Annotated in this window: 102 protein-coding genes (2 of these 102 running past the window's edge); 52 read left to right on the forward strand and 50 right to left on the reverse strand. The window is 66.4% G+C overall.

Annotated features, from left to right (window positions below):
- Nucleotides 1–491 carry the 5' end (the start) of an NAD-glutamate dehydrogenase gene (locus tag ACZK4H_RS13990; RefSeq protein WP_099552380.1) on the reverse strand. The gene continues 4,486 nt to the left of window position 1, outside the view, so only the first 491 of its 4,977 coding nucleotides appear in the window; its start codon is at nt 489–491; its stop codon lies off the left edge, out of view.
- 250 nt (nt 492–741) lie between these two features.
- On the opposite strand from ACZK4H_RS13990, the gene ACZK4H_RS13995 reads away from it, so the two are divergent.
- Genes ACZK4H_RS13995 through ACZK4H_RS14005 form a run of 3 tightly spaced genes read left to right on the forward strand, consistent with a single transcriptional unit; the run spans nt 742 to nt 5,852 of the window.
- Nucleotides 742–1,398 carry a TetR/AcrR family transcriptional regulator gene (locus tag ACZK4H_RS13995; RefSeq protein ID WP_049428357.1) on the forward strand — a complete coding sequence of 219 codons (657 nt, stop codon included), beginning with the start codon at nt 742–744 and terminating at the stop codon, nt 1,396–1,398.
- Complete coding sequence (locus ACZK4H_RS14000; protein ID WP_099552381.1) at nt 1,398–2,663, forward strand: efflux RND transporter periplasmic adaptor subunit; 1,266 nt, start codon at nt 1,398–1,400, stop codon at nt 2,661–2,663. Before ACZK4H_RS13995 ends, ACZK4H_RS14000 begins: the two co-directional genes overlap by 1 nt.
- 15 nt (nt 2,664–2,678) lie before the next feature.
- Nucleotides 2,679–5,852, forward strand: a complete 3,174-nt coding sequence (locus ACZK4H_RS14005; RefSeq protein WP_099552382.1) for a multidrug efflux RND transporter permease subunit — start codon at nt 2,679–2,681, stop codon at nt 5,850–5,852.
- A gap of 152 nt (nt 5,853–6,004) precedes the next feature.
- Here the strand turns inward: ACZK4H_RS14005 and ACZK4H_RS14010 are convergent, their stop codons facing one another.
- Nucleotides 6,005–6,298 carry a hypothetical protein gene (locus tag ACZK4H_RS14010; protein ID WP_099552383.1) on the reverse strand — a complete coding sequence of 98 codons (294 nt, stop codon included), beginning with the start codon at nt 6,296–6,298 and terminating at the stop codon, nt 6,005–6,007.
- A 287-nt stretch (nt 6,299–6,585) separates the two neighbouring features.
- Between ACZK4H_RS14010 and ACZK4H_RS14015 the strand changes: the two genes are divergently transcribed.
- Nucleotides 6,586–7,503 (forward strand): hypothetical protein, encoded by a 918-nt coding sequence (locus ACZK4H_RS14015; RefSeq protein WP_099552384.1) that lies wholly within the window; start codon nt 6,586–6,588, stop codon nt 7,501–7,503.
- A gap of 45 nt (nt 7,504–7,548) precedes the next feature.
- Here the strand turns inward: ACZK4H_RS14015 and ACZK4H_RS14020 are convergent, their stop codons facing one another.
- Entirely contained in the window at nt 7,549–8,697 is a 1,149-nt protein-coding gene (locus tag ACZK4H_RS14020) for an acyl-CoA dehydrogenase family protein (RefSeq protein WP_099552385.1), read from the reverse strand.
- Nucleotides 8,698–8,850: 153 nt separating this feature from the next.
- On the opposite strand from ACZK4H_RS14020, the gene ACZK4H_RS14025 reads away from it, so the two are divergent.
- The 4 genes from ACZK4H_RS14025 (at nt 8,851) to ACZK4H_RS14040 (ending at nt 14,900) form a co-directional block, all read left to right on the forward strand.
- Nucleotides 8,851–9,780 (forward strand): ArsR/SmtB family transcription factor, encoded by a 930-nt coding sequence (locus tag ACZK4H_RS14025; protein ID WP_099552386.1) that lies wholly within the window; start codon nt 8,851–8,853, stop codon nt 9,778–9,780.
- Nucleotides 9,781–9,793: 13 nt separating this feature from the next.
- A complete protein-coding gene (locus ACZK4H_RS14030; RefSeq protein WP_099552387.1) occupies nt 9,794–10,885 on the forward strand; it encodes a homocysteine S-methyltransferase family protein in 1,092 nt (363 codons plus the stop codon).
- Nucleotides 10,886–10,942: 57 nt separating this feature from the next.
- On the forward strand, nt 10,943–13,627 hold the full coding sequence (gene metH, locus ACZK4H_RS14035; protein WP_099552388.1) for a methionine synthase: 2,685 nt from the start codon (nt 10,943–10,945) through the stop codon (nt 13,625–13,627).
- 85 nt (nt 13,628–13,712) lie between these two features.
- On the forward strand, nt 13,713–14,900 hold the full coding sequence (locus ACZK4H_RS14040; RefSeq protein WP_099552389.1) for an MFS transporter: 1,188 nt from the start codon (nt 13,713–13,715) through the stop codon (nt 14,898–14,900).
- Between the two features lie 48 nt (nt 14,901–14,948).
- Here the strand turns inward: ACZK4H_RS14040 and ACZK4H_RS14045 are convergent, their stop codons facing one another.
- The 5 genes from ACZK4H_RS14045 to ACZK4H_RS14065 all read right to left on the reverse strand — a co-directional run bounded on the left by ACZK4H_RS14045 (nt 14,949) and on the right by ACZK4H_RS14065 (nt 18,924).
- Nucleotides 14,949–15,644: a DUF2058 domain-containing protein gene (locus ACZK4H_RS14045; protein ID WP_099552390.1), complete on the reverse strand. Its 696-nt coding sequence runs from the start codon at nt 15,642–15,644 to the stop codon at nt 14,949–14,951.
- A gap of 10 nt (nt 15,645–15,654) precedes the next feature.
- Nucleotides 15,655–15,897 (reverse strand): SlyX family protein, encoded by a 243-nt coding sequence (locus ACZK4H_RS14050; RefSeq protein ID WP_005410256.1) that lies wholly within the window; start codon nt 15,895–15,897, stop codon nt 15,655–15,657.
- Nucleotides 15,890–17,239 (reverse strand): UDP-glucose dehydrogenase family protein, encoded by a 1,350-nt coding sequence (locus tag ACZK4H_RS14055; RefSeq protein WP_099552391.1) that lies wholly within the window; start codon nt 17,237–17,239, stop codon nt 15,890–15,892. Before ACZK4H_RS14055 ends, ACZK4H_RS14050 begins: the two co-directional genes overlap by 8 nt.
- Before the next feature lie 23 nt (nt 17,240–17,262).
- Nucleotides 17,263–18,240: an FKBP-type peptidyl-prolyl cis-trans isomerase N-terminal domain-containing protein gene (locus ACZK4H_RS14060; protein ID WP_099552392.1), complete on the reverse strand. Its 978-nt coding sequence runs from the start codon at nt 18,238–18,240 to the stop codon at nt 17,263–17,265.
- 96 nt (nt 18,241–18,336) lie between these two features.
- Complete coding sequence (locus ACZK4H_RS14065; protein ID WP_099552399.1) at nt 18,337–18,924, reverse strand: glutathione peroxidase; 588 nt, start codon at nt 18,922–18,924, stop codon at nt 18,337–18,339.
- A 367-nt stretch (nt 18,925–19,291) separates the two neighbouring features.
- Here ACZK4H_RS14065 and ACZK4H_RS14070 point away from each other — a divergent pair, with 367 nt between their 5' ends.
- The 7 genes from ACZK4H_RS14070 to ACZK4H_RS14100 all read left to right on the forward strand — a co-directional run bounded on the left by ACZK4H_RS14070 (nt 19,292) and on the right by ACZK4H_RS14100 (nt 23,874).
- Complete coding sequence (locus tag ACZK4H_RS14070; RefSeq protein WP_142806340.1) at nt 19,292–19,531, forward strand: hypothetical protein; 240 nt, start codon at nt 19,292–19,294, stop codon at nt 19,529–19,531.
- 2 nt (nt 19,532–19,533) lie between these two features.
- Nucleotides 19,534–19,893, forward strand: coding sequence for a GntR family transcriptional regulator (locus tag ACZK4H_RS14075; RefSeq protein ID WP_079222416.1), 360 nt, complete (start codon nt 19,534–19,536; stop codon nt 19,891–19,893).
- The gene (locus ACZK4H_RS14080) at nt 19,893–20,768 is read left to right on the forward strand and encodes an ABC transporter ATP-binding protein (protein WP_099552635.1); all 876 of its coding nucleotides are present in this window, start codon (nt 19,893–19,895) and stop codon (nt 20,766–20,768) included. Before ACZK4H_RS14075 ends, ACZK4H_RS14080 begins: the two co-directional genes overlap by 1 nt.
- The gene (locus tag ACZK4H_RS14085; RefSeq protein ID WP_099552634.1) at nt 20,765–21,793 is read left to right on the forward strand and encodes an ABC-2 transporter permease; all 1,029 of its coding nucleotides are present in this window, start codon (nt 20,765–20,767) and stop codon (nt 21,791–21,793) included. Before ACZK4H_RS14080 ends, ACZK4H_RS14085 begins: the two co-directional genes overlap by 4 nt.
- 25 nt (nt 21,794–21,818) lie before the next feature.
- Entirely contained in the window at nt 21,819–22,706 is an 888-nt protein-coding gene (locus tag ACZK4H_RS14090; protein WP_099552633.1) for a DUF4097 family beta strand repeat-containing protein, read from the forward strand.
- A 30-nt stretch (nt 22,707–22,736) separates the two neighbouring features.
- Entirely contained in the window at nt 22,737–23,348 is a 612-nt protein-coding gene (locus ACZK4H_RS14095) for a DUF2884 family protein (protein ID WP_099552632.1), read from the forward strand.
- Nucleotides 23,349–23,448: 100 nt separating this feature from the next.
- On the forward strand, nt 23,449–23,874 hold the full coding sequence (locus tag ACZK4H_RS14100; RefSeq protein WP_033833950.1) for a hypothetical protein: 426 nt from the start codon (nt 23,449–23,451) through the stop codon (nt 23,872–23,874).
- Nucleotides 23,875–23,988: 114 nt separating this feature from the next.
- Here the strand turns inward: ACZK4H_RS14100 and ACZK4H_RS14105 are convergent, their stop codons facing one another.
- Entirely contained in the window at nt 23,989–25,428 is a 1,440-nt protein-coding gene (locus tag ACZK4H_RS14105) for a class II fumarate hydratase (protein WP_099552631.1), read from the reverse strand.
- A gap of 293 nt (nt 25,429–25,721) precedes the next feature.
- Here ACZK4H_RS14105 and purB point away from each other — a divergent pair, with 293 nt between their 5' ends.
- The 6 genes from purB (at nt 25,722) to lpdA (ending at nt 35,830) form a co-directional block, all read left to right on the forward strand.
- The gene (purB, locus tag ACZK4H_RS14110) at nt 25,722–27,089 is read left to right on the forward strand and encodes an adenylosuccinate lyase (RefSeq protein WP_099552630.1); all 1,368 of its coding nucleotides are present in this window, start codon (nt 25,722–25,724) and stop codon (nt 27,087–27,089) included.
- A 659-nt stretch (nt 27,090–27,748) separates the two neighbouring features.
- Nucleotides 27,749–29,164: a ribosomal protein uL16 3-hydroxylase gene (locus tag ACZK4H_RS14115; RefSeq protein ID WP_197577872.1), complete on the forward strand. Its 1,416-nt coding sequence runs from the start codon at nt 27,749–27,751 to the stop codon at nt 29,162–29,164.
- 8 nt (nt 29,165–29,172) lie between these two features.
- Nucleotides 29,173–30,069 carry a GNAT family N-acetyltransferase gene (locus ACZK4H_RS14120; RefSeq protein ID WP_099552499.1) on the forward strand — a complete coding sequence of 299 codons (897 nt, stop codon included), beginning with the start codon at nt 29,173–29,175 and terminating at the stop codon, nt 30,067–30,069.
- Between the two features lie 186 nt (nt 30,070–30,255).
- The gene (locus tag ACZK4H_RS14125) at nt 30,256–33,087 is read left to right on the forward strand and encodes a 2-oxoglutarate dehydrogenase E1 component (protein WP_099552500.1); all 2,832 of its coding nucleotides are present in this window, start codon (nt 30,256–30,258) and stop codon (nt 33,085–33,087) included.
- Nucleotides 33,088–33,127: 40 nt separating this feature from the next.
- Nucleotides 33,128–34,330 carry a dihydrolipoyllysine-residue succinyltransferase gene (gene sucB, locus ACZK4H_RS14130; protein ID WP_099552501.1) on the forward strand — a complete coding sequence of 401 codons (1,203 nt, stop codon included), beginning with the start codon at nt 33,128–33,130 and terminating at the stop codon, nt 34,328–34,330.
- A 63-nt stretch (nt 34,331–34,393) separates the two neighbouring features.
- On the forward strand, nt 34,394–35,830 hold the full coding sequence (lpdA, locus tag ACZK4H_RS14135) for a dihydrolipoyl dehydrogenase (protein ID WP_008264626.1): 1,437 nt from the start codon (nt 34,394–34,396) through the stop codon (nt 35,828–35,830).
- A 136-nt stretch (nt 35,831–35,966) separates the two neighbouring features.
- Here the strand turns inward: lpdA and ACZK4H_RS14140 are convergent, their stop codons facing one another.
- A complete protein-coding gene (locus tag ACZK4H_RS14140) occupies nt 35,967–36,863 on the reverse strand; it encodes a LysR family transcriptional regulator (protein ID WP_239503834.1) in 897 nt (298 codons plus the stop codon).
- 123 nt (nt 36,864–36,986) lie between these two features.
- Here ACZK4H_RS14140 and gstA point away from each other — a divergent pair, with 123 nt between their 5' ends.
- Nucleotides 36,987–37,589: a glutathione transferase GstA gene (gene gstA, locus ACZK4H_RS14145; RefSeq protein ID WP_099552503.1), complete on the forward strand. Its 603-nt coding sequence runs from the start codon at nt 36,987–36,989 to the stop codon at nt 37,587–37,589.
- A 25-nt stretch (nt 37,590–37,614) separates the two neighbouring features.
- Here gstA and ACZK4H_RS14150 read toward each other — a convergent pair whose 3' ends face one another.
- The 11 genes from ACZK4H_RS14150 to ACZK4H_RS14200 form a co-directional block, all read right to left on the reverse strand.
- Entirely contained in the window at nt 37,615–37,863 is a 249-nt protein-coding gene (locus tag ACZK4H_RS14150) for a hypothetical protein (protein ID WP_099552504.1), read from the reverse strand.
- Nucleotides 37,860–38,072, reverse strand: a complete 213-nt coding sequence (locus ACZK4H_RS14155) for a hypothetical protein (RefSeq protein WP_010486834.1) — start codon at nt 38,070–38,072, stop codon at nt 37,860–37,862. The genes ACZK4H_RS14150 and ACZK4H_RS14155 overlap by 4 nt, the downstream gene beginning before the upstream one ends.
- 215 nt (nt 38,073–38,287) lie before the next feature.
- Entirely contained in the window at nt 38,288–39,880 is a 1,593-nt protein-coding gene (locus ACZK4H_RS14160; RefSeq protein ID WP_099552505.1) for an alkaline phosphatase D family protein, read from the reverse strand.
- Entirely contained in the window at nt 39,880–42,123 is a 2,244-nt protein-coding gene (locus ACZK4H_RS14165; protein ID WP_099552506.1) for a TonB-dependent receptor family protein, read from the reverse strand. Before ACZK4H_RS14165 ends, ACZK4H_RS14160 begins: the two co-directional genes overlap by 1 nt.
- Nucleotides 42,124–42,296: 173 nt before the next feature.
- A complete protein-coding gene (locus ACZK4H_RS14170; protein WP_099552507.1) occupies nt 42,297–43,727 on the reverse strand; it encodes a replicative DNA helicase in 1,431 nt (476 codons plus the stop codon).
- A gap of 319 nt (nt 43,728–44,046) precedes the next feature.
- Entirely contained in the window at nt 44,047–44,607 is a 561-nt protein-coding gene (locus ACZK4H_RS14175; RefSeq protein WP_099603905.1) for an NADPH-dependent FMN reductase, read from the reverse strand.
- A gap of 66 nt (nt 44,608–44,673) precedes the next feature.
- Complete coding sequence (asnB, locus tag ACZK4H_RS14180) at nt 44,674–46,617, reverse strand: asparagine synthase (glutamine-hydrolyzing) (RefSeq protein ID WP_099552509.1); 1,944 nt, start codon at nt 46,615–46,617, stop codon at nt 44,674–44,676.
- A 3-nt stretch (nt 46,618–46,620) separates the two neighbouring features.
- Complete coding sequence (locus ACZK4H_RS14185; RefSeq protein ID WP_099552510.1) at nt 46,621–48,900, reverse strand: transketolase C-terminal domain-containing protein; 2,280 nt, start codon at nt 48,898–48,900, stop codon at nt 46,621–46,623.
- 77 nt (nt 48,901–48,977) lie between these two features.
- Complete coding sequence (locus ACZK4H_RS14190) at nt 48,978–49,634, reverse strand: glutathione S-transferase family protein (RefSeq protein WP_099552513.1); 657 nt, start codon at nt 49,632–49,634, stop codon at nt 48,978–48,980.
- A gap of 175 nt (nt 49,635–49,809) precedes the next feature.
- Complete coding sequence (locus ACZK4H_RS14195; protein WP_099552511.1) at nt 49,810–50,352, reverse strand: GNAT family N-acetyltransferase; 543 nt, start codon at nt 50,350–50,352, stop codon at nt 49,810–49,812.
- A 126-nt stretch (nt 50,353–50,478) separates the two neighbouring features.
- Entirely contained in the window at nt 50,479–51,324 is an 846-nt protein-coding gene (locus ACZK4H_RS14200; RefSeq protein WP_099552514.1) for a glycine zipper 2TM domain-containing protein, read from the reverse strand.
- Between the two features lie 163 nt (nt 51,325–51,487).
- On the opposite strand from ACZK4H_RS14200, the gene ACZK4H_RS14205 reads away from it, so the two are divergent.
- Together ACZK4H_RS14205 and ACZK4H_RS14210 are read left to right on the forward strand one after the other, a co-directional pair.
- Nucleotides 51,488–51,706 (forward strand): DUF6116 family protein, encoded by a 219-nt coding sequence (locus ACZK4H_RS14205; RefSeq protein ID WP_005410285.1) that lies wholly within the window; start codon nt 51,488–51,490, stop codon nt 51,704–51,706.
- Nucleotides 51,703–52,476: a TatD family hydrolase gene (locus tag ACZK4H_RS14210; protein WP_099552512.1), complete on the forward strand. Its 774-nt coding sequence runs from the start codon at nt 51,703–51,705 to the stop codon at nt 52,474–52,476. Before ACZK4H_RS14205 ends, ACZK4H_RS14210 begins: the two co-directional genes overlap by 4 nt.
- 77 nt (nt 52,477–52,553) lie before the next feature.
- Here the strand turns inward: ACZK4H_RS14210 and ACZK4H_RS14215 are convergent, their stop codons facing one another.
- Entirely contained in the window at nt 52,554–53,381 is an 828-nt protein-coding gene (locus ACZK4H_RS14215; RefSeq protein ID WP_033835434.1) for a tRNA threonylcarbamoyladenosine dehydratase, read from the reverse strand.
- A gap of 80 nt (nt 53,382–53,461) precedes the next feature.
- Between ACZK4H_RS14215 and ACZK4H_RS14220 the strand changes: the two genes are divergently transcribed.
- Entirely contained in the window at nt 53,462–53,896 is a 435-nt protein-coding gene (locus ACZK4H_RS14220; protein ID WP_049420899.1) for a cytochrome c, read from the forward strand.
- Nucleotides 53,897–54,032: 136 nt separating this feature from the next.
- Nucleotides 54,033–54,527: a glycine zipper 2TM domain-containing protein gene (locus ACZK4H_RS14225; RefSeq protein WP_005410289.1), complete on the forward strand. Its 495-nt coding sequence runs from the start codon at nt 54,033–54,035 to the stop codon at nt 54,525–54,527.
- Between the two features lie 73 nt (nt 54,528–54,600).
- On the opposite strand, the gene ACZK4H_RS14230 is transcribed toward ACZK4H_RS14225, so the two are convergent.
- A complete protein-coding gene (locus ACZK4H_RS14230) occupies nt 54,601–54,810 on the reverse strand; it encodes a cold-shock protein (RefSeq protein ID WP_005410290.1) in 210 nt (69 codons plus the stop codon).
- Between the two features lie 236 nt (nt 54,811–55,046).
- Here ACZK4H_RS14230 and ACZK4H_RS14235 point away from each other — a divergent pair, with 236 nt between their 5' ends.
- From ACZK4H_RS14235 to arsC, 3 genes are all read left to right on the forward strand, one after another.
- Entirely contained in the window at nt 55,047–55,532 is a 486-nt protein-coding gene (locus ACZK4H_RS14235; RefSeq protein ID WP_049429424.1) for a DUF456 domain-containing protein, read from the forward strand.
- A 119-nt stretch (nt 55,533–55,651) separates the two neighbouring features.
- A complete protein-coding gene (locus ACZK4H_RS14240; RefSeq protein WP_099551809.1) occupies nt 55,652–56,806 on the forward strand; it encodes a phospholipase A in 1,155 nt (384 codons plus the stop codon).
- Entirely contained in the window at nt 56,806–57,147 is a 342-nt protein-coding gene (gene arsC / locus ACZK4H_RS14245; RefSeq protein ID WP_099551810.1) for an arsenate reductase (glutaredoxin), read from the forward strand. Before ACZK4H_RS14240 ends, arsC begins: the two co-directional genes overlap by 1 nt.
- Before the next feature lie 92 nt (nt 57,148–57,239).
- Here arsC and ACZK4H_RS14250 read toward each other — a convergent pair whose 3' ends face one another.
- The 3 genes from ACZK4H_RS14250 to ACZK4H_RS14260 all read right to left on the reverse strand — a co-directional run bounded on the left by ACZK4H_RS14250 (nt 57,240) and on the right by ACZK4H_RS14260 (nt 59,911).
- Nucleotides 57,240–57,875, reverse strand: a complete 636-nt coding sequence (locus ACZK4H_RS14250) for a glutathione S-transferase family protein (protein WP_099551811.1) — start codon at nt 57,873–57,875, stop codon at nt 57,240–57,242.
- A 58-nt stretch (nt 57,876–57,933) separates the two neighbouring features.
- Nucleotides 57,934–58,272 (reverse strand): hypothetical protein, encoded by a 339-nt coding sequence (locus ACZK4H_RS14255; RefSeq protein WP_099551812.1) that lies wholly within the window; start codon nt 58,270–58,272, stop codon nt 57,934–57,936.
- Between the two features lie 121 nt (nt 58,273–58,393).
- On the reverse strand, nt 58,394–59,911 hold the full coding sequence (locus ACZK4H_RS14260) for a fumarate hydratase (protein WP_008268808.1): 1,518 nt from the start codon (nt 59,909–59,911) through the stop codon (nt 58,394–58,396).
- A 155-nt stretch (nt 59,912–60,066) separates the two neighbouring features.
- Here ACZK4H_RS14260 and ACZK4H_RS14265 point away from each other — a divergent pair, with 155 nt between their 5' ends.
- The 4 genes from ACZK4H_RS14265 to ACZK4H_RS14280 all read left to right on the forward strand — a co-directional run bounded on the left by ACZK4H_RS14265 (nt 60,067) and on the right by ACZK4H_RS14280 (nt 64,549).
- Nucleotides 60,067–60,963 carry an RNA polymerase sigma-70 factor gene (locus ACZK4H_RS14265; protein ID WP_099551813.1) on the forward strand — a complete coding sequence of 299 codons (897 nt, stop codon included), beginning with the start codon at nt 60,067–60,069 and terminating at the stop codon, nt 60,961–60,963.
- A 36-nt stretch (nt 60,964–60,999) separates the two neighbouring features.
- Nucleotides 61,000–61,449 carry a carboxymuconolactone decarboxylase family protein gene (locus tag ACZK4H_RS14270; RefSeq protein WP_099551938.1) on the forward strand — a complete coding sequence of 150 codons (450 nt, stop codon included), beginning with the start codon at nt 61,000–61,002 and terminating at the stop codon, nt 61,447–61,449.
- Between the two features lie 368 nt (nt 61,450–61,817).
- The gene (locus tag ACZK4H_RS14275) at nt 61,818–63,689 is read left to right on the forward strand and encodes an ABC transporter ATP-binding protein (protein WP_099551814.1); all 1,872 of its coding nucleotides are present in this window, start codon (nt 61,818–61,820) and stop codon (nt 63,687–63,689) included.
- Between the two features lie 80 nt (nt 63,690–63,769).
- Nucleotides 63,770–64,549 (forward strand): ferredoxin--NADP reductase, encoded by a 780-nt coding sequence (locus ACZK4H_RS14280; protein ID WP_046984352.1) that lies wholly within the window; start codon nt 63,770–63,772, stop codon nt 64,547–64,549.
- A gap of 81 nt (nt 64,550–64,630) precedes the next feature.
- On the opposite strand, the gene ACZK4H_RS14285 is transcribed toward ACZK4H_RS14280, so the two are convergent.
- Nucleotides 64,631–65,110 (reverse strand): glutathione peroxidase, encoded by a 480-nt coding sequence (locus tag ACZK4H_RS14285; RefSeq protein ID WP_099551815.1) that lies wholly within the window; start codon nt 65,108–65,110, stop codon nt 64,631–64,633.
- A gap of 175 nt (nt 65,111–65,285) precedes the next feature.
- Between ACZK4H_RS14285 and ACZK4H_RS14290 the strand changes: the two genes are divergently transcribed.
- Complete coding sequence (locus tag ACZK4H_RS14290; RefSeq protein ID WP_099551816.1) at nt 65,286–67,454, forward strand: M3 family metallopeptidase; 2,169 nt, start codon at nt 65,286–65,288, stop codon at nt 67,452–67,454.
- A gap of 203 nt (nt 67,455–67,657) precedes the next feature.
- Here ACZK4H_RS14290 and cfa read toward each other — a convergent pair whose 3' ends face one another.
- The 3 genes from cfa to ACZK4H_RS14305 are packed head-to-tail and all read right to left on the reverse strand — an operon-like array spanning nt 67,658 to nt 70,014.
- Nucleotides 67,658–68,773, reverse strand: a complete 1,116-nt coding sequence (gene cfa / locus ACZK4H_RS14295) for a cyclopropane fatty acyl phospholipid synthase (RefSeq protein ID WP_099551817.1) — start codon at nt 68,771–68,773, stop codon at nt 67,658–67,660.
- 19 nt (nt 68,774–68,792) lie between these two features.
- Complete coding sequence (locus ACZK4H_RS14300; RefSeq protein WP_099551818.1) at nt 68,793–69,674, reverse strand: DUF3298 and DUF4163 domain-containing protein; 882 nt, start codon at nt 69,672–69,674, stop codon at nt 68,793–68,795.
- Nucleotides 69,675–69,711: 37 nt separating this feature from the next.
- Nucleotides 69,712–70,014, reverse strand: a complete 303-nt coding sequence (locus ACZK4H_RS14305; RefSeq protein ID WP_006455911.1) for a GNAT family N-acetyltransferase — start codon at nt 70,012–70,014, stop codon at nt 69,712–69,714.
- Nucleotides 70,015–70,223: 209 nt separating this feature from the next.
- Here ACZK4H_RS14305 and ACZK4H_RS14310 point away from each other — a divergent pair, with 209 nt between their 5' ends.
- Nucleotides 70,224–70,385 (forward strand): hypothetical protein, encoded by a 162-nt coding sequence (locus ACZK4H_RS14310; protein WP_165929939.1) that lies wholly within the window; start codon nt 70,224–70,226, stop codon nt 70,383–70,385.
- A 43-nt stretch (nt 70,386–70,428) separates the two neighbouring features.
- Here the strand turns inward: ACZK4H_RS14310 and ACZK4H_RS14315 are convergent, their stop codons facing one another.
- Both ACZK4H_RS14315 and ACZK4H_RS14320 read right to left on the reverse strand, forming a co-directional pair.
- Nucleotides 70,429–71,055, reverse strand: a complete 627-nt coding sequence (locus ACZK4H_RS14315) for a rhomboid family intramembrane serine protease (RefSeq protein WP_057500143.1) — start codon at nt 71,053–71,055, stop codon at nt 70,429–70,431.
- A 7-nt stretch (nt 71,056–71,062) separates the two neighbouring features.
- Nucleotides 71,063–72,628 carry a POT-type proton-dependent oligopeptide transporter gene (locus ACZK4H_RS14320; protein ID WP_099551820.1) on the reverse strand — a complete coding sequence of 522 codons (1,566 nt, stop codon included), beginning with the start codon at nt 72,626–72,628 and terminating at the stop codon, nt 71,063–71,065.
- A gap of 162 nt (nt 72,629–72,790) precedes the next feature.
- Between ACZK4H_RS14320 and ACZK4H_RS14325 the strand changes: the two genes are divergently transcribed.
- Entirely contained in the window at nt 72,791–73,639 is an 849-nt protein-coding gene (locus ACZK4H_RS14325; protein WP_099551821.1) for an endonuclease/exonuclease/phosphatase family protein, read from the forward strand.
- A gap of 118 nt (nt 73,640–73,757) precedes the next feature.
- Here ACZK4H_RS14325 and ACZK4H_RS14330 read toward each other — a convergent pair whose 3' ends face one another.
- Entirely contained in the window at nt 73,758–74,369 is a 612-nt protein-coding gene (locus tag ACZK4H_RS14330) for a superoxide dismutase (RefSeq protein ID WP_005410310.1), read from the reverse strand.
- A 221-nt stretch (nt 74,370–74,590) separates the two neighbouring features.
- On the opposite strand from ACZK4H_RS14330, the gene ACZK4H_RS14335 reads away from it, so the two are divergent.
- Nucleotides 74,591–75,043 carry a guanyl-specific ribonuclease gene (locus tag ACZK4H_RS14335; RefSeq protein ID WP_099551939.1) on the forward strand — a complete coding sequence of 151 codons (453 nt, stop codon included), beginning with the start codon at nt 74,591–74,593 and terminating at the stop codon, nt 75,041–75,043.
- Nucleotides 75,043–75,456, forward strand: coding sequence for a barstar family protein (locus ACZK4H_RS14340; RefSeq protein WP_099551822.1), 414 nt, complete (start codon nt 75,043–75,045; stop codon nt 75,454–75,456). Before ACZK4H_RS14335 ends, ACZK4H_RS14340 begins: the two co-directional genes overlap by 1 nt.
- 125 nt (nt 75,457–75,581) lie before the next feature.
- Here ACZK4H_RS14340 and ACZK4H_RS14345 read toward each other — a convergent pair whose 3' ends face one another.
- Both ACZK4H_RS14345 and ACZK4H_RS14350 read right to left on the reverse strand, forming a co-directional pair.
- A complete protein-coding gene (locus ACZK4H_RS14345) occupies nt 75,582–77,351 on the reverse strand; it encodes a hypothetical protein (protein ID WP_099551823.1) in 1,770 nt (589 codons plus the stop codon).
- A 10-nt stretch (nt 77,352–77,361) separates the two neighbouring features.
- Entirely contained in the window at nt 77,362–77,961 is a 600-nt protein-coding gene (locus ACZK4H_RS14350; RefSeq protein ID WP_049429107.1) for an NfuA family Fe-S biogenesis protein, read from the reverse strand.
- A 90-nt stretch (nt 77,962–78,051) separates the two neighbouring features.
- On the opposite strand from ACZK4H_RS14350, the gene ACZK4H_RS14355 reads away from it, so the two are divergent.
- From ACZK4H_RS14355 to zupT, 3 genes are all read left to right on the forward strand, one after another.
- On the forward strand, nt 78,052–78,402 hold the full coding sequence (locus ACZK4H_RS14355) for a 4a-hydroxytetrahydrobiopterin dehydratase (protein WP_099551824.1): 351 nt from the start codon (nt 78,052–78,054) through the stop codon (nt 78,400–78,402).
- Nucleotides 78,399–78,815 carry an energy transducer TonB gene (locus ACZK4H_RS14360; RefSeq protein WP_014037814.1) on the forward strand — a complete coding sequence of 139 codons (417 nt, stop codon included), beginning with the start codon at nt 78,399–78,401 and terminating at the stop codon, nt 78,813–78,815. The genes ACZK4H_RS14355 and ACZK4H_RS14360 overlap by 4 nt, the downstream gene beginning before the upstream one ends.
- A 98-nt stretch (nt 78,816–78,913) precedes the next feature.
- Nucleotides 78,914–79,723, forward strand: a complete 810-nt coding sequence (zupT, locus tag ACZK4H_RS14365) for a zinc transporter ZupT (RefSeq protein ID WP_010486740.1) — start codon at nt 78,914–78,916, stop codon at nt 79,721–79,723.
- Nucleotides 79,724–80,269: 546 nt separating this feature from the next.
- Here the strand turns inward: zupT and ACZK4H_RS14370 are convergent.
- Nucleotides 80,270–81,244, reverse strand: coding sequence for an RluA family pseudouridine synthase (locus tag ACZK4H_RS14370; RefSeq protein WP_049433696.1), 975 nt, complete (start codon nt 81,242–81,244; stop codon nt 80,270–80,272).
- Between the two features lie 407 nt (nt 81,245–81,651).
- Between ACZK4H_RS14370 and rne the strand changes: the two genes are divergently transcribed.
- Nucleotides 81,652–84,951, forward strand: a complete 3,300-nt coding sequence (gene rne / locus ACZK4H_RS14375) for a ribonuclease E (RefSeq protein WP_099551825.1) — start codon at nt 81,652–81,654, stop codon at nt 84,949–84,951.
- Nucleotides 84,952–85,236: 285 nt separating this feature from the next.
- On the opposite strand, the gene ACZK4H_RS14380 is transcribed toward rne, so the two are convergent.
- The 10 genes from ACZK4H_RS14380 to ACZK4H_RS14425 all read right to left on the reverse strand — a co-directional run bounded on the left by ACZK4H_RS14380 (nt 85,237) and on the right by ACZK4H_RS14425 (nt 99,090).
- Entirely contained in the window at nt 85,237–86,121 is an 885-nt protein-coding gene (locus tag ACZK4H_RS14380; RefSeq protein ID WP_099551826.1) for an endonuclease/exonuclease/phosphatase family protein, read from the reverse strand.
- A 2-nt stretch (nt 86,122–86,123) separates the two neighbouring features.
- A complete protein-coding gene (locus ACZK4H_RS14385) occupies nt 86,124–89,291 on the reverse strand; it encodes a discoidin domain-containing protein (protein ID WP_099551827.1) in 3,168 nt (1,055 codons plus the stop codon).
- Nucleotides 89,288–90,124, reverse strand: coding sequence for a carbohydrate ABC transporter permease (locus ACZK4H_RS14390; protein WP_099551828.1), 837 nt, complete (start codon nt 90,122–90,124; stop codon nt 89,288–89,290). The genes ACZK4H_RS14385 and ACZK4H_RS14390 overlap by 4 nt, the downstream gene beginning before the upstream one ends.
- Entirely contained in the window at nt 90,121–91,002 is an 882-nt protein-coding gene (locus ACZK4H_RS14395) for a carbohydrate ABC transporter permease (protein ID WP_005410323.1), read from the reverse strand. The genes ACZK4H_RS14390 and ACZK4H_RS14395 overlap by 4 nt, the downstream gene beginning before the upstream one ends.
- Nucleotides 90,999–92,339 carry a sugar ABC transporter substrate-binding protein gene (locus ACZK4H_RS14400; RefSeq protein ID WP_099551829.1) on the reverse strand — a complete coding sequence of 447 codons (1,341 nt, stop codon included), beginning with the start codon at nt 92,337–92,339 and terminating at the stop codon, nt 90,999–91,001. The genes ACZK4H_RS14395 and ACZK4H_RS14400 overlap by 4 nt, the downstream gene beginning before the upstream one ends.
- Before the next feature lie 4 nt (nt 92,340–92,343).
- Nucleotides 92,344–93,948: a glucoamylase family protein gene (locus ACZK4H_RS14405; protein ID WP_099551830.1), complete on the reverse strand. Its 1,605-nt coding sequence runs from the start codon at nt 93,946–93,948 to the stop codon at nt 92,344–92,346.
- 250 nt (nt 93,949–94,198) lie between these two features.
- A complete protein-coding gene (locus ACZK4H_RS14410) occupies nt 94,199–97,255 on the reverse strand; it encodes a TonB-dependent receptor (protein WP_099551831.1) in 3,057 nt (1,018 codons plus the stop codon).
- 76 nt (nt 97,256–97,331) lie between these two features.
- Nucleotides 97,332–98,369 (reverse strand): LacI family DNA-binding transcriptional regulator, encoded by a 1,038-nt coding sequence (locus tag ACZK4H_RS14415; RefSeq protein ID WP_099551832.1) that lies wholly within the window; start codon nt 98,367–98,369, stop codon nt 97,332–97,334.
- A gap of 149 nt (nt 98,370–98,518) precedes the next feature.
- Complete coding sequence (locus tag ACZK4H_RS14420; protein ID WP_099551833.1) at nt 98,519–98,794, reverse strand: BolA family protein; 276 nt, start codon at nt 98,792–98,794, stop codon at nt 98,519–98,521.
- Nucleotides 98,791–99,090, reverse strand: coding sequence for a YciI family protein (locus tag ACZK4H_RS14425; protein WP_005410329.1), 300 nt, complete (start codon nt 99,088–99,090; stop codon nt 98,791–98,793). Before ACZK4H_RS14425 ends, ACZK4H_RS14420 begins: the two co-directional genes overlap by 4 nt.
- A 374-nt stretch (nt 99,091–99,464) precedes the next feature.
- Here ACZK4H_RS14425 and ACZK4H_RS14430 point away from each other — a divergent pair, with 374 nt between their 5' ends.
- The 3 genes from ACZK4H_RS14430 to ACZK4H_RS14440 are packed head-to-tail and all read left to right on the forward strand — an operon-like array spanning nt 99,465 to nt 102,886.
- On the forward strand, nt 99,465–100,370 hold the full coding sequence (locus ACZK4H_RS14430) for a segregation and condensation protein A (RefSeq protein WP_099551834.1): 906 nt from the start codon (nt 99,465–99,467) through the stop codon (nt 100,368–100,370).
- 13 nt (nt 100,371–100,383) lie between these two features.
- On the forward strand, nt 100,384–101,259 hold the full coding sequence (gene scpB / locus ACZK4H_RS14435; protein WP_099551835.1) for an SMC-Scp complex subunit ScpB: 876 nt from the start codon (nt 100,384–100,386) through the stop codon (nt 101,257–101,259).
- Nucleotides 101,252–102,886: a pseudouridine synthase gene (locus ACZK4H_RS14440; protein WP_099551836.1), complete on the forward strand. Its 1,635-nt coding sequence runs from the start codon at nt 101,252–101,254 to the stop codon at nt 102,884–102,886. The genes scpB and ACZK4H_RS14440 overlap by 8 nt, the downstream gene beginning before the upstream one ends.
- A gap of 522 nt (nt 102,887–103,408) precedes the next feature.
- Here ACZK4H_RS14440 and ACZK4H_RS14445 read toward each other — a convergent pair.
- Nucleotides 103,409–104,197 carry an AraC family transcriptional regulator gene (locus ACZK4H_RS14445; protein WP_099551940.1) on the reverse strand — a complete coding sequence of 263 codons (789 nt, stop codon included), beginning with the start codon at nt 104,195–104,197 and terminating at the stop codon, nt 103,409–103,411.
- A gap of 90 nt (nt 104,198–104,287) precedes the next feature.
- Between ACZK4H_RS14445 and ACZK4H_RS14450 the strand changes: the two genes are divergently transcribed.
- The gene (locus ACZK4H_RS14450; RefSeq protein WP_099551837.1) at nt 104,288–105,424 is read left to right on the forward strand and encodes an MFS transporter; all 1,137 of its coding nucleotides are present in this window, start codon (nt 104,288–104,290) and stop codon (nt 105,422–105,424) included.
- On the opposite strand, the gene ACZK4H_RS14455 is transcribed toward ACZK4H_RS14450, so the two are convergent.
- The 3 genes from ACZK4H_RS14455 to ACZK4H_RS14465 form a co-directional block, all read right to left on the reverse strand.
- Entirely contained in the window at nt 105,405–105,839 is a 435-nt protein-coding gene (locus ACZK4H_RS14455) for a hypothetical protein (protein ID WP_099551838.1), read from the reverse strand. The genes ACZK4H_RS14450 and ACZK4H_RS14455 overlap by 20 nt on opposite strands.
- A 103-nt stretch (nt 105,840–105,942) precedes the next feature.
- On the reverse strand, nt 105,943–106,749 hold the full coding sequence (locus tag ACZK4H_RS14460; RefSeq protein ID WP_099551839.1) for an amidohydrolase: 807 nt from the start codon (nt 106,747–106,749) through the stop codon (nt 105,943–105,945).
- 14 nt (nt 106,750–106,763) lie between these two features.
- Complete coding sequence (locus tag ACZK4H_RS14465; protein WP_099551840.1) at nt 106,764–107,912, reverse strand: pyridoxal phosphate-dependent aminotransferase; 1,149 nt, start codon at nt 107,910–107,912, stop codon at nt 106,764–106,766.
- A 55-nt stretch (nt 107,913–107,967) separates the two neighbouring features.
- Between ACZK4H_RS14465 and ccmA the strand changes: the two genes are divergently transcribed.
- The 6 genes in view from ccmA to ACZK4H_RS14495 are tightly spaced (at most 43 nt apart) and all read left to right on the forward strand, a layout consistent with a single transcriptional unit that may run on beyond the window.
- The gene (gene ccmA / locus ACZK4H_RS14470; protein ID WP_428843485.1) at nt 107,968–108,729 is read left to right on the forward strand and encodes a heme ABC exporter ATP-binding protein CcmA; all 762 of its coding nucleotides are present in this window, start codon (nt 107,968–107,970) and stop codon (nt 108,727–108,729) included.
- Nucleotides 108,726–109,421, forward strand: coding sequence for a heme exporter protein CcmB (gene ccmB / locus ACZK4H_RS14475; RefSeq protein WP_099551842.1), 696 nt, complete (start codon nt 108,726–108,728; stop codon nt 109,419–109,421). The genes ccmA and ccmB overlap by 4 nt, the downstream gene beginning before the upstream one ends.
- 43 nt (nt 109,422–109,464) lie before the next feature.
- A complete protein-coding gene (gene ccmC, locus ACZK4H_RS14480) occupies nt 109,465–110,235 on the forward strand; it encodes a heme ABC transporter permease CcmC (RefSeq protein WP_099551843.1) in 771 nt (256 codons plus the stop codon).
- A complete protein-coding gene (locus tag ACZK4H_RS14485; RefSeq protein ID WP_099551844.1) occupies nt 110,232–110,420 on the forward strand; it encodes a heme exporter protein CcmD in 189 nt (62 codons plus the stop codon). The genes ccmC and ACZK4H_RS14485 overlap by 4 nt, the downstream gene beginning before the upstream one ends.
- Nucleotides 110,417–110,878 (forward strand): cytochrome c maturation protein CcmE, encoded by a 462-nt coding sequence (gene ccmE, locus ACZK4H_RS14490; RefSeq protein ID WP_099551845.1) that lies wholly within the window; start codon nt 110,417–110,419, stop codon nt 110,876–110,878. The genes ACZK4H_RS14485 and ccmE overlap by 4 nt, the downstream gene beginning before the upstream one ends.
- A protein-coding gene (locus tag ACZK4H_RS14495; RefSeq protein WP_099551846.1) for a heme lyase CcmF/NrfE family subunit crosses the window boundary here: on the forward strand, nt 110,879–111,507 show its start. 1,291 nt of this gene lie beyond the right edge of the window; only the first 629 of its 1,920 coding nucleotides appear in the window; its start codon is at nt 110,879–110,881; its stop codon lies off the right edge, out of view. It abuts the gene before it with no gap.

The following is a 111,507-nucleotide window of genomic DNA, read 5'->3' on the forward strand; positions in this document are numbered from 1 at the left end:
GCATCACCCTCGCCGACCTTGACCAGCTTGCCGGCCTTGTCGCGGCTGAAGCGCAGCACCGGGTGGCCCAGCACGTGGACGCCCACGCCCTGTTCGGCCAGCGACATGGTGACGGTATCGACGAGGAACGGCATGTCGTCGTTGACGATCTGCAGCACCGTGTGCGGCGATTCCCAGCCATTGGCCTTCGCGGTCGGATTGAACACGCGGACGTTGGCCTTGCCGGCCTTGCGGGCACGGGCGAATTCCAGCGTCTCAGCCGCGAGAGCGGCCCACTCTTCAGCGCTGTGGTGCGGGAACTCGTCCGACTCCATGCGCTTGTAGAAGTCAGTGGCGAACGCCACTGCTTCGGCCTGTGCGGCCGCGGGGTAGCGCTTGCGCAATGCCGTGTACACCGGCTCCAGGGAGAAACCAGCGGTCACTGCGACCTCCGACTCTGCTGGTTTGGTCTTGTTTTTCACGGTCTTGGCTGCGGTTTTTTGCGGTTTCATGGCAGAGCGATGCGCTTGCTCAGTTGGGAAAATGAAATTGTAGCCCTACCGCACGAAAAGGCCTTGCTGCAGGACGGAATAAGCAGATTCGGGTTTGCTGCGGTTTAGACGCCTATTCAGTTCGCACCGGTATGGTGCTGGCGCCTGTTTCAGCACTGCCGACAGGATCGGCAAAACGTGTTACCGGAAGACACACGCGGCGACGCCGATGCGATTCCACAATCCTGAACTGGACGGTATAGTCCACCGCGTGAATCCGGCCTACCTCCCCGTTGCCCTCGATGCACGCGATGAGCGCGTGTTCGACGCCGTACGCGAACTGCTGGCCCAGCAGGGCATGCAGATGAGCATGGAGGCGGTGGCCCAGCACGCCGGCTGCTCCAAGCAGACCCTGTACTCGCGCTATGGCAGCAAGCAGGATCTGTTGCGCCGGGTGATGCAGCGCCATGTCGGCCACGCCACCGGCGCCATGGTCCGTGCACTCCGCACTGACGACCTGCGTGCCAGCCTGCTCCAGTTCGCCACCGACTTCCTGGAGCATTTCAACCAACCGCACGTAGGACAGGCCTGTCGGCTGATCGCTGCCGACGCGGCCCAGTTTCCCGAAGAGGCGCGTACGCTGTACCGGCATGGGGCCGGCGCGCTGACGCTTCATCTTGCTGAATGGATTGAAACCGTTTGCATGCGCGGCCAGCTCCGGCATGACGACCCGCACTTCATGGCCGAACTGCTGCTGAGCATGATCGCCGGTCAGGATTTCGACAAACAGCGCTTCCATACCCCCCATCGTGATGACGCGCTGCTGCGTCGGCGCTGGGCAGAGTTCTCCGTCGACAGCTTCCTGCGCGCATTCGCGCCACAGCCGTTGCCGGCCCCGCCTACAAACCAACCCCGGAGTTCCTCCTGATGACCGCCCCACTCCGCACCCTTGCCTTGACGTGCGCCGTTGCTGTCGCGCTGGCTGCCTGCAAGAAGCCGGAACAGCAGATGCCCCCGCCGCCGGAGGTGGGCGTGATCGACGCCAAGCCGCAGACCCTGCCGCTGCAGCGCGAGCTGGTCGGCCGCCTGTCGCCGTTCCGCAGCGCCGACGTGCGCGCGCGCGTGCCGGGCGTGCTGCTCAAGCGCGTCTACCAGGAAGGCTCGCAGGTCAAGCAGGGCCAGACCCTGTTCCTGATCGACCCGGCCCCGCTGCGCGCCTCGCTCAACGCCTCCGAAGCACAGCTGGCCTCGGCCCGCGCCACCTATGCCAATGCCAAGGTGGCCGCTGATCGCGCCCGCTCCCTGGCGCCGCAGCAGTTCGTCTCCAAGTCCGACCTGGACAACGCTGAATCGGCCGAGCGCACCGCGCTGGCCGCGGTCAAGCAGGCCGAGGCGGCGGTGACCTCTTCGCGCATCAGCCTGGGCTACACCGAAGTGACCGCACCGATCAGCGGCGTGGCCAACAAGCAGCAGGTCACCGAGGGCGCGCTGGTCGGCCAGGGCGACGTGACCCTGCTGACCACCGTCGACCAGCTCGATCCGCTGTACGTGAACTTCTCGCTGAGCGTGGACGAACTGAGCCAGCTGCGCGCGCAGCAGGCCAAGGGTGCGCTGGCACTGTCCGGTGACGGCAAGGCCACCGTCAGCGTCAAGCTGGCCGATGGCAGCACCTACAGCGAGCCGGGCACCCTGGACTTCTCCTCGACCACGGTCGACCCGGCCACCGGCGCGGTGTCGCTGCGTGCGCTGCTGCCGAACCCGCAGCAGATCCTGCTGCCGGGTGCCTTCGTCAGCTTCCAGGCCAACCTGGGCGAGCGCAACAACGCCTACCTGGTGCCGCAGCAGGCGCTGCTGCGTGACACCACCGGCGGCTACGTGATGGTGGTGGGCGCCGATGGCAAGGTCGTTCGCAAGAACGTCAAGACCGACGGCGCGCAGAACGGCAACTGGCTGGTCAGCGACGGCCTGGCCGCCGGTGACAAGGTGATCGTGGCCGGCGTGCAGAAGGTCAAGGAAGGTGCACCGGCGGTGGCCAAGCCGTGGACCCCAGGCCAGGACGCCAACGGCAAGCCTGCCGCAGGCGGCGCGCCGGCAGGTGCAGCACCGGCCGCAGGCAAGGCACCGGCCGACGCGGCCAAGCCCGAGCAGGCCGATGCGGCCAAGCCGGCCGCCACCGATTCGAACAAGCAGTAACGGGAACCTTCCGTCATGCCTAAATTTTTCATCGAACATCCAGTCTTCGCCTGGGTGGTTGCGATCCTGATCTCGCTCAGCGGCGTGATCGCGATCCTCAACCTGGGCGTGGAGTCCTATCCCAACATCGCCCCGCCGCAGGTCACCGTCTCGGCGACCTACCCGGGCGCCAGTGCCGACACCACGGAAAAATCGGTCACCCAGGTGATCGAGCAGCAGCTGACCGGTATCGATCACCTGCTGTATTTCAGTTCCTCGTCCGCCTCCAACGGCCGTGCGCAGATCACCCTGACCTTCGAGACCGGTACCGATCCGGACATCGCCCAGGTGCAGGTGCAGAACAAGGTCTCGCTGGCCACGCCCCGACTGCCTTCGGAAGTGACCCAGCAGGGCGTGGTGGTGGCCAAGGCCAATGCCGGCTTCCTGATGGTGATCGCGCTGCAGTCCGATACGCCGGCCATCAACCGTGATGCCCTGAACGATATCGTCGGTTCGCGCGTGCTCGACCAGGTCTCGCGCATCCCCGGCGTCGGCAGCACCCAGCAGTTTGGTTCCGAGTACGCCATGAACATCTGGCTGAACCCGGAAAAGATGCAGGGCTACGGCCTGTCGGCCAGCCAGGTGCTGGCGGCAGTGCGCGCGCAGAACGTGCAGTTCGCCGCCGGTGCGCTGGGTTCGGACCCGTCGCCGGAAGGCCAGCACTTCACCGCCACGGTCTCGGCCGAAGGCCGCTTCAGCTCGCCGCAGGAGTTCGAGAACATCATCCTGCGCGCGAATCCTGACGGCTCGCGGGTGCTGCTGAAGGACATCGCCCGCGTTGCCTTCGGTGCCAACAACTACGGCTTCGACACCCAGTACAACGGCAAGCCGACCGGCGCCTTCGCCATCCAGCTGCTGCCGGGCGCCAACGCCCTGAACGTGGCCGATGCGGTGCGCGCCAAGATGGACGAGCTGCAGCCCAGCTTCCCGTCCGGCGTGACCTGGTTCTCGCCGTACGACAGCACCACCTTCGTCAAGATCTCGATCCAGGAAGTGGTCAAGACCCTGTTCGAAGCAGTGTTCCTGGTGTTCCTGGTGATGCTGATCTTCCTGCAGAACTTCCGCGCCACCCTGATCCCGACCCTGGTCATCCCGGTGGCCCTGCTCGGCACCTTCCTGGGCATGTGGATGATCGGCTTCACGATCAACCAGCTGACCCTGTTCGCGATGGTGCTGGCGATCGGCATCGTGGTCGATGACGCGATCGTGGTGATCGAGAACGTCGAACGCATCATGACCGAGGAGGGCCTGGCGCCGAAGCCGGCCACGCAGAAGGCGATGACCCAGATCACCGGCGCGGTGGTGGCGATCACCGTCGTACTGGCTGCGGTGTTCATTCCGTCCGCCCTGCAGGGCGGCGCCGCCGGTGAGATCTACAAGCAGTTCGCGCTGACCATCGCCATCTCGATGGCGTTCTCGGCGTTCCTGGCCCTGGGCTTCACCCCGGCGCTGTGCGCGACCTTCCTCAAGCCGACGCACAACGACAACCCGAACATCATCTACCGCACCTTCAACAAGTACTACGACAAGATCAGCCACACCTATGTGGGCCACATCACCTCGGCGGTGCGCCATGCGCCGCGCTGGATGATCCTGTTCGTGGTATTGACCGCTCTGTGCGGCTTCCTGTTCACCCGCATGCCGGGCAGCTTCCTGCCGGAAGAAGACCAGGGCTATGCATTGGCGATCGTGCAGCTGCCGCCGGGCTCGACCAAGGGCCAGACCAACGAAGTGTTCGCGCAGATGCGTGGCATCCTGGAAAAGCAGGATGGCTATGAAGGCATGCTGCAGGTGGCCGGCTTCAGCTTCGTCGGTTCCGGCGAGAACGTGGGCATGGGCTTCATCCGCCTGAAGCCGTGGGAGGAACGCAAGTTCACCGCGCCGGAGTTCATCCAGAACATGAATGGCGCGTTCTACGGCATCAAGGAAGCGCAGATCTTCGTGGTCAACCTGCCCACCGTGCAGGGCCTTGGCCAGTTCGGTGGTTTCGACATGTGGCTGCAGGACCGTAGCGGTGCCGGTTACGAGCAGCTGACCCAGGCCCGGAACATCCTGCTCGGCCAGGCCGCGCAGAAGCCGGACCACCTGGTCGGCGTGCGCCCGAACGGCCTGGAAAACGCGCCGCAGCTGCAGCTGCACGTGGACCGCGTGCAGGCGCAGTCCATGGGCATGTCGGTGTCGGACGTGTACAGCACCATCCAGCTGATGCTGGCCCCGGTGTACGTGAACGACTTCTTCTACGAAGGCCGCATCAAGCGCGTGACCATGCAGGCTGATGGCCCGTACCGCACCGGCCAGGAGTCGCTGAAGAGCTTCTACAGCCCGTCCAGCCTGACCACCAATGCCGACGGCACCAACGCGATGATCCCGCTCAACACGGTGGTCAAGTCCGAGTGGGTATCCGCGCCGCCGTCGCTGAGCCGCTACAACGGCTACTCGGCGATCAACATCGTCGGTTCGCAGGCGCCGGGCACCAGCTCGGGCGAAGCGATGCAGACCATGGAAGGCATCGTCAACGACGACCTGCCGGCCGGCTTCGGCTACGACTGGTCGGGCATGTCCTACCAGGAAATCCTGGCCGGCAACGCCGCGACCCTGCTGCTGGTGCTGTCCATCGTGGTGGTGTTCCTGTGCCTGGCCGCGCTGTATGAAAGCTGGTCGATCCCGGTGGCGGTGCTGCTGGTGGTGCCGCTGGGCGTGCTCGGTGCACTCGGCCTGTCGATGCTGCGTGGCCTGCCCAACGACCTGTTCTTCAAGATCGGCCTGATCACCGTGATCGGCCTGGCAGCGAAGAACGCGATCCTGATCGTGGAGTTCGCGGTGGAGCAGCGTGCAGCCGGCAAGAACCTGCGCGATGCCACCATCGAGGCGGCCCGCCTGCGTTTCCGCCCGATCCTGATGACCTCGTTCGCGTTCATCATGGGCGTGATCCCGATGGCGATCTCCACCGGCGCCGGCGCCAACTCCCGCCACGCCATCGGTACCGGCGTGATCGGCGGCATGCTGTTCGCCACCCTGCTCGGCCTGCTGATGATCCCGGTGTTCTTCGTGGTCGTGCGCCGCATGCTGGGTGACAAGCTGGATGAACCTTCCAAGGAGTTCCTGGAACGCCAGCGCGACGCGGAATCCGCGCATCGTCCGGATCGTTGATCCGGCGGTGAGCTGAAACGAAAAGGCCCCGGAGCGATCCGGGGCCTTTTTTCTTGCCACATCTGAATCCATGCCAACCAAGGTTGGCATCTACCAGGGCAACGGCATGCCCGGTAGCCGCCAACCTTGGTTGGCGCTGTTCGGGCAACGTCTCAGCGCAGCAGCGCCACCACCACGCACACGGCCACAACCGCCATCGCAGGCCATTGCATCGGCAGGAAGAAGAAGTGATGCGGAGCATGCTGGCCATGTGCACGCGGCTTTCGATTGAGCACGAAACCCAGCACTGTATTGATTGCCGAGCCAAGGCCGAACGCCAACAGGACCTGGCCGAGTGACGTATTGCCCCGACCCACCGCAGGATCGGGGAACAGAACCAGGATGAGCAGCACGGCAGCAATCGGCGTGAGCAGGGTCAGCAGCCCTGCGCCTCGATAGATGAGCATGTGGTGGTGTCCATGAACGGCCGGGCATTCTGCGATCATCGAGCCGGAATGCCAATTGATCGTTGGCCTGCCGACTGCCCAGAGACCGGTCGCATATGGCCTGTACCGGAAAGCCCCTTCCACTGCAGCGGTGGGAGTCCCCGACACCGAGGCGCTCAAGGCGTCTACCGGTTTCGCAGAAGTCCCCCGCTTTGGATTCATGGGCGCGCAGAAGTGCGGCACGCCCGGATCGTTGCTATCCAGATGCCTCCAAGGCAATCGATCCGATGCCGTCCAGGAGACCGTTCATGGAAAGAGCACCACTACGACTCTTCAGCCGTCCCGCCCTGCTGCTTGCCGCCCTCTTCGCGGCCAGCAGCATCCAGGACGCCCATGCGGCAGGCGTCCTCGTCTGCGACAACTGTCGCGATCCACGCGCGCTGGCGCTGTCCTCGGGAACGGGGCCCACCATCGTCGCCGACTTCCAGCAGCGCCGGATCCATGGCTTCGACGTGGAATACGATCGCGAGCTGCGCCGCTATCGCGCAACAAGGGCGCAGATTCCCGAATCGATCAGTGCATCCTTCAACCGGATCATGGGCATGCTCGACAACAATGTGCCGATCACTCAGTTCGCCTCGCGGCAGACGGCAGGCAGAGGTGCCCAGTTCGAAGTGCATCCGGATGACCCGCAATCGGCCAACGGCATACGATTCCCGGAAGAACACAGGAACCTCAATGCCTACGATGTCGTGCAGATGGCAACCGAGCGTTTCAGACTGGAGAGCGCCATGGGCAAGGCATTCACCGGCGCCACGACATCGTCGAGGGCCTGGAACAGCATGGCGACATTCCTGTCCTCGATCGGCCTGAGCTTCGTCAGCAAGGCCCTGGGAATCGACAGTGCACTCTACAGGATCACCTGGCGCGATGGCTCGAAGACCACGCTGGTCATCGTCCCCTCGTCAGTGGACACCGCCAAATACGTGCAGGGCGAGAGCAAGGACGCCAATGGCAACATGATTCCCGACGGCGCGGCAACCAGCCCCGGCCTGGCCCAACACTTCGCCGGCATCTACAACTTCAACAGCCGGGACGATCTGGATCGATGGGTCGACTCCGGGCGCCTCTATGGGGTGAACATGTTCCCGGGTGCTCCACCTGAGTCGCTGCAGGTCGTCTGTGAATGGAATGGAAGGGATATCGTCTGCCGATTGCCACGTTGATCGCACAAGCGATACGGGGCGGCAATCGCCGCCCCGTCGTGTCCATCAGCGCAGCCCGGTCTCGTTGCGGGCGATCACCAGGCGCTGGATCTCCGAGGTGCCTTCGTAGATCTCGGTGATCTTGGCATCACGGAAGTAACGCTCCAGCGGCATTTCCTTTGAATAGCCCATGCCGCCATGGATCTGCACGGCCTGGTGGGTGATCCACATCGCGGCTTCCGAAGCGGTCAGCTTGGCCACCGCCGCTTCGGTGCTGAAGCGCTTGCCCTGGCCCTTCACCCACGCCGCGCGCAGGGTCAGCAGCAGCGCTGCGTCCAGCTTGCACTTCATGTCGGCGATCTTGGCCTGGGTCATCTGGAAGGTACCGATGGCCGCGCCGAACGCCTTGCGCTCCTTCACGTACTCCAGGGTCGCTTCATAGGCGGCACGGGCGATGCCGATGGCCTGCGAGGCGATACCGATGCGGCCCGCGTCGAGCACGCTCATGGCGATCTTGAAGCCCTCGCCTTCCTGGCCCAGCACGTCTTCGGCCTGCGCCACATAGTCGTTGAACTCGATCTCGCAGGTGGCCGAGGCACGGATGCCCAGCTTGGGCTCGGTCTTGCCACGACCGAAACCGGCCTTGTCGGTATCGATGATGAAGGCGGTGATGCCGCGCGCGCCCTTGTCCGGCTCGCTCATCGCGAACAGCACGATGTACTTGGCCACCGGGCCGGAGGTGATCCAGCTCTTCTTGCCATTGATGACGAAGGTGCCGTCGGCCTGCTTCACCGCGCGGCAACGCATGGCGGTGGCATCGGAACCGGACTGCGGCTCGGTCAGCGCGAACGCGCCGATGGCCGTGCCTTCGGCGATGGCACGCACGTAGGTCTGCTTCTGCTGCTCGGTACCGTGAGTGAGGATGCCGTTGCAGAACAGCGAATTGTTGACCGACATGATGGTCGAATGGGCTGCGTCGGCGGCGGCGACCTCCACCATCGCCAGCACGTACGCAACCGGGTCCATGCCCGCACCACCGTATTCGGTGGGCACTTCGATACCCATCAGGCCGTTCTCGCCCAGCAGGCGGATGTTGTCCAGCGGGAACTCGCCGGTACGGTCATGATGCTCCGCGCTGGGGGCGATCTTTTCCTGCGCGATGCGCCGCGCGACGTCCTGCAACATCAACTGCTCTTCAGTAAAGCTGAAATCCACAACACCCTCCCGGGTACATGATGTTATGGGCCGCGCAGGGCGCGCCCAGGTGCACCGATTGTACCGGGGCCCGGCGGCTTCCGTACGCCAGCGACTTGACCGCGGCAGGCCCTCTCAGCGAATATATCTCTATATCGCGATAGGTAGATATTTATGGATCTTGAAGATTGGTCGACCCGCCTGAAGGTGTTCGCCGATGCGACCCGCGTGCGCCTGCTGGCGCTGCTGGAGCAGGAGGAACTGACCGTGGCCGAACTGTCGGCGATCACCCGACTGGCTCAGCCGCGCGTGTCCACCCATCTGGCGCGCCTGAAGGAAGCCGGCCTGGTTCGCGACCGCCGCGCCGGCGTGTCGGCCTATTACCGCTTCGACGAAGCCCAGCTGGACCCGGCGCAGCGTGCATTGTGGCATGCATTGAGCAACGGAAGCGACGATCCGCTGCTGCGCAAGGATGCCGAGCGCGTGGCCGCGGTACTGGCCCACCGTGCCTCCGACCAGAACTGGGCCGACAGCGTGGCCGGCGACATGGAACGCCACTACTCTCCCGGACGGACCTGGGAGGCGCTGGCGCGTACCGCGCTGCCGCTGCTGGAAACCGGCGACGTGCTGGACATCGCTTCCGGCGACGGCGTGCTGGCCGAACTGGTGGCCCCGCATGCCAAGCGCTACATCTGCATCGACACCAGCGCGCGCGTGGTCGCCGCGGCCAGCGAGCGGCTGCGTCGCCTGCCCAATGTGGAAGTGCGCGAGGGCGACATGCATGCGCTGCCGTTCAAGGACGGCAGCTTCGACCTGGTGGTGCTGATGCACGCACTGACCTATGCCAACAAGCCGGCGCAGGCGGTGACCGAAGCCGCGCGCGTGCTGCGCCCGGGGGGGCGTCTGCTGCTGTGCAGCCTGGCCCGTCATGAGCACAAGGCGGCCGTGGAGGCCTATGGCCACGTCAACCTCGGCTTCAGCGACAAGGAACTGCGCAAATTCGTCGACAAGGCCGGCCTGCAGGTCTCGAGCCTGGAGACGGTCACCCGCGAAAAGCGCCCGCCGCACTTCGAAGTGATCTCGCTGATCGCCAACAAGCCCTGAGCCGGAAATCGCCATGTCCACCCTGCCCTGGTTGCACCCTGACCGCGCCAACGCCCTGCTCGACGCCCTGCGCGATCGGATCCTGATCATCGACGGCGCGATGGGAACGATGATCCAGCGCCATGGCCTGCAGGAAGACGACTACCGCGGCGAGCGCTTCGCCGGTGGCTACGACCACGCGCACGGCCCGGGCTGCGACCATGCGGCGCCGGAAGGACATGACCTGAAGGGCAACAACGACCTGCTGCTGCTGACCCGGCCGCAGATCGTCGCCGACATCCACACCGCCTACCTGGAAGCGGGCGCGGATCTGGTCGAGACCAACACCTTCAACGCCACGTCGGTCAGCCAGGCCGACTACCACCTCGAACACCTGGTGTACGAGTTGAACAAGGCGGGCGCTGCAGTGGCACGGGCCTGCTGCGATACGGTGGCCGCAACCACACCGGGCAAACCGCGCTTCGTGATCGGGGTGATCGGGCCGACCAGCCGCACCGCCTCGATCAGCCCTGACGTCAACGATCCCGGCTTCCGCAACACCAGCTTCGACGAGCTGCGCGACACCTATCGCGAAGCCATCGACGGCCTGATCGATGGCGGCGCCGACACCATCATGGTCGAGACCATCTTCGACACGCTCAACGCCAAGGCGGCGCTGTATGCGCTGGAGGAAGCGTTCGATGCGCGCGGCGCGCGCTTGCCGGTGATGATCTCCGGCACCATCACCGACGCGTCCGGACGCACCCTGTCCGGGCAGACGGCCGAAGCGTTCCATGCGTCGCTGGCGCATGCACGACCGCTGTCGATCGGACTGAACTGCGCGCTGGGCGCCGATGCGATGCGCCCGCACGTGGAAACCCTTGCACAGGTCGCCGACTGTTACGTCAGCGCACACCCCAATGCCGGCCTGCCCAATGCCTTCGGCGAGTACGACGAGACGCCGGAGGACATGGCCAGCACCCTGCGAGGCTTCGCCGAAGATGGCCTGCTGAACCTGGTCGGTGGCTGCTGCGGCTCCACGCCCGACCATATCCGTGCGATTGCCAATGCCATGGCCGGGCTGTCGCCGCGCGCGCTGCCCGGCACCCGGGAGCAGGCCGCATGAACGTTGCCGCCACCGTCCCGCACTTCCCGCCCTACTGCTGTTGAGCCGACGCCTGCCATGACGCCTGTCCGCCCTACCCGCCTGTCCGGCCTGGAACCCCTGGTCATCACCCCGGACCTGCTGTTCATCAACGTCGGCGAACGCACCAACGTCACCGGCAGCGCGCAGTTCCGCAAGCTGATCAAGGAAGGCCGCTACGAGGAGGCGGTGGACGTGGCCCGCCAGCAGGTGGCCAGCGGCGCGCAGATCCTCGACGTCAACATGGACGAGGGCCTGATCGATTCGGAAGCGGCGATGACCCGCTACCTCAACCTGATCATGTCCGAGCCGGACATCGCGCGCATCCCGGTGATGGTCGACTCCTCCAAGTGGAGCGTGATCGAGGCCGGCCTGAAGTGCCTGCAGGGCAAGAGCGTGGTCAACTCGATCTCGCTGAAGGAAGGCGAGGCGCTGTTCCGCGAGCATGCACGCAAGGTGCTGCGCTATGGCGCCGCTGCGGTGGTGATGGCCTTCGATGAAAGCGGCCAGGCCGATACCTGCGCGCGCAAGGTCGAGATCTGCACCCGCGCCTACCGCATCCTGGTCGACGAGATCGGCTTCCCGCCGCAGGACATCATCTTCGATCCGAACATCTTCGCCGTCGCCACCGGCATCGAAGAGCACGACAACTATGCGGTGGACTTCATCGAAGCCACCCGCATCATCAAGCAGACACTGCCGCACTGCCATGTGTCCGGCGGCGTCTCCAACGTGTCGTTCTCGTTCCGTGGCAACGAAACGGTACGCCAGGCCATCCACTCGGTCTTCCTGTACCACGCGATCGCCGCCGGCATGGACATGGGCATTGTCAATGCCGGTGCCATGCCGATCTACGACGAGCTGGAGCCGGAGCTGCGCGAGCGCGTGGAGGATGTGATCCTCAACCGCCGCAGCGACGCCACCGAGCGCCTGCTGGAAATCGCCGAGCGCTACAAGGGCAGGAAGGGCGCAGCGAAGACCGAGGACCTGGCCTGGCGCGAGAAGCCGGTGGCGCAGCGCCTGGCGCACGCGCTGGTGCACGGCCTGGATGCCTTCGTAGAGGAAGACACCGAGCTCGCCCGTCAGGCCTCCAGCCGCCCGCTGGACGTGATCGAAGGCCCGCTGATGGACGGCATGAACGTGGTCGGCGACCTGTTCGGCGCCGGCAAGATGTTCCTGCCGCAGGTGGTGAAATCCGCGCGCGTGATGAAGAAGGCGGTGGCCTACCTGCTGCCGTACATCGAAGCGGAAAAGGCGCGCAGTGGCGACACCGCCAAGAGCAACGGCAAGATCATCATGGCCACGGTGAAGGGCGATGTGCATGACATCGGCAAGAACATCGTCGGCGTGGTCCTGGCCTGCAACAACTTCGAGGTGGTCGACCTGGGCGTGATGGTTCCAGCACAGAAGATCCTCGATGCCGCGCGCGAACACAACGCCGACCTGATCGGCCTGTCCGGCCTGATCACTCCATCACTGGAGGAGATGAGCCACGTCGCCCGCGAGATGCAGCGACAGGGCTTCGACCTTCCGCTGCTGATCGGTGGCGCGACCACCTCACGCGCGCACACCGCACTGAAGATCGACCCGCATTACCACGCGCCGACGGTCTGGGTGAAGGATGCTTCGCGCGCGGTCGGCGTGGCCCAGTCGCTGATCTCGCGCGACCTGCGCGACGCCTTCGTTGCCGCCAACGAGGCCGACTATGCCGAGATCCGTGCGCGTCATCGCAACCGTGGCGATGCCAAGCGCCTGGTATCGCTGGAGCACGCACGCGGGCAGAAATTCCAAGGCGACTGGGACAGCTACACGCCGCCCACACCGAAGCAGCCGGGCCTGCACGTGTTCGATGACTATCCGCTGGCCGAGCTGGTGGACTACATCGACTGGACGCCGTTCTTCCAGGCGTGGGAGCTGGCCGGCAAGTTCCCGGCGATCCTCACCGACGAGATCGTCGGCACCCAGGCCAGCGATCTGTACAAGGACGCCCGCACGATGCTCGACCGCATCGTCGGCGAGAAGTGGCTGACCGCCAAGGCGGTGTTCGGCCTGTGGCCGGCCAGCAGCATCGGCGACGATGTGCGCGTGCAGCACCCGCAGGGCGAAACCACCCTGCACTTCCTGCGCCAGCAGGTGGACAAGCCGGCCGAGCGCCCGGATTTCTGCCTGGCCGATTTCATTGCACCGGCCGACAGCGGCCGGGACGACTGGATCGGCGCATTCGCGGTCACCGCCGGCATCGGCATCGACGCGCATGTCGCGCGCTTCGAAGCCGAGCATGACGACTACAACGCGATCCTGCTGAAGGCCCTGGCCGACCGCTTCGCCGAAGCGCTGGCCGAGCGCCTGCACCAGCGCGTGCGCATCGAATTCTGGGGTTACGCCCGGGCCGAGACGCTGGACAACGAGGCCCTGATCGATGAGCAGTACCGTGGCATCCGCCCGGCCCCCGGCTATCCGGCGTGCCCCGAGCACAGCGAGAAACGCCGACTGTTCGATCTGCTGCAGGCCGAGGCCAACGCTGGCATGGAACTGACTGAAAGCTTCGCGATGCTGCCGACCGCCGCGGTGTCGGGTTACTACTTCAGCCATCCGCAAAGCCAGTATTTCGTGGTCGGGCGCCTCAGCCGCGAGCAGGTCAGCGACTACGCCCGGCGCAAGGGCGTGGACCGTGCCCAGGCCGAACGCTGGCTGGCCTCCAACCTCGACTACGACCCCGAATGACACAAAAAGGGGACGGAGGGGATTAAGTCGTTTGTGCATAAGCGACTTAATCCCCTCCGTCCCCTTTTTGCCTCATCATTCCGCGATGACCGTTCCCGTTGCCCGCCTGTCCAGCTTCTACCTGTTCTACTACGCGGCGCTGGGCGCGTTCACTCCGTACTGGAGCCTGTTCCTGACCGCGCGCGGCATGAGCGTGACCGCCATCAGCGTGATGATGGGCCTGTGGTATGCCACCCGCGTAATCGCGCCCAGCGCCTGGACCTCGCTGGCGGCGGCCTCGCCGCGGCCGATCCGCCTGCTGCGCATCGGCTGCGTGCTGACCCTGATCAGCTTCGCCGCATTCCTGCTGCCCCTGCCGCAGCCATGGATGTATCCAGCGATGATCGTGTTCTGCTTCTTCTACAACGCGGTGATGCCTCAGTTCGAATCGATCACCCTCACCCATCTCGGCAGCGACAGCCATCGCTACGGCCTGATCCGGGTCTGGGGTTCGCTCGGATTCATCGCCATCGTCACTCTGTTCGGCTGGCTGATCGAAGGTGACGGCACCGCCAGCCGCGCCGGGCTGCTGCCGTGGATGATGCTGCCGCTGTTCGTCCTGCTGGTTGCCTCGGCCTTCAGCAACCACTACGCACGCGACATCGGCAGGACCGGCGGCGATGCCAGCGGCTTCTGGCAGATCGTGCGACGCCCGCCGGTGCTGGCATTCTTCCTGGCCGCTTTCATGGAACAGCTCTCGTTCGGCCCGTACTACACATTCTTCTCGGTCTACATGGACCACCACGGCTATCGCACGTCCACGCTCGGCCTGCTCTGGACCATCGGCGTGGTGTTCGAAGTGGGCGTGTTCTTCACCATCGGTCGCTTCTTCCGCCGCTACGACGCCAGCTGGATGCTGCTGATCGCGCTGGTCAGCTCCTGCCTGCGCTGGGCGGTGACCGCACTGTTCCCGGAAAACCTGCCGGTGATGCTGCTGGCGCAGACCGCGCATGCGTTGGGCTTTGCGGCGTTCTTCGCGGCGGCGATGCAGATGCTGGCGACCTACTTCCCGGGTCGCCTCAACGGCCATGGCCAGGGCCTGCTGTACGGCTTCTCGTCCGGTGTCGGCGGCGTGCTGGGCGCGCTCATCGCCGGCCAATTGTGGAAGATCGACGAGGGACGCACGGCCTTCCTCGCGGGAAGCGGGTTCGCTCTGGTCGGCGCCCTTCTGTGCTTCTTCGCGCTGAGCCTGCCGTTGATCCGTGCACGCCGCAGCATTGCGCGGGCCCGGTAACGAAAACGCCGGGCAATGCCCGGCGTTTTCATCGTGCAGCAGGTTCAGTTACCAGACCAGGTCGTCCGGCACCTGGTACTGCGGGTCCGCGTAGGGATCTTCCTCGGCCGGCGCGTTCGGGTCGACCTTCAGCGCCACCGATGCGGCAAACACCGCTTCGGACTGTGCCAGCACTTCGGCGGTCACCAGCAGGTAACGGCCATTGAGCTGGACCACGCCCAGTTCACCGGCATTGAGCGCGGTCAGCTGTTCGGCGGTCACGTAGATACGCTTGATCTTGCCGCCATACGGGAAGTGGCGGGCAATGTCGGCCGCCTCGGCATTGAGGCTCTTGTCCTTCAGCAGTTCTTCCAGCTTGGCCTTCGCCTCGCGGCGCACGCGTGCTTCTTCCTGCTTCAGGCGCTCGGTCTCGATGCGCTCTTCCTTCTCGCGCTGGGCGCGGATGGCATAGGCCTTGGCCAGATCCATCTCTTCGGCGCTGCGCGGCTTGCGCGGGCCATGCGGGCCCTGGCCACGCAACTGGCCGGGCTTGCCCGGGCCACCCGACTTGCCGGGGCCATGCCCACGGCGCTCGCCAGGCTTGTGCTCGCCCCGGCCTGCGCCCTGCGGCTTTCCATTGCCATTGCCATTGCCACCCTTGCCCTGCGGGCGGCCATCACGGCGGGGGCCATCATTCTTGCGCTCGGGCTTGGGCGCCGGCTTGAAGCCCAGGCCCATCAGCTGGTCGCGGAGGGTATCGCTCATAGGATTCGGATCAGTAGTGCGGCGGCGGCGGTTCGCTCGCCGGATCGGAAGAATTCAGTGCGTTGCGGACCTTGCCCAGGTCCTCCAGCAGCACGCGCAGCACGTCGGCGTTGCGCATGCCCTGCATGCGCGCATCGGCCAGCGCATCGCTCAATTCGGCAAGCGCCTGTTCCTGGAAGGACACGCGCATTTCCAGTTCGACCAGGCGCGCTTCCAGCGCCTGCTCGCGCTCGGTCGGCAGCAGGTCAGACATGCAACGAACGCCCCCGGCCAATGCCGTAGTACGCCAGGCCAGCAGCTTCCACTTCGGCCGGATCGTACAGATTGCGCCCGTCGAACACCGCCGCGTCCTTCAGCTGCTCGCGCAGCTTCTGGAAATCGGGGCTGCGGAACTGCTTCCACTCGGTAACCACCACCAGCGCGTCGGCCCCTTCGAGGGCTTCATCGGCGCTGTTGCAGAACACCAGGTCATCGCGCTCGCCGAAGATGCGCTGCGATTCATGCATCGCTTCCGGGTCGTAGGCACGCACCGTGGCACCGCCTTCCCACAGCTGGGCCAGCAGGCGACGGCTGGAGGCTTCACGCATGTCGTCGGTGTTCGGCTTGAATGCCAGGCCCCACACGGCAAAAGTCCTGCCGCGCACGCCTTCGTCCTCGCCCTTGTCGTAATGACGCTGGATGAGGGCGAACAGGTGGCCCTTCTGCGCATCATTGACCGCTTCCACCGCGTTCAACAGCTTCGGCTCAAGACCATGCTGCTGCGCGGTGCGGGCCAGCGCCTGCACGTCCTTGGGGAAGCAGGATCCACCGTAACCGGCACCCGGATAGATGAAGTGCCAGCCGATGCGTGGGTCCGAACCGATACCCTGGCGGACCTGCTCGACGTCGGCACCGACACGCTCGGCGATGTTGGCGATTTCGTTCATGAACGAAATCTTGGTCGCCAGCATCGCGTTCGCCGCGTACTTGGTCAGCTCGGCCGAGCGCACGTCCATTTCCACCACGCGGTCGTGATTGCGGTTGAACGGCGCATACAGGCGGCGCATCACCGCCACCGACTCCTCGCTGGTCGCACCGATGATGATGCGGTCCGGGCGCATGCAGTCGGCAACCGCGTCGCCTTCCTTCAGGAATTCCGGGTTGGACACCACATCGAAGGCGATGTCCGCGCCACGCGCGGCAAGTTCTTCAGCAATGGCGGCACGCACCTTGTCGGCGGTGCCCACCGGCACCGTCGACTTGTTGACCACCACGGTCGGCACGCTCATGTGCCGGCCAATGGTACGGGCCACGGCCAGTACGTACTGCAGGTCGGCACTGCCGTCCTCGTCCGGCGGGGTACCAACGGCGATGAACACCACCTGGCCATGCGCGATCGCGGACGCGGCATCGGTGGTGAATGCCAGCCGCAACGCGGCGTGGTTGGCCTTCACCATCGGCTCCAGGCCGGGCTCATAGATCGGGATGATGCCCTGGTTGAGGCCATCCACCTTGGCCTGGTCGATATCGACGCAGACCACCTGATGACCGACATCGGCCAGGCAGGTACCGGTCACCAGACCTACATAACCGGTACCGAAAATCGCAACGCGCATGTCCGTGCAGGCTCCGTGGTGGCTTACGGCAGGACGCCCAGCAGCTCGACGTCGAACGTCAGAGTCGCGTTCGGGCCGATCGGGCCACCCGGGGTGCCATTCTCGCCATAAGCCAGATTGCCCGGGATCCAGAAGCGGTACTTCGAACCGACCGGCATCAGCGCAACGCCCTCGGTCCAGCCCTTGATCACCTGGTCCAGGCCGAACTCGGCCGGCTGACGACCATAGGAACTGTCGAACACGGTGCCGTTGAGCAGCTTGCCTTCATAGTTCACGCGCACCTTGCTGCTCGGCAGCGGGCGCTCGCCGCTGCCCGGGCGGATGATCTGGTACTGCAGGCCCGAAGCAGTCGTCACGACGCCCGGCTGGGTCTTGTTCTTGGCCAGGAAGGCATTGCCTTCCTCACGGTTGGTCTGCGCAGCAGCGGCAGCCTTGGCCTGTATTTCAGCCTGCTTGCTGCCCATGAAGGCCTGGATGGTGGCGGTCGCGTCAGCTTCCGTCATCTTCGGCTGACCCTTGCTCAGGCCGGTGCTGATCGCGTCAAACAGCGAGGCAACGTCGATGTCGTCCTTCAGCTGCGCCAGCGACGGGCCCACCGAGTAGGAACCGATCATCTGCGACACCTTGACGCGGTCGACCTTCGGCGGCTGCGAACCCGGCGCCATGCCCGGCACCTGCTGGCCGCTGCGGGCCATCACGACCTGGCGCAGGGCCGCGTCGGTGGCCTTGGCCTGTTCCTGGGTGATCTGCGGCTGCAGGCCTTCGAACGAACGCTCCACGGCGGTACGCAGCGCGGCCACGTCGATCTCATCGGCGATCGGGGTGAACGACTTGGCCACGTCCAGGCCGATGGCGTAGCCGAGCTTCTGCTTGGGGGAATTCAAGGTTGCGGTCTCCTTGGCGGCTGCGGGGGCAGCCGGTTGTTGCGACAGAGCGACACCCGAAGTGCCCATCGCCAGAATCAGAACCGACGCCGCTGCGCCGCGCATTCCCATCTTCATTCGCTGCATTCCTGGAAGTGTCTGGGCGCCGACGTCGGCGCGAAAAGAAACATTGTCGCACGCATGCCGTCGATGTCGAGGCATCCGTGCCGGATATCAATGAGTGGCGGCTGCAGCCAGCGCCTTGTCGATGGCCGCGGTCAGCTGCGGATCATCCGGCGTCACCTTGCTGGCGAACTGGGCGATGACCTTGCCATCGCGGCCGACGAGGTACTTGTGGAAATTCCAGCCCGGTGCCACGCCGGTGGCCGCCGTCAACCGCTGATAGAGCGGCGTCGCCTCCGCACCGACCACATGCACCTTCTCGAACATCGGGAACTTGACCCCGTAGGTGAGCGTGCAGAAATCCTGGATCTGCTTCTCGTCGCCCGGCTCCTGCCCCTTGAAATCATTGGAGGGGAAACCGAGCACCGCAAAACCACGGCCTGCGTAGCGCTTCTGCAGCGCCTCCAGTCCTTCGTACTGCGGGGTGTAGCCGCACTTGCTGGCGGTATTGACCACCAGCAGCACCTGGCCGTGATAGCGCTGCTGCAGGTTGACCTGCTGCTTGCTGGCCAGCGGCCGGTAGTCCAGGTCGAGCAGGTCGGCGGCCAGGGCGCTGGCGGAACCGGCGACACCGGCCACCATCAGGGCCAGCAGGGACAGGCCGCGCAGGCGGCGCGGAGAAACGGTCGACAGGGGCATCAGGAGCGGTCCGCGGTAGCCATTCACAGGGCCCGGCCAGCAGCGGCCGGGAATCGGCCGAACTATAGCACCGGGCTTCAATGGCCCAGATGGCAGGGGGCGACCCAGGCTTTGCGCGGCGTGGCGGCTACGCCCTTCGCCGATCTTCGATGGCGAAGGGATGACATGGTATGGACATCGCTGAATGGAAGGCCGCACTGGATCGCTCCATGCGACAATTTTATTTTCCTTTTAAATCAAATATTTAAGTGATTGTTTCAACACTCTGACCACCCCTGCCATCAGTTGGGGACGGCAGGGGGTTGCACCTGGGCGTGCCGGTGTTATAGTTGCATACAACACCAGTCACCTGAGACAGGGGGAAGCCATGAACGTCCGGATCCGTCGCAACCTCACCGCACCTGCGGCCGCTGCCGTTTCGACCCTGATCGTGCTGGCCTGGTTGGCCGCGCCCAGCTTCTCCGACTCCGCTGACAGTGCGCAGGACGCGACCGCCTCGCCGGCAGGGAACGCCACTGCTCCCTCCCCCCCTCCCCCGCGTCGGCTGCACAGCTCCCTGTCCATGCCGTATTTCTCGTTCGCCCAGCCGCTGACCCCACGGAGCTGAATATGAGCGACATCCAGTGGAGCGACGGCGCTCCCATCTACCGTCAGTTGAAGGAGCGCGTGATCGCCATGATGCTCGACGGAATCCTCAAGCCGGGCGATGCCCTGCCTTCGGTGCGCCAGGTGGCCGCCGATTACCAACTCAATCCCATCACCGTTTCGCGCGCTTACCAGGAACTGGCCGACGAAGGCCTGGTCGAAAAGCGCCGCGGCCTGGGCATGTTCATGACCGAGCAGGCCGCCACGCAGCTGCGCAGCAGCGAGCGCGAGCGCTTCCTCAATGAAGAATGGCCGGCCGTGCTGGAGCGCATCCAGCGCCTGGGCCTGAGCCTCGACGAATTGCTGCCCCAGGGGAAGATCTGATGAGTACCGTAGCAAGCGAAGCCGTCATCACCGCAAAAGGCCTGCGCAAGGCCTACAAGTCCACCGTTGCCCTCGACAATGCCAGCTTCAGCATCCCGAGCGGGCGCATCGTCGGCCTGATCGGCCCCAACGGTGCCGGCAAGACCACGGCATTGAAGGCACTGCTCGGCCTGACCTCGGTGGAAGGTGAGCTGAGCGTGCTTGGCCGCGATCCACGCCTGCACCGCGACGAGCTGATGAACGACATCTGCTTCATCGCCGATGTCGCCGTGCTGCCGCGCTGGCTGAAGGTGCGCGAGGCGATCGACTTCGTCGCCGGCGTGCATCCGCGCTTCGACCGCGCCCGCTGCGAACGCTTCCTCGCCAATACCAAGCTGCAGCCGAAGCAGCGCGTGCGCGAACTGTCCAAGGGCATGATCGTGCAGCTGCACCTGGCGCTGGTGATGGCCATCGATGCCCGTGTCCTGGTACTGGACGAGCCCACCCTGGGCCTGGACATCCTGTACCGCAAGGAGTTCTACCAGCGCCTGCTGGAAGACTACTTCGACGAGCAGAAGACCATCATCGTCACCACCCACCAGGTGGAAGAGATCGAGCACATCCTCAGCGACGTCATGTTCATCCGCGACGGCCGCATTGTGCTCGATGCGGAAATGGACGAGGTCGGCCAGCGCTACACCGAACTGCTGGTCAACGCCGACCAGCTGGAAACCGCACGCGCCCTGAAGCCGATCGACGAGCGCAGCCTGGCGTTCGGCAAGACCGTGATGCTGTTCGACGGCGTACCGCGCGCCCAGCTTTCCACCCTTGGCGAGACCCGCAGCCCGGGCCTGGCCGACCTGTTCGTCGCCGTCATGAAGGGGACCTACGCATGAATGCCGTCAACCACCCCGTCAGTCCCCTCGGCACCCTGCGCTGGCTGCTCAAGCGCGAGTACTGGGAAAACCGCGGCGGTTTCCTGTATGCCCCGCTGATCGCCGGCCTGATCTCGCTGGTGATGAGTACCGTCGGCATCGCCTTCGGCCTGTTCGCATTGAACCGCGCGGCGCGCAACGGTGCGCTGCATGTCGATGGCGAAAGCGTGAACGTCAATGGCCTGGACCTGGCCCTGCTCACCCGCAACATCGACAGCAAGGACCTTGCCGACCTCGGCAACGGCCTCGACCTGACCCTGGTGCTCAGTTCGGCCTGGCCGTTCCTGGTGCTGGCCTTCGTGGTGTTCTTCTATTGCCTGGGCGCCCTGTACGACGACCGCCGCGACCGCAGCATCCTGTTCTGGAAGTCGTTGCCGCTGTCGGACACCCAGACCGTGCTGTCCAAGGTGATCAGCGCACTTGTCGTGGCGCCGCTGATCGCGGTGATTGCCGGCATCATCACCATGTTCGGCTTCATGCTGATCATCAGCATCGTCGCGCTGATGCACGGTGGCAGCCCGATGGCCCTGATCTGGGGGCCCGCCAGCCCGTTGACCCTGGCCGCTGGCCACCTGAGCTGGATTCCGGTCTACGCGCTGTGGGCCCTGCCCACTGCAGGCTGGCTGCTGCTGTGCTCGGCCTGGGCCAAGAGCAAGCCGTTCCTGTGGGCGGTGATGCTGCCACTGTTTGCCGGCGTCATCGTCAGCACCACCAAGATCATGCCGCTGTTCGGCCTGACCACCGGCTGGTTCTGGCAGAACATCGTCGGCCGCCTGCTGCTGGGCGGCGTGCCCGGCATGGACCTGCTGTACCGCCTCGGCGCAGGTGAAGGTTCGCGCCGCGACCTGGACTCGGTGGTCAGCCTGATGTCCCCCGCCTCGCAGCTGAAGTCGCTGGCGATGCCGGAACTGTGGATCGGAGCGGCCGTCGGTGCAGTGTTCATCTTCCTCGCCATCCGCCTGCGCAAGCGCGCCGGCGAGATCTGATCCCATCCATCCGGAGGCACCACCCATGCGTTCTTTGCTCGCCTGTTCTGCGTTGTTGCTGTTGCCGTTGTCGGCGCTGGCCGCCGATGCTCCGAACTGCAAGTTCACTGCCGCCCGCGCGTTGAAGCTGGACGTGGCCGGTGCCAAAACGGTGGTGTTCGAAGTCAACCAGCACGACCTGAAGGTGGTCGCCAGCGCCGGCGGCGGCCAGTTGGACGGCCGCGCCTGCGCGTCCAGCCAGGAATGGCTGGACCAGCTGGTACTGGACCAGCGCAAGGTGGGCGACAAGCTGGTCGTCAGCCTGCGCCGCGACGGCCGCCAAAGCGGCATCAGCCTGGGCAACAGCTACGCCTGGCTGGATATCCGCGGCAGCGTGCCGGACAACCTGCCGCTGCAGTTCAAGGTCGGCTCCGGCGATGCCAGCGTAGAGAACGCACAGTCGCTGAGCGTGGACGTCGGCTCCGGTGACGCGGTGGCCCGCGGCACCCGCGGCAGCATCCACGCTGCAGTGGGTTCCGGCGACCTCAACATCGATGGCGGCAGCTCCCTGAATCTGCTGTCACTGGGTTCCGGCGACGTCACCGTACGCAACATCAGCGGCGACGCCAGTACCGGCACCGTCGGCTCCGGTGACCTGAAGATCACCGATGTGCGCGGCAACGCGCGGCTGGATACCGTGGGCTCGGGTGATATCGAGTTCAAGCGCGTGCAGGGCAACGTTGAAGTGGGCGTGGTCGGCTCCGGCGGGGTCGATCTGGCCGACATCGGTGGCAATGTGCATGTCCGCAGCCACGGTTCGGGCGACATCCACGTCGACGGCGTGCGCGGCACCCTGACCGTCGACCACAGCGGCAGCGGCGATGTCGAACACCGCAACGTCAGCGGCCGGGTCACCCTGCCGCGCGGCAAGTAATCCTCTTCCAGACACGTCCAGGGGAACATCATGAATCTGTTGCGCCTGCTGCCCACCACTCTGCTCTGCCTGCCGCTGATCGCCTGCGGCGGCACGTCCTCCGCCCCCGACAAGACCGTCGGCAAGAGCGTCGCCGAAGCCACCAGCGGCGTCGGCCAGACCGTCAAGGAAGCCATGGACGATGCCCGCAAGGACATCACCCAGGGCAACATCAAGATCTCCGCGGACAAGCAGCCGCGTGCGGAGATCACGCCCGACGGCCGCCTGCTGATCGCTGGCAAGGAGGTCGCGGCCAACGACACCCAGCGCCGCCACCTGCAGGAGTACCGCGGCCACGTGGTCGCCATCGCAATGGACGGCATGGATGTCGGCCTGGCCGGTGCCAAGCTCGGTGCCAATGCGGCCGGCGAAGCGCTGAAGGGGATCTTCAGCGGCGACAGCGAAGGTGTGGAGAAGCGCATCAACGCCGAAGCCGCCAAGATCGAGGTCCAGGCCAAGCGCATCTGTGATCGCCTGCCAGCGATGCTGGCCAGCCAGCAGGCACTGGCGCGCGAGCTGCCGGCATTCAAGCCCTACGCGACGATGGACCAGAGCGACGTGGACGACTGCGGCAAGAACAACTCGGTCACGTTCTCCAACTGAGACAAATCGACGCACCCGACCGGCAGCGGCCTTCCGTTGCCGGTCCGGCTGCGTCGACGGGCTTACAATGGGGGCCCCGGATGCCCCCTAACCGAACGCCATGAAGAAGTTGTTCCTGCTGCTGGCCGCCCTGCTCTGCCTGGGCCTGGTCGGCTGCGACAAGGATTACCGCAACCACCGCGCCGAGCGTGGCAAGCCCAAGATTTCCGTCAGCGAAGGCATGGTGACCGTGCGCCGCCCGCCCGCGCCGAACATCATCATCCTCGGCGATGGCACGATGAAGGTGGACGAGATCCAGATTCCGCTGGACGACGGACAGAAGCAGATGCTGCAGACGATGTTCGGCAAGCTGCAGGTGCTGCGCCAGAACACGCTGGTGGCTGCGCCGGCCGACCCGAACATGCAGCCGGTGAAGATCCAGCCACCGGAGGGCATGGAGGTGATCCCGGCCGACCTCATCCAGCGCATCCCCGAGTTCAAGGACTACACCGACACGTTCGGCAACATCGTCGCCGACCGTCGCTGAAGAAGAACGCCGCCCGAGGGCGGCGTTTCCTTTTGTAGAGCCGAGCCCATGCTCGGCTACTGACTGGAACCCGAGCCGAGCATGGGCTCGGCTCTACAGATTGCAGAATCCAGATCAACCGCCGCCGCCACCGCCCCCAGCGTGGATGCCACCCGCGGTCAGCGCGGTCGGATCCAGCAGGCGACGCAGCTCGGCCTCGTCAAGCCCGCTGTCTTCCAGCGCCACATCCAGCACCGGGCGCTGTTCCTTGTAGGCACGCTTGGCAATGGCCGCCGCCTTCTCGTAGCCGATGATCGGGTTCAGCGCGGTGACCAGGATCGGGTTGCGCGCCAGCGCTTCGGCCACGCGGTCCTCGCGCACCTTCAGGCCGGCGATGGCGCTGTCGGCCAGCAGGGTGGATACATTGGACAGCAGGCCGATGCCATCGAGCAGGTTCACTGCGATCAGCGGCAGGGTGACGTTGAGCTGGAAGTTGCCGGTCTGCCCGGCCACGGTGATCGCGGTGTGGTGGCCGATCACCTGCGCACAGGCCATCACGGTCGCTTCCGGAATCACCGGATTGACCTTGCCCGGCATGATCGAGCTGCCCGGCTGCAGCGCCGGCAGTTCGATCTCGCCCAGCCCGGCCAGCGGACCGGCATTCATCCAGCGAAGATCATTCGCGATCTTGATCAGGGCCACGGCCAGTGCATTGAGCTGGCCGGACAGTTCCACCGCGTCATCCTGCGCCGCCAGCCCTTCGAACTTGTTCTCGGCGCTGTCGAACTTGATCGAGGTCTGCTGCTTGAGTGCCTTGGCGACCTGCGCGCCGAAACGCGGGTCGGCATTGATGCCGGTGCCGATGGCGGTGCCACCCAGCGGCAGGCGGCGCACGCGCTTGAGGCTGTCCTCGATGCGTTCCTGCGCCGACGCGAGCTGCGCCGACCACGCGCCGAACTCCTGCTCGAAGGTGAGCGGCATCGCGTCCATCAGGTGGGTGCGGCCGGTCTTGACCACCTTGCGCAGGCTGCGGCCCTTCTTGTCCAGGGTCTTGCGCAGGTGCACCAGCGCCGGCAGCAGCTGTTCATGCGTCGCCAGCACCGCCGACACGCGCAATGCGGTCGGAATCACGTCGTTGGAGCTCTGCCCCTGGTTGACGTGGTCGTTGGGGTGCACCACGGTCTTGCCGGCCTTGCCGGCACGGTTGGCCAGGGTGGCGATGACCTCGTTGGCATTCATGTTCGACGACGTGCCCGAGCCGGTCTGGTAGACGTCGATCGGGAAATGCGCATCCCAGTCACCGGCAGCCACTTCGGCGGCGGCGGTCTGGATGGCCATGGCCACGGTCTTGGGCAGGTGGCCCAGCTCGGCATTGACGCCGGCAGCGGCGCCCTTGACCAGGCCCAGCGCACGGATGAAACCGCGCGGCATGCGCTGGCCCGAGACCGGGAAATTCTGCACGGCACGCTGGGTCTGCGCGCCCCACAGGGCATCGGCAGGCACCTGCAGCTCGCCCATGCTGTCGTGTTCGATCCGGAACCCGGTGGTTCCACCCTTGCTTGCAGCTTTGCTCATTGCATCGACTCCGCACTACTTCAGTTGGGGAAAGGGAAGCGGCGGCTGGCAGGGTGTCGCTTCCCGGGCTGGCGGCTGCGACAACGATACTCCCTTGCCTGCAGGGTGGGATGACGAGCGCGGGCCAGATCGTTCCGCCTGCAGGGCCGTTGTGCGCACACAGGGGTAGTGCCGGCCGCTGGCCGGCAATCCCTGGAATCGCGGGCCGGGCGTGATTGCCGGCCAGCGGCCGGCACTACCTCACCGGCACGTCGTAGAATATTGGCCCCGCCGCTCGTCCCCGCCCTGCCGACATGTCCGATTCCGCCCTGCTCGCCCTGTCCCCGCTCGATGGCCGCTACGCCGGCAAGGTCGACGCCCTGCGCCCGATCTTCTCCGAATACGGCCTGATCAAGGCCCGCATCGTGGTCGAGGTGGAATGGCTGCTGGCCCTGGCCGCCGAACCGGGCATCGTCGAGCTGGCGCCGTTCTCGGACGCCGCCATCGCCCGCCTGCGCGCCCTGGCCGCCAACTTCAGCCCGGCACAGGCCGCGCGCGTGAAGGAGATCGAACGCACCACCAACCATGACGTCAAGGCGGTGGAGTACTTCATCAAGGAACAGCTGAAGGACGACGCCGAGCTGGCTCCGGCGCTGGAATTCGTGCATTTCGCCTGCACCAGCGAAGACATCAACAACCTCAGCTACGGCCTGATGCTGGAGCAGGCCCGCCGCGAAGTGCTGCTGCCGACCCTGGACGGCATCGCCACCACCCTGCGCACCCTGGCGCACGCCCAGGCCGGCCAGCCGATGCTGTCGCGCACCCACGGCCAGACCGCCTCGCCGACCACCCTGGGCAAGGAACTGGCCAACGTGGTCGCCCGCCTGGAGCGCCAGCGCAAACAGATCGCCGCGGTCGAACTGACCGGCAAGATCAACGGCGCGGTGGGCAACTACAACGCCCACATCGCCAGCTACCCGGACGTGGACTGGCCGGTCTTCGCCGAGCGCTTCGTGACCGGCCTGGGCCTGGTGTTCAACCCGTACACCACGCAGATCGAGCCGCACGACAACATCGCCGAGATCGGCGATGCCGCGCGTCGCGCCAACATCATCCTGATCGACCTGGCCCGTGACATCTGGGGCTACATCTCGCTGGGATACTTCAAGCAGCGCCTGAAGGAAGGCGAAGTCGGCTCGTCGACGATGCCGCACAAGGTCAATCCGATCGATTTCGAGAATGCGGAAGGCAACTTCGGCATCGCCAACGCGCTGTTCGAGCATTTCAGCGCGAAGCTGCCGATCAGCCGCTGGCAGCGTGACCTGACCGACTCCACCGTGCTGCGTGCGCTGGGCACCGCGTTCGGCCACAGCCAGGTGGCACTGGATTCGCTGGCCAAGGGCCTGGGCAAGCTGGAAGTGAACCCGCAGCGCCTGGACGCCGATCTGGACGCGGCCTGGGAAGTGCTGGCCGAGGCCGTACAGACGGTGATGCGCCGCCACGGCCTGCCGAACCCGTACGAGCAGCTGAAGGCGCTGACCCGTGGCCAGGGCATCACCGCTGAGTCGATGCGTGCGTTCGTGCAGGGGCTGGAGCTGCCGGCGGATGCGAAGCAGCGCCTGCTGGAGATGACCCCGGGCAGCTACACCGGCCTGGCCGAGTCGCTGGCGAAGAAGATCTAAGGGGTTTCCTTTGCGGCGGCGGCCGCGGGCGCTGCCTGCGGCAGGCAACGGCAACATCAACGTCAAGAGCGGCTCTGGGTTGTTGCCTCGCTTGGCGGGGCGGGTTGGGTTCGCGGGGGACGCCGTGAACCCGTCCCTGGGGGCTTGGCCGCGGCATCCATGCCGCGGACACCCCCGCGAACCCAACCCGCCCCACCTCTGACAGATTCCCGGTGACGGATCGAAGAGCATTGGGTTGTCGGGACGGAATTTGAAAGAGGGACGCGGCTTCGCCGCGTCCCTCTTTTGTTTTGGGATGAGCAAGCGCAGCGCGCGACCCGCTTTTGCCTTGCTTTTTCTTCTTCCATTCCGTGGCGGGCCGCGCAGGAAACTGTCAGGGGCCGGGCGGGGTGGGTTCGCGGGACCGTTGGCGCCATGGATGGCGCCATCGAGCCCCCATGGATGGGTTTACGGCGTGTCCCGCGAACCCACCCCGCCCGGCCCAGCCCAGGAAGCCGGCGCTTTGCGCGACCAACCACCCCGCCACGAGGGGCTCCGCCGTTGGCCGGACACCCCGCGACAAACCCGCGCACGTGCGCAATCCCCACGAACGGCGGACAATGGAACCCTTGGCGGCCCGCTGCGCCGCCCCTCCCGCTTTCCGCTGCAAGGATTCCCCCATGGCCGCCCGCAAGTCCTCCGCCCCCCTCATCGAAGTCACCGCCCGCCCCGGCCAGCCGCTGGGCATGGCGCCGGCCACCTTCCTGCGCGACTTCTGGCAGAAACGCCCGCTGCTGATCCGCAACGCCTTCCCCGATTTCCAGACGCCGGTTCAGCCGGAAGACCTCGCGGGCCTGGCCTGCGAGGAAGGCGTGCTGGCGCGCCTGATCGAGCACGACAAGGCCCAGGACGGCTGGCGCGTGCGTAGCGGCCCGTTCCAGGAAGACATCTTCCCCGCCCTGCCCGACCACGACTGGACCCTGCTGGTGCAGGACGTCGACAAGTGGGACAAGGACGTGCGCGCCCTGATCGAGCATTTCCGCTTCCTGCCGCGCTGGCGCATGGATGACGTGATGATCAGCTTCGCCGCCACCGGTGGCTCGGTTGGCGCCCATGTCGACCAGTACGACGTGTTCCTGCTGCAGGCCCACGGCCATCGCCGCTGGCAGATCGACGCCAGCGAATCGATCAAGGGCAAGCAGCCGCCGCTGGGCTTCCGCCCGGACGTGGAACTGAAGCTGCTGAAAGTGTTCAAGCCCACCCATGACTGGGTGCTGGCGCCGGGCGACATGCTGTACCTGCCGCCGAACGTGCCGCACCACGGGGTGGCCGAAGATCCGTGCCTGACCTTCTCGTTCGGCATGCGTGCGCCGGCCTCGGCCGAGCTGATCAGCGATTACCTGGACACCCTGATCGCCGATGCCGACGAGAACATCCGCTACCAGGATGCCGACCTGAAGGTGCCGGCCGACCCGAACGAAATCGACACGGTGGCGATGGCGCGGGTGATCACCGCTCTCAACGCCATCCGCATGAACGACCCGGACAAGCTGGGCGACTGGTTCGGCCGCTTCATCACCACCTACCGCGCCGCGGGCGAAGTGATGGCGCACCAGGCCGCGCCGACGCCGGAGGAAGTGGTCCAGGCGCTGGCCTCGGGCCTGCTGCTGCAACGCCACCCGTGGGCGCGACTGGCCTGGCGCCGGGCCAAGCGTGGCGCCAGCCTGTATGTCAGCGGCCAGGACTTCGCGCTGCCGGTGAAGGACGCACAGCGCCTGGCCGGTGCCGAGCAGCTCGACGCCGCCGCCTATCGCGGCCTGTCCGACAAGGGCCGCGCCGTGGTCCAGCAGCTGCTGGTCGGTGGCGTGTTCCAGCTGATCGATCCGAACGAGGTGTATGACGCTGAAGACGAGGACGACAGCGAGGACGCCGTGGTGCTCGGCGAAGTGGTCGAAGGCCGTGACCGTGTCGACGCGATCGACGCCGACGCGGTGTCCGACGATGTCCACACCGTGACCGTGCACGACGACGGTATCGAGGTCATCGTCAACTTCGAGGATCACGACGAAGACGACAGCGACGACGGTCGCGCCTGAGACCTGCCATGGTCCGGGTCCAGCAGGTCAGCCACGCCGACGCCCACGTCGCCATCCACGACGTGCGGCAGCGGGTGTTCGTGCAGGAACAGGGCATCGCCGCCGAACTGGAGCGCGACGCGCTGGACCCGGTCAGCGCCCACGTGCTGGCGCTGGACAGTGACGGCCAGCCGGTCGGCACCGGCCGGCTGGCACCGGATGGCCGCATCGGCCGCATGGCGGTGCTGGCCAGCCATCGCAGCCACGGGGTCGGCGAGGCCCTGCTGGAGGCTCTGGTCGAGGCCGGGCGCAGGCTGGGCCTGGCCGAACTGCACCTGCACGCCCAGCTGCCGGCCCGCGATTTCTATGCCCGCCAGGGCTTCCTGCCCGAAGGCGAGGTGTTCGAAGAGGCCGGCATCGGCCACCAGCAGATGCGCCGCCGGCCGGGCGCGGCCAGCGCGATCGACAGCCGCGCCGAAGCGGTAGCCATCACCACCGCCATCGTCCACCGCGCCCGCCGCCAGCTGTGGCTGCACAACCGCCAGCTGGACCCGGGGCTGTTTGACGCGCCGCCGGTGCAGGCCGCCCTGCGCCGCTTCGTCACCGCCCGTCACGACAAGCAGCTGCGGGTGATCGTGCACGACGCGGCAGCGATCGCCGCTGCCGGCGCGCCGCTGCTGGCGCTGGCCCAGCGCCTGCCCAGCGTGATCCAGTTCCGCGAGGTCAGCGATCCGGTCGACCGCGCGCTGGCCTCGGCCTGCCTGCTCAACGATGCGGGCGACTTCTACTTTCGTCTGATCGGCCATCGCCTCGACGGCGAGGCCGGCATCGCGCTGCCAGCACGTTCGCAGCCGTTCGAGCAGCAATTGCAGCGTGTCTGGGACCGTTCGCGCGATTGCAGCGAACTGCGTGCTCTCGGTATCTGAGCGCGCGCCACCGCGCCAACCTGTCTGGGAGCGGCACCGGGGGAGGCGCGATGCCTCTGGTGGTGCCCCTTCGTGTCCGGTTGGGGGTACAATTTGGCTGTTTGAACGCGCCCGTGCATGGCTATTCATCTTCGTGCCGGGTCCTTCTGAAGCCATACCCCACAAAGCGAATCAGCACCCTCCATCGTGGACAATCAACTGAAGCAGTTTGCGCAATCTTCGCAACTCGCCGGCGGCAACGCCTCCTATGTCGAGGACCTGTACGAGCAGTACCTGGTCTCCCCGGATAGTGTCGATCCCAAATGGAAAACCTACTTCGACGGCTTCAAGGGCCGCGAAGCAGGTGACATCCCGCACTCGGCTGTCATCTCCCACATCGCGGACGCGGCCAAGGATGCGCTGAAAGCCGGCACCGGCAGCGGTGCGGGCGACGAGCGTGAGCGCAATGTCGGTCGCCTGATCACCGCCTACCGCTCGCGTGGCCACCTGGACGCCCGCCTGGACCCGCTGGGCCTGGCCGCACCGGTCAACACCCCGGACCTGGGCCTGCCGTTCCACAGCCTGTCCGATGGCGACCTCAACAGCGAATTCAGCACCGGCGGCGTCGGTGGCCAGCCGCGCATGAAGCTGCGCGACCTGCTGGCACGCCTGAAGGCGACCTACACCGGCTCGATCGGTGCGGAGTTCATGCACATCTCCGAGGTCGAGCAGCGCCAGTGGATCTACAAGAAGCTGGAACTGGCCGGTGGCAACTACCAGCTGGACGCTGACACCCAGCGCCGCACCCTGGAGCGCCTGACCGCGGCCGAAGGCCTGGAGCGCTACCTGCACACCAAGTACGTCGGCCAGAAGCGCTTCTCGCTGGAAGGCGGCGACTCGCTGATCCCGATGATGGACACCATCATCCGCAGCGCCGGCAAGGATGGCGTCAAGGACGTGGTGATCGGCATGGCCCATCGCGGCCGCCTGAACGTGCTGGTCAACACCCTGGGCAAGAACCCGCGCAAGCTGTTCGACGAATTCGAAGGCAAGTTCGAGCACGACGAGCACGCCTCGGCCGGTGACGTGAAGTACCACATGGGCTTCTCCGCCGACGTGGCTACCGACGGCGGCCCGGTGCACCTGGCGCTGGCGTTCAACCCGTCGCACCTGGAAATCGCCGACCCGGTCGTGGCCGGTTCCGTGCGTTCGCGCCAGGAGCGCCGCAAGGACACCGCCCGCAAGCAGGTCATGCCCATCCTGATCCACGGCGACGCGGCCTTCTCCGGCCAGGGCGTGGTCATGGAACTGTTCCAGATGTCGCAGGCCCGCGGCTTCGCCGTCGGTGGCACCGTGCACATCGTGGTCAACAACCAGGTCGGCTTCACCACCTCCAACCCGCTGGATACGCGCTCCACGCGCTATGCCACCGACGTGGCGAAGATGATCGCCGCCCCGGTGCTGCACGTGAACGGTGATGATCCGGAAGCGGTGGTGTTCGCCGCGCAGCTGGCCTTCGAGTTCCGCCAGAAGTTCGCCAAGGACGTGGTCATCGACCTGATGTGCTACCGCCGCTGGGGCCACAACGAGGCCGACGAGCCGGCGATCACCCAGCCGCTGATGTACCAGGTGATCCGCAAGCACGCCACCACCCGCGAGATGTACGCCGAGCAGCTGGAAAAGGCAGGCGTGATCGCCGCCGGCGCCGGCAAGGCGATGGTCGATGCGTACCGCGAGAAGCTCGATGCCGGTGAAGTGACCACCGAGCTGGCCAAGGTCGAGAAGACCCCGCCGACCAGCCCGCTGTTCGTCGATTGGCCGAAGCTGCTGGAAGGCAAGCTGTCCGATCCGATCTCGACCAAGGTCGAGAAGAACAAGCTGGTCGAGCTGGCCAAGCTGATCAACACCATTCCCGAAGACGTGCAGCTGCACTCGCGCGTGGCCAAGGTCTACGACGACCGCCGCAAGATGGCCGCCGGCGAGATCCCGGGCGACTGGGGCTTTGCCGAGAACCTGGCCTACGCCACCCTGCTCGACGAAGGCAATGCACTGCGCCTGGTCGGCCAGGACGTGGGCCGCGGTACGTTCACGCACCGCCACGCGATCCTGCACGACCAGAAGACCGACAACTACTACATGCCGCTGCGGCAGCTGGTGGATTCGCCGGAGAAGGCCACCGTCATCGATTCGCTGCTGAGCGAAGAAGCGGTGATGGCCTACGAGTACGGCTTCTCCACCACCGATCCGAACACGCTGTGCATCTGGGAAGGCCAGTTCGGCGACTTCGCCAACGGTGCCCAAGTCGTCATCGACCAGTTCATCGCCGCCGGTGAAGCCAAGTGGGGCCGCATTTCCGGCCTGACCCTGCTGCTGCCGCATGGCTATGAAGGGCAAGGCCCGGAACACAGCTCGGCGCGCCTGGAGCGCTTCCTGCAGCTGTGCGCGCTGGAGAACATGCTGGTGGTGGTGCCGTCGACCCCGGCGCAGGCCTTCCACATGCTGCGTCGCCAGCAGCACCTGACCACCCGCAAGCCGCTGGTGGTGATGTCGCCCAAGTCGCTGCTGCGCCACAAGCTGGCCGTGTCGACCCTGGACGAGCTGGCCAACGGCGAGTTCCAGCACCTGATCGGCGACGCCAACGCGGACGCCAAGAAGGTCAAGCGCGTGGTGCTGTGCTCGGGCAAGGTCTACTACGATCTGCTGGAAGACCAGACCAAGCGTGGCCAGGACGACGTGGCGATCATCCGCGTGGAGCAGCTGTACCCGTTCCCGCGTGCGCTGCTGGCTGCCGAACTGAAGAAGTACGGCAAGGCCACCGACGTGGTGTGGACGCAGGAAGAACCGCAGAACCAGGGTGCGTGGTACCAGATCCGCCACCACCTGCAGTTCTGCCTGGCCGATGGCCAGAACCTGCACTACGCCGGTCGCGCACGTTCGGCTTCGCCGGCTGCCGGTCACATGGCTGACCACGTCCGCGAACAGCAGCAGCTGGTCGCCGACGCACTGGTCAACCCGTTCAACGACACGTTCGCTGAATAATCCTCCCCCTATTTAGAAGACAAACCAGGAAGCTCCCGCAATGGCCACCGAAGTCAAAGCCCCGGTACTGCCCGAATCCGTCGCCGACGGCACCATCGCCACCTGGCACAAGAAGGTGGGCGACGCCGTCAAGCGCGACGAAAACCTGCTTGACCTGGAAACCGACAAGGTCGTCCTGGAAGTGCCGTCGCCGGTCGACGGCGTGCTGAAGGAGATCAAGTTCGCCGAAGGCTCGACCGTGACCTCCAGCCAGGTCGTGGCGATCATCGAAGAAGGCGCCGTCGCTGCTGCCCCGGCTCCGGCCGCTGAAGCCGCTCCGGCTGCAGCCGCTGCCCCGGCCGCTGCTGCGCCGGCCGCTGCCGCCGCTCCGGCCCCGGCTGCCAAGTCGGCCGCCGACACCCTGCCGCCGGGCGCCCGCTTCACCGCCATCACCGAAGGCGTGAACCCGGCCGACGTCGACGGCACCGGCCGTCGCGGCGCGGTCACCAAGGAAGACATCGTCAACTTCGCCCGCAACGGCGGCGCCGGCAAGGCCGGTGGCGCACGTCCGGAAGAACGCGTGCCGATGACCCGCATCCGCAAGCGCATCGCCGAGCGCCTGATGGAGTCGAAGAACTCCACCGCGATGCTGACCACCTTCAACGAAGTCGACCTGTCCAAGGTCTCGGCTGCGCGCAAGGAACTGCAGGACGAGTTCGTCAAGGCCCACGGCATCAAGCTGGGCTTCATGAGCTTCTTCGTGAAGGCCGCTGCCAATGCCCTGCAGCGCTTCCCGCTGGTCAACGCCTCGATCGACGGCGACGACATCATCTACCACGGCTACTCGGACATCTCGATCGCCGTGTCGACCGAGAAGGGCCTGGTCACGCCGGTCCTGCGCAACGTCGAGCGCATGTCGTTCGCCGACATCGAGAAGACCATCGCCGATTACGCCAAGAAGGCCCGTGACGGCAAGCTGAGCCTGGAAGAACTGCAGGGCGGCACCTTCACCGTGACCAACGGCGGCACCTTCGGTTCGCTGCTGTCGACCCCGATCATCAACCCGCCGCAGAGCGCCATCCTGGGCATGCACGCCATCAAGGAGCGTCCGATCGCCCAGAACGGCCAGGTCGTGATCGCGCCGATGATGTACCTGGCGCTGTCGTACGACCACCGCATCATCGACGGCAAGGATTCGGTGCAGTTCCTGGTGGACATCAAGAACCAGCTGGAAAACCCGGGCCGCATGCTGTTCGGCCTGTAAGACACCTCCCGCCCCTCCGCGCCTGCGTGGAGGGGTTCTGGTAATGCATCAAGGAATAATTCAATGGCTGAACAATTCGACGTCGTCGTCATCGGTGCCGGCCCGGCCGGTTACCACGCTGCCATCCGCGCGGCCCAGCTGGGCCTGAAGACCGCCTGCATCGACGCAGCGCTGGGCAAGGACGGCAAGCCGGCCCTCGGCGGCACCTGCCTGCGCGTGGGCTGCATCCCGTCCAAGGCGCTGCTGGATTCCTCGCGCCAGTTCTGGAACATGGGCCACATCTTTGGCGACCACGGCATCAGCTTCAAGGATGCCAAGATCGACGTCGAGGCGATGGTTGGCCGCAAGGACAAGATCGTCAAGCAGTTCACCGGCGGCATCGGCATGCTGTTCAAGGCCAACAAGGTCGCCGCTTACTACGGTTTCGGCGAACTGCAGCCGGGCAACGTGGTCAAGGTCACCCAGCATGACGGTTCCATCGTCGAGCTGAAGGGCACCAACGTCATCATCGCGGCCGGTTCGGATTCGATCGAACTGCCGTTCGCCAAGTTCGACGGCGAGACCATCGTCGACAACGTCGGCGGCCTGGACTTCACCGAAGTGCCGAACCGCCTGGCCGTGATCGGCGCCGGCGTCATCGGCCTGGAACTGGGCAGCGTGTGGAAGCGCCTGGGCGCTGAAGTCACCATCCTGGAAGCACTGCCGGAATTCCTGGCCGTGGCCGACGCCGAAGTGGCCAAGACCGCTGCCAAGGAATTCAAGAAGCAGGGCCTGGACATCCGCCTCGGTGCCAAGGTCTCCAAGACCGAGATCACCGGCAAGGGCAAGAAGAAGGAAGTCGTTGTCACCTACACCGACAGCGAAGGCGAAAAGACCCTGACCGTGGACAAGCTGCTGGTGGCCGTCGGCCGTCGCGCCGCCACCAAGGGCCTGCTGGCCGAAGGCACCGGCGTCAAGATCAACGAGCGCGGCCAGATCGAAGTCGACGCGCACTGCCACACCGGCGTCAACGGCGTGTGGGCGGTCGGCGACTGCGTGCGCGGCCCGATGCTGGCGCACAAGGGCTTCGAGGAAGGCATCGCGGTAGCTGAGCTGATCGCCGGCCTGCCGGGCCACGTCAACTTCGACACCATCCCGTGGGTCATCTACACCGAGCCGGAACTGGCCTGGGTCGGCAAGACCGAAGCCCAGCTGAAGGCCGAGGGCATTCCGTACAAGGCCGGCAGCTTCCCGTTCGCCGCCAACGGCCGTGCCGTGGCGATGATCGAGCCGGCAGGCTTCGTGAAGATCCTGGCCCATGCCGAAACCGATCGCATCCTCGGCATGCACCTGGTCGGCGCCAACGTCTCCGAGCTGGTGCACGAAGGCGTGCTGACCATGGAGTTCAGCGGCTCGGCCGATGACCTGGCCCGCATCTGCCACGCCCACCCGTCGCTGTCGGAAGTGATCCACGACGCGGCGATGGCAGTCAGCAAGCGCGCCATCCACAAGGCGAACTGATCGTTCGCGGGTAGTGCCGGCCGCTGGCCGGCATGGCTGGATACAAAAAGCCCCGCCTCGGCGGGGTTTTTTTGTTGCCCGCAACCCTGCCGGGCAGCCGACGCCCCCACGCTCCGGCTCCTCGCCGGCAGCGGGTTCACGCTGATCCGGACGCCCGGCCCGCAGCGGCCGGGCCCAGCTCCTGCATGAACACCTGCGTTGCACGCGATGCGCGCCCCGCCTGCGAACAGACCAGGCCGAACACGCGCCGGATGCCCGGCTGCACCGGCAGCACGCGCAGGCCGTGCAGATCGTCCGGCAAGGTCGATTCCGGCACCAGCGAGACTCCCAGGCCCTCGCGGGCCAGCACGCACGCGCTGGCCCAGTCCCGCACGGTCACCCGTACGTCGCTCAGCTGTAGACCGGCCTCCGCCATCAGGCGCTGACCGTTCACCGCACAGCCCCCTGTTGCGAGGATGAAGGGCTCGGCCGCCAGCTCGCTCAAGGCCACCCCGCTTTCCGTGGCACGCCGCGCCAGCGGATGCGACTGCGCAAGCACCGCCATCCACCCATCGCTGCCCAGCATCAACGGGGTGCGATCGGCAGCGGGGTTCATCACCACGCCGGCGTCGACCGTGCCTGATTCGAGCCAGCACTCCACCTCCTCGTCGGTGCCCTCCACCGCCACCACCTCGATGCCCGGGTGACGGCGCTGGAAGTCACGCAGCAGCGCGGGCAGCACACTGGAAACGAGCGACGGGAAGGTCGCCAGGCGGATGCGTGCGCCATTGAGCCCCTGGCTGTCATCGGCCAGCGCGCGGATCGCCTGCAGACCGCCCAGCATGATGCGTGCGTGTTCGATCACCCGCTGCCCGAGCGCGGTGATCTCCACCTGCCGCCGCTCGCGCACGAACACCGCAAAGCCCAGGGAGGACTCCAGCTGGGCAAGCGCCTGGCTGGCACCGGACTGGCTGATGCCGACGCGATCAGCGCCGCGCGAGATGGTTCCCTCGTCGGCCACAGCAACCAACAGGCGCCAATGGGCAAGATTCATCATGGCAGGCAGTAGCTCGGCTTATGGCAGGAAAATCGAAGATTGATTTTACCGGATGCCGCTCACCCAGCAGACTCCTTCGCATCGGCTGGCCCAGCCGTCCTTTCCGCCTCGAGACCGTCCATGAAGCTCTACTACGCGCCCTACACCTGCTCGCTTTCGCCGCATATCGTGCTGCGCGAGCTTGGCCTGCCCTTCGAGCTGGTCAAGGTCGACAACACCACCAAACAGACCGCCGATGGCCGCGATTTCCGCAGCATCAACCGCAAAGGTTATGTGGCGGCGCTGGAACTGGATGACGGTCAGGTGCTGACCGAAGGCCCGGCCATCGTCCAGTACCTGGCCGACCTGAAACCCGAATGCGCGCTGGCCCCGCCCGTCGGCAGCTGGGAGCGGGTACGACTGCAGGAATGGCTGAACTTCGTCACCAGCGAAATCCACGCTGGCTCGGCACCGCTGTTCAATGCGGCACTCCCGAAGGACGCGAAGGCATTCTTCCGCGAGAAGCTGTTCAAGCGTTTCGACATGCTGCAGGAGACACTGGCGCAACAGGACTTCCTGATGGGACCGTCCTTCAGTGTGGCCGACGCCTATCTGTTCACCGTGCTGGGCTGGTGCCGGTTCTTCGCCATCGACCTTGCGGCGTGGCCGGCCTTGCCTGCGTACATCCGCAGGGTCAATGCGCGACCGGCCGTGCAGGCGGCGCTGCGCGCAGAGGCAGCATGATGTGCAGCCGAGCGTAGGCTCGGCTCTACACCTTTCCAGCCGGCTTCCTGGGTGGATCGTCGCAGACCTTGTGCTGCACCACCGTCTCGCCGACCTTCCATTCCTTCGTGACCCGGCAGCGCTCCTTGGCTTTCGGCACAGAGACCGCTGCAGCATTCGCCTCGTCAGCCGCAGCAGTCTGCTGGCGCTCCAGCCACACCGATGGCGGGGCTGGAGGTGTGGCCAGTCCCGGCCCCGCAAGCAGAACCAGACCCACCAGCAGCACGGCCCTCATGCCGCCACCGCCCGGCCACCCAGCAGGCGCGCCGGCAGCATGAACAGCGCACGCAGGAAGGCGAACAGGGCCGAGAAGGTGATGCCGACCAGGCGGAACGGCAGGCTCAGCAGCCACACGAACGGCCAGGCGATCAGAGCGAGGATCGCCAGCGGCCAGCACAGCACGAACAGCAGGCACCACACACCGAGCGCGAACAGGGTCTTCATCACGGTCTCCTTGTGGCGGCACCCTGCCGCCTGCGGACACCTTGGCGCCCTGCCCTTGCCGCGCGCAAACGGTTTGCGACGAAACCGGGCTGGGAGCGATGAAACCGATCCAGCGCTGTTGTAGAGCCGAGCCCACGCTCGGCTGCTCATGGGAATGTGCGGACCAACGGTCCGCACCCACCGGAGGCAGAGAGCAGCCGAGCGTGGGCTCGGCTCTACAGGAGCTGCACTGCGCCCGGGCGGCCGTGGGTGACCTGGAAGCGGGCCGCGGTTCGCGCCGGCGCATCGGCGCGCAGGACGCTGTCGGCGAAGCGAAGCTCGGCATCCACGGTCTGCCGGTTCAGCTGCAGCTTCCACCAGCCGCGGCGGTCTCCGTCGAAATAGCGGATATGCGGGTTCTGCGGTATCGACGGTCCGTAGTACGGACCGTACGGCGTGTCGTCGCCGCCGCTGCTGATCGCCGGGGCGATGAATTCGGTGGCCACGACTGGCGCACTGGCGGCATCGAAGTCCAGCTTCAGGTCGTTGACGAAGGTGGAATGCCAGTCCCCGCCCAGCACGATGGCATTACCCTGCCCACCCGCTTGCATCGCCTGCAGCAGGCGGTTGCGAGCCGCCGGATAACCATCCCAGGCATCGTTCCAGAAGCGTTCGCGTGGCGTGCCACCGTCCAGCCGCAGCTGTGCCATCAACAGTTGCTGCACCACCACGTTCCAGCGCGTGCCGCGTGCGGCCGCCATCGACTGCGCGAACCAGGCTTCCTGGCCCACGCCCAGCATGCTCATGCGCGGGTCCAAGGCGGCCTCGCAGCGCGGCGACTCGCCCACCCCGCAGGGGTTGGCCGGACGGAACTGGCGGCAGTCGAGCAGCGTCAGCTGTGCAAGATCGCCGTAACGCAGGCGCCGATGCACGTGCAGGCCACCGTTGCCCGCAGGCGTGCTGCGCATCGGCAGGTGTTCGTAGAACGCGCGGTAGGCCGCCGCGCGGCGAACGATGAAGTCCTCCGTCGAGACGCCGGGCTTCTCCGGATGGATGCCCGAGTAATCGTTCTGCACCTCGTGGTCGTCCCAGATCACCGCGAACGCGTGTGCGGCGTGCGCGGCCTGCAGATCGGGATCGAGCTTGTACAGCGCGTACTGGTCGCGGTAGCGCTCCAGGCTGACGGTCTCGCCGCTGAAGCGCCCGGCATCCAGCGTGCGCCCGCGTGCGTTCTGCAGCGGGCTGTATTCGTACAGGTAGTCGCCGGCATGCAGCACCAGGTCGACATCGCTCTGCGCGATATCGCGCAACACCGGGTAGTAGCCGCTGTTCCAGGCCTGGCAGGTGCACAACGCCAGCCGCAGCTGCTGCAGCTGCGTGTCCAGCAGCGGCGCGGTGCGGAAGTGACCGACCGCGCTTTCCTCATCGCCATCGCAGGCGAAACGATAGTAGTAGTCACGGCCCGGGCGAAGGCCGCTGACTTCCACATGTACCGAATGCGCCAGCTCCGGCACCGCCGCGGCGACGCCACGCTGCACCAGCCGGCGCATGCCGGGGTCTTCGGCCACGAACCAGCGCACCGGCACCGCCCGCGACGGCATGCCACCGCCGTTGAGCGGGTCCGGCGCCAGACGCGTCCACAGTACTGCCCCCTGCGGATCCGGATCGCCGGCAGCGACGCCCAGGGTGAACGGATCACGTCCCAACCGCGGGCGTGGGCCGGCCGTAGCCAGCCCCGGCATCGCCGCCAGTGCGATCGCTGCCCCCGTGCCCTGCCATGCCATGCGCAACAGGCGACGACGGCTTTCCGGATCGACAGGCCCGCGCATCAGAAGTGCACGGTGGCGGTGGCCATCACCTGCCGCGGCGCACCGACCTGCATGGTCGCCAGGCTGCGGGTCGGGTCGGCGGCGTAGGTGCCGTTGGTGTTGATCGAGGACAGGTAGCGCTTGTCGGTCAGGTTGGTCAGGTTCAGCGCCACGGTCAGGTTCTGTGCCGGGCCGAGCTTGCCGAAGTCATAGGCCACCGAAGCATTGACCAGCCAGTAGCTCGGCACCGACACGTCGTTGGTATAGGTCACGAAACGCTTGCCGACGTGGTTGGCCGACAGGCGCATGTCCCACGGGCCCGGCGTCCAGGCCAGGGTGCTGGCGAACATCCATTCCGGGGTATCGACGGTCTTCTTGCCGCGGGTCGGCACCACGCCGTTGTTCACGTAGTCGTTGTCGTAGGTGCTGTCATTCCACGACAGCGCGTTGGACCACGCCAGGTCCTGCATGGGCTTCAGCTGCAGGGTCGCCTCGGCGCCGCGGCTGGTCACCGAACCGACGTTGGAGAACAGCGCCGGGCAACCGAGGATGCCCACGCACTGGGCAATGGCCAGCAGGCGGTTGTCGAACTTCACGTCATACACCGCCACCGAGGCTTCATAGCCCTGGCCATAGCCGCGCCAGCCCAGCTCGATGGTGCGCGACTGTTCCGGCTTCAGGTTCTTCGCGCTGGCATCGAATGCGGCCTGCGGTACGTTGAACGGGCTGCCCACGCCCAGCGCATAGGCCGCGATGTTCTTGGCGAACGAACCAAAAATCTCGTTGCCTTCGTTGAGCTTGAAGTTGAAGCCGGCCTGCGGCAGGAAGCCCTTCTTCGAGGTCAGGCTGCTGTTGTTGGCATAGCTGCCCAGCGGCGTGCGCACGCTGGTGCGGGTGTGCGGCGACTTCGCGCCGATGTCGATGGTCAGGCGGTCATCGAACAGGCGGAAGCGGTCCTGCACGTAGAACTGGCGGGTGATGGTGGTGTAGCGCTGGTGCCACACGCGCTGGTCCGGATTGCGCAGGAAGAAATCGTCGGTGATCGGGCCGTCGATGTAGTAGAAGTTGCGCTGCACGCTGTGGCCGTTGTCTTCGTACCACAGGCCCGCTTCCAGTTCGTGGCCCGCCACGTTCCAGGTGAACGCCGAGGTCACGCCCGTGCGGTCGATCGCATACTCGGTGGTGCGGATCGAGATCGGGATCTCGCGGCTGGTGCCCGGGTTGGACGGATTGGACGGGCTGAACCAGTGGCCCTGGCCACGGTTGCTGTGGTTGTAGACATTGACCTTCAGGCGCATCGACTCGTTCAGGCCGAAATCGCCGGCAATGCTGGACAGGTCGTCATTGCGCAGGCCGTGGCCGGAGTAATACGCGTCCCACGGGCTGTTGACGCCACCCGTGTACTTTCCGCGTGCCGCGGCAACGGCGCGATCCCAGTCCGGCGCGTAGTTGTCCCAGTCCCAGCCGAGACGATCGATCATCTCCAGCGACAGGTCCTGGTAGTCGGCCTCAACGCGGCGCGAGGCGTTGAACAGCGCGGTGATCCTGCTGTCCGCGCCGAAGTTGTAGGTAGCCTTGCCGTTGAACTGCTTCAGCTCCTGCGAGCCCTTGCCCTTCCATTTGTCGCCTTCCGAGTACGCGCCGGACAGGTAGGCCGCAAAGCCCTGGTGGTCGCCGGTATCGAGGCGCGCATAGCTGCGGCGCGCGTTGTCGCTGCCGAAGCTCTGTGCCAGCACCACGCCATACTCGGTGGACGGATCGATCGAATAGAACTGGAACACACCGCCGAGGTTGCTGGTGGACGGCGTACCCAGCGCGCCAATGCCGGTGGAGACCTCCGCACCGCCCAGGTTCTCGCTGATCACCGCACGGCTGATGTGCAGGCCGTTGCTGTTACCGTAGGCCATGTTGCCCAGCGGAATGCCATCGAGCGTGTAGCCCAGGCGGTTCTGGTTGAAGCCACGCAGGCTGATGGTGGTGGACCACTCGTAGGCACCTGTGGCGTCGGCCGATTCGAAATGCACGCCCGGCTTGGTCGCCAGCAGCTTCAGCGGGTTCGCACCAGGCGGCAGCACTTTCATGTCCTCGGCGGTCACGCGCTGGACCTGGCGCGCTTCACCGCGGCCGATCACCGAGATCGAATCGAGCGTGGTGGCCGACGGTGCGTCGGCGGCGGGGGCGGTTTCAGCGGCGGCAAGCGACGGCAGCGAAGCACAGACCAGCAGGGCCAGCAGATTGCGGCGGAGCGGAGCGTGGGACGGCATGGGGGCGGATTCCTTGGGCACGCTGGACGCCGAAGGGCGGCGTCGAAGGGCAGCAGCGGCGGAATCGTAGAAGCGTCGCGTTACATGTCATTTACACGCCACATACGGAAGATTGGCGTTTCGAATGGTTTGCCGGCCGTGGAGTGGTTGCCGGCCAGCGGCCGGCACTACGGCTATTCGAATGAGCCGACCGAGTCGTGGGCCAGATTGTCGAAGCGGGTGTATTCGCCGAAGAACTTCAGCTTGCACGAACCGGTCGGGCCACCACGGTGCTTGCCGATGATGATCTCGGCCAGGCCCTTGTCCGGCGAATTTTCCTTGTTGTAGTAATCGTCGCGGTAGATGAAGACGATCATGTCCGCATCCTGCTCGATTGCGCCTGATTCGCGAAGGTCAGCCATCACCGGGCGCTTGTCGGTACGTGTTTCCAGCGAGCGGTTGAGCTGCGACAGCGCGATCACCGGCACGTGCAGTTCCTTGGCCAGGCCCTTCAGCGAACGCGAGATTTCCGAAATTTCGGTCGCGCGGTTCTCGCTGTTGCCCGGCACGCTCATCAGCTGCAGGTAGTCGATCACCACCAGGCCCAGGTCGTGCTCGCGCTTGAGCCGGCGGCACTTGGAACGCAGCACTTCCGGCGACACGCCCGGCGTATCGTCGATGAAGATCTTGGTTTCCTTCAGCATCTTGATCGCGCTGGTGACGCGGCTCCAGTCTTCGTCTTCCAGCTGGCCGGTACGCAGGCGCTGTGCGTTGATGCGGCCGTTGGAGGAAATCAGGCGCATCGCCAGCTGCGACGCCGACATTTCCATCGAGAACACCGCCACGCCCTTCTTCGACTTGATCGCTGCGTACTCGGCGATGTTCAGTGCGAACGTGGTCTTGCCCATGGCCGGGCGCGCGGCGAGGATGATCAGGTCGGTCGGCTGCAGGCCGGCGGTCATCGCATCGAAGTCGTTGTAGCCGGTCGGCAGGCCGGTGATGTTGCCGCCGTTCTCGAAGCGGTTGCGCAGCTCCTCGAAGGCATCCTTCAGCGCGCCAGGCATGGCCACGAAGTCGGTACGCCCGCGTGCCCCCTGTTCGGCGATGGCGAACACGCTTTTCTCCGCAGAAGCCAGCAGCTCACTGCTGTCACGGCCCTCCGGCTGGAAACCATCGTTGACGATGTCGGTGCCGACCTGGATCAGCTGCCGCAGCACCGCCTTGTCACGCACGATCTCGGCATAGGCCACGATGTTGGCCGCCGACGGCGTGGTGCTCGCCAGCTCGATCAGGTAGGCGCCATCGCCCACCAGCTCCAGCTTGCCCTGCGATTCGAACCACTCGCCCAGGGTCACCGCGTCGAACGGCCGCTCACGCTCGGACAGCTCGCGGATCGCGCGGTAGATCATCTGATGATCGCGGCGGTAGAAATCGCCCTCGGTCAGCTGGTCGTTGACCCGGTCATAGGCCTCCGGCGCCAGCATCAGGCCACCCAGCACCGCCTGCTCGGCTTCCACCGAATGCGGCGGCACGCGCAGCTGGTCGATACGCGATTCGTCGCGATCGCGATCGAAGCCATCACCGCGCTCTCTGCGGTTGGAACGGAAGCCGGGACGAGCGGACATGCTGCGGTGTTTCCTGCAAAAGTGGGCCGGACGAGTGTAGGCATGCGCCGACCCCGGCGGCCATGGACAAGCCTGTGGATAAGCCGTGGAGAAACGGGGGATATCCGCCGGTGCCTGGCCAGTCTGGCGCGGGGGCGTCGCAATGCCTGCGACGGGCGCCGTTGCGACGCCCGAATGGGTCATTATCGCAGATCAGGGGGCCTGGGTCGGATTCCGTGCAGCGCACGGGCTCCGGCCCGCTCAGCGGGACATGGGGGCAGAGCCCGCCGCTGCGCGCCGGGATCCGTCCCCGGGCGTGGCTGCTCCGACCCCATCGGTCTCAATCGCCCTTCACGTGCACCGCGATCAGTGCCAGGAACCGGTCCACGTAGCCCTGCAGGAATTTCTGCGTGCCCTCGTTGTGGATCGTGCCGTCGGCATCGATCAGGCCGTCCTTGAAGTGGATGAACGCTTCGGGCTGGCCGAGCACGTGCATATCCAGGAAGGCCAGGCTGATACGCAGGTGCTGCTGGGCCACGGCAGTACCGATCTGGCCGATGGAAGCGCCGATCACCGCCGCCGGCTTGCCGGCAAACGCGCTGTCACCGTAGGGGCGCGAGCCGATGTCGATGGCGTTCTTCAGCACGCCCGGCACTGACCGGTTGTATTCGGGGGTCACGAACAGCACCGCGTCGGCGGCACGCACCTGATCCTTCAGCCGGGTGCCCTGCGGCGGGTACTGTCCATCGAAATCCTGGTCGTACAGCGGGAGATCACCGATCTGCACGTACTGGAAGCGCGCGCGGTCGCCGGCGATCTTCTCCAGCGCATGGGCCAGCTTGCGGTTGCAGGAATCCTTGCGCAGGCTGCCAACGAACACGGCGATGGTGGGGACGGACATCGGGACGTACTCCTCACGGTGCGGGAGGCCCAGCCTAGACGCCGGGCCCGTGCCGTCCGGTGAAGATCAGCCGCCGGTCACGCCGGTCCGTACCTGCCGCCAATGCGCCTGCCAGGCCTGGAACATCAGCACGTTCCACAGGTGGGTATGCCACTTGCGCTGGCCGCCCAGGAACTGCTGCCACAGCGGCTGCACCGCCGCCGCCGACAGCACGCCCTCGCGCTCCAGGCGTGCCGGCTGCAGCAGGTCTTCGGCCCATGGCCGCAGGTCGCCCTTCAGCCAATCGCTGACCGGCGCACCGAATCCGCGCTTGGGCCGGTGCACCATCGACTGCGGCACGTAGCGGCCAAGCACGCGCTTGAGCAGCACCTTGCTGGTGGTTTCGCTGCGCTTGAAGCCCAGCGGCAGCGACCAGGCGAACTCGGCCACGCGCCAGTCCAGCAGCGGCGCGCGTGCCTCCAGGCTGACCGCCATCGAGGTGCGGTCGACCTTGCACAGCAGGTCATCCGGCAGGTAGGTCACGTAATCGGCCAGCATCATCGCGTCGGCCGGTGTGCCGGCACCGTGCAACGGATCGGCCAGGTCGTAGAAGCTGCCGGCAGCCTGCGCGCCCGGCACCGCCGTCGCCGGATCGCGCCAGCGCGAGATGCGGTTGCGGTACACGTCGCCGATGCCACGCGCGCCGGACTCGGCCAGCAGCGCGGCCAGGCCGCCGGTCCGCGAGGCCTCGCCCTGCTGCTGCGAGCGCGCGCCCATCCAGCGCCGGAGCGGGCCTGGCACGCGGCCCAGCATCTGCCAGTTGCGCAGCGCGCGCACGTAGCGGGTATAGCCGAAGAACAGCTCATCACCGCCGTCACCAGACAACGCCACAGTCACGCCCTGCCGCGCCAGGCGCGCGACCAGCGCGGTCGGCACCTGCGAAGCGTCGGCGAAAGGCTCGTCGAACATTGCCGGCAGCTGAGGCACGACTGCCAGTGCATCCGCGCCGCTGACATAGAGCTCGGTGTGGTCGCAACCCAGATGCGTGGCCAGTTCCCTTGCCAGCGGTGCCTCGTCGTGGCCCGAACCGGTGAAGCCGATGCTGAAGCTGTGCACCGGCTGCCCGCTCTGCGCCTGCATCAGCGCTGCCACCAGCGACGAATCGGTACCGCCGGACAGGAACACGCCAACCGGCACGTCGGCCACCATGCGCAGCGCGACCGCATCGCGCAGCAGCCCATCCAGCTGCTCCTCGGCTTCCTCGATGCGACCCTGGAACGGGGCCGCCAGCGCGGCCTGCATGCGCGCACGCGCATCCCAGTAGGGGCGCTGTGCCTGCTCCGGGCGGTGCGCGGCCGCACCCGCCGCTACGGCTTCGGCGTCCAGGCGCAGCACGCGCCCGGGCATCAACTTGTAGCAGCGCTGGTGGATGCTGTGCGGTGCAGGAATGTAGTCCAGCCGCAGCAGCAGGGTCAGTGCATCCCGGTCGATGTCGTTGTCGAACGCCGGGTGCTGCCACAGCGCTTTCAGTTCAGAGCCGAACACCAGGGTGTCACCGGCCCAGCCGTAGTACAGCGGCTTCTTGCCGACGCGGTCGCGGGCCAGCCACAGGCACTGCTGCTGGCGGTCCCACAGCGCGATGGCGAACATGCCGTTGGCACGCTGCAGGGTGTCCTCGATACCCCACTGCAGGATCGCTGCCAGCAGCACCTCGGTATCGGAATGGCCGCGGAAGGCGTGCCCCAGCGGCTCCAGTTCGGCACGCAGGGCAGCGAAGTTGTAGACCTCGCCGTTGTAGGCCATCACGTAGCGACCATCGGACGAGGCCATCGGCTGGTGGCCCAGCGGCGACAGGTCGAGAATGCTCAGCCGACGGTGCGCCAGCGCGATGCCTGCCCCGGCATCGACCCAGCTGCCGCCATCATCCGGCCCGCGGTGGTGCAGCGCCTCGCCCATGGCCAGGACCTGCGCCTGCAGCACCTCGGCCGACGCCACAGGCGCCGGCAACAACATTCCCGCCAATCCACACATGCATCAAGGTTCCTGCGCCAGTTCAAGGGCGGCGCCAATCACCGCATTGTCGCTTGGAAGCCCGAACATTGCTGCCCCCGCCAGCGGGGTATAGGTATCGGCACCGCAGACCCGGCGCAGCGGCAGGTGGCCGAAACCTGCCTCGACCAGTGCGGTGACCACGCCCTCGCCCACCCCGCCACTGTGGCGACCCTCGTCCAGCACCAGCACCCGCCGTGCACTGGCGGCCTGGCTGGCGATGAAGCCGGCATCCAGTGGCACCAGCCAGCGCAGGTCGACCACCCGCACCTGCCAGCCCAGCTGCTGCTCGATCGCCCGCGCCGCGCGCAGCGCCATCGGCACGCCATTGCCGTAGGTGTAGACCAGCAGGTCGCCCGCCTCCGGCACATAGACCCGGCCCTCCCCGGGTACCAGCGCCTGGCCCTGGGCCGGGTAGTCGAACAGCCATTGGCCATCGCCGGGTTCGTGCAGGTCCTTGCTCATGTACAGCGCGATCGGCTCCAGGAACACGGCCACGCGCCCATCCACCCGCGCCAGCGCCGCCAGCGTGCGTAGCATCAACACCGCATCGTCGCCGCGCGATGGGCAGCCGACCACAAGCCCGGGGATGTCACGCAGCGCGGTGATCGAGTTGTCGTTGTGGAAATGGCCACCGAAGCCCTTCTGGTACCCCAGCCCGGCGACCCGCACCAGCATCGGGTTGCGGTACTGGTCGTTGGAAAAGAACTGCAGCGAACAGGCCTCGCCACGCAGCTGGTCAATGGCGTTGTGCAGGTAGGCCAGGTACTGGATTTCCGGAATCGGCAGCATGCCCATGTTGGCCAGACCCTGTGCCATGCCCAGGATCATGGTCTCGTCCAGCAGGGTGTTGAACACCCGGCGCGGCCCGAAGCGGCGCAGCAGATCCTTGGTGACGGTGTAGACACCGCCCTTCTGCGCCACGTCCTCGCCGAACAACAGGCTCTGCGGATACTTCGCCAGCAGCTCCTGCAGGCCGTGGTTGATCTGGATGGCCAGGTGCCGTGGTGCCTGCCGCTCGGGCAGGGTCTCCGCACCGCCATACAGCGCTTCGCGCGTCTCGGCGGGCACCTCGCGCCGCGCTTCGGCCAGCACCGCCGCTGGCGTGTACGGCGCCAGCGGCGCCATCACTTCCTGCAGCGACTGCAGCGTCGGGCGGCCTTCGGCATCGGCGGCCGCCGCCATGCAGCGCGCGCGCATGCTCTCGTAGGCCACCTCGATGGCGGCCGCATCCATCCAGCCTGATTCCAGCGCGATCTGCGCCGAACGCAGCAGCGGGTCCTGGGCTTCGGCTGCACACAGCTCCGGCAGCGCGCGCCATTCCACTTCAAAGTCGGTGCCGGCATGGCCCATCAGGCGCGTGGTGCGCAGATGCAGGAAGGTCGGCCGCCAGGTGCGTCGGCAGTGCTCCACCGCGGCCTGCACCTGGGCGTGCCCGGTGGCCAGGTCCAGCCCATCGGCGAAGAAATAGTCGAGCCCTGGCTGGCAGCTGAAGCGCTCGGCAATCCAGCCTTCCGGCGTCTTCACCGAAATGCCCAGCCCGTTGTCCTCGCAGACGAACAGGACCGGCGCCGGCAGCTTCTGGTAGGCCGACCACATCGCGGTATTGAACGCGGTCTGCGCGGTGGCATGGTTGGCCGAGGCATCACCGAACGAGCACAGCACGATGCTGTCGGTGGGAATCGGCAACGACTGCCCCAGCCGCTTGCCACTCTCGATGGCCAGCGCGGTGCCCAGCGCCTTCGGCAGGTGCGAAGCAATCGTCGAGGTCTGCGGCAGCACCCACAATGGCTTGCTGCCCCACACTTTGTGGCGGCCACCGCTGGCCGGATCATCCGCGCTGGCGGCGAAGGACAGTGCCGCATCGCGCAGCGGATCGATACCCGGCACCTGGCGCGAACGCTCGGCCATGAAGGCACCGGAGCGATAGTGCAGGAAGGCTGGATCGGTATGCCGGCAGGCCCGCGCCAGCAGCGCATTGCCTTCGTGGCCGGAGGAACCGATGGTGTAGAAGACCTTGTTCTGCACGCGCAGCACCCGTGCCATCAGGTCCAGCTGGCGGCTGGCCAGCTGCGATTCGAACAGTTCGCCAAAGGCAGCCGCGGTGAGCGTGCTGCCCGGCAGGATCGGCGCATCCGGTGCCGGGCGCGGACGCGGGGTGCCGCGCCAGCCACGTACCGCATCGAGGAAGTTGGCGTCGCACACTTCGGCGCGGTTGAGCACGCGCATGCGTGCGGGAATCGGATCTGGAACCACAGCGAACATCGAACACCCTCCGTGTCGTTGTTGCATTCGGCCGGACATGGCCCGGCGCTACCCTGTGGGGGTCACCCTGGTGAGAGTCACGCGGCCTCGAATCGCGAGCGCACTTCGGCGGTCACTGCCGGCATCGGCAGGAAGCGCGGCTGCTCACGCACGCGCTGCAGCCAGGCGCGGACTTCCGGGAACGGCTCCAGGCTGATGCCGCCCTCGCCCGCCACATCGGTATAGGCAAACAGGGCGATATCGGCGATGCCGTATCCGCTGCCGGTGAACCATTGCGCCTGGCGCAGGTGCTGCTCCATCACTGCCAGCGCGGTGGCGGCGCGCTCGTGCAGCCGTGGCAGTTCGGCGCGGCGCGGCGAATCGGACGCGGTCCAGCCGCGGATGAAGCGCGCCACTGCCACGCACGGCTCGTGCGTGTACTGCTCGAAGAACATCCAGCTCAACGCCTGCGCGCGCTCCCAACCATCAGTGGGCAGGTACGGCGTGCCTTCGGCCAGCCAGAACAGGATCGCGTTGGATTCGGTCAGCACGCGGCCATCGTCGCGGACGATCAGCGGCACCTTGGCATTCGGGTTGAGCGCCAGGAATTCGGGGGTATGGGTCTGGCCGTGGGCACTGTCCACTTCCACCCAGCGGTAACGGCTGCCGAGCTGCTCCAGCAGCAGGCGGACCTTGTGGCAATTGCCCGAGACCGACATGCCATGCACCGTCAGCGGGACGCGCTCTTCCACCATTGCCTGCTCCATCACATCCGGCCGGCGGCCGGCTGCGTGCAGTCTGGCAAGCGCGTCTGTGAATGCCAAGCGCGGGTGCAGCATGGCGACCCGGTCGTGCCGGCCGCTGGCCGGCAATCGCATGAATCCTGCTGGACGAGGTTGCCGGCCAGTGGCCGGCACTACCGGGCAACGCTCAGCGTGTGCGCTGCCGCCACTGCGCGCGCGACTGGCCCCAGATCTGCATCGGCTTGTCGTTGTACGGTGGCGGCAGTTCGCCCATGCGCAGCATCGTGCTGCCGAGCTTGCGCGCGACCGCCCGCGAGTTGTCGTTGTTCTCGGCGATGGTGTGGATCACCTCGTCCCACCCGAGCGTGTCGAACGCCCAGTCGATCGCGGCGACCGCGGCTTCCGGCGCATAGCCCCTGCCCCAGCTGGCATGGCGGATGCCCCAGCCAACCTCGGTACCGGGCCAGTCCTGCGGTTGCCAGGGACCCATGCGCCCGATCCAGTCACCGCTGGATTTCTCGATCACGCTGAACATCGAGAAGCCGAACAGCTGCCAGGCGCCAGCCAGGCTGCAGAAGCCACGCCAGGCCACTGAAGGCGGCTGTACGCCACCAAGGGTACGCATCGTTTCCTCGTCGGCGCAGAACGCCAGATAGGGTTCGTAGTCCTCGCGCAGCAGCGGGCGCAGGATCAGGCGCTCGGTTTCAATGCGCAGGTCGAAGATGCTCATGCCGGCTCCATGTCGAAGGAAGCGTCCATGATGGTGGATTCGCGCCCCGCGCGGATGAATTCCGCCGGTCGCAACGAAACGGGCCGGCATGAGCCGGCCCGTCGAGTACTGCATGCTGCACCTGGATTACTGGCGCGTGGTGGCCGCAGTGGCACCGGCGGCAGCGGTCTGCGTGACCAGCTGGCCATCGACCACCGGCAGGCGATCGCTGGCCGGCTTGTTGTCCATGCGCACGGTCTTCTCGGCGCCGTCGTAGCGGTAGGTCACGTTGTAGCCCTTCACCACGTCGTTGGTACCCATGGCAATGCGGTTGCCCGGCTTGCTGGCCATGCGCATGGTGCCGGTGGTGCCGTCTTCGTTCCGATAGGTCACGTTGTAGCCGGTGACGCGGCTCGACTCGGAGGTCGCGGTCTCGGTGTGGCACTGGCGCTCGGTGCGGTTGACCACGCGGCCACCCACATGGCGCTTGTCGATCTGGTTGCCGATGAAGCCACCGGCCACCGCGCCAGCCGCAGTGGCCGCCTTCTTGCCATTGCCGCCGCCGACCTGGTTGCCCAGCAGGCCACCCACCACAGCACCGACCACGGTGCCGCCCACATTGCCGTCACGTTCCGGCAGGCGCTCCTGCACCGTCACGTCCTGGCAGACTTCATGCGGGGTCTGGGTGGTGGAGGTCTCGCGCACCGCATCGGTGCCGATCACGGTGGCGTAGGCCTTCTGCTTCTCGGTGATCGGGTCGACCTTCAGCACATCGGCATATTCCAGCCCACGCGGTGCCGACGGATCGAGCGTGTCACCACGCGCGCCATCGCCAGTGGCGTTGCCATCGACCAGGCGCGATTCACCGTTGGGGGTTCCGGCGCTGATGGAATCGGGCGATGTGCCGCCACTCTTCATGAAGGCGGCGGTGGCGATACCACCGACCAGCAGCGCGCCCGCTGCGACCAGGACAGTTGTAGTTGTGCTTTTCATGACCTGCTCCTTGCGGACCATCCGCAACGTTCTCGGGCCAGATTGCAGCATGCGCTGCCTGAACGGAATCTCCACATTTCCTGCTCATTCCCGTAACCCATTCAGCATCGGGAAATGCTGGGCCCGTGGTAGCGTTTGCATATTCCCCAGGAGGACCCCCGCCATGGCCAACCCGATGCTGCTGCCGGTACTGCAATGGGCGCGCCGGCTGCGCTACCCCACCCTGTTCAAGCTCACCGCAGGCCTGTTCGTGCTGACCCTGTTCATTCCCGACCCGATCCCGTTCGTCGATGAACTGGTGCTCGGCTTCGGCACCCTGCTGCTGGCCAACTGGAAAAGCCGCAATACGGTCCCGGCCCCGCCGCCGCTGGAACAGCGTTGAGCGCGCTGGTCGACAGCCACTGCCATCTGGATGCCAGTGAATTCGATGCTGATCGCACGGCGGTGATCGAGCGCGCAGGCGCCGCGGGCGTGCGCGCGCAGGTGGTACCGGCCGTCACCGCCGCCAGCTGGCCGAAGCTGCGCGAGGTCTGCCGGCTGGCACCGGGGCTGTACCCGGCGTACGGCCTGCATCCGATGTTCCTGGCCGAGCACCGGCCCGGCCATCTGCCGCTGCTGCGCGAGTGGATCGAGCGCGAACGACCGTGTGCGATCGGCGAATGCGGGCTGGATTTTTTCGTCGAGGGATTGGATGCAGAGGCACAACAGGCGTACTTCATCGGCCAGCTGGAACTGGCGCGCGAGTTCGAGCTGCCGGTGATCGTGCATGCGCGGCGCGCGGTGGATGCGGTCATTGCCGCGATCCGTCGCATCGGCGGCCTGCGCGGCGTGGTGCACAGCTTTTCCGGCAGCCCGGAACAGGCCGCGCAACTGCATCGGCAAGGCTTCCTGCTCGGTCTCGGTGGCCCGCTGACCTACGAACGCGCGCAACGGCTGCAGCGCCTGGTACGCGGGATGCCGCTGGAACAACTGCTGCTGGAAACCGATGCACCGGATCAGCCTGATGCCGGCATCCGCGGCCAGCGCAACGAACCGGCGCGGCTGGCGACCATTGCCCGCCACGTGGCCGCACTGCGCGGAATGGACGTTGAAGCCGTGGCATATGCCACGACGCAGAACGCGCGACGGCTGTTCGCTTTGCCGGCGAACTGAGGGTAGTGCCGGCCGCTGGCCGGCAACTCCGGAATGATTCGATCAGCGCAGATGCCGGCCAGCGGCCGGCACTACCGTCACGCGTCGGCGTGATCCTCGACCACTTCGGCCTTCACCTTCTTCGGCTCCAGCAGCATTTCCAACGCCTTGCCCACCGCCGCGAAAGCGAAGGCGCCGGTGATATGGGTCGCCGCACCCAGGCCGGCGCCGCAGTCCAGCTTCAACGCTGCATCGGCACCGAGGTTCGGGCGGATGCCGCATACGCTGCCATCGGCCTGCGGATACTTCACGTTTTCCAGCGAGTACACCGCCGGCACGCCGAAGTAGCGCTTGGCGTTCTTCGGGAAATTGAACTCGCTGCGCAGCTTCTTGCGGATCAGCGCCAGCATGGCATCGTGCTCGGTGCGCGAGACGTCGCGGATGCGCACCAGGGTCGGATCAGTACGGCCACCGGCGGCACCGACGGTCAGCAGCGGCAGCTTGCGGCGACGGCACCAGGCAATCGTCTCGACCTTGACCCGGAAGCTGTCGCAGGCATCAATCACCAGATCGAACCCACGGTCCAGCAGTTCGGCCATGTTCGACACCGTCAGGAACGCCTGCACGGCATCGACCTCGATGTCCGGGTTGATCGCGCGGCAGCGCTCGGCCATCGCCTCGGCCTTGTTGCGGCCGTAGTTGCCTTCCATCGCCGGCAGCTGCCGGTTTGTGTTGGACACGCAGATGTCATCGGCATCGATCAGGGTCAGGTGGCCGACCGCCGAGCGGGCCAGCGCCTCCACCACCCACGAGCCGACGCCCCCCATGCCCACCACCGCCACGCGGCTGCCCTGCAGGCGCTCGAGCGCACCCACGCCATACAGCCGTTCGATGCCGGCGAAGCGTTGTTTGACCTGTTCGTTCATCCGGCTATTTTAACGTGCAGGCGCCAGCGCCTGCAGCGCGCCGGCATCGAACCCACCGTTGCACGCCCGGAGAGCCCGCCATGAACGCCAGCCCGCCCCGCCGCCCGTCCACCGCCTACCGCTATCTGTTCGTGCTCGGCCTGGGCCTGTTGATCGGCCTGATCGCCACGGTGATGGTGGGCCGTGCCCTGCAGGCGCGCCGCGACCCGTTCCCGGACAGCCTGATGCAGGTGATGCAACGGCAATCGCAGCTGCTGCAGCAGGCCCAGCAGCAGAACCGCTGCAGCCTGGCCGACAGCGTGCCGCGGTTGCAGGCGATGCGCCTGCTGTCCAACGACCTGGACCTGGCTTTCCCCGGGCTGAAGGACAGCGCGCAGTTCCAGCAGCATGCCAGCCAGCTGCGCGGCAACCTCAACGCCGCTCTGGCCGCACCGCCCAGCGACTGCACGGCCCTGGCCCAGGTGGTGGAAACGGTGCAGGCCGACTGCCGCGCCTGCCACCAGGACTTCCGCTGAGCCGCATTCATCCTGCAGCCGGACAAGGGTTGCGTGGTTGGCACCTTGTTCACGTTCAAAAGAGGACGATTCGTCCACCCTGCTGCATGACGCAGTACCACCCCAGACACCCGCCTTCACGGCCAGGAGACGCCCCATGAAGATCCAGCTCATTGCCGCCAGCGCCATCGCTACCCTCGCCCTGGCTGGCTGTGCCACCTCGCCCGGCTACGGTGGCGGTGGTTACAACAACGGCTACAACAATGGCGGCTACGGCAACAACGGCGGTTACAACCAGGGCCGTTGCGCCGACTGTGGCATCGTCACCCGCATCAACACCGTGCCGTCGGGCCGCACTGCGCCGAGCGCAACCGGCGCCATCCTCGGCGGCATCGTCGGTGCCGTGGCCGGCCATGAGATCTCCGATCACACCGGCGGCAGCCGTGGCAACAAGAACATCGCTGCGGCCGCAGGCGCGGTCGGTGGTGCGCTGGCGGGCAACCAGATCCAGAAGAACGTCACCAGTGATACCTACGACATCAGCGTGCGCATGGATGATGGCCGCACCATCGTGGTCAACCAGCGCGACCTCGGCGGCATCCGCGAAAACACCTATGTGCGCGTGGTCAACGGCAAGGTCATCCTGCGCTGACCTGCACCGGGCCGACGGCAAAGAAAAAGGCCCGCTTGCGCGGGCCTTTTTCATGTGACGGCTTGCAGCGCGATCAGGTCGGCTGCACAGCGTCGGCCTGCAGGCCCTTCTGGCCCTGCACGACGGTGAAGGTGACCTTCTGGCCTTCCTTCAGGCTCTTGAAGCCCTGGGTCTGGATGGCACGGAAGTGCACGAACACGTCTTCGCCGTTTTCACGGCTGATGAAGCCGAAGCCCTTTGCATCGTTGAACCACTTGACGGTACCGGTCTCGCGATCAGACATCTCACTAACTCCCTGGTGACTCTCTCTTGTTGTAGGAAACGCCTGGTGGGCGGCTGACAAGCAAGGGGGAAGCGAGGTGCATCGATGCAGCGGATCGGGAAGATCTTGCTTCATCAGGCCACGATCCACGGTGACCTTGCCAAGCTCAGCGACTGCAACTTAACCCGCCCAAAACGAAAAAGCAACTGGCAAAATCTTTCACTGTCAACCCCAAAACGACCACCATACGGGACAGCATGGGACTCTCATTCATCTTATATCTGCTAGCGGTCATTTTTGTCCTTGTCGGCATCGCCGGAATCATCCTCCCGGCCCTGCCCGGCATCCCGCTGGTGTTCATCGGGCTGCTGCTGGCGGCCTGGGCTGACGGCTTCGCCCACGTCGGCTGGCCGACCCTGGTTGCGCTGGGGGTACTGACCCTGCTCTCGTTGCTGGTGGACGTGCTGGCCACCGTCGTGGGGGCGCAACGGGTCGGTGCCAGCCGCAAGGCGCTGTGGGGAACCTTCGTCGGCAGCATCGTCGGCCTGTTCTTCATGCCGATCGGCCTGTTCGCCGGCCCGTTGATCGGCGCTCTGCTGGGCGAGTACTGGCACACCCGCGAACTGGGGCGCTCGACCAAGGTTGGGCTGGCCACATGGCTTGGCATCCTGCTTGGCCTGGCGCTGAAGCTGGCGGTGGTGATCGCGATGCTGGGGCTGTTCGCCTTCGCCTGGTTCCTGTGACCTGCCTCTCCTTCACGCCACGCGCACGCGGTGGCCGTGCATAAACCGTGGGGGCTGGCCGTGATCCGGTGCAGCCGCCACACTGTGCGATTCCCGTATTCACCGAAGGGCCTGCTGCAATGACCCTGCCTCCGCTGCTTCCCCGCCTCGCGCCGCTGGCGCTGGCATTGGCCAGTGCGCCACTGGCCGCGCAGGAGTTCGCGCCCAGTGCCGAAGCCTCGCCGGCCGCGTGCGCGGCGATTACCACCGATGCTGCCCGCCTGGCCTGTTATGACCGCCAGTTCGGGCGTACCCCACAAGCCACCGCCGAGGCCGACGCTGCGGCCGAGGCGGCCGCGCAGGCCCGTCGCGAAGAACGCCAGACCGCACGCGTAAGCCAGGGCGAAGAGAAACTGCGCGAGCGGGTCAGTGATCTGTTCCGTCCAGCAGCCCCTGACAGCGCACTGGCCAATGCCGGCCGTGGCTCGCTGCTGGACAGCCGCTGGGAGCTGGCCGAGGACTCCAAGCTCGGCCCGTTCCAGCTGCGCGCCTACAAGCCGGTGTACCTGTTGCCGGCGTTCTGGACCAGCGACCGCAACACCACGCCGCACTCGCCGAACCCGGCCAACACGGTCACCACGCCGCAGGTGCTGGACAGCGCCGAACTGAAGTTCCAGATCAGCTTCAAGACCAAGGTCGCCGAGAACCTGTTCGGCGACAACGGCGACATCTGGGCCGGCTATACCCAGAGCTCGCGCTGGCAGGCCTACAACGGCGAGGATTCGCGCCCGTTCCGCGAAACCAACTACGAGCCGGAAGTGATGATGGTGTTCCGCAACGGCTACTCGATCGGTGGCTGGCGCGGGCGCATGACCGGCATTGCGCTGAACCACCAGTCCAATGGCCGCGCCGACCCGCTGTCGCGCAGCTGGAACCGGGTGATGCTCAACATCGGCCTGGACCGCGAGAACTGGGCACTGGTGCTGCGCCCCTGGTACCGCATTCCCGAGACCCGAAGCGACGACAACAACCCGGACATCGAGGATTACATGGGCCGCGGTGACGCGACCCTGATCTGGAACCGCAACGGCCACGAAGTCTCGCTGATGGCGCGCCATTCGCTGCGCACCGGCAGCCGCTCGCACGGTGCCCTGCAGCTGGATTACGGCTTCCCGATCAGCAACCTGCTGCGCGGCCATGTACAGGTGTTCGACGGCTACGGCGAAAGCCTGATCGACTACAACCACAAGGCCACCTACGTGGGCGTGGGCGTGTCCCTGCTGGAGTGGTTCTGATGCACGTGACGATCTGGCACAACCCGGCCTGCAGCAACTCGCGCGGCGCATTGAAGCTGATACGTGATGCAGGCTTCGATCCACTGGTGATCGAGTACCTGGGCACTCCACCGGACGTGGCCACGCTGCGCCAGGTGCTGGCCGAATCCGGATTGAGCGCACGTGATCTGGTGCGCAGCAAGGAAGCGCAGTTCGCCGAACTGGGACTGGAAGAGGCCGACGATGCCACCTTGCTGGCCGCGATGGCCGCACACCCGCGGCTGATCAACCGCCCCGTGGTGCGCACGCTCAAGGGCACCCGGCTGTGCCGTCCACCGGAAACGGTGCTGGAGATCCTGTAACCCGCACTGCTTCGGTAGAGCCGAGCCATGCTCGGCTGCATTCATGGACTGCACGCGAACAGCAGCCGAGCGTGGCTCGGCTACAGAACAGATTACAGCCAGTCGGTGATGCCTTCGCGACGGTACACCTCGGCGAACGCCGGGCGCGCCTTCATCGACGTGGCATGCGCCTTCAGTACCGGCCAGGTGTCGCTGGGCCTGGGCATGTTGCGCGACCAGCGCATCAGCATCACCAGCATGTAATCGACCACGCGGGGCGTGGCGCCCAGCAGGTACGGACCATGTGACTGCAGGTGCGTGGCGACATGCTGCCAGGCCGCTTCAAGGCGCTGGCGTGCCATCTCGCGGCTGGCCTCGACGTTCGCCTCGCCTGCCACCTCGTTCGGATAGAACCAGGCACGGTAGGCCGGCTGCAGCGTATTGGCGCACCAGAACATCCAGCGGTAGGCATCGGCGCGCTGCGGCGTGCCCAGTGCTGGCAGCAGGTTGGATTCCGGATGGCGATCGGCCAGGTACAAGGCGATCGCCGCCGCTTCGGTCAGTACCAGGCCATCGATCATCAACGTCGGCACCACACCGGCCGGATTCAGTGCCAGGTACTCCGCCGACTTGTGCTCGCGCGCGTCGAAATCCAGCAGCACCAGTACGTGTTCGATGCCCAGCTCGATCAGCAGCCAGTGCACGACCAGGGCGGCGGTACTGGTCGAACCATACAGCGTGGTGCCCATGCGGAAGATCCTGTGCAGGTGGATCAGCCGATTATGCGCTTACGCGCGCGATCGTTGCTCAGCCGCAGCTGCTCATGCAGGAATCCCGGCGTTCGCCACAGGACATCATCGGCGCGCGCATCGTGCAGTCATGCGTCTTCAGTTCGCAGGCACGGCGCAGGTCCGGGTTGTCCACGTCCTTGCAGCGCTTGTCCGGCGCCGGCACCACCTGCTGCTCGCAATTGCTCTGGCGGCTGCCGAGGGAATCATTCTGCGCCATGCAGCTGCGATAGCCGGCCTGGCACTGCACGCGGCATTGCGCCGATGCGGGGAAGTCCGCGCCTTCGTACGACGCTGGGGTGCTGCAGCCGGCCAGGGCCAGCAGCACGCCTACCACGATGAATCGATGCAGGGCCATGGACACGTCCTGTGCGGAAGTGCGCCGACCGTAGCAGAGCAACAGCTACAGGAGCGTTAATCTTTCTGCCCACACAACAACGGCGCCACACGGCGCCGTTGCCTGGTCCGGGGTGGAAGGCTTACTCCACCACCACCGGAATCTTGCCGATGCGGGCCTGCCATTCACGCGGGCCGGTCTTGTGCACCGATTCGCCGGTGGAGTCGACGGCCACGGTCACCGGCATGTCCTGCACGGTGAACTCGTAGATCGCCTCCATACCCAGATCGGCGAAGCCGACGACCTTGGCCGCCTTGATCGCCTTGGACACCAGGTAGGCCGAACCGCCGACGGCCATCAGGTAGGCCGACTTGTTGTCACGGATCGCCTCGATCGCCGCCGGGCCGCGCTCGGCCTTGCCGACCATGCCCAGCAGGCCGGTCTGTTCCAGTACCTGACGGGTGAACTTGTCCATGCGGGTCGCCGTGGTCGGGCCGGCCGGGCCCACCACTTCGTCGCGCACCGGATCGACCGGGCCGACGTAGTAGATGAAGCGGCCCTTCAGGTCGACCGGCAGTTGCTCGCCCTTGTTGAGCATGTCGACCATGCGCTTGTGCGCGGCGTCGCGGCCGGTCAGCAGCTTGCCGTTGAGCAGCAGGGTCTGGCCCGGCTTCCAGCTCGCCACGTCTTCCGGGGTGATCGTGTCCAGGTCCACGCGGGTGCCCTTGGACGCGTCGTAGGTCAGCTTCGGCCAGTCTTCCAGCGACGGCGGGTCCAGCATCACCGGGCCGCTGCCATCCAGGGTGAAGTGCGCATGGCGGGTGGCCGCGCAGTTCGGGATCATCGCCACCGGCAGGTTGGCCGCGTGGGTCGGGTAATCGTTGATCTTGATGTCGAGCACGGTGGTCAGGCCGCCCAGGCCCTGCGCACCGATGCCCAGCGCGTTGACCTTCTCGTACAGCTCCAGGCGCAGCTCTTCGATGCGGTTGGACGCACCGCGGGCCTGCAGCTCGGTGATGTCGATCGGCTCCATCAGCGCTTCCTTGGCCAGCAGCATCGCCTTCTCGGCGGTGCCACCGATGCCGATGCCGAGCATGCCCGGCGGGCACCAGCCGGCGCCCATGGTCGGCACGGTCTTCAGCACCCAGTCGACGATGGAGTCGGACGGGTTGAGCATGGCGAACTTGGTCTTGGCTTCGGAACCACCGCCCTTGGCAGCGACGATGACGTCGACGGTGTTGCCCGGGACCACCTTGACGTTGACCACGCCCGGGGTGTTGTCCTTGGTGTTGATGCGCTTGCCGGCCGGATCGGCCAGCACCGAGGCGCGCAGCTTGTTGTCCGGGTGCATGTAGGCGCGGCGCACGCCTTCATTGGCCATGTCTTCCACGCCCATGGTGGCGTCGTCCCAACGCACGTCCATGCCGATTTCCAGGAACACGGTGACGATGCCGGTGTCCTGGCAGATCGGACGGTGGCCTTCGGCGCACATCCGCGAATTGATCAGGATCTGGGCCATCGCTTCCTTCGCGGCCGGCGACTCCTCGCGCTCGTAGGCGGCGGCGAGGTTCTTGATGTAGTCGACCGGGTGGTAGTACGAGATGTACTGCAGCGCGTCGGCGATGGACTGGATGAGGTCTTCCTGCTTGATCGATGTCACGGCTTGCTCGCTTGCTCGAGGCTGGCGGGGGTAATCCGCCCATTTTACCCCCTCCCCCGGCCGCAGGATCACAATCATGGGGTCGGATCCCCTGCACGGGGCTCTGACCCCATCCTCCCTGTCACGCTTGCCCCCTCTTCGGCGTCCTGGTCGACATGAACTCAGAAACCGCCTTCCAGATCCACCGCCCGCGCCTGATGGCGCTGGCCTACCGCCTGCTCGGCAGCCGCGCCGACGCCGAAGACGTGGTCCAGGACGCCTGGCTGCGCTGGTCCGGCGCCGATCCGGCCAGCGTGCGCGATCCGGAGGCCTGGCTGGTCACCACCACCACCCGGCTCGGCCTGGACCGGCTGCGCGCGGCCAAGCGCGAGCGGGTGCACTACGTCGGCCCGTGGCTGGCCGAGCCGTTGGCGGTCACCCTGGAGCCCGACCCGGCGCCCGGCCCGGCGCAGCTGCATGCGCTGGCCGACGATGTCTCGGTGGCTTTCCTGACCCTGCTCGAACAACTCGGCCCCGAAGAACGCGCCGCCTTCCTGCTGAAGGAGGCCTTCGACCACGACTATCGCGAGATTGCCGACCTGATCGGCCACAGCGAGGCCAACTGCCGGCAGCTGGTGCACCGTGCGCGGCAGCGCCTGCAGGCCGGACGACCGCGCTTCAACGCCGATGCCAGCCAGCACCGGCAGCTGCTGGCGCGCTTCATGGACGCCTCGCAGCGCGGCGACAGCGAGGCGATCCAGGCCCTGCTGCACACCAATGCGCTATTGGTGTCCGACGGCGGCGGCGTGGTCACCGCAGCGGTGCGCCCGCTGCTGGGCGCCGAGCGTATCGGCCGCCTGTTCTGGGCCATCGCCCGCCGCGGCGCGGCACATCCGGCGCAGTTGGGCTACGTCAACGGCGAGCCGGCGATTCTGCGTTTCATCGGCGACCGCCTGCACTCGGTCACCACCATCGAGGTGGTCGACGGCCGAATTGCCAATGTGTACAGCGTGCTGAATCCGGAAAAGCTGCCGCAGATTGTCACGAACGGGAACGGCGCGGCGTCCTTGTAGTGAAAGGCGGCCACCGTGGCCGCCGTGGAGCTGAAGATGTCCGACCATGCCTCTCCCCGCGTTCCCTACACCCGCCTGGCCGCCGATGCGTTCAAGGGCCTGCTGGCCACCAGCAAGGCGGTGCATGACAGCTCGATCGATCCAACCCTGATGGAACTGCTGTTCCTGCGTGTGTCACAGCTCAATGGCTGCGGCTACTGCATGGACATGCACGGCACCGCGCTGCGCAAGGGCGGGATCGAGCCGCGCAAGCTGGACACCCTGCCCGCGTGGCACGAAAGCCGCTTCTTCGATGCACGCGAACGTGCTGCACTGGGCTGGGCCGAGGCGCTGACCCGCTTGACCGACGCTGCGCCGTCGCAGGCGGCGTTCGACGCACTGGCACCGCATTTCGATGAAAAGGGCATCAGTGACCTGAGCATGGGCATTGCGGTGATCAATGCCTGGAACCGGCTGGGTGCAGGGCTGCTGCCGCCGCTGCCGTAAGGGGGGGGGGCTGGCCGGGCTGCCGCCCGGCCCCCGCAGAGGCAACAGCCGAAACAACAGCAACGTCAGAAGCTGGTTTCCTGAGGGATGACGAGGTGGATCCGGTTACGGGAGACGCCGTAAACCCGTCCTTGGGGGCTTGGCAGCCGCATCCATGCGGCTGACACTCCCGCAACCGGACCCACCCCGCCCTCGACAGACTTCTACTGCTGTTGGTAGGTGTCGACCTTGGTCGACACGGTAGATCCACGCCATGCGTGGATGCAGGAGGGCCGGATCCCTTCGCTTCGCAAAGGGCTCTGACCCCGATGCCGGCCACACGGCTGCACTGACCCCATCTGCACGTATCAGGCGCGCACAATACGCGCATGCCTGCTACCCCCACCGCTGGCGCTGCCGCCGCGAAGAAACCCAGCCTGCGCCAGCGCTTCAGGGCGATGCGCAATCTGCCGCCGTTCCTGCGCATGGTCTGGAAGACCAGCCCCGCGCTCACCCTGGCCAGCCTGGGGCTGCGCTTGATCCGCGCCCTGCTGCCGGTGGCGATGCTCTACGTCGGCAAGCTGATCATCGACAGCGCCCTGCACCTGAGCCAGCACGATGCCGGCTTCCCGCCGCTGGGCGAGGCACTGTCCAGCGGCGTGCTCAATCCGCTGCTTGGCCTGCTGGCGCTGGAGTTCGGCCTGGCCATCGCCTCGGACCTGCTGGGCCGCCTGGTCAGCTACGCCGATGCCCTGCTCTCGGAGCTGTTCGCCAACGTCACCAGCATCCGGCTGATGGAGCACGCGGCGACGCTGGATCTGGAGGACTTCGAAGACCCGGACCTGCAGGACAAGCTGGACCGTGCGCGGCGCCAGACCATGGGCCGGATGAACCTGATGAGCCAGCTGTTCGGCCAGGTGCAGGACGCGATCACCGTGGCCAGCCTTGCCGTCGGCCTGCTGGTCTACGCGCCGTGGCTGATCCTGCTGCTGGCGCTGGCACTGGTGCCGGCCTTCATCGGCGAATCGCACTTCAACGCGGCCGGCTACAGCCTCAACTTCCAGTGGACGCCCGAGCGCCGCCAGCTCGACTACCTGCGCCAGCTCGGCGCCAGCGTGGAAACAGCCAAGGAAGTAAAGATCTACAACCTGCACCGTTTCCTGGTGGAGCGTTACCGGCGGCTGTCGGTGGCGCTGTTCCAGGCCAACCGTGCACTGGCCCGGCGCCGCGCGTTCTGGGGCACGCTGCTGGCCGCGCTGGGCACGCTGGGCTACTACACCGCCTACGCCTACATCGCCTGGCGCACGGTGCGCGGCGATTTCTCGATCGGCGACCTGACCTTCCTTGCTGGCAGCTTCCTGCGCCTGCGCCAGCTGCTGGAAGGCCTGCTGATCGGCTTTTCGCAGGTGGCCAGCCAGGCGCTGTACCTGGATGACCTGTTCTCGTTCTTCCAGATCGAGCCGGAAATCCACTCGCGCGAAGGGGCCGTTCGCGTGCCGCAGCCGATCCAGCAGGGCTTCGTGTTCGAGAATGTCGGTTTCCGTTACCCGGATGCCGAGCAATGGGCGGTGCGCCACCTCGATTTCCAGCTGCAGGCCGGCGAAGTGCTGGCCCTGGTCGGCGAGAACGGAGCGGGCAAGACCACCCTGGTGAAACTGCTGGCGCGGCTGTACGAACCGGACGAGGGCCGCATCCTGCTCGATGGCCGCGACCTGCGCGACTACGACCTTGACGACCTGCGCGCCAACCTCGGGGTGATCTTCCAGGACTTCGTGCGCTACAACCTCAGCGCCGGCGAGAACATCGGCGTCGGCCAGGTCGAGGCGATGGACGACCAGGCACGCATCACCGACGCCGCGCGGCGTGGCATGGCCGAGGAAGTGATCGATGCCCTGCCCGGCGGCTACGACCAGCTGATCGGCCGCCGCTTCAAGCAGGGCGTGGACCTGTCCGGCGGCCAATGGCAGAAGATCGCCATCGCCCGCGCCTGGATGCGCAATGCGCAGGTAATGATCCTGGATGAGCCAACAGCAGCGCTGGATGCGCGTAGTGAGTTCGAGGTGTTCCAGCGGTTCAGGGAGCTGGCGGATAATCGTACGGCAGTGTTGATTTCCCACCGTTTCTCTTCGGTACGCATGGCCGATCGCATCCTGGTGCTGGCCGATGGCCGGATCGAGGCCAGCGGCACCCACGAACAGCTGATGGCCCAGGGAGGGCGGTACGCCGAGCTGTTCGAGCTGCAGGCAGCGGGTTACCGCTGAGAACGCCTCTCGTTCCGCCTAATGAGAACCTGTCTCATTTGAGATAGAATCACCCCCGACGACTTTCGATAGATACGCCCATGTCCTCCGCTTTCGGCGCCGAAACGGTGCTTGAGGTCCGCCACTGGACCGACGCCTACTTCAGCTTCACCCTCACCCGCGACAGCGGCTTCCGCTTCGAGAACGGCCAGTTCGTGATGATTGGCCTGGAAACCGAGGCGCGGCCGCTGCTGCGTGCGTATTCCATCGCCAGCGCCAACTGGGAAGAGCATCTGGAGTTCTTCAGCATCAAGGTACAGGACGGCCCGCTGACCTCGCGCCTGCAGCACATCAAGCCGGGCGACAAGGTGCTGGTCGGCAAGAAGCCCACCGGCACCCTGCTGATCAGCGACCTGCACCCGGGCAAGAACCTGTACCTGCTGGGCACCGGCACCGGCATGGCACCGTGGCTGTCGGTGATCAAGGACCCGGAAACCTACGAGCGCTTCGAGAAGGTGATCCTGTGCCACGGCGTGCGCTACGAAAAGGACCTGGCCTACCGCGATTACTTCGAGAAGGAACTGCGCGAGCATGAGTTCCTGGGCGAGATGATCGGCGACAAGCTGCTGTACTACCCGGCGGTCACCCGTGAGCCGTTCGCCAACCAGGGCCGCCTGACCCAGCTGATGGAGAGCGGCGAGATGCAGCGCACCCTCGGCCTGCCGGAGCTGAGCCCGGAAAACGACCGCGCGATGATCTGCGGCAGCCCGCAGATGCTGGCCGACCTGCGCAGCGTGCTTGATGCGCGCGGCTTCCAGGTCTCGCCGCGCATCGGCCAGCCGGGCCACTACGTGTTCGAGCGCGCGTTCGTCGAGAAATGATCCAAAAAGGGGACGGAGGGGATTAAGTCGTTTGTGGCACAAACGACTTAATCCCCTCCGTCCCCTTTTTTTGGCACCACCTCACAGCAGCGCTTCGATCTCGTCGCGCAGCTGCTCTGGCTTGGTGGTGGGCGCATGCCGCGACACCACCCGCCCCTGGCGATCGACCAGGAACTTGCTGAAATTCCACTTGATGCGGGCGCTGCCAAGCAGGCCGCGCTTCTCGCGTGACAGCCAGGCCCACAACGGATCAGCCCCCTCGCCGTTGACCTCGATCTTCTCCGACAGCGGGAAGCTGACCGGATAATCCAGCGAACAGAACTGGCGGATCTGTGCGGCATCGCCGGGTTCCTGCGCGCCGAACTGGTTGCACGGGAAGCCGATCACCACCAGGCCGCGCTCGCGGTAGTCCTGCCACAGCTGTTCCAGCCCGGTGTACTGCGGGGTGAAGCCACACTTGCTGGCCACGTTGACCAGCACCAGCGCCTTGCCACGGTACTGCTCCAAGGCCTGCGGCTGGCCGTCCAGGTCGTTGAAGCTGAAATCGTAGGCGGTGGTCATGGAGGTGGCCCGGGGAGATGACACCGGCATGGTACCGGGGTAGCCACGTACCCGGCAGCCACCCATGGGGTGGCTCTACCGCCGTCGGCATTGCCAGCATGCCTTTTGACACAAGTGCGGGGGCGGCCAGCCGGGTTACCCTCGGGCCCTTGTTTGCCTTACCGGAGTTCCTACCTTGACCACTCGCCTTGCCCTTGCCGTGGCCATGTCCCTCGGCCTCGCCCTGCCCGCCTTCTCGGCCGGCGCCGCCACCCCGGCTGCCAGCACCAATGCCCAGCAGGCCAATCCGTTCTTCGCCGAAAGCCCGCTGCCGCTGCACTTCCCGCAGTTCGACAAGATCAAGGACAGCGACTTCGCCCCGGCCTTCGACGCCGGCATGGCGCAGCAGCTGAAGGAAGTGGAAGCGATCGCCAACAACAAGGCCAAGCCGACCTTCGACAACACCATCATCGCCCTCGAAAAGAGCGGTGACATCCTCGACCGCGCAACCACCGTGTTCTTCAGCCTGGTCGGTGCCGACACCAACGACACCCGCAAGAAGCTGCAGGCCGACTACTCGGCGAAGTTCGCCGCGCACAGCGATGCGATCGCGCTGAACGGCAAGCTGTTCGCGCGCATCCAGGCACTGTATGACACCCGCAGCCAGCTGGGCCTGGACGCGGAAGGCGTGCGCCTGGTCGAGAAGTACTACGACAACTACGTGCGCGCAGGCGCCAAGCTGTCCGAGGCCGACAAGGCCAAGCTGAAGGAGATGAACGCCGAGCTGGCCAACCTGGGTACCAGGTTCAGCCAGAACGTGCAGTCGGAAGTGAACGCTTCGGCGATCACCGTCGACGACGTCAAGGAACTGGACGGCCTGTCCAAGGAGCAGATCGCCGCCGCCGCCGAAGCCGCCAAGGCCCGCGGCCAGGACGGCAAGTATGTGATTACCCTGCTCAACACCACCGGCCAGCCGCCGCTGACCAACCTGGCCAACCGCGCCCTGCGCCAGAAGATCTACGAAGCGTCGGTCAGCCGTGGCAGCCGCGGCGGTGAGTTCGACAACACCGCGCTGGTCTCGCGCATCATGCAGCTGCGTGCCGACAAGGCCAAGCTGATGGGCTTCCCGAACTTCGCCGCCTACAACCTGACCAACCAGACCGCCAAGACCCCGGAAGCGGTCAACGCGATGCTGGGCAAGCTGGCCCCGGCCGCCGTGGCCAACGCCAAGCGCGAAGCCGCCGACCTGCAGGCGATGATCGACAAGGAACAGAAGGCCGCGCGCAAGCCGACCTTCCAGCTGGAACCGTGGGACTGGGCCTTCTACAGCGAGAAGGTGCGCCAGGCAAAGTACAACTTCGACGAGTCGCAGCTGAAGCCGTACTTCGAAATGAAGAACGTGCTGGAAAACGGCGTGTTCTACGCCGCGGGCCAGGAATTCGGCCTGACCTTCAAGCAGCGCACCGACCTGCCGGTCTACCACGATGACGTCACCGTCTACGACGTGTTCGACGCCGACGGCAGCCAGCTGGCGATCTTCATCTTCGACCCGTATGCACGCGCCTCCAAGCGCGGTGGTGCGTGGATGAACTCCTACGTCTCGCAGTCCAAGCTGACCGGCTTCAAGCCGGTGGTCGCCAACCACCTGAACATCCCGAAGCCGCCGGCCGGCCAGCCGACCCTGCTGACCTGGGATGAGGTGAACACCACCTTCCACGAGTTCGGTCACGCCCTGCACGGCATGTTCTCCAACGTGAAGTACCCGTACTTCTCGGGCACCTCGGTGCCGCGTGACTTCGTCGAATTCCCCTCGCAGGTCAACGAGATGTGGTCGGACAACCCGGTCATCCTGAAGAACTACGCCAAGCACTACCAGAATGGTTCGGCGATGCCGCAGGCACTGCTGGACAAGGTGCTGGCGGCGGCCAAGTTCAACCAGGGCTTCGCTACCACCGAGTACCTGGGTGCGGCCATGCTTGATCAGCGCTGGCACCAGATCGGCGCGGACCAGGTGCCGGCCGCCAAGGACGTGATGGCCTTCGAGCGCGCTGCGCTGGAGAAGGACGGCATCTACTACGCGCCGGTTCCGCCGCGCTACAAGACCCCGTACTTCAGCCACATCATGGGTGGCTACTCGGCCGGCTACTACGCCTACATCTGGTCGGAAGTGCTCGACGCCAACACCCAGAAGTGGTTCAAGGACAACGGTGGCCTGAGCCGCAAGAACGGCGACCACTTCCGTGCCACCCTGCTGTCCAAGGGCGGCAGCGTGGATGCCATGCAGCTGTTCCGCGATTTCGCCGGCCATGAGCCGCAGATCGAACCGCTGCTGGAAAAGCGTGGCCTGACCGGCGCCGGCAACTGATCGCCCGCGCGATAGCCTGAAACGAAAACCGCCCGGGAGACCGGGCGGTTTTTTTTCGTTGGGCCATCCACGCATGGCGTGGATCTACTGGTGGGTGCCGACCGTTGGTCGGCACGATCCATTCGCGCCACGAACCCCGGCATCATCGATCCACACATGACACACTCCAGTAGATCCACGCCATGCGTGGATGATCCTCCAGATCAACGCGGCGCCACATACCCACCCGACACGCCTTCCGGCGACAGCACCAGCTGCCACAACTGCGCATGCCGGGTGCGGAAGGTCGCCATCGACCCGGCCAGGTAGAAACGCCACATGCGGCGGAAATGCTCGTCATAACGCGCGTCCAGCTGCGGCCATGCCGCTTCCACGTTGCGTCGCCAGGCCTGCAGGGTCAGGTCGTAGTCGGTGCCGAAGTTGTGCCAATCCTCCAGCACGAAACGTCCTTCGAATGCCTTGCTGATCTGCACCGCCGACGGCAGCATCGAATTGGGGAAGATGTAGCGCGCGATCCAGGGATCGGTGCGATGCCGCGAGATGTTGGTGCCGATGGTGTGCAGCAGCAGCAACCCGCGCGGCGACAGGCAGCGCCGGGCCACCTCGAAGAAACTCGCGTAGTTCTTGTCGCCGACATGCTCGAACATGCCGATCGAGAAGATCGCATCGAACGGCTCATCCAGTTCGCGGTAGTCCTGCAGGCGGATCTCGATCGGCAGGCCCGCGCACAATTCACGCGCGAACCCGGCCTGCTCCTGCGAAATCGTCACGCCGACACCGCTGACACCGTAGCGTTCGGCGGCAAACTTCAGTGCTTCGCCCCAACCACAACCGATGTCCAGCACGCGCTGGCCCGGGCGCAGGCCCAGCTTGCGGCAGACCAGGTCCAGTTTGGCTTCCTGCGCTGCATCCAGATCACCGGCATTGCGCCAGTAGCCGCAGCTGTACACCAGCCGCTGGCCGAGCATTGCTTGGTAGAGATCATTGCCGAGGTCATAGTGGCGGCGACCGACTTCGTAGCTGCCCTGCCCCACCTGCAGGTTGAACAGGCGCGCCTTCAGCGCATCGGCCACTTCGCGCCAGCCGTGCACCCGTTCGTCCAGGTGCGCCTGCATCAGGTGGACAAGGAATTCATCGAGGACGTTGGCATCCCACCAACCCTCCATGTAGCTCTCGCCGAGACCCAGCGAACCGTGGCCCATGACCCGCGCGAAGAAGCGCGGGTCATGCACCTGGATGTCCTGTGGCTGGGTACCGCCGAGGCGGACCCCGGCTTCCTGCAGCAGGCCGGCGACCCGCTCCTGCAACCCTGTATCCACGCCACCTCCTCGACTGCGGTCAACCGCGTGCGAACAGCTCCACGTAGTCCTTGGCCACGTGCGGCAACAACACCGCCGCCGGAACATCGGCGGTCTGGGTGCCGTCCGAGTATGGACCCACCTGGTACGGCGGGAAAACAAAGCGCAGCGCGGTGATCTGCCCCTTGTCGTCGGTCAGCGGCTGGAACTGGCTGAAATTGTCGGCCTGCGGGCCGGTACCGTCGGCGATCATGCGCGATGCGTTGCGCAGCGATTCCTGCAGCTGGGCCGGGTCCATGTCCTCGCCACTGAGGCGGGTGGCCACGCGTTCGCGCAGCTGGTCGGCGACGAAATCACTGATCGCCTTCCAGCCCTTCGCATCGGCCACCAGCTTGTCGGCACTGAGCATCTGCTGCTGCACCGGCAGCCATACGAAGCGCGCGACCAGCGGTTCACCGTGGGCGCCACCGGTGTAACGGCTGCCATCGGCACTGACCACCACCAGCTGCGGTGTTTCCAGCAGTTTCTCGAAACTCAGCGACAGCTCGTAAGGCATGGTCGGCTTGTCGTTGCCAAGCCCGTCCAGCGCCTGCTGCAGGTCGCTGCGCGCGCTGGTGGCATAGTCCTGCAGCGCGCGCGCCAGGCCCGGGTAGCGGTCGATGCCGGCCGGATAGCTGATGCCCACCACTTCGCGCTCGTTGTTCTCGATCACATCGCGCAGGTCCAGCGGCGCTTCCGTGGCCGGCGTTTCGCCTGCGGCGGTGGCCTCGGCGGCGGGGGCCGCGTCGGTCGCCGGTGCCGGCTCGCTTTCACGCTGGCAACCGGCCAGCAACAGCACGCCCACCACGCCGGCCAGCACGCCGCCGTGCAATGGCCGGTTGTTTCCAATCTTCATCGGGATCCCCTGTTCATGTTTGTACATCATCGCCTGCCATGGCTGAAGCGTGGCCCGCTGGCATTCAGCCAACGAGCAGGTCGTGGTACTCCTCATGCCGCTGCAGGAAGGCCTCTGCGTAGGAACACGCCGGCACCACCTTGTACTTCTGCTCACGGGCAAAACGCAGCGCCACACGGGTCAGCTCACCGGCGATGCCACGGCCGGCGATCGGCTCGGGGACCTCGGTATGCGTGATGACCATGCGCCTGCGCTTGATCTGGTAATCCAGCACCGCCAGCTGTCCGCGCACACGGGCGGTGAAGCGATGGTTGGCCAGGTCGTGTTCGACCTCGTAGGCCAGACCGGGGGGCGTGACCGAAGCCATGGAACTGTCTCCTGCGGCGACTGCGTGGATGGTGCGCAGCCGGGCGCCATGATCGCGTGAAGCCTGAACAGGGGCAAGTCCGATCCATTCACGTCAGATTGCGACCCTCAAGCTGGAGCGCTGGCGGCCGCTATCGCCTGTGGAGGGGTACGGCCAGGCTGGCACGGCCCTTGCGACCGTTGATCATGCGCACCACCGCGGAGGCTCCGATGCACCCCAGCGATTCCCATTCAGATACCGACCGCGCCCTGCTGGAGGGCCTGCTGCAACTGGCGGTGGAAGGGCAGACCCAGGACCAGGATTTCCAGCGCATCGGCGAAGAAGTGTTCGCCCGCCTGCTGGATACCTACGGCCAGCAGCCCACGCTCTGAAACAGCCGGGGCGGATCGGTACCGGTCCGCCCCGTCGCCTGCTTCAACCGCCGCCGAGGCGGAAGGTCGGGTTGGAAAGCTCGCGCAGGAAGTGGTTGAAGATGCTCGGCTGCATGGCCAGCATGAAGATCACGCCGAACGCTGCACCGGCCAGGTGCGCGCTGTGGTTGATGCGATCACCACCGCGCTTGTCCATCCAGATGCTGTAGCCAACGTAGAACGCGGCATAGACAATCGCCGGTGCCGGGATGAAGAACACCAGGATGATCGACCACGGCTTGATCAGGATGAAGGCGAACAGCACCGCCGACACCGCCCCGGACGCGCCGAGGCTGAGGTAGTTCGGGTTCTTCTGGTTCTTCAGGTAGCTGGGCAGGATCGAGACCAGCAGCGCACCGATGTAGAACGCCGGGTAGGTCAGGTAGCTGCCGGTCAGCTGCACCATAACGCTCTCGATGAATCCCCCGAAGAAGAACAGGGTGATCATGTTGAAGATCAGGTGCGACCAGTCGGCGTGGATGAAGCCATAGGTCACCAGCCGGTCGTACTGGCGGTGGCGGTCGATGGCCGGCGGCCACAGGATCAGGCGGTCGGCCAGCTTGCGGTTGTTGAACGCCATCCACGACAGGATGGCGGTGATGGCGATCAACAGCAGATTGACGGGGGTCATGTCAGGCTCAGGCGCTACGGTAGTTGTCGACCATACGATAGCGTTTCGCATACCAACCGAAGGCCAACGCCGCGACGAAGGCGAAACCGGCGAAGAAGAACATCAGGAATGCCGCTTCGCTCAGGCCCGTACTGGCGATCTTGTGGGTCACCGCGTCGTTGCGCACGGCAGCGTTGGACAGCAGCACCCACAGGTTGCCGATGGTGGTGGTCAGGTTCCAGAAGCTCATCACCACGCCCTTCATCGCCTGCGGCGCCTGGCTGTAGGCGAACTCCAGGCCGGTGGCCGAGACCAGTACCTCACCGAAGGTCAGCAGCGCGTACGGCAGCATCTGCCAGAAGATCGACATGGCGTTGCCGCCGTCCATCACCACCTGGATGCCGCCTACCACGATCCAGGCCAGGCCGCTGAACGCGATGCCGGCGGTCATGCGGCGCAGCGCGGTCGGCTCGAAGCCGAAGCGGCGCAGGGCCGGGTACAGCACCAGGTTGTTGAACGGAATCAGGATCATCACCAGCAGCGGGTTCAATGCCTGCATCTGCGAGGCGGTGAACCAGCTCGGCATCTGCATCTGCTGGCCCTGCAGAACCCAGGTCGAGGCCTTCTGGTCGAACAGCGAGAAGAACGGCGTGGTCAACGCGAAGATCACCAGCACGCGCAGCACCGAACGCACCCCCTCAACGGCTTCGGCCGGATGATGGCCACGCGCGCGATCGAGCTGCAGCCAGGTGCCACCGCCGATGCCCGCCAGGATCGACACCAGCGCCAGGCACAGACAGATGACGATGCCCAGTGAGCCGACCAGGCAGAACGAGGCCACTGCCAGCACCAGGCCGAGCGCGGCGATCACCAGGCCCGGACGGCCCTGGCCAGCCACGCGCGCGGTCAGCGCGGTACGCACCACGTTGGCGAACGAATGCGGATCCTTCGGCGGCAGCGGCACCAGCACGTAGCGCTTGCGGCCCAGCCAGAACACGAAGGTGGCCACGAACATCAGGATGCCCGGAATACCGAACGCCCACTGGGGCCCCCAGTTCTTCAGCGCCAGCGGGATCAGCAGCGAGGCGAACAGCGAGCCGAAGTTGATGATCCAGTAAAAGGCGTCGAAAACGATCTTGGCCAGGTGCTTGTTGCTCTGGTCGAACTGGTCGCCCATGAACGAGGCCACCAGCGGCTTGATGCCACCGGCACCGAGCGCGATCAGGCCCAGGCCGAGGAAGAAGCCCTCGCGGCTGTTCTCGAACAGCGCCAGGCACAGATGGCCGGCACAGTAGACCAGGCTGAACCAGAGGATGGTGTGGTACTTGCCAAAGAACCTGTCGGCCAGCCAGCCACCGAGCAGCGGGAAGAAGTACACGCCGATCATGAAGCTGTGCATGATGTCCTTGGCTTCACCGGCACGGCCCTCTGCAGTGATTTCCTGCAGCAGCAGCGAGGTGATCAGGAACTGCACCAGGATGTTGCGCATCCCGTAGAAACTGAACCGCTCGCAGGCCTCATTGCCGATGATGTACGGGATCTGGCGCGGCATCTTTCCCTGGCCGGCGATGGGGGCAACTGCGTCGTGGCTCATCCTGTAAGGCAATCCTGCAAAGCGAAAGGCGCAAGGTTACCGGAAGCAGGGCTTGCGAAGCACGCTGCAGGGCTGCATGACAACGGTGCCAATCCATGGCAGGCAGTGTTGGCCGTGCCGGAAGTCACGGCACCTGCACGACAAAAGCGTAAACTTATCGTTATGCGCCCCCTCGCCCCCGCCCGTCTCCTGCTCAGTTGCCTAGTGCTGCTGATGGCGCTGCAGGCACAGGCGCGGCCACAGGCACCGACCACGACGGCCAGCGAAAGCGAGCCCCGCCAGCTGACCGTGGCCGCGCTGGAGCTGCCCAGCCGCGATGATGCGCAGTGGAAGTTGCGCCGCGAGCAGGTCGCACAGCTGCTCACCGAGCTGCAGCCGGACGTGATCTCCGTGCAGCAGGTGCTGCAGCAGCAGGGCCGCAACCCGGCCTGCTGGCTGGCCAGCCGGCTGCGCTACAGCTGCGACTTCGTTACCGCCGACCCGCCCAGCCAGCCGTTGCGGCATGGCAACGCGATGCTGACCCGGCTGCCGGTCAGCGAGGACGGCGTGACCCTGCTGCACCCACCCGGCACCTTCAGCGCCGCCGGCATGATGCGGCTGAAGCTGGGCGAGGCACTGGTCAACATCTATGTGGCACGGCTGCGCCCGGACCCGGACGAGGCCACCGCCCGCCAGCATCAGACCAGCGACCTGATGACCTGGATCGGCGCCACCGCCGAGGGCATGCCCAGCCTGATCGCTGGTGATTTCTCCGCCAACACCGTGGAACTGGTACGCAGTACCCCTGGCTTCCAGCCGGCCCGGCGCAATCCTGGCGGTCGCCCGGAGCCGCCTGCGGCCAGTGGCGGTGGCGCCAGTGGTCACGGCCTGGACGTGCTGTTCCAGGTCAAGCACTTCGGCGGTATCCGCCAGCAGCCGATCCTGCTGCCGGCCGACGGCGACCTGCCTGGCCTGCGCCTGGGCGTGATGGCCACGCTGCGGTTGCAGGGTGTGCCGGCTACAACCGAATAGGTAGTGCCGGCCGCTGGCCGGCATTCCAGGGCTGCCGGCCAGCGGCCGGCACGACCAATGCGGAAAACAAAAAGGCCGGGGTCTCCCCCGGCCTTTTCTGTTCATTCCGTTAACGCGATCAGGCGATCGCTTCCTGGTAACGGCGCTCGACTTCGTTCCAGTCGATGACGTTGAAGAACGCGCCGATGTATTCCGGACGACGGTTCTGGTACTTCAGGTAGTACGCGTGTTCCCACACGTCCAGGCCGAGGATGGGGGTGTTGCCTTCCATCAGCGGGCTGTCCTGGTTGCCGGTGCTTTCGACCACGACCTTCTTGTCCGGGGTCACGCTCAGCCACGCCCAGCCGCTGCCGAAACGGGTCAGCGCAGCCTTGGTGAAGGCATCCTTGAACTTGTCGAAGCCGCCCAGGTCCTTGTCGATGGCCTTGGCCACGTCGCCCACCGGGTTGCCGCCCGCATTCGGAGCCATCACGGTCCAGAACAGCGAGTGGTTGGCATGGCCGCCACCGTTGTTGCGCACCGGGCCCTGCAGGTTCTCCGGCAGCGACTTGAGCTTCTTCACCAGCTCTTCGACCGGCAGGTCAGCGTACTCGGTGCCTTCCAGCGCCGCGTTGACGTTGTTGATGTAGGTCTGGTGATGCTTGGTGTGATGGATTTCCATCGTCGCCGCATCGATATGCGGTTCCAGCGCGTCGTAGGCGTAGGACAGCTTGGGCAGGGTGTAGGCCATGATGCATCTCCTGATTGCGAGGGCACCCGACGGTGTCGGGCGTTGCGCGGTGAATGATGGGGACAGACCACCAGATTACCAAGGGGGATGTAAAGGAAATTGCGTCCTGCCAGTGAGCACGACGGCAATTGTTACGCACCGGTGACGCACCACGCTCCTCATGCACCGTGCAGCGCAGGAGCGCTACAGTGCCTGCCACCACCTCTGCCCGCCCCCTGCCCATGCGCAACCCCCGGCTGCTGCTCACCGCCATCGCCCTGCTGCTGCTCGGCCTGGTCGTCAACCATTTCATGCAGCGTCCACCGGCGCCGCAGTTCGCACCGGACCTGCAGGGCACACCCGACGCGCGTGCGCCGGCCGCACCCGGTGCAGGCAATGACCACGGCCTGCCCGCCTTCCTGCCCGCCGAAGCCCGGCAGACGATCGCCCTGATCCAGCGCGGCGGGCCGTTCCCGCACCGCCAGGACGGCAGCACCTTCGGCAACCGCGAACAGCAGCTGCCGCAGCGCCCGCGTGGCTACTACCGCGAATACACCGTGGACACCCCCGGCGCACGCACCCGTGGCGCGCGCCGCATCGTCACCGGCGGTGATCCGGCCGAGGCGTGGTACTACACCGACGACCACTACGAATCATTCCGCAGCTTCACCGTACCGGCCCAGGGAGCGCAGTGATGAGCCATGACGATTTCGGCCTCGGCCTGCATGACATCAACAACGCTGGCGTCTACGCCATCGACAGCGACGACATCAGCGCATTGGCCGCCGCGATGCGCGATGCCGGGCTGAAGGTGATCCGCATCGATCTGGAAGGCGTGGCCGACAAGCGCACCCTGCTGGCGCGGCTGGCGGCGCAGCTGGATTTTCCGGCGGGCTTCGGCGGCAACTGGGATGCGCTGTCGGACAACCTGCGAGACCTGCAATGGCTGCCGGCCAACGGCTACGCGCTGTTCCTGGCCGACGTGGATGCACTGCGTGCCGCCACCCAGAAGGACTTCGACTCCCTGCTGGATGTGATGGATGAAGCCAGCCGCGACTGGGTCGGCCGCGATGTGCCGTTCTGGGTGTTCCTGTCGCAGAGCGCGTAAGGTCGCTGCCCAGGTCGGCATGCGCTGGTGCCTTGGTAGATGCCGACCTTGGTCGGCGCTTTTGTGCCAACCAAGGTTGGCACCTACCCAAGCGCGAGCCGGCCAGCGTGGGGCGCGCGCCTTGCCTAGCGGCTGCCGTTATCTTCCTGCAGCTCTTTCTTGAACGGAATGTCCGGCGGCGGCCGTGCCACGGCCGGCTGGTCCTGCATGTTCGGATTGGTGAGGCCACAGCCACCACCGGCCTGCAGGATCGAGATCACACAGGAGATCTTCGTACCGGTGCCCGGCAACGGAATCTCCATCGACTTGATGCCCTTGCGCACCCATTCGGCCAGCAGTGATTCCTGCGGCACCCAGTACTTGTCGAACGAGGTCGGCGTGTAGTCGTACGGCGGCCGCTTCAACCAGGTGCCGGACTGCGCGATGCGCTCCTTGCTCCAGCCATCGTTGGCGCCACCGGGGGCACCACGCTCGGCGTGCCCGTCACCCTCCTGCCCCGGCACGCGCACACTGCCATCGGCATTGAACAGGCCATTGCCCTTGCCGGCGGCACTGGCCTGGCTTGCGCCCTTGCTGACGCCGTCGTGGTTGCGGCTCGACGCGCCCCAGTCGTCGCCCTTGGCGGGCGTAGCCCAGTTGCCCGGGTTGGGAGCCGGACGCGCGCCGGCCTGGGCCGGTGTCGTGCTGGAAGCGGACGGCCGTGGCGTGCTGCTGTTGGCCTGGCTCGCACTGCTGCTGACCGCAGGCGTCGCAGTCGCCGTCGCCGCTGGCGCGCTGCCGCTGGACGTTGAAGAAGCCGCCGCAGGTGCCAACGCGACTTCGCGCTCCCGCACCTGCAGGTCACGGCCCGCCGGCGCACGCACGGTCGGCTCACGCCCGGCCACGGCAGCCATCCGTACCTGCGGATCGACCACGGCCTGCACTTCGCGCTCGCGCACCTGCACGTCGCGCTGCGGCACACGGACCTGTACATCGGCCGTGCGCAGCGGCTGCGACACCGTCGGTGCATCGACCGTACTGACTTCGCGCTCCTGCACCGGGATGTCACGCAACTGCGGCGTCCGCACCGCGATCTCCGGCGCACGCAGTGCGGTTCGGGTTGGCGGCGCCTGCACCGGCTGCACGCTGCGCTCGCGCACCGCGGGTGTGGTGTCACGCGGCACGATGCTGACCTCGGTGCGCGGCACGCTGACCGGCGGCACCACGAAATCCGTACTGGCCTCAGCTACTTCGGTGGCCTGCACCGGTGACGGTGGCGGTGCCGCGACCGGCGCCGGCTCGGATTCGGCGGGCGGCAGTGGCACGCTGGCCGTTGCAGCCGGAGCGGGAGCGGATGCAGCTGCCGACGCGGACGCCGGACGCGGCTCAGGCGCCGTTGCGGTCCCTGCGTTCTGGCCAGCTGCAACCTGGCCCGGCGGTGCAGCCGCCGCGTCGGCACCTGGCTGATCGCCGCCGCCCTCCTGGGTGGCGCGACCGACGAACTCCACCTGCACGCGCTCGCCCTCGGCACCTTCTTCTTCCGGTGCCGTGGTGCGGATCACTGCCACCCATAGCAGCAGCATGAAGAACAGCAGATGCAGCAGCGCACTGGCCAATGCCGAGATCCAGCGCATCCAGCGCTGGTCGCGCGGCGCAGCATCCCAGTCCTGCCAGAACAGACGGCGCAGCGCTTGCCAGGGCGACAACCGGGGCATCTGCCCGGGCGGACCTGGCAGCGGACGCGGCAGCAGCACCGCGATCAACTCGCTGGCGTGCAGCGGCCGCGGCAACGGACCGAGCGAGCGCAGCCACAACGCCCAGCCATACGGCAGGCGCGTGGTTTTCTCGAGGACGGCCCTGGGCTGCTGGCGGGCCAGCAGCAGGTCGATGAATTGCTCGGCCCGGGTCAGAGGCACGCGTCAGCGGTCAGGCGGCGTTGCCGCGAGGGATGTACGGCGCGTGGCCACTGTCGTGGTCGGTTGCGTCGCGCACGGCGGTCACGCCCGGCACGCGGCCCATCAGGGTCTTTTCAATGCCCTGCTTGAGGGTCACGTCGGCCATGCCGCAGCCCTGGCAGCCACCACCGAAGCGCAGCAGCACCACGCCTTCGGCCGAGACTTCCTGCACGGCCACCTTGCCGCCATGCGAGGCCAGCTGCGGATTGATTTCGTTCTCCACCACCCAGTGCACGCGCTCGACCAGCGAGGCGGCATCGCCGGGTGCTTCGCCCTTGATGCGCGGCGCCTTGATGGTCAGCTGCTGGGTACCGGCACTGCCGGCGACGATGTCGATCTCGGCGCCATCGAGCCAGCCGACGCTGCTGGCGTCGACATACAGGGTGAAGCCATCGCAGTCCACCGCCCACTCGTCACCGAGCAGGTCGGCCGGCTCGGCGAACTCCAGCCGGGCGTCGGCGCGCGGAGTGCCAGGATCGACCGCACTGAGGCGCACGCCCATGCCGGGCACGCCCTCGCGTTCGATCAGCTTGCGGAAATGGGTCTGGGCAGTGTCGGAGATCTGGATCATCAGGCTATTCTAGCCAAGTAAGCGTCAGCCGCTCATTCGGTTTATACACCGTCCGGCGCATTGTTCAGTCAACACGAGGTGGAGATTCCCATGGCCGACCTGATTCCACTGGCCCAGGCCCGTTGCGTGCCGCGCAAAGGCAGCGACCACAAGCTCGGCGAGGCCCGCCTGGCCGAACTGTTGCCGCAGATTCCCGGCTGGGAGCTGAGCGAGGGCGGACAGGCCCTGACGCGCACCTTCCGCTTCAAGGATTACTACGCCACCATGGCCTTCGTGAACGCGCTGGCCTGGGTTGCCCACCACGAGGACCACCATCCGGACCTGGGCGTGCACTACGACCGCGCGGTCGTGCGCTTTTCCACCCACGACGTGGGCGGCCTGAGCGAGAACGACTTCATCTGCGCTGCAAAGACTTCGGCCCTGACGGAGCAACTGCCATGAACGTACGTTTGCTGAGCCTGTCCCTGATCGCTGCGACCGGCCTGGCCGGCTGCGGCACGTCGGAACCGCCGGCACCACCGCCGCCGCCGCCGACCGAAGTGGCCGCGGTGAAGACGCCGCCGCCGCAGTACCCGCTCGAACTGGCCTGCATGGGTGTAGGCGGCACCAGCACCTTCAAGGTGACCATCGGCACCGACGGCAAGCCGAGCGAGGTTGCGCTGCTCACCGGCGCCGGCAACCCGCAGCTGGACGAACTGGCCAAGACCGCCGTGCAGGGCTGGCAGTTCAATGCCGCCACCCGCAACGGCCAGCCGGTACCGGCCACCATCCAGGTGCCGGTCAGCTTCAACCCGCCGCAGCCGAAGCCGGACCAGTGCTTCGCCATCGAAGAACGCCTGCGCCGCGGCGGCTGATCGCCCGCGCCCCGACGAGGCCAGCCGACGCCCGCCTCGCCCCCGCCGCCCCGGCCTTGCCCGGGGCGGCTGTCTGTTGACCAGGACCGCGTCGGTACATGCTGCAGATTCCCCCCGAAAACATCTGGATCGCGCTGGCGGTCACCCTTGCGGCCGGCCTCGCCACCGCCATCGGCAGCCTGCTGGTGCTGTTCTCGCGCCGCCCCAATCCGCGCCTGCTGGCGTTCGGCCTGGCCTTCGCTGGGGGCGCGATGGTCTACGTGTCGCTGTCGGAAATCCTCAACAAGTCCATCGCATCGTTCGCCCTGGCCTATGGCGAGCGCACAGGCTTCACCTACGGCACCCTGGCGTTCCTGCTGGGCGTGATCGTGATCGTGCTGATCGATCACTTCATTCCCAACCCGCATGACAGCCTGGACAAGCAGGACCCTGCGTTCCGCGAGAACAGCCGCGAGTACCTGAAACGGGTCGCGCTGCTGACCTCGGTCGCGATCACCGCGCACAACTTCCCGGAAGGGCTGGCGACCTTCTTCGCTACGCTGGAAAGCCCGTCGGTGGGCATGCCGCTGGCCTTCGCCATCGCCATCCACAACATTCCCGAGGGCATCGCGATCGCGGTGCCGGTGTACTTCGCCACCCAGAACAAGTTCTATGCGTTCAGTGCCAGCCTGCTGTCCGGCCTGGCCGAGCCGGTGGGCGCCGCGCTGGGCTACTGGCTGCTGTCAGGATCGCTGTCGCACGCCACGTTCGGCTGGGTGTTCGGACTGATCGCCGGCGTGATGGTGTTCCTGGCGCTGGACGAGCTGCTGCCTGCGGCCAAGCGTTATGCCAAGGGCCACGAAACGGTGTATGGGCTGGTGGCCGGCATGGGCACGCTGGCGATCAGCCTGGTGCTGTTCAAGTGGTGAAGGGGTTGCGGCCAACGGGCTGAGCCCCCTCGCGGCTGGCGGAGCGACATTCCGGGTTGGGCCGGGCGAGGTGGGTTTGCGGGGGACGCCGTAAACCCATCCTTGGGGGCTTGGGCGCGCCATCCATGGCGCTTACACCCCCGCAAACCCACCTCGCCCGGCCTCTGACAGGCTATAGGCGTGCCAGCCGCGCGATGAAAGAATGAAAAAGCGAAGCCCGCGCTGCGCGCGTGAGTCGAGCGTGGCTCGACTCTACAAGGGCTGCGTGCGGGTATGGGTCTACGCTGCGGCTGTCAGGTCCGCCTTGTAGCGAGCCGAGCACCGCAGGTCCGGCGAGGGCGAAGAGGCGCGGGTGTCTGAGCGCAGCGAGTTCCGCGCCGCCCCTCGGCGGACCGAGGAGCGCAGGGTACCGGCGCGCAGCGCCGGCTCGCGGATGGCGGCGTGTTTCTTTGGTTACTTTCTTTGCACGAGCAAAGAAAGTGACAAGGCCACTCATCGCAGGGAAGCGACGGCGCCGACCAAGCGCCCGGCGCCGCCGAACTGCCGTCAGCGCAGGCGGTCCAACGCTTCCACCAGCTCATCGGCCAGCGGCGCGTTCAGCACATACGGGCTCTTGCCGTCGTCCAGTGCGAACTCCAGCGAGGCCGCGTGCAGGAACAGGCGTTTCAGCCCGATCTGCTCACGAAGCCGCTTGTTGACCGCTGGATCGCCGTATTTGTCGTCACCGGCCACCGGATGACCCAGGTGCTGGGCATGCACGCGGATCTGGTGGGTGCGGCCGGTCTCGATGCGCACCTCGCAGTAGGAATGGCCGCCGCGGCGTTCCAGTACCCGGAAGTGGCTGATCGATTCCTTGCCGATCGCGTTGACCTGCACATGGCGCTCGCCGCCCTGGCGCAGGCCGACATGCAGCGGCGCATCGACCGTCATCACGCCGTCAGGCATGCGCCCGGCCAGCAAGGTCAGGTAGCGCTTGCGGATGCCGGCACCGTGGTCTTCACGCAGCAGGGCCTGCAGCTCGCTCAGCGCCGAGCGCTTCTTGGCCACGATCAGCAGGCCCGAGGTGTCACGATCCAGCCGGTGGACCAGCTCCAGCGTCTGCCCCGGGCGCAGCGCGCGCAAGGTCTCGATGGCACCGAAGCTGATGCCACTGCCGCCGTGGCTGGCCACGCCGGTGGGCTTGTTCAGGGCCAGCAGGCGGGCGTCCTCGAAGACGATGGCCTGCTCCAGACGGCGCATGAACGCTTCCGGAGGACCGGCCTTGTCTCCCTCTTCACTGAGACGGACCGGCGGCACACGCACCTCATCACCCGCCTCCAGCTTGCGTTCGGCCTTGGCACGGCCGCCATTCACCCGTACCTGGCCGCTGCGCACCAGCTTGTAGACCAGGCTGCGCGGGGCCCCCTTCAGCTGGCCGAGCAGGAAGTTGTCCAGGCGCTGGCCGGCGCGGTCGGCGGGAACGGTGATCATGCGCACGGAAGGCTTGTCGCCAGCGGGTTTGGTCGGGTCTTGGGCGGTCATCAGGCTGTTTATTCTGTTACACTCGGGGGGCGAGATAAGGGATTGATTTCGTTGGAAGTTACTCAGGGCCAGAAGCCCAGCTTCCGACGAATCCGGCACAGTGCGCGACCACCGCCCGCGGGGCGGCCATGTTAGCGGCTCACCGGCCTTCCCGGCCATCGCCGGATGCCTGACACGCAACCGTGCTGAACATGTCCCGCGTGGCGCTCCAGCCTGGCTGACAGCTGCCTGCGGCCTGTAACACCCCAAAACCCATAAGAGTGAAGCGCTCCCGCGGCCTGCCGTGGTGTCGTAGCGCTGGAAACCCAAGCCGCCCTCCCCGCGCTTGCGCGAATGGGCGGCGAACCGTGTCCAGAGGCGAAACCCCATGGCGTTCCGCGCGGTAGCCGCTTGCGAGGAACGCAACAATGAAGCGAATGCTGATCAACGCCACGCAGGCTGAAGAGCTGCGTGTTGCCATCGTGGATGGCCAGTCGTTGTATGACATCGACATCGAACAGCCGTCGAAGGAACAGAAGAAGTCCAACATCTACAAGGGCCGGATCTTCCGCATCGAGCCCTCGCTGGAAGCGGCCTTCGTCGAATACGGTGGTGGCCGCCATGGCTTCCTGCCGCTGAAGGAAATCTCCCGCGACTACTTCCAGGCCGGTGTCGACCACAACAAGGCCGGCATCCGCGAGCTGCTGAAGGAAGGCCAGGAGATCGTCGTCCAGGTCGACAAGGAAGAGCGTGGCAACAAGGGCGCCGCCCTGACCACGTTCATCTCGCTGGCCGGCCGCTACATGGTGCTGATGCCGAACTCGCCCAGCGCCGGCGGCGTCTCCCGTCGCATCGAGGGCGAAGACCGTGCCGCCCTGAAGGACGCCCTGGACAAGCTGAACATCCCTGATGACATGGGCGTGATCATCCGTACCGCCGGCGTCGGCCGCGATGCGGAAGAGCTGCAGTGGGACCTGGACTACCTGCTCAATGTCTGGCGCGCCATCGCCGAGGCCGCGCTGAGCAAGCCGGCCCCGTTCCTGATCTACCAGGAATCGCGCCTGATCGTGCGCGCCCTGCGTGACTACCTGCGCGCCGACATCGGCGAGATCCTGGTGGACACCGAGGAGATGTACGAGCACGCCCGCGAATTCATGCAGCAGGTGATGCCGCAGACCCTGCGCAAGCTCAAGCACTACAAGGACGACATCCCGCTGTTCAACCGCTTCCAGATCGAATCGCAGATCGAAGGTGCCTACGAGCGCAACGTGCGCCTGCCGTCGGGCGGCTCGATCGTGGTCGACCAGACCGAAGCGCTGACCGCGGTCGACGTGAACTCCTCGCGCGCCACCAAGGGCAGCGACATCGAGGACACCGCGTTCCAGACCAACCTGGAAGCGGCCGAGGAAGTGGCCCGCCAGCTGCGCCTGCGTGACCTGGGCGGCCTGGTGGTGATCGACTTCATCGACATGGCCTCCAACAAGCACCAGCGCGAAGTCGAGAACCGCCTCGCCAACGCGCTGAAGTACGACCGCGCGCGCGTGCAGGTCGGCCGCATCTCGCGCTTCGGCCTGCTGGAAATGAGCCGCCAGCGCCTGCGCCCGAGCCTGGGCGAGTCCAGCCAGATCGTCTGCCCGCGTTGCGACGGCCACGGCCGCATGCGCAGCGTCGAGTCGCTGTCGCTGTCGATCATCCGCGTCGCCGAAGAGCATGCGATGAAGGAGAACACCGGGCAGGTGCTGGTGCAGGCCCCGGTGGAGATCGCCAATTACCTGCTGAACGAGAAGCGCAGCGCCCTGCGCGAGATCGAACAGCGCCACGAGGCGCCGATCGTGATCGTCGCCGACGAGCAGCTGCACACCCCGCACTACACCGTGACCCGCCTGCGCGAAAACGAGCTGGGTGAAGAGAGCAACAAGCCCAGCTACCAGCGCGGCACCCCGCGCAAGCTGCCGGTGCACGCCCTGACCAAGGGCCAGCTGAACATCCCGCCGCCGGCGGTGACCCAGGTCAAGCACACCTCCCCCGCCCCGGTGCGCGAGGAAGTGGAGCCGGCCGCAGCGGCCCCGGCTCCGGTCGCTGCAACGCCTGTTGCGCCGGCCCCGGCGGGCGGCGTGATCGGTTGGCTCAAGCGCGTGTTCGGTGGCGAACCGGCGCCCGCGCCGGCGCCGGCAGCCCCGGCTGCACGCCAGCAGCAGGACGGCGGCCGCAAGGACCGCAACAAGGATCGCAACAAGGACCGCAAGGACCGTCGCGACGACAATCGCGGCAACGGCGGCAACGGCAACGCGCAGCAGCAGAAGGACGGCGGCAACCGCAAGGACCGCGGTGAGCAGCGCAAGGACGGCCGCAACGGCAACAACGGCAATGCCCAGCAGCAGCCGCAGCAGGGCAAGCAGAAGGAGCCGCAGCAGAAGGATGGCCAGCAGCAGCCGCAGCAGCAGAACAAGCCGCGCAACGAGCAGCAGGGTCAGAACCAGAACCAGAACCAGCAGCAGCCGAAGCTGAAGCAGCCCAAGCAGCCGCGTCCGCAGCAGCAGGACGGTGACAAGCCGGCCGAGAAGCCGCAGCGCAACGCCGCCGAGGCCACTGCTGAAGCCATGACCGCAGCGGCAGCCGTGGCCGCTACGACCGTCGCCGCCAATGGCGTGACCGCGCAGGAAGCGACCGCACCGGTGGCTCCGGTGGCCACCGCTCCGGCGGAAGCGGCCGCACCGGTCGACGCAGCTGCCAATACTGCCAGCGCGACCGAGGTGGTTGCGGTTGATGGTGAAGAGGCTGCAACCGACGCCAATGGCGAGCAGGCCGGCGAAGGCGCGACCCGCCGTCGTCGTGGCCGTCGTGGTGGCCGTCGTCGTCGTCGTGGTGGCGCCGAGAACGCCGCCGGCAGCGACGCTCTGGGTGATGACCAGGACGAGGGTGATGACGGAGATGACGCCGACGGCGCCGAGCCGAACATCGACAGCGCTGCCGGCACTGCGCCGGTCGCTGCTGCGCAGCCGGCCCGTTCGCAGCCGGAGTTCGACTTCGATGACGAAGTCGAACCCGCCGCTGTCGACGCCGAGAAGCCGGCCCGTGCTGCCGCCGCCGTTGTCGCCGCGCCGGTCGCGGTGGTGAGCAGCGCCGTGGTCGAAGCCGCCGCCCCGGTCGTGGCTGAAGTGCAGGCCCCGGTCGCAGCTGCGGCGAAGACCGAAGCCGCGTCCTCGCCGGTGCAGACCAGCATGCTCGATGCCATCGACGCAGCTACCCCGGCACAGCCGGTGGCCGTTGCCGCACCGGTCGCCGACGTCGCTCCGGCGCTGGACGCTGCTGCGCCGGTCATCGAAGCAAAGCCGGTCGTGGTTGAAGCAACCCCGGTGGTTGACGCCGCTCCTGTGATCGAAGCCAAGCCGGTGGCGGTCGAGGCCGCGCCGGTCGTGGAATCGAAGCCGGAGATCGTTGAAGCCGCTCCGGTAGTCGAAGCCCAGCCGCCGGTGGCCGTTGAGGTTGCTCCGGTGGTTGAAGCGAAGCCGGTCGTGGAGCCCGTCGTGGTCGCCGAACAGCCGGTCGCTCCGGTCGCGGTGGAAGCCGCGCCGACCGAGGCCGCCGCCCCGGTCACCGAAGCGGTGCTGACGCCGTCGATCGACCCGGTGGCCGATGGCCATGCCGACGCGGCGGCCCAGGCTGCGGAAGCCAAGGCCGACGAAGAAGACGAAGAGGCCGCCAAGCGCACGCCGCCGGCGAACTGATCGCTCTTTGATCGCGTGAAAACGAAACGGCGGGGATCAATGATCCCCGCCGTTTCTGTTTGTGCGTTTGGCGCTGGCTTCGCTTTGGTAGAAGCCAACCTTGGTTGGCGCCGTTGATTGAGTGCACGCGGACACGTCCGTGCCAACCAAGGTTGGCACCCACCAGGGCACAACCCGCGCAGGGTCACTGCTTTGGTAGAGGCCAACCTTGGTTGGCGCCGTTGATTGAGTACACGCGGACTCGTCCGTGCCAACCAGGGTTGGCGCCTACCGAAGCGCGCTCCGTCAGGGTTTCGGCGCGAACTGCAGGCGGGTCCACACGCCGTAATGGTCCGAGGCCCAGCGACCGCTGTCGTCGGGCTGGTCGAACAGGAGCTTCGCCTCGCGCGCAACCAACTCGTCCTGCTGGAAGAAGATGTGGTCGATCCGGGAGGGCGCTTGGTAATAGTGGCGGTTGAGCGTACTGACCCCGGCAAGGTCGGTGTTCACGTGCACGCTGCCGTAGCTGTCGCCGTAGTGGCTGCGCAGCTCGCTCAGGTCGCCTGCATCCACCAGTGCATTGAAGTCGCCAGCGATCACCACCGGTGCGCCCGCCGACGTCGCGCTGATGAAGCGCAGCAGGTCCTCGACCTGGCTGCGACGGATGCGCTGCCCACTCTCGTCACTGCGCTCGTTCAGATGCGTGGCGTAGACGTTCACCGGCGCGCCGTCGACGTCGATGCGCAGGTGAGCGACAGTGCGGTAGTCGTCCAACGGCTGCAGCAGATGGTCCCCCTGGGCGAGGATCGGCCGCCGGGTCAGCAGCGCATTGCCGTAGCGCTTCGGTGCACCCACCGGATCGGTGGACACGAACACATACCTGTAGCCGAGTTGGCTGGCCAGCCATTGCGCCTGGTTGCGCACGTTGCGGCGCTGGATCACCTCCTGCAGGGCAACCGCATCCGGCTGCAGGCGCTTGAGCTCGGCCAGGATGGTGCGGCGCCGGCTCGGCCAGTCTTCGCGGTCATGATGCAGGTTGAAGGTGACCATGCTCATGCCCGGCGCGGTGGCGACGTCAGCCGCTGCCGCGGCGACCGGCTCGGCCGCCATCACCACGCCCGGCAATGCCAATGCAATTGCCAGGCCCAGGGCACGCACCATCGTGCGCACCCTTGCCCCCTGCTGCTTCATCGTTACTGCCCCTTGCGCTCGGCGCGACGCACCGCGCTCGGTACATCGATCTCGACCCGCGCCGGCAGCTGGTGCACGTGCAGTTCCTTGTTGACCCATTCCGCCGCTTCGCCGTTGATGGTGGCCTCGCCCGGATCACCGGCGTACGGCCACGGCAACACCACGCCACCAACCGGTGGCAGCAGGCCCGGCTGCACTTCCAGCACCAGCTGCTTGTCGCTGCGCTGCAGGCGGTAGTTCAGCTGGCCCTGCGGCGTGCGCAGGCCCTGAACAGCGATGCCCTCACCCTGCAGCCACGCGGTCGGCACGCCAGCGGCCAGCACCAGCGCATCGTCCATATCGCGGTTGTAAGCGAACATGTCCAGCGCCGAACGCACGAAATCCGAAGCCACCCACGCGTGCGGCAGGTCACCGACGAAGAACGGCTTGCGTGGCGTGTGCGAGACCACTTCGGCCCACTGGTTCCAGGCCTGCGGCGCACGGTCCTTGAAGAAGAATTCGGTGGCCTGCCAGGCGCGCTCGCGCCAGCCCAGGCGCACGAACGCCGCCACGTTGCGCCACTCGTACGGGGTGTAGTCCTTCCACTCCCGCTTGCCATCGCGGCGGGCCACGAACTCCTTCCAGTAGCGTTCGAAGGTCGCCTCCAGCGCCTGCTGCGGCAGTCGGCCCTGTTCGCCACCCGGCGCCAGCGCGATGGTGGTCGAGGTCGCGTCGAAATCGCCCAGCTCGGCCGAGCCTGGCAGGTAGTCGATGTTGTGCTGCTGCATCGCCGACAGCAGCGAGGCCTGCAGGTCATTACGGAACTGGTCACGCGATTCGGCGATCTGCATCGCCTCGACCTTGCCCAGCTGGGTCGCCAGCAGCGCCGCGTCCTTGTAGCCGCGCAACGCCCAGAAGTTGTCCCAGTACGAATGCATCGGCTTGGCCGAATAGCCTTCGTGGCTGATCGAGGCCGGCATCATCCCGTAGAAGGCCGGGTTGCGCGCGCGGTTCTCCTCGGTGCGCTCGCTGGCGCGCAGCTGCTCCATGTAGCTGTAAGCGCCCTGCACGTGCGGCCACATCAGCTCGGTGAAGGTACTGTCGCCGGTATAGCGCCCGTATTCGGCGATGCTGTAGATCAGCTCACCGTGGCTGTCGTTCTCCGGCACCGGGTCGCTGCCGCGCGCGTCGACGCAGCACGGCACCTTGCCGTTCTCGAACTGGTACGGCGCATACCAGTTGATGTAGTCACGCACCGCATCGCTGCGCCCCATGCGCAGCAGGCCCTCGGAAATCATCGCGCCATCGCGGATCCAGCTGCGCGCATACGACCGCGTGCCCGGCTGCAGGCGCGGCCCGACACGCGAGATCAGCATGTGCGCGACTGCCGTGCGCAGGGTGTCGACCAGCGGCTGGCCCGCAGCGGGCACCTGCAGCGAGACCACGCCCAGCTTCTGCCGCCACTGCTCGGCCACCTGCGCCTGCGCCTTGGCCACGTCCAGCGCCTTCGGCGCCCAGCCACCGGTCTGCGGCAGCACCACCGCCACCTCGCGGCTCTGGCCGGGCTCGAGCTTGATCGTGTAGATCAACGCGCCCGACGCCATGCCGGTGCTGTCCTTCACCGCGGTGGCCGCCGGGTACTTGCCGTCCGCCAGATGCATCGCATCGAGCTTGCCATCGAACGTGCTGGCAAAGCGCGCATCCGGCACCTGCAGCGGGTAGATGCGCGGCTCTCCGTTGACCCGCACCAGCTGCTCGCCGACATCCAGTGCATCGATGCGGCTGAAGCCACCGACGGTATTGAGGAACTGGGTGGGCGGATTGACCTGCCACGGCCGGATCGCCAGTGCCAGGGTGTATTCGTGAGCGACCTTGTCCGGATTGCTCAGCCGGTAGCGGCCGATCAGCTGCGCACGCTCAGGCGTGCCCTGCACGAAGCTGGTCACCGCCAGGCCGACCTTCTCATGCACCCAGTCGACATTGGCGATCGGCAGGTAGTGATCCTGCAGCGACTGGGTGATGGCCACCTTGGACCAGTCCAGCAACTTGCCATCCAGGCGGATGAATGGCTCGATGCTGAAGCTGCCCTTGGCCGGCTCCAGTGCACCGTCCTCACTGATCAGTGCCTGTTCCTGGCCGCCATCAAGGCCCAGCAGCGTCCAGTAGGGCTGCTCGCCCACATAGGCACGTGGCAGCGAGCCGCGCGGAAGGTCGGCGGCCACCGAGGACAGGAACGCGTTCGGCGTGGCCGCGAACGCCAGCGGCTTGAGCGCGATGTCACGGATGCCGTAGCGCCAGTTCGGGCCATCCTGCAGATCGAAGCGCACGTAGCGCGCGTCGGTATCCGGCAGGGCAAGCCAGTCGCGGCCACCCGCACCGCTGGTGACTTCGCGCACGCTACGCCAGTCACGGCCATCCTCGGAGGTGCGCACGGTGTAGCGGCGCGCCTCCAGGTTCGGCAGCCAGTCGATCACCACACCGCCGATTTCACGGCTCTTGTGCAGGTCCAGGCTGATGGTCTGCTGCTTGACGCCACCGCTGATCCAGAACGTATCGCTCTTGCCGTCGATCATGCGATCCTGCAGCGCGGTGGCGGTATCGGCGATCACCGACGGCACCAGCGCCGAATCATCCTGCGGCGGCAGGCCCTGCAGGGTCAGCTTGTCGAAGCACACCGTGCCACGGCCGCCGACCTTGCTGTAGATGGTGAACTCGACGGCGGCGCTGCGTGCCATCTCCTTCTCGGGCGATGGCCCCCATGCCTTGTCGATCTGCCGGCGCCGGTACTCGACCGGCGTCCATGCCCTGGGGAAGCTGTAGCCGGGCCGGTTGACCCACCAGACATTGTCGCCGCTGGCATCGATCAGCTTGAACTGCAGGTCGTTGCCCGGTGAGTCACCGCGCAGCTGGAAACCAAAGCGGTAATTGACCGGGTACTCGATGTTCAGCGCGCGGCGGATGCCGACGTAGCCGGAGACATCGTGGAAGTCATAGTCCAGGCACAGCGCGCGGCCACCACCGGCACCGCTGACCGGCCGCAGCGAACCGCTGACCTGGTCGGACAGCACCAGCTTCCAGGCCGCGATGTCGTCGAAATCGTCCAGCACCTTCGGTGCCGGCAGCGCCGGTGGTGCGGCGATCGCCAGGGAGGTCCACAACAGGCCCAGTCCAACGGCGATCGCTCGCTTCATCCCTTGACGCTCCCCAGCAACAGACCTTGGATGTAGTACCGCTGCAGCACCAGGAACAGCGCCAGCACCGGAACCACGGTGACCACCGCGCCGGCCATCATCATTTCCACGTCCATGATGTGCTCGCGCGAGAGGGTGGCCAGCGCCACCGGCAAAGTGTAGTGCTCCTGATCGGTCAACACGATCAACGGCCACATGAAATCGTTCCATGCGCCCATGAAGGTGAAGATCGCCAGGGTCACCAGCACCGGCTTGAGCATCGGCAGCACGATCTGGAAGAAGATGCGCAGCTCCCCTGCCCCGTCGATACGGGCCGCTTCCAGCAGTTCGTCCGGAATCGAACGCGCGTACTGGCGCACCAGGAAGATGCCGAACACGCTGGCCAGCGCCGGCACGATCACGCCGCCGAAGCTGTTGACCAGACCCAGCTGCTTCATCAGCAGGAACAGCGGCAGCATCGCCACCTGCGCCGGAATCACCAGCGCCGCCATCAGCACCTGGAACAGGCGCTCGCGGCCAACGAAGTTCAACTTGGCGAACGCGTAGCCGGCCATGGTGTTGAGCAGCAGCGAACCGAACGTGATGCCGAGCGACACCAGCAGGCTGTTGGCGAAGTTGCCGCCCATGCCGGTACGCGCGAACAGCTCATGGTAGTTGTGCGTAGTGACGCTGGAAGGCAGCAGCGGCGGCGGGAAATGGCTGGCCTCGCCCTGCGGCATGAACGAGACCGAGAGCATCCACAGCAGCGGTGCCAGGCTGACCAGGGCCAGCACCAGCAACGCACCATTGATCAACCACGGGTACCAGCGCGACTGGCCGATTTCACGACTCATACCAACTGCCTCTTGCGGCCGAAACGCAGCATCACGGTGGTCACCGCCAGGATGATCAGGAACAGCAGGAACGCCACCGCGGAGGCGCGCCCCAGGTTCCACCACTTGAAGCCTTCCTCGAACATGAAATACAGCACGCTGACGGTGCTCTGCAGCGGATCGCCGCGGGTCATCACGTACGGTTCGGCGAACAGCTGGAAGTACCCGGACACGGTGATCACCCCCACCACCAGCAGCACCGGGCCGAGCATCGGCAGGGTGATGTGCAGGAACTGCTTCCAGCGCGAGGCGCCGTCGATGCGCGCGGCCTCGTACAGGTCATGCGGGATCGCCTGCAGGCCGGCCAGGAAGATCACCATGTTGTAACCGAAGTTCTTCCATACCGCGAACAGCATGATGGTCGGCATCGCCCAGTTGGGATCACCCAGCCAGTCGATCGGGCTGATGCCCAGATGGCCCAGCCCGTAGTTCACCAGGCCGTAGCTGGTATGGAACAGGTAGCGCCAGATCACCGCCACCGCTACCAGGGTGGTCACCACCGGCGCGAACAGCGCGGTGCGAAACAGCGCCTTGAAGCGTGCGGCCGGCGCATTGAGCAGCATCGCCGCGCCCAGCGACACGCCGATCGACAACGGCACGCCGATCAGCACGAAGTAGGTGGTATTCCACAGCGACTTCCAGAACATCGGCGTCTGCAGCAGGTCGATGTAGTTGCCCAACCCGACAAAGCGCAGGTTGCTGCTGTCGGCCAGCGCATACAGGTCGAAGTCGGTCACGCTCAGCGCCAGCGCCGAGGCCACCGGCAGGCCGAAGAACACGCCCAGCACGATCAGCGAGGGGCCGGCGAAGATCCAGCCGGCAAGCGAAGTACGTTTCATTGCGCGCTCCCGGCGGCGACGGCACTGCTTGATCGCGGCGACGACACGCGCTGCTGCAGGCGTTGTTGTTCATGCATCCAGCGGCGCTTGGCCAGCACCTTGTCCACGCGCTGGTCGAGTTCCTCGACGGCCTTGTCCTGCGCCAGGCCACCGCGCACCACCTTCTCGGTGACGATGCGCATTTCCTGCACGATGCGCTCCCATTCGAGCACCTTCGGGGTCGGCTTGACCCGCTCCAGCTGGTCACGGAACGCGGCGGCCAGCGGATCGTTGGCCAGCGACGGCGCGTTCCAGGTACTGCGGCGCGGCGGCAGGTCGCCGATGATCGAATGGAAGCGCGCCTGGATTTCCGGTCGCGACAGGAATTCGATCAGCTTCCACGACGCTTCCTTCTGCTGCGACTTGCGGAAGATCACCAGGCTGGTGCCTCCGGCAATGCCGGCACCCGGGCCGTCCGGACCCGGCAGCGCGGCCGTGCCCCACTGCCCTTCCAGTTCCTTGGGCTGCAGCTTCTTGAACTCGCGGATGTTCCAGGGGCCGGAGATGTAGAACACATTGAAGCCACGGAAGAATTCGTCCCAGACGTTGGAGATCTGCGTCTCGGACATCTTCGGCGCCCAGCCCTGTTCGAACATGTTGGCGTAGAAGGCCAGCGTGCGGCGGAAGCCCGGGCTGGCGAAGTTGCCGCGGGTGTCGTCGTCGCGCAGCAGCGGGTCGGGCTGCTGCAGCGCCAGCGACAGCTGCTGCTCGAACTCGTTGATCGGCATCAGCACCGCATAGCGGTTCGGGCCCTGCATGCGCTTGATCGCCGCCATCTGCTCGTCCCACTCCTGCCACGTGCGCGGCGGGTGGTCGTAGCCGGCCTTGGCCAGCAGGTCCTTGCGGTAGTAGATCAGGCGCGTATCGACGTACCACGGCACGCCGACCAGCTCGCCGTGGATCACGTTGGTATCCCATATGCCCTGGAAATAATCCTTCTCATCGACCACGGCCGAATGATCAACGAACGGCTGCAACGGCGTCAGCGCATCGAGCTCGGCAAACTCCGGCACCCAGGTGTTGCCCAGCTGGCAGACATCCGGCAGGCCATCGGCGGCGAACGCGGTCAACAGCTTCTCGTGCGCGGCGGTCCACGGAATGTTCTGCACATCCACCTTGATGCCGGGGTTTTCGGCTTCGAACTCATGGATCAGTTCGCTGACCACCTCGGCTTCGCGGCCCATCGCCCAGAAGCGCACGGTGGTGGTGCCCGGTTCGGTACGGGCGCAGCCAGCCACGGCCAGTGCGGCCAGGGCAGGCAGCGCCCAGCGGCGCAGGCGGTCGATCCAGTTCGGCATCGGGTTACTTGCCCTGGCCTGTGGTGCGGTTGGCATTGTTCTTCTGTTCCTGCGCGGCAGCCGCGCGTGATTCGGCGATACCCACCGCGCGTGCCGCCGCGGCCTTTTCGTCTTTCTGCAGTTCCAGTGGCTGGAACGAACCTTCCGGTGCCAGCCAGCCACCACTGAACCCGGCCCGTTCCAGGCCCTTGCGGATGTACGGGTTCTTCTTCATCACTTCCCATACGAAGTCATCGCGGTAGTTGGCGATCATGGTCAGGATCGGACCCTGGTCGATGGCGATGTAATCGCTGGCGACCCAGCCGCGATCCGGCACCAGGCGGCCGGTCTTGATCGGGATGTCGTAGTTGAAGCTGGGATTGAACGAATCAAGGAAGCCGTAGCTGGAATAGATGTAGTCGCCGTAGCGCTTGTGCATTTCCAGCGTGGCCGGGATCACCTGCTCGGGCGCGAACACCACCGAAGCAATCGCGGCGGTCGGTGCGATGGTGCCGTCATCGAAGTTCTCGCGCAGGCCTGCACCGCGCGAAGAATAGTGGCGGAACTGGCGCTGCTCGCCACGGTATTCCTGCGTGGTGTTCTGCGGGCCGTCGCTGGCGGTCAGGCCCCATACGTTCTCGCCGTAGTCCTTCCACTGCATCGGGTTGGCGATGGCGTACTCGCGCTGGGCCAGGGCAGCCGAGCGGCTGTTGAGGAAGTAGGTGCTGCCGCGCTCGCGCATGTACGCGTCCTGGATGTCGCGGAAGTCGATCCAGACGTGGCTGTACTGGTGGCCGAACAGCGGGCCGAAGGACAGGTATTCCTGGCCCTGGTAGACACCCCAGTCGTTGTCGTAGGTACGCGTCCACACGGTCCACGCATCCGGGCTGACCGGGTGCGTCGGCGAACCCAGGGCGAGGATGTAGACCATCATCGCCTCGTTGTAGCCCATCCAGTCATGGTCGATGAAGCCGCTCTCCGGGAACCAGCCCATCGAGATCAGCGGCGCACGCTGCTGCAGCCACGGCCAGTCGACCTTCTTGTACAACGTGTCGGCGATCTGGCGGATTTCCTTCTCGCGCGGATCGTCGCCGTCGTAGTACGACTGCGCGAACAGCACGCCCATCATCAGCAGCGCGGTATCCACCGAGGACAGTTCGACCCAGCTGTCGTAGCGACGGCCTTCCTGCATGTCCAGGAAGTGGTAGTAGAAGCCCTTGTAGCCGGCCTTGCCGGTACGCTGCGGGCCCATCGGCACGTCGCGGAAGAATTTCAGGGTGGTCAGGGTGCGGTCGATCGCCTGGTTGCGGCTGACCCAGCCGTTCTCGATACCGATCGGATACGCGGTCAGCGCGAAGCCGACCGAGGCGATGCTGGCGAACGGCCGCGACGGATAGCGGTCCGGGGTCAGGCCATTGATCTCGTTGGTGGTATCCCAGAAGAACTGGAAGGTACGACGCTCGATGTCATCGAACAGCGGCGGCAGCACCGGCTTCATCGGCCGCGGCGGTGCGTCGGCCTCGATCAGGATCACCGGCGGCCGCGGCTTGGCAGGTTCCTGCTGGGCCGGCTGGCAGGCGGCCACGGCCAGGCTCAACGCTGCGGCGGACAACAGATGGCGTGCCTGCATGGCGCGATTTCTCCGGTGGTCTGATCGATGGGAAAGCATAACGTCCAATGATCTGAAATCGTTTACAAGGTGCGTTCTTAAAAAACCACGAAAATCGTGGCCTGACACCGCGATCATTGCCCACGCCGCTGCCCCCTGGCCGGCAGCGGCGTGGGCAATGGACCGGCACGAAGCCGGCCATTGCCATGTATCCATTCAGCCGATGCCGCCGGCGGACCGGCGGCATCGGGTCGTGCATCTACACCCAGACTTAGAAGCGGAAGCCCACTTCGGCCTTGATCTGACGCGGCGTACCGATGATTTCGCCGGTCTCGTTGTAGCTGGCCTGCAGCTTGCCGTTGGTCTTGACGTAGTTGTAGGTGGAGAAGTTGTCGAAGTTGAACACGTTGATGATGTCGATACGTGCGTACAGCTCGGTATCGCCCGGCATCTTGAACGTCTTCGTCGCCTGCAGGTCGACCGAACGGTAGCCGAAGATCTTGCCACCCACCAGGAACTTGCCGGTGGCGTTGGGCACGGCCGCCTGCGGCGTCGGCAGGGTGTAGCCGCTGGCCTGCATCACCGGGTACCAGTCGTTGACGGCAGTCGGGGTTGCCAGGGTGATCTTGCCGCCGAAGGTGATGCCCCAGAAGCCCGCATACGAACCGGTCACCACCAGGCGGTGGCGCGGCGCGCCGTTGGAGCGGATGGTCGGATAGTCGCCGATCAGGCCGCGGTCAAACGCGTACTTCTCGTTGATGTCGCGGTTGTGGCGGGCGGTGGTCCAGGTGTAGGCGATGGAGGTACCCCAGCCGCTTTCCTTGGTGAAGGGCTTCTGCGCCGACAGCAGCACCTGGGTGGCACGGGTCTTGATGCCCTGCTGGCCGATGATCAGGCTGCCGAAGCCCGGCACGTTGCAGCTCCACGCCTGGCTCAGGCCCGGGTCGGTGCCACCGCACAGGCGCGGGTCATCGAAGAACTGGCCGGTCGGGTAACGGTTGCCCAGGGTGAAGGCGAAGCCGTCGTAGCTCAGGGTGCGAGCGATGGTGGCATCGGTCAGCCACTCGCCGATCCGGTTGCTCATGCCCAGGCTGAACTGGTCCGAGTACGGCGCCTTCAGCTTGTTGTTCAGCAGGTCCACTTCTAGACCGGCATTGCTGGTCGCGCCAACCAGCGACTGCAGGTTGCCGATGCCGTTGAGCAGGTTCGGGTTCCAGTCATAGCAGGCGGCCTGGCCGTTGATGCAGGTGCCGGTGGCCGGGTTGCGGAAGTAGATGGTCGGCTGCGGCAGGGCCAGCTTGGTGGTTTCCAGCTGCAGGTTGTCGAACAGGTCACGGTCGTAGGAACGGCCGGCACCACCGTGGATCACGTGCTGCTCGTCGGCGTTGATGTCATACGAGAAGCCCAGGCGCGGCTGCCAGGCATCCTTGAACGCCTTGCGGTTGTGACCGTTGCTGATGTAGTCGCTGATGTCCAGGCCACCCAGTGCCAGCGAATCGGCGTAGGTCTGGCCGGCAGGCGCACGCGGATCCTGCGAATAGATGGCGTCGACCACCTGCTGCGGGGTTACGAAGTTCAGGTAGGTCGGGGTCTTTTCGTAGTCCCAGCGCAGGCCGATGTTCAGCTGCAGGTGGTCGTTGACCTGCCAGTCGTCCTGGATGAACACGCCGTACTGCTTGGACTTCGAACGCACTTCGCCGGACACGCCCGACACGCCGGTCACCGGCTTGACGAACTGCGCCTTGTACGGAATCGAATCCGGGAAGTCCGGATCGCCCAGGGAATAGGTGAAGGTCGGGTTGATCTGCGCCGCATCGGAAGCGTACAGGTCGATCTGCTTGTACTTCACGCCCATCTTGATGGTGTGGTCACCGGCCCACTGGATGCCATCCAGGGTCAGGTTGTCTTCGATCGACCAGCCCTTCTGGCCCTTCACCTGCGAATCCAGTGCCGATGCACCGCCGATCTTCACCACGGTGCGGTCTTCGGGACCGTCCGGTGCGGTGTAGGTGATGCCGTTGGCCAGGGTCAGCGGGGTCGGGTTGTTGAACGAATCCTCGTGGGTAACCATCAATTCGTTGTAGTACCGCTCACCGCTGTGGTTCCAGCGCAGGGCGTAGCGGCGGTCGGTATTGACCACTTCGCGCCCGGCCTGCGGCGAGGTCTGGCCACTGAACTGCGACTGGGTTTCGTCGCGGTCCTGGAAGGTCAGCTCGATGCGATCATTATCGGTCGGCTCGAAGTCGATCTTGGCGAAGATCAGATCCTGCTGGAACGGCTGGCTGGCCGGGCCAAGGCCGGCGGCGCCGGCGGCCGGCAGCAGACCGGCAGCAGCGGTGACCGCGCCATCCGGCGCGATGGTCACCGGCAGGTCGAAGCGCTTGGCTTCGTAGGTCACGAAGAAGTGGGCCTTGTCCTGGATGATCGGGCCACCCAGGGCGAAGCCGTATTCCTTCTCGGCCGAATCCTCCTTGCCCTTGTTCGGCTGGCGTTCGGCCGGGGTCATCGCGCGCATGCTGTCGTTGGTGTAACGGTAGAAGGCTTCACCCTTGAACTCGTTGGTACCCGACTTGGTCGCAGCGGTGACGGCAGCACTGGATACCTGGCCGTACTCGGCCTTGTAGTTGCCGCTGATGACCTTGTACTCGCCAATGGCCAGCTGCGGGAATGGATTGCCGGCACTGCCGGACTGGCCGGCCACGCCGCCACCCTTCACGTAGCTCTTCTGGCCCACGCCGTCGATGTACACATTGGTGCCATCGGCATTGGTGGCACCGCCGCGCAGCGAGGTGTTGCCCTTGGCGTCACGGGTGAAGATCAGGCCCGGCACCGCGTCGGCGAACTCCAGGAAGTTGCGCGAGACCTGCGGGGTGGTCTGGATCTGCTGCAGACTGACGGTCTTGCCGACTTCCGACGTGCGCACTTCCTGCAGCAGGGTCGGCGCCACGACGTTGACGGTGTCCAGGTTGGTCGCCGCGGTCGAACCCGGCGTGCTGCTGGCGGCACCGGCAAAATTCAGGGTGGCGGTCGAGGCCACGGTAACGGTGACCTTCTGGGTCTGACCGTTGGCGACCACGTCGTAGGTGCCCGGGTCCAGGCCCATCAGTGAGTAGCTGCCATCGGCGCGCACGGTACCGCGACGGACGGTACCGGTGGCCACGTTGGTGGCGGTGACTTCAGCGCCAGCCTGGGCGCCGGCAACCTGGCCGCGCAGGCTGGCGTTGGCCGACTGCGCCATGACGTTCGGAGCGGCGGCCAGCATCAGGCAGCTGACCAGTGCGGTGCTCAGCAGCCGGCGCGCCGGCGTGCGGAAGGTGGTATGCATCATCAACTCAATCTCCGGGTGGCGGTGACCGCTCGCGCGGTCCCTGCGATCAATCAAAAAAGAAGGAACGCCTCTGGCTTCAACGGCCCGATGGCGGAGTGGTGGAATCGCGAACTATCAAGCGGGGAACCAGGGTCTGCTTGTCCCCTGCCCCATCCGTGGAGGTGCCGTCCATCAACTGCATCAGGCGCGTCATGGCCCGATCGCCGAGCTCGGCGATGCTGACCTGCATGGTGGTCAGCGACGGGTGGACGAAACGCGCCAGTGGAATGTCATCGAAACCCGCCAGGGCGACATCGGACGGCACATGGACCCCTGCCTGCGTGAAGGCGTACAGGCAACCCAGGGCCATCATGTCGTTGGCGGCGAACACGGCATCGGGCAGCGCTCCGGCTGCCAGCAACTCCTGACCGGCGCGATGGCCGGAAGCTTCGTCGAAATCACCGGGCAGCTCGATGCCTTCGGCGTCACTGCCGAAAGCCGCCAGCGCGTCACGGAAGCCGCGCAGGCGCTCGCGCGCGTCGAAGTTGAGGTCCGGGCCAGAAATGAAAGCGATACGGCGGTGACCGGCGTCGAGCAGATGGCGGGTCATCGCCATCGCACCGGCATGGTCATCGATGCTCAGCACCGGGTGGTCCTGCCCGGGCAGATAGGTGTTGATCAACACCGTCGGCAGCGACTGCGGCAGGTTGTCGGTCAGGAAGCCGGGGCTCTCGGCATAGGGCGAAAGCACCAGCAGGCCGTCGACGCGGCCGCGCATGGCACGCAGGGCCGCGCCCTGCTGTTCCTGGTCACCGTGGTAGCTGGACACCAGCAGATGCTGGCGGCGGTTGCGGGCGACGTTGTCGATGCCGCGCATCAGCTCGGAGAAGAATTCACCGTACAGGTCAGGCAGCACCACGCCCACCGTATTGGTGCGGCGGCTGCTCAGGCTGCGGGCGGCGGCGTGCGGGGTGTAACGCAGCCGTGCGGCCACCTCCAGCACAAGCTGGCGGACCGGTTCGGCGACATTTTCATGCCCGTTGAGCGCGCGGGAAACCGTGGCCACGGAGACCCGGGCTTCGCGTGCGACGTCTTTGATTGTGATAGCTGCCTTGTTCACGAAGCCGCCCTCCACGGCTTGGACCTACCAGCATTGGCGCGGAATGTAAGCGTTTCCATCTGGGCTTGTAAACAGTCCGTTAGGCGAATGTCCTGAAATGGACATGGAAATCTGTCTGTGGCAGGCCCGCAGAGAGACCCGCCAGGACAGCGTGGGACAAGGGCTCAGCCCTGTTCTGACGGGGTCAATGCGCGAATGGACAGCGCGTGGATGTCGGTCTCCATCATCGCCCCCAGCGCGGCATATACCGTGCGATGCCGGGCCAGCGGGCCCAGGCCGGCGAAGCGTTCACTGACGATATGCAGGTTGAAGTGACTGCGGCCATCGCGCGCACCAGCGTGGCCGGCATGCCGATGGCTGTCGTCTTCGATTTCCAGCACGCTGGGGGCCAGCGCCTGCTGCAGTGCATCACGCATCCGCTCGATGCGCTCCGCGTTCACGGCAGGACCTTGCGGAACGGACGCACCTGCACATGGGTGTAGACACCCGCGGCTACGTAAGGGTCGGCATCGGCCCAGGCCTGGGCCTGCACGAGCGACTCGAACTGCGCGATCACCACCGAACCACTGAAACCGGCCGGGCCCGGGTCCTCGCTGTCTACTGCCGGGCACGGCCCGGCCAGCAGCAGGCGGCCTTCGTCGCGCAGCGCGTGCAGGCGCGCCAGGTGTTCCGGCCGCGCCTGCAGCCGCTGCGCCAGCACATCCTGGCCGTCATAGCCTTCAATCACATACCACACGGCATTTCCTCGCTTGCGTTGTCGGGTGCGCAGATTCTAGCCAATGCGGCCCCCGCCCCGGCCCGGCTGGACACTGGCGCGACAAAGGCTTACCCTAGACTCCATTGCACGTGGCTGGATGCAGCAGCCCGTCGGTTTTTGCGACCAACGCAGCCCCCGACGACCGTTCCGCTGCTTCAAACCGGGCCATCCGGCCGGGCCACGTAGACGACCTCCCCGTAGTTCCGTCGCTGCCGTTTCCTGCGGCGCGTCCTGCTGTTTTACCTGTGTGGAATCGCGCCGATCCCGGCGTGTCTGGTGCCCTGGGGCTCCGTGGCGTTGGCCCGGCGACCCCGGTGCCGCGACTGGTCCGTTGCAATCCTGATGTCCATTAGATGACTTCCGAACTCGCGCTCGACGCGAACCCGCCAACCCGGCCGCCCGCCCCCCAGCAGCAGGAAATGCCGCTGGCCGTGGTGCATGGGCAACCGGTCCTGCAGATCCCGCAGGACCTGTACATCCCGCCGGACGCGCTGGAAGTCATCCTGGATGCCTTCGAAGGCCCGCTGGACCTGCTGCTGTACCTGATCCGCCGCCAGAACCTGGACGTACTGGACATTCCCGTGGCCGAGATCACCCGGCAGTACGTGGAATACATCACCGTGATGCGCGAGCTGCGCTTCGAGCTGGCCGCCGAGTACCTGGTGATGGCGGCGATCCTGGCCGAGGTGAAGTCACGCATGCTGCTGCCGCGCCCGGTCAGCGAGGAAGGCGATGAGGCCGACCCGCGCGCCGAGCTGGTGCGCCGGCTGCAGGAGTACGAACGTTTCAAGCAGGCCGCCGAGGACATCGATGCCCTGCCCCGCCAGGACCGCGACACCAGCCTGGCCCACGCCTTCATGCCCGAACGCGCTGCGGTGAAGCTGCCGCCACCGGTGGACCTGAAGGAGATGCTGCTGGCGCTGCACGACGTGCTCAAGCGCGCCGAGCTGTTCAGCGGCCACGCCATCAAGCGCGAGGCGCTGAGTGTCCGCCAGCGCATGGGCGAGGTGCTGGGCCGTCTGGAAGACGGCAGGTTCTATCGTTTTGAAGGGCTGTTCACTGCTGAAGAAGGCAAGCTGGGCGTGCTGGTCACGTTCCTGGCGGTGCTGGAACTGGCCAAGGAACAGTTGCTGGACATTGTCCAGGAAGAACCGCTGGCGCCGATCTACGTGAAGTCGCTGGCAGCCGGCAACACCAATGCCCCGCTGCAGTTCAGCAGCGAGTTCGACGACAACGACGCCGCCAACGAGAACGAGTGAGCGCTGACTGCCGATGGACCAAACGCTGATCAACCGCATTGTCGAGGGTGCCCTGCTGGCCTCCAGCCAGCCGCTCACCCTGGCCCAGCTGAAAGACCTGTTCCCGGAAGAGGAGCCGGCACCGCCGGGCAGCATCGAACGTGCGCTTGAGCGCCTGCGCGAAGCCTGCGAAGGCCGTGGCGTGGAACTGGTCGAGGTCGCCTCCGGCTTCCGCTACCAGGTGACCGGCGAAGTGCATGGCTGGATCAGCCGGCTGTGGACCGAACGCAAGACCCGCTATACCCGTGCCACCCTGGAAACCCTGGCGCTGATCGCCTACCGGCAACCGATCACCCGTGGCGAGATCGAGCAGGTACGCGGCGTGGCGGTCAGCAGCAACATCATCCAGGCGCTGGAAGAACGCGAGTGGATCCGCGTGGTCGGCCACCGCGATGTGCCCGGCAAGCCGGCGCTGTTCGGCACCACCAAGGGCTTTCTGGACTACTTCGGCCTGAAGCGCCTGGACGAGCTGCCGCCGCTGTCGGAGCTGAAGGACCTGGGCGAGCTGGAACCGCAGCTGGCCCTGGACCGTGACGCCCCTGCCGCCGCCGGTGCCGACGGTCCGGACATTTCGGCTGGCGCCGATGGCGCTGCCGCGAACGATGACGCCGGCCTGGCCGGCAGCAATACCCCCGATTCCGCCGATGCAGCGTCTGCGCCGGCTTCCGATGAGCAAGCACCTTCGCCCCTCGATGATGGGCACCCCGATTCCGCGCCGGGCGAGCGCGCGGTGACCCTGAACGAACGCGAAGACAACGCCGTCGCGATGACGACCGTGGCTGTTGACCAAGCCGATTCCGAACCAGAGGCCGACCTCGAAACCGTCGGCCGGAGCAAAACTGATGAGTGACACCCCCCGTAACAAGCTCTCGCTCAAGCGCGAAGCCACCTCCGAACAGTTCAAGCTGGAAGAGCGCCTGCACAAGGTGCTGGCCCAGGCCGGTCTGGGTTCGCGCCGCGCGCTGGAACAGCGCATCGCCGAAGGCCTGGTCAAGGTCAACGGTGAAGTCGCGCAGACCGGCATGTCGGTCAAGAGCGGCGACAAGATCGAGCTGGATGGCCGCGGCTTCGTCGCCACCGCACTGGCCGAACCGTCGCGCGTGCTGGTCTACAACAAGCCGGAAGGCGAAGTGACCACCCGCGAAGACCCCGAAGGCCGCCCGACCGTGTTCGAATCGCTGCCGCCGCTGAAGGGCGCGCGCTGGATCGCGATCGGCCGCCTGGACATCAATACCACCGGCCTGCTGCTGGCCACCACCGACGGTGAACTGGCCAACGCCATGATGCACCCGTCGTTCGAGGTCGAGCGCGAGTACGTGGTGCGCGTGCGCGCCCCGGAAGGCGAGGAGAAGGTCTCCGACGCCATCGTCGACCGCCTCGCCCGCGGCGTGGCACTGGAAGACGGCCCGGCCAAGTTCGACGAGATCGAACGCATCGGCGGCACCGATTCGCACGACTGGTTCCGCGTCGTGGTGAAGGAAGGCCGCAACCGCGAAGTGCGCCGCCTGTGGGAATCGCAGGGCTGCCAGGTCAGCCGCCTGAAGCGCACCCGCTATGGCAAGGTGAGCCTGCCGCGCGAACTGGCCCGCGGCCATTCGGTGGAACTGGGCACCGCCCAGGTGGAAGCCCTGCGTGCGCAGCTGAAGCTGGAAGAAGGCGCACCGTCGGCATTGACCCTGCAGCCGGTGATCGGCCAGCGCCGCGCCGCCAAGACCACCGTGCGCGTGCGCGAAGGTGGCCGTGGCAATGCCTACGTCAACGGCCACAACACTGCCGACGAAGGCCGCGAGCTGCGTCGTTTCGACAACGTCCGCGAAGACCGCGGCCGTGGCCGCGGTGGCAAGGGCGGCGGTTTCAAGGGTGGCCTGACGGTCAGTGGTGAAGCCGCGGCCAAGCAGTCGCAGAAGCCGTTCAAGCAGCGCCCCCAGAAGAACGACCGTTCGCTGCCGGAAGGCAACCCGGCCGCATTCCGTACCTGGTACGTGCCGGACGGTGTCAGCACCGGCCCGAGCGGCCATCGCAATGCCGGTCCGGGCGCACGCGGCCCGGGTGCTCGTGGTCCGGGCGCGGGCGGCCAGGGCCGTCCGTACGGCAAGCCGAAGGGCCCGGGCGCTGGCGCCGGTGGCGGCCAGGGCCGTGGCGGCTTCGGCGGTGAAGGCCGCGGCGGCGCAGGCGGCCAGGGTCGTCCGGCCGGTGCGGGCAACCGCTCGCAGGGCCAGGGCAACAAGCACCCGTATGGCCATCCGGGCAATGCCCCGAGCTTCCCGTCCGACCACGCCACCCCGGGCTTCAACCCGTATGGCAGCCCGAAGCCGGCGCAGGGCGCCCGTCCGGGCGGTCGCGGTCCGGGCGGCGGCAACCGTGGCCCGGGCGGCAATCGCGGCCCCGGCGGTCCGGGTGGCAACCGTGGCCCGGGTGGCCCCGGCGGCAACCGCGGTCCGGGCGGCCCGCGCCGCAGCGGCCCGCGCGGCGGCTGATCGCTGCCCTCGCTGAAATAAAGAACCCCGGCTCCGGCCGGGGTTTTTCTTTGTCTGGTGCAACGATCCGCGGGTAGATCCACGCCACGCGTGGATGAAAAGCGTGCATTAGGAATTCTTTGAAAACCTGAAATCAGTGCCACGGGTCGACGCGGGCAACGCGATGAACGCCTATCGTGACCCCTCATCCCCGTACAAGGAAACGACGATGGCATGGCATACCAGCGGCTCTGTGCTGACAGCGGTAAACCCCACCAATACCTAGTGGAACACAGTCTACGGCCCGGGCAACATTGTTCCCGTTTCAGGCATCTACGTCTGCCTCGGCTGCAGAAGCGAGATCACGAGCAATCAGAACGACCCCTTCCCGCCCCAGTCGCATCATCAGCACTCCACCCAGCAGGGCAGCATCCGCTGGAAACTCAATGTACGCACGAACACCGACGGCGCCTGATGTAAAACAGGGGACGGAGGGGATTAAGTCGTTTTTGCCACATTGCGAATTGGCAAGGCAAAAACGACTTAATCCCCTCCGTCCCCTTTTGCATGACGCTGGAAAGCGGCAGGCGTGGTGCCCACCATGCTGCGGAAGAACGCAATGAATGGGCTTTCCGCGGAGAAGCCGATGTCCTGCGCAACATGTGCGACGCGATGACCCAACAGCAGGAGCTCCATGGCCCGCATCAGCCGCCATTGCTGGCGCCAGGCCTGGTAGCCCATGCCGGTATCGCGTTGCATCAGCCGGCCGACGGTACGCACGCTCAGGCCCGCACGCGCGGCCAACTCGTCCAGTTCGGGCGGCAGCTGTCCGGCCAGCGGCAGGCAACGTGCGATCCGCGGATCGCGCGGTAAAGGCAGATCCATCGGCGCCACCGGTGCAGCGGCGATTTCCAGCACGCACAACGCCAGTTGATGGTGCGCGCGCGGCGACTGCCAGTCATGGTCGAACGGTGCCTGCGCGATCGGCTCCAGCAGAGCCTGCAGCAGGGGACCGACGCCGATGATCACAGGCTGCTGCGGAAGCTGTGCCGACAATGCGGCATCGAAATACAAGGAACGGTAGTCCACGGTCTGGCGCATCTGTGCCCGATGACGCAGCCCGCCGGGAATCCACGCCGCGCGCGAGGGCGGCAGCAGGCTGATGCGGTCACCGAAGGTCAGACGCGTGCAGCCCCGCCGCGTGTACAGCAACTGCGCCCGCGCGTGCTGGTGCCAACCCGAATCATGATCGGCCAGCGACGACGCGATGCCCAGCACCGGTGCGCTCCAGGCGTCGGCATCGAAGTGTGCATCCGGCTGCAGCCAGGCCATGTCCGATTTCATCCACTTCCTGACCGGATCGACAGAGTACGCCAGTACGCCAGCCACCACAATGCGCGGCCCTGTTTGCGGAGCGCCCGCATGTCGCGTCGCCTGTTGTTGCTCACCATCGCGCTGCTGATGTTCCCCCAGCTCGCGCAGACCCTGTATAGCCCTGCCCTGGCTGATCTCGCCGGGCGCTTCGCACTGCCACCCGGCGCCGCCAGCCAGGCCATGAGCCTGTACCTGTTCGGTTTTGCCATCGGTGTCCTGCTATGGGGGCGGCTGGCCGACCATATCGGCCGTCGCCCTGCCCTGCTCTGCGGCCTGGCCGTGTTCGCACTGGCGGCCTGCAGCGGCCTGCTGGCCAGCACATTCGGCCAGGTCCTGCTGGCACAGGCACTGGCCGCACTGGGTGCGGCAGCGGCCTCGGTGGTAACCCAGACCGTACTGCGCGACCACCTGGAGGGACCGGCGTTGGCGCAGGCGTTCTCGTGGATCGGCATGGCGTTGGCCTTGAGCCCGGCGATCGGGCTGGCACTGGGTGTGCTGCTGGTGGACAGCCATGGCTATGCCGGCGTGCAGGCCGGCCTGCTGCTGATTGTCATCCTGCTGATGCTCGGATGCGCATCCGGCCTGCAGGAGAGCCGCCCTGCCGAAGTCGTGCACACGCCACTGCTGCCACTGCTGCGGCAACTGCTGCGTGATCGCTGGATCTGGTCACAGGCACTGCTGGTGATGGCGTTCAACGTAGCCATGTACAGCTGGTACGCGCTGGGCCCGTTCGTGTTCGAACGCCTGCACTGGCCGCTGGCCTGGTTCGGCGCCAGCGGCGCGGTGCTTGCACTGGGTTCGGCGCTGGGTGCCTGGGGCAATGGTCGCCTGCTGCGCGCGGGCGTTGCTTCCGTCACGCGTATCCGGCTCGCCGCAGGGCTGGTCCTGGCCGGTGGCCTGTTGGCTGGATTGCTGCGCAATCAACCAGCACTGGTCGCGGCGATGGTGCCGGTGGTGGCCGGTTTCGGCCTGGCCATCCCCAATGTGCTGGGCCAGGCCCTGCGCGGATACCCGCACTGCCTGGGCAGTGCGGGCGCCTTGTTCGGACTGCTCTACTACCTGTTGATCGGCGTAGCGATGGCCGTGGTCGGTGCACTGCAACTGCTGGCACCGACACTCATCGTGTGCGGCCTGCTTGCACTGTGGCTGCAGCGGCCGGCCCTGCTCAACGCCGGCTCAGGGTGAACGCCGTGCCGTCCACACCCAGATCCCAGCCCTTGCCGGTGCCGGACAGGGCCAGTGAGATATCGCCCTTGGTCATCACCTGCGCATTGCTGGACTTCACCGCGCCCGCATGCGCGCCAACCGATGCATAAGTGCCCAGCAGCTCGTTGACGCTCGCGGCGCCGGTGAAGCTGCCACGCCCGTTGGTGATCTTCGACTTGCCCACGGTCAGGCCACCGCCCTTCATCTGGATGCGCACCGGCATGCTGGCGCCATTGCTGCAGGAGACCGTGCCATTGCCGGATGCGGTCTTGTAGATCAGCGACCAACCGGACAGGTTGTAGCGCAGCTCGCAATCGAGATTGCCGGCAGCGTGCGCGGCCGGGGCCAACGATGCGGCGGACAGGGCCAGCAGCAGGGCGAAGGACGTGTTCATGGCAGGACTTCCAGTTCGGTCGGACTGGCCGCGAATCTAGCAGCGCGCGCGTGCAGGTTGGATGCAGGCGCGCGCCCTGGTGCGGCAACGTTCAGGCCGTCGTTCAGGCCTGTTCGTCCAGGTGGAAGGCATCGGCATCAAGCATGGCCGGGAAGCGCGCGCGGTGCGCGGCCAAGGCTTCGGCCGAGATGGTGGTGGTGACCACCTGTTCGCGTTCGCGGATCTCCACCTGCGGCTGGCCAAGGAAATCGATCACCGCGCTGTCGCCGGCGTAGTGCAGCTGGTTGCCGTCCACGCCGATGCGGTTGACCGCCGCCACGAAGCACAGGTTCTCGATCGCCCGTGCGCGCAACAGGGTCTTCCACGCGTAGGCGCGTGCCGACGGCCAATTGGCGACGAAGACCTGCAGGTCGAAATCCATCTGCCCTGCCCGCTCCACGTTGTAGCGGTTGCGGCAGAACACCGGGAAACGCAGGTCGTAGCAGACCTGCGGATTGATCCGCCAGCCTTTCCATTCCACGCTCAGGCGCTCACGGCCGGCGGCATAGCGTTCGTGTTCACCGCCGTAGCGGAACAGGTGGCGCTTGTCGTAGTACTGCAGGTTGCCATCGGGCGTGGCGAACAGCAGGCGGTTGTAGACGCCTTCGCCATCACGCAACTGCACGCTGCCGATCACTGCCGCGTTCAAGGCCTTGGCCTGTTCGCGCACCCAGGCCACGGTCGGCCCATCCATGCCTTCGGCCTGGGCGATGGCTTCGTTGGAGAAGCCACTGGTGAAGGTCTCCGGCAGGATCACCAGGTCGGTGGTGCCGGCCAGCGGTGCCAGCAGCGCGCCGTAGTAGGTGCGGTTGCCGGCCGGGTCGTGCCAACGGGTGTCGCCCTGGACGAGGGAAATGCGCAGGTCCTGCATGTCCACGCCTCCGCTCACAGCAGGCGCAGGCGTTCGATCGCCGCGTCCATGGTCGCTTCATTCTTGGCAAAGCACAGGCGCACCAGGCGCTGGCCGGCCGGCGGATTCTCGTAGAACGGCGACAGCGGGATGGCAGTGACGCCCTTCTCGATGGTCAGCCACTTCACGAATTCGTGGTCGGGCAGATCGCTGATGGCCGAGTAGTCGACCAGCTGGAAATAGCCGCCCGGCACCGGCAGCGCCTTCAGGCGGGTACTGGCCAGCTGCTCGCGGAAACGGTCGCGCTTGGCCTGGTAGAACGCGCCCAGCTCCAGATGGTGTTCCGGCTCGTCGCGGATCATCGCGGCGAAACCGTACTGCGCCGGGCCGAAGCTGGTGAAGGTGTTGTACTGGTGCACCTTGCGGAACTCGGCGGTCAGCGCCGGCGGGGCGATCGCATAACCGATCTTCCAGCCGGTGCAGTGGTAGGTCTTGCCGAAGCTGGAGATGACGAACGCGCGCTCGCGCAGTTCCGGGTAGCGCAGCGCCGATTCATGGCGGCGGCCGTCGTAGATGATGTGTTCGTACACCTCATCGGAAATCAGGTAGATCTGCGTGCCACGCAGCAGTTCGGCCAGTGCCTGCATGTCCTGCGCCGACAGCATCGCGCCGGACGGGTTGTGCGGGGTGTTGACGATCAGCATGCGGGTACGCGGGGTGATCGCCGCACGCACGCGGTCCCAATCGACCGCGAACGTCTGCGGGTCCAGCGAAACGTGCACGGCCCTGGCACCGGCCAGGTCGATCGCCGGCTCGTAGCAGTCGTAGGCCGGGTCGAGCACGATCACTTCCTCGCCCGCACGCACCACGGCGTGGATGGCATTGAAGATGGCCTCGGTGCCGCCGCTGGTGACGGTGATCTCGCTGTCCGCATCGACCTGCGCGCCGTAGCAGTCCAGCGCCTTCTGCGCGATGGCCTGGCGCAGCGGCGCCACGCCGGTCATCGGCGGGTACTGGTTCAACCCGGCGGCCATCGCTCTGGCGGTCTCGTCGATCAGGCGCTGCGGCGCGGAAAAGTCCGGGAAACCCTGGCCCAGGTTGACCGCGCCGTGTTCGGCGGCGAGCTGGGACATCACGGTGAAGATCGTGGTACCGACCTTGGGCAGCTTGGTGTTGGGTTGCATCGGCCTGGGATATGGGGAGACAGGCCACTGAGTTTACGCAATCCCTGCTTCGGTAGTGCCGGCCGCTGGCTGGCAACCCCGGGACGATCTGCGACGCTTGGTCGCGCCTGCCGGCCAGCGGCCGGCACTACCCTGTGAATTCACCGCTACAATTGCCGCCGCACTCCGGCATGAAGACCCCTGGCCCTTGAACACCCCTGCATTGCTGGCCGCCAGCGGCCTGAGCTTCTCCCGCAATGACGAGCCGGTGTTCGGCCCGCTGGATTTCCATGTGGACGCCGGCGAAGCCCTGCTGGTGCAGGGCGGCAACGGCGCCGGCAAGACCACCCTGCTGCGCGTGCTGGCCGGCCTGGCCCGGCCCGGCGCCGGCCAGGTGCGGATCGACGGCAAGCCGGCCAGCAATGCCGAGCGTGCACGCTATGTGGCCTACCTCAGCCACCTGCCGGCCCTGAAGCCGGACCTGGATACGCTGGAGAACCTGCACTTCCTGTGTGGCCTGCACGGTCGCCGTGCGCGGCAGATGCCGGGTAACGCGCTGGCCATCGTCGGCCTGGCCGGCTTCGAGGACACCCTGGTACGCCACCTGTCGGCCGGGCAGAAGCGCCGGCTGGCACTGGCGCGCATCTGGCTGTCGCCGGCGCCGCTGTGGCTGCTCGACGAACCCTACGCCAACCTCGACCTGGAGGGCATCACCCTGGTCAACCGGATGATTTCCGCGCACCTGCGCGCCGGTGGCGCGGCACTGGTCACCACCCACGGCGCCTATGCCGCACCGCCGGTGCGTACCCGCCAGCTCGACCTCGGCGGTGCCGCATGATCGCGCCGGGCACCGAACCGGGCCTGTGGCAGACCGCGGGCGCGCTGCTCAAGCGCGACGTGCGCCTGCTCTGGCGCCGTCGCGGCGATGCGCTGCAGCCGCTGCTGTTCGCGGTGCTGGTGGTGGTGCTGTTCGCGCTGGCCCAAGGCCGCGAGCCGCAACTTCTCGGCGCCACCGCAGGCGCGGTGCTGTGGCTTGCGGTGCTGCTGGCCGGCCAGCTGTCGCTGGATTCGCTGTTCCGCTCCGATGCCGAAGACGGCTCGCTGGAACAATGGCTGCTGGCGCCGGTGCCGCTGGCCTGGCTGGTGCTGGTGCGCGTGCTGCTGCACTGGGCCACCACTGCCCTGCCGCTGATCATCGTCAGCCCGTTGCTGGCCGAAATGCTGCATCTGCCGCATGACCAGCTGCCGATGTTGCTGGCATCGTTGCTGCTGGGAACGCCGTTGCTGAGCCTGATCGGTGGCGTGGTCGCCGCGCTGACCGTAGGCATCCGACGCTCTGGTATTCTCGTGGCGTTGCTGTCGCTGCCGCTGTACGTGCCGGTGCTGGTGTTCGGCGCGGGCAGCCTGGCGGCAGCCGGACGCGGACAGGATCCGGTCGGTGCGCTGCTGATGCTGGGCGCCGGCCTGCTGGTCGCGCTGGTGCTGGCGCCGTTGGCCACCGCCGCTGCAATACGCATTTCTCTGAGTTGACCGAGCTGAGAGCCAATCCACCCCTGCTGGATAGCCGCCACGCATGAATCCGATTGTCCGCTGGTTCCACCAACTCGGTTCGCCCCCCACGTTCGACCGTTTCGCTGCCCGCTGGTCGCGGGTCTTCTACCTCGCGGCGGTGCCGGTGCTGCTGGTCGGCATATGGCAGGCGCTGCTGGTGGTGCCACCGGAAGCCAAGCAGCTGGACAGCTTCCGCATCCTCTACATCCACGTGCCCAGTGCCTGGATGAGCCTGTTCGTATTCGCGCTGATGGCGCTGTATGCGGCCATTGCGCTGATCTGGCGGATCAAGGTCTGCGAGATCCTGGCCATGGCCTGCGCGCCGATGGGTGCCGGCTTCACCCTGATCACCCTGCTGACCGGCAGCATCTGGGGCAAGGGCACGTGGGGCACCTGGTGGGACTGGGACCCGCGCATGACCAGTGAACTGGTGCTGCTGTTCCTGTACCTGGGCGTGATCGGCCTGTACCACGCCATCGAGGACCGCCGCAGCGCCGCGCGCGCGGCCGGCCTGCTGGCCATCGTCGGCGTCAGCCTGCTGCCGGTGATCCGCTATTCGGTGGACTGGTGGGGCGGCCTGCATCAGCGCCAGTCGATCAACGTATTCGGTGAATCGGCGATCAGCAGCGCGATGATCGCGCCGCTGTGGTGGATGGTGATCGGCACCAAGTTCTGGTTCGCCGGTTCGGTGCTGGCCAAGGCCCGCGCCGACAATCTCGACCGCGAGGCCGGCAAGGCCTGGGTCGGTGGCCGGGTCGATGCCGCACGCGCGGCCGGGGAGGCCCGATCATGACCCACCTGCCCTATGTGATCGGCGCCTACGCCGTGTTCGTGCTGGTGCTCGGCGCCGATGCCATCGGTTCGTGGCTGCGCCTGCGCGTGGCGCGCCGCTTGGCACTGGCCCGCCAGCAACGGCAGCAGACCCGCGCCGGCAGGCAGGACGCAGCGGCATCGCTGCCGACGGAGCTGGAACGATGACGCCCGTACAACGCCGCCGCCTGGTGTGGGTGCTGCTGGCCCTGCTCGCCTCCGGCCTGGCCACCGCGCTGGTGGCGATGGCGCTGGAGCGCAACATCGCCTACCTGTACACGCCTGCCGAAGTACTGCGCGGCGATGTCGATGCACAATCGCGCTTCCGCCTCGGCGGCATGGTGGTGAAAGGCTCCTTCAACCGACCGGTGGGCTCGCTGGAGGCACGCTTTGAAGTGACCGACGGCGACGCGCACCTGGCAGTGACCACGTCGCGGATCCTGCCGGACATGTTCGCCGAAGGTACCGCGGTGGTCGCCAGTGGCCGCCTGCAGGACGGTGTCTTCGTCGCCGACGAAGTGCTGGCCAAGCACGATGAAAAATACGTGCCGAAGGAAGTGGCCGACAAGATGGGCGATGCCCATCGCAAGCACGACGTGCCGGTGACGGCACCCGAGGTGCACTGAGTGCTGCCCGAACTGGGTCAGATCCTGCTGTTGTGTGCGTTGCTGGCCTCGCTGCTGCAGGCCGGCCTGCCGCTGGTCGGCGCGCAGCGCAACAACACGGCGTGGATGGCGGTGGCACGGCCGGCGGCCTTCGCGCAGCTGCTGCTGCTCGCCGGTGCGTTCGCGGCGCTCACCGCCGCGTTCGTGCAGCAGGACTTCTCGGTGCGCTACGTGGCCGAGAACTCCAATTCGCTGCTGCCGATGATCTACCGCTATTCGGCGGTATGGGGTGCGCATGAAGGCTCGCTGCTGATGTGGGCGCTGGTGCTGGCGCTGTGGACCGGCGCGGTGGCGCTGTTCTCACGGCACCTTCCAGCGCAGGTGCAGGCGCGCGTGCTGGCGGTGATGGGCATCGTCAGCGTCGGCTTCCTCGCCTTCCTGATCTTCACTTCCAACCCGTTCCTGCGCCTGAACCCGGCGCCGCTGGAAGGGCGCGATCTCAACCCACTGCTGCAGGATCCGGGGCTGATCATCCATCCGCCGATGCTCTACATCGGTTACGTGGGCTTTGCGGTGCCGTTCGCGTTCGCGGTGGCCGCGCTGCTGGAAGGTCGCGTGGATGCGCGCTGGCTGCGCTGGACGCGGCCCTG

Source organism: Stenotrophomonas sp. 78350_Sma (assembly GCF_056482105.1).

What these genes read in the sequence shown, in the direction of transcription:
- ACZK4H_RS14085 (WP_099552634.1), top strand. Translation starts at nt 20,765, where the DNA reads ATGAATGCCGTCAACCACCCCGTCAGTCCCCTCGGCACCCTGCGCTGG.
- ACZK4H_RS14265 (WP_099551813.1), top strand. Translation starts at nt 60,067, where the DNA reads ATGAACTCAGAAACCGCCTTCCAGATCCACCGCCCGCGCCTGATGGCG.
- ACZK4H_RS14105 (WP_099552631.1), bottom strand. Translation starts at nt 25,428, where the DNA reads ATGAGCAAAGCTGCAAGCAAGGGTGGAACCACCGGGTTCCGGATCGAA.
- ACZK4H_RS14015 (WP_099552384.1), top strand. Translation starts at nt 6,586, where the DNA reads ATGGAAAGAGCACCACTACGACTCTTCAGCCGTCCCGCCCTGCTGCTT.
- ACZK4H_RS14335 (WP_099551939.1), top strand. Translation starts at nt 74,591, where the DNA reads ATGCGCAACCCCCGGCTGCTGCTCACCGCCATCGCCCTGCTGCTGCTC.
- zupT (WP_010486740.1), top strand. Translation starts at nt 78,914, where the DNA reads ATGCTGCAGATTCCCCCCGAAAACATCTGGATCGCGCTGGCGGTCACC.
- ACZK4H_RS14225 (WP_005410289.1), top strand. Translation starts at nt 54,033, where the DNA reads ATGAAGATCCAGCTCATTGCCGCCAGCGCCATCGCTACCCTCGCCCTG.
- ACZK4H_RS14215 (WP_033835434.1), bottom strand. Translation starts at nt 53,381, where the DNA reads ATGAACGAACAGGTCAAACAACGCTTCGCCGGCATCGAACGGCTGTAT.
- ACZK4H_RS14095 (WP_099552632.1), top strand. Translation starts at nt 22,737, where the DNA reads ATGAATCTGTTGCGCCTGCTGCCCACCACTCTGCTCTGCCTGCCGCTG.
- ACZK4H_RS14460 (WP_099551839.1), bottom strand. Translation starts at nt 106,749, where the DNA reads ATGCAGGACCTGCGCATTTCCCTCGTCCAGGGCGACACCCGTTGGCAC.
- ACZK4H_RS14255 (WP_099551812.1), bottom strand. Translation starts at nt 58,272, where the DNA reads ATGGCCCTGCATCGATTCATCGTGGTAGGCGTGCTGCTGGCCCTGGCC.
- purB (WP_099552630.1), top strand. Translation starts at nt 25,722, where the DNA reads ATGTCCGATTCCGCCCTGCTCGCCCTGTCCCCGCTCGATGGCCGCTAC.
- ACZK4H_RS14230 (WP_005410290.1), bottom strand. Translation starts at nt 54,810, where the DNA reads ATGTCTGATCGCGAGACCGGTACCGTCAAGTGGTTCAACGATGCAAAG.
- ACZK4H_RS14355 (WP_099551824.1), top strand. Translation starts at nt 78,052, where the DNA reads ATGGCCGACCTGATTCCACTGGCCCAGGCCCGTTGCGTGCCGCGCAAA.
- ACZK4H_RS14325 (WP_099551821.1), top strand. Translation starts at nt 72,791, where the DNA reads ATGCGCCCCCTCGCCCCCGCCCGTCTCCTGCTCAGTTGCCTAGTGCTG.
- ACZK4H_RS14380 (WP_099551826.1), bottom strand. Translation starts at nt 86,121, where the DNA reads ATGAAGCAGCAGGGGGCAAGGGTGCGCACGATGGTGCGTGCCCTGGGC.
- ACZK4H_RS14055 (WP_099552391.1), bottom strand. Translation starts at nt 17,239, where the DNA reads ATGCGCGTTGCGATTTTCGGTACCGGTTATGTAGGTCTGGTGACCGGT.
- ACZK4H_RS14340 (WP_099551822.1), top strand. Translation starts at nt 75,043, where the DNA reads ATGAGCCATGACGATTTCGGCCTCGGCCTGCATGACATCAACAACGCT.
- ACZK4H_RS14430 (WP_099551834.1), top strand. Translation starts at nt 99,465, where the DNA reads ATGACTTCCGAACTCGCGCTCGACGCGAACCCGCCAACCCGGCCGCCC.
- gstA (WP_099552503.1), top strand. Translation starts at nt 36,987, where the DNA reads ATGAAGCTCTACTACGCGCCCTACACCTGCTCGCTTTCGCCGCATATC.
- ACZK4H_RS14195 (WP_099552511.1), bottom strand. Translation starts at nt 50,352, where the DNA reads ATGAGCATCTTCGACCTGCGCATTGAAACCGAGCGCCTGATCCTGCGC.
- ACZK4H_RS14115 (WP_197577872.1), top strand. Translation starts at nt 27,749, where the DNA reads ATGGCCGCCCGCAAGTCCTCCGCCCCCCTCATCGAAGTCACCGCCCGC.
- ACZK4H_RS14000 (WP_099552381.1), top strand. Translation starts at nt 1,398, where the DNA reads ATGACCGCCCCACTCCGCACCCTTGCCTTGACGTGCGCCGTTGCTGTC.
- ACZK4H_RS14305 (WP_006455911.1), bottom strand. Translation starts at nt 70,014, where the DNA reads ATGGCTTCGGTCACGCCCCCCGGTCTGGCCTACGAGGTCGAACACGAC.
- ACZK4H_RS14450 (WP_099551837.1), top strand. Translation starts at nt 104,288, where the DNA reads ATGTCGCGTCGCCTGTTGTTGCTCACCATCGCGCTGCTGATGTTCCCC.
- ACZK4H_RS14040 (WP_099552389.1), top strand. Translation starts at nt 13,713, where the DNA reads ATGACCGTTCCCGTTGCCCGCCTGTCCAGCTTCTACCTGTTCTACTAC.
- ACZK4H_RS14310 (WP_165929939.1), top strand. Translation starts at nt 70,224, where the DNA reads ATGCACCCCAGCGATTCCCATTCAGATACCGACCGCGCCCTGCTGGAG.
- ACZK4H_RS14465 (WP_099551840.1), bottom strand. Translation starts at nt 107,912, where the DNA reads ATGCAACCCAACACCAAGCTGCCCAAGGTCGGTACCACGATCTTCACC.
- ACZK4H_RS14090 (WP_099552633.1), top strand. Translation starts at nt 21,819, where the DNA reads ATGCGTTCTTTGCTCGCCTGTTCTGCGTTGTTGCTGTTGCCGTTGTCG.
- ACZK4H_RS14025 (WP_099552386.1), top strand. Translation starts at nt 8,851, where the DNA reads ATGGATCTTGAAGATTGGTCGACCCGCCTGAAGGTGTTCGCCGATGCG.
- ACZK4H_RS14485 (WP_099551844.1), top strand. Translation starts at nt 110,232, where the DNA reads ATGACCCACCTGCCCTATGTGATCGGCGCCTACGCCGTGTTCGTGCTG.
- ACZK4H_RS14190 (WP_099552513.1), bottom strand. Translation starts at nt 49,634, where the DNA reads ATGGTGGAAGAGCGCGTCCCGCTGACGGTGCATGGCATGTCGGTCTCG.
- ACZK4H_RS14120 (WP_099552499.1), top strand. Translation starts at nt 29,173, where the DNA reads ATGGTCCGGGTCCAGCAGGTCAGCCACGCCGACGCCCACGTCGCCATC.
- ACZK4H_RS14070 (WP_142806340.1), top strand. Translation starts at nt 19,292, where the DNA reads ATGAACGTCCGGATCCGTCGCAACCTCACCGCACCTGCGGCCGCTGCC.
- ACZK4H_RS14220 (WP_049420899.1), top strand. Translation starts at nt 53,462, where the DNA reads ATGAACGCCAGCCCGCCCCGCCGCCCGTCCACCGCCTACCGCTATCTG.
- ACZK4H_RS14165 (WP_099552506.1), bottom strand. Translation starts at nt 42,123, where the DNA reads ATGCCGTCCCACGCTCCGCTCCGCCGCAATCTGCTGGCCCTGCTGGTC.
- ACZK4H_RS14300 (WP_099551818.1), bottom strand. Translation starts at nt 69,674, where the DNA reads ATGTACAAACATGAACAGGGGATCCCGATGAAGATTGGAAACAACCGG.
- scpB (WP_099551835.1), top strand. Translation starts at nt 100,384, where the DNA reads ATGGACCAAACGCTGATCAACCGCATTGTCGAGGGTGCCCTGCTGGCC.
- ACZK4H_RS14320 (WP_099551820.1), bottom strand. Translation starts at nt 72,628, where the DNA reads ATGAGCCACGACGCAGTTGCCCCCATCGCCGGCCAGGGAAAGATGCCG.
- ccmE (WP_099551845.1), top strand. Translation starts at nt 110,417, where the DNA reads ATGACGCCCGTACAACGCCGCCGCCTGGTGTGGGTGCTGCTGGCCCTG.
- ccmC (WP_099551843.1), top strand. Translation starts at nt 109,465, where the DNA reads ATGAATCCGATTGTCCGCTGGTTCCACCAACTCGGTTCGCCCCCCACG.
- ACZK4H_RS14170 (WP_099552507.1), bottom strand. Translation starts at nt 43,727, where the DNA reads ATGTCCGCTCGTCCCGGCTTCCGTTCCAACCGCAGAGAGCGCGGTGAT.
- ACZK4H_RS14410 (WP_099551831.1), bottom strand. Translation starts at nt 97,255, where the DNA reads ATGATGCATACCACCTTCCGCACGCCGGCGCGCCGGCTGCTGAGCACC.
- ACZK4H_RS14285 (WP_099551815.1), bottom strand. Translation starts at nt 65,110, where the DNA reads ATGACCACCGCCTACGATTTCAGCTTCAACGACCTGGACGGCCAGCCG.
- ACZK4H_RS14010 (WP_099552383.1), bottom strand. Translation starts at nt 6,298, where the DNA reads ATGCTCATCTATCGAGGCGCAGGGCTGCTGACCCTGCTCACGCCGATT.
- arsC (WP_099551810.1), top strand. Translation starts at nt 56,806, where the DNA reads ATGCACGTGACGATCTGGCACAACCCGGCCTGCAGCAACTCGCGCGGC.
- ACZK4H_RS14150 (WP_099552504.1), bottom strand. Translation starts at nt 37,863, where the DNA reads ATGAGGGCCGTGCTGCTGGTGGGTCTGGTTCTGCTTGCGGGGCCGGGA.
- sucB (WP_099552501.1), top strand. Translation starts at nt 33,128, where the DNA reads ATGGCCACCGAAGTCAAAGCCCCGGTACTGCCCGAATCCGTCGCCGAC.
- ACZK4H_RS14140 (WP_239503834.1), bottom strand. Translation starts at nt 36,863, where the DNA reads ATGAATCTTGCCCATTGGCGCCTGTTGGTTGCTGTGGCCGACGAGGGA.
- ACZK4H_RS14445 (WP_099551940.1), bottom strand. Translation starts at nt 104,197, where the DNA reads ATGGCCTGGCTGCAGCCGGATGCACACTTCGATGCCGACGCCTGGAGC.
- ACZK4H_RS14315 (WP_057500143.1), bottom strand. Translation starts at nt 71,055, where the DNA reads ATGACCCCCGTCAATCTGCTGTTGATCGCCATCACCGCCATCCTGTCG.
- ACZK4H_RS14030 (WP_099552387.1), top strand. Translation starts at nt 9,794, where the DNA reads ATGTCCACCCTGCCCTGGTTGCACCCTGACCGCGCCAACGCCCTGCTC.
- ACZK4H_RS14350 (WP_049429107.1), bottom strand. Translation starts at nt 77,961, where the DNA reads ATGATCCAGATCTCCGACACTGCCCAGACCCATTTCCGCAAGCTGATC.
- ACZK4H_RS14455 (WP_099551838.1), bottom strand. Translation starts at nt 105,839, where the DNA reads ATGAACACGTCCTTCGCCCTGCTGCTGGCCCTGTCCGCCGCATCGTTG.
- ACZK4H_RS14390 (WP_099551828.1), bottom strand. Translation starts at nt 90,124, where the DNA reads ATGAGTCGTGAAATCGGCCAGTCGCGCTGGTACCCGTGGTTGATCAAT.
- ACZK4H_RS14270 (WP_099551938.1), top strand. Translation starts at nt 61,000, where the DNA reads ATGTCCGACCATGCCTCTCCCCGCGTTCCCTACACCCGCCTGGCCGCC.
- ACZK4H_RS14060 (WP_099552392.1), bottom strand. Translation starts at nt 18,240, where the DNA reads ATGAAGATGGGAATGCGCGGCGCAGCGGCGTCGGTTCTGATTCTGGCG.
- ACZK4H_RS14370 (WP_049433696.1), bottom strand. Translation starts at nt 81,244, where the DNA reads ATGACCGCCCAAGACCCGACCAAACCCGCTGGCGACAAGCCTTCCGTG.
- lpdA (WP_008264626.1), top strand. Translation starts at nt 34,394, where the DNA reads ATGGCTGAACAATTCGACGTCGTCGTCATCGGTGCCGGCCCGGCCGGT.
- ACZK4H_RS14200 (WP_099552514.1), bottom strand. Translation starts at nt 51,324, where the DNA reads ATGAAAAGCACAACTACAACTGTCCTGGTCGCAGCGGGCGCGCTGCTG.
- rne (WP_099551825.1), top strand. Translation starts at nt 81,652, where the DNA reads ATGAAGCGAATGCTGATCAACGCCACGCAGGCTGAAGAGCTGCGTGTT.
- ACZK4H_RS14440 (WP_099551836.1), top strand. Translation starts at nt 101,252, where the DNA reads ATGAGTGACACCCCCCGTAACAAGCTCTCGCTCAAGCGCGAAGCCACC.
- ACZK4H_RS14275 (WP_099551814.1), top strand. Translation starts at nt 61,818, where the DNA reads ATGCCTGCTACCCCCACCGCTGGCGCTGCCGCCGCGAAGAAACCCAGC.
- ACZK4H_RS14065 (WP_099552399.1), bottom strand. Translation starts at nt 18,924, where the DNA reads ATGCCCCTGTCGACCGTTTCTCCGCGCCGCCTGCGCGGCCTGTCCCTG.
- ACZK4H_RS14205 (WP_005410285.1), top strand. Translation starts at nt 51,488, where the DNA reads ATGGCCAACCCGATGCTGCTGCCGGTACTGCAATGGGCGCGCCGGCTG.
- ACZK4H_RS14100 (WP_033833950.1), top strand. Translation starts at nt 23,449, where the DNA reads ATGAAGAAGTTGTTCCTGCTGCTGGCCGCCCTGCTCTGCCTGGGCCTG.
- ACZK4H_RS14400 (WP_099551829.1), bottom strand. Translation starts at nt 92,339, where the DNA reads ATGCCGAACTGGATCGACCGCCTGCGCCGCTGGGCGCTGCCTGCCCTG.
- ACZK4H_RS14005 (WP_099552382.1), top strand. Translation starts at nt 2,679, where the DNA reads ATGCCTAAATTTTTCATCGAACATCCAGTCTTCGCCTGGGTGGTTGCG.
- ACZK4H_RS14250 (WP_099551811.1), bottom strand. Translation starts at nt 57,875, where the DNA reads ATGGGCACCACGCTGTATGGTTCGACCAGTACCGCCGCCCTGGTCGTG.
- ACZK4H_RS14175 (WP_099603905.1), bottom strand. Translation starts at nt 44,607, where the DNA reads ATGTCCGTCCCCACCATCGCCGTGTTCGTTGGCAGCCTGCGCAAGGAT.
- ACZK4H_RS14330 (WP_005410310.1), bottom strand. Translation starts at nt 74,369, where the DNA reads ATGGCCTACACCCTGCCCAAGCTGTCCTACGCCTACGACGCGCTGGAA.
- ACZK4H_RS14405 (WP_099551830.1), bottom strand. Translation starts at nt 93,948, where the DNA reads ATGCAGGCACGCCATCTGTTGTCCGCCGCAGCGTTGAGCCTGGCCGTG.
- ACZK4H_RS14050 (WP_005410256.1), bottom strand. Translation starts at nt 15,897, where the DNA reads ATGTCTGACCTGCTGCCGACCGAGCGCGAGCAGGCGCTGGAAGCGCGC.
- ACZK4H_RS14045 (WP_099552390.1), bottom strand. Translation starts at nt 15,644, where the DNA reads ATGAGCGATACCCTCCGCGACCAGCTGATGGGCCTGGGCTTCAAGCCG.
- asnB (WP_099552509.1), bottom strand. Translation starts at nt 46,617, where the DNA reads ATGTGTGGATTGGCGGGAATGTTGTTGCCGGCGCCTGTGGCGTCGGCC.
- ACZK4H_RS14160 (WP_099552505.1), bottom strand. Translation starts at nt 39,880, where the DNA reads ATGCGCGGGCCTGTCGATCCGGAAAGCCGTCGTCGCCTGTTGCGCATG.
- ACZK4H_RS14395 (WP_005410323.1), bottom strand. Translation starts at nt 91,002, where the DNA reads ATGAAACGTACTTCGCTTGCCGGCTGGATCTTCGCCGGCCCCTCGCTG.
- metH (WP_099552388.1), top strand. Translation starts at nt 10,943, where the DNA reads ATGACGCCTGTCCGCCCTACCCGCCTGTCCGGCCTGGAACCCCTGGTC.
- ACZK4H_RS14155 (WP_010486834.1), bottom strand. Translation starts at nt 38,072, where the DNA reads ATGAAGACCCTGTTCGCGCTCGGTGTGTGGTGCCTGCTGTTCGTGCTG.
- ACZK4H_RS14185 (WP_099552510.1), bottom strand. Translation starts at nt 48,900, where the DNA reads ATGTTCGCTGTGGTTCCAGATCCGATTCCCGCACGCATGCGCGTGCTC.
- ccmB (WP_099551842.1), top strand. Translation starts at nt 108,726, where the DNA reads ATGATCGCGCCGGGCACCGAACCGGGCCTGTGGCAGACCGCGGGCGCG.
- ACZK4H_RS14080 (WP_099552635.1), top strand. Translation starts at nt 19,893, where the DNA reads ATGAGTACCGTAGCAAGCGAAGCCGTCATCACCGCAAAAGGCCTGCGC.
- ACZK4H_RS14240 (WP_099551809.1), top strand. Translation starts at nt 55,652, where the DNA reads ATGACCCTGCCTCCGCTGCTTCCCCGCCTCGCGCCGCTGGCGCTGGCA.
- ACZK4H_RS14360 (WP_014037814.1), top strand. Translation starts at nt 78,399, where the DNA reads ATGAACGTACGTTTGCTGAGCCTGTCCCTGATCGCTGCGACCGGCCTG.
- ACZK4H_RS14280 (WP_046984352.1), top strand. Translation starts at nt 63,770, where the DNA reads ATGTCCTCCGCTTTCGGCGCCGAAACGGTGCTTGAGGTCCGCCACTGG.
- ACZK4H_RS14235 (WP_049429424.1), top strand. Translation starts at nt 55,047, where the DNA reads ATGGGACTCTCATTCATCTTATATCTGCTAGCGGTCATTTTTGTCCTT.
- ACZK4H_RS14075 (WP_079222416.1), top strand. Translation starts at nt 19,534, where the DNA reads ATGAGCGACATCCAGTGGAGCGACGGCGCTCCCATCTACCGTCAGTTG.
- ACZK4H_RS14385 (WP_099551827.1), bottom strand. Translation starts at nt 89,291, where the DNA reads ATGAAGCGAGCGATCGCCGTTGGACTGGGCCTGTTGTGGACCTCCCTG.